Source organism: Veillonella parvula, from assembly GCF_032577575.1.
Classification (GTDB): Bacteria; Bacillota; Negativicutes; order Veillonellales; family Veillonellaceae; genus Veillonella.
Genome location: NZ_JAWFVO010000001.1, coordinates 1 through 115,343 on the forward strand (window position 1 = coordinate 1; position 115,343 = coordinate 115,343).

The window sequence follows — 115,343 nt, forward strand, 5'->3', positions numbered from 1 at the left end:
ATGGCTATGAGGATCCACCTGTTCCCATCTCGAACACAGTAGTTAAGCTCATAAACGCCGAAAGTACTTGGCTGGAGACGGCCTGGGAGGATAGGAAGCCGCTGATTGACTAAAAGAAAAAGGTCTACCTAAAGGTAGGCCTTTTTCTTTTTGCTAGTCTTCGACTAGCTAACCCTACTAGAGCAGCCTCCAGCCAAGGTTGTAGAGGTTGTATCTATGTACGTGTCCGTGTAAGACGGCCCTGGGAAAAGCAGGGCAGTAGAAGATGGAGGAGTGAAACGACGACAGATTCACTGCATCGCTTTCTTCCGAACGTAAGATTTACCGAGCTGCGAAGCAGAGAAGGAAAATCCACAGTGAGGAAGCAAGTAGGGCAACCGAAGAGGTCTTAGAGCTAAGCGACGCAGCCGAACCATATGAGTGCTTCCGAACGTAAGATTTACCGAGCTGCGAAGCAGAGAAGGGAAATCCACAGTGAGGATTGATAGGAAGCCGCGGCTAATGGTAGTATCTAACTAATCCATACGGTAACGAGGCACAACGTGCCAATGTTACCGAACCGTAAAGCAGTTGAGCTACTTTAAATATATGTAAATAAACTTTATCTAATCGATACCGCGGTGCGCAGCACCAATGGTATCGAACCGTAAACTAGTTGAGCAACTCCATATTTATGTAAATAACAAGCCCCATGATCACAAAATCATAGAGCCTATATATTAATAACAACTTATTAGGAATTTAATATATATACAAAAAAAGAGCTGCCTAAGCAGCTCTAATTCTTTATTATTCTACACCAACCATTACGCTAGTGGATTTGATAACAGCGACAACTTCTTTGCCAACTGCTAAGCCTAATTCTTTAACGGATTGAATAGTAATGTCAGCAGTAACAATATTATTATTACCTACGTTGATTTTTACGATTGCATTTACAGCGCCTTCTTGGATCTCAACGATAGTACCTTTTAATTGATTTCTTGCACTTAATTTCATGGATATCTCCTTAAAAAACAATACAAAAAGTATATATATTATAATATTTTGCATATAATTTGTGATATACATTACATCACAAATTATATGGAGCGGGCGAAGGGAATCGAACCCTCCTCTCAAGCTTGGGAAGCTCGCATTCTACCGATGAACTACGCCCGCACGATGTAAATATTGTATCATATATTTACATATACATTCAAGTAATCATAGATATATCTATGATTATACCTATAGTAGTAAATGTATTGAATTACTTTCAATCTAGATGTATAAAATAATAGAAAAGGAGGAATTCGTATGTCAAAAGTATATAAAGTTCATAAATGGTTATCTATCATTTCCTTAATTTTCTTCTTAATGTTTTGTATTACAGGATTAGTACTCATGTTTCGAACTGAGTTAAATGCATGGGCTCAAGGTGGAACAACACATCATTCATCAGCTATAATGTCGATGAATGAACATGAAGAATCTATATTTAAGTATGCTGATCAGGGGGCACTACTTGTTAAACAGAAATATCCATCAAAAGATATTTTGAATATATCCCCTGCTATGGGGGCTACACATATTTTACGGTATCGTATTATTGAATCTACGGCTACGGTAGCACCTCCAGCTCGCATGGGAATGGGTGGGGATTATGTTTTATATAATCCTATATCTAAAGAACTGATTACTTCACATAATGAGCCTCCTGTACATCCTTGGATTCGTAGTATGTTACATACTCTTCATCAATTACATACACGATTAGATTTAGGTAAAATTGGCATATATATTGTAACATTCTTATCATTTTTATGTAGTCTCACTATTATTTCAGGGATTTTTTTATATGGTCCATTTCGTAAAAGTTATTCTAAAGCCTCTGTTTTATCTAAGAAAATGAAAATAGGTGTATTACATCGTGAATTCTCAATAGTTGCAACGGTCTGGGGATTTATATTATGTATAACAGGTGTATGGATTGGGGGCTTTTTTATTGCAAATGATAACTATAATGCCGATGTACTTCATAATGCTAAACAGGAACTTTCGATTGGACAATCTGAAATATTGCAACCATCAGAAGCAATTTCTCGTATAATGAAAGTATATCCAGATCGACAAGTTATTTCTATGGATTATCCATCTAAGTTTAACAATTACCATTATGCATTTTATTTAGGTGCAGAAAATGATGATGATCCAGCTATGTTTCTTGGACAGCCTGTATATGCTAACTTGTATGTCGATTCTAGTAATGATAGATTTTCTACTAAAGCAGTTCCATGGTATTTTACAGGTATGACGACTATGATTAACCTACATATTCATAATCATAATACGATGGCTCTGAAGATATTGTGGGCTATATGGGATATTGTTCTCATTATTGGTATCGTGACTGGACTTATGATGACTATTATTAGAAAGTATAAAAAATCAGATGTAATTCTATCTAAAGTATCGGTAGAGGAAAAGCATATTTGGCGTACACCATTATTTTGTAGTATATCTGTTCTTATAGGATTGCTTCTACCACTTTGGCAAAATCCTGTTATGAATACGATTGCTGCTATTTGTTTAACTGTATCACTTATTGTATTTTTTATCTCTTTACTTAAAGAAAGTAAACAATATTGATTATTTTCGAACTGAAATGATATAATAATAAATATAGTTGTTTTTATATACATAAAAATACGTATTATTATTTATGACTCAGAAAGTGGTAGTTATTATGAATTTTATAAAAGCATTTTTCCAGTCAGAGTCTGCTGGTGGGATATCCTTGCTGTCCGCTGCTATTTTAGGCGTTCTTGTGGCGAACTCACCGATTGCAGCACAGTATTTTGCAGTCATGCAAATACACCTTGGTCCAATGACTATACTGGAGTGGGTAAATGATGCCTTAATGGCTCTTTTTTTCCTTTATGTTGGTATAGAGATCAAGAAGGAAATGATTTCTGGGGAGCTTGATACGAAGGCGAAACGTGTGCTTCCCGTATTAGCCGCATTTGCAGGTGTTATTACGCCAGCTATTGTGTATTATTTTGCGGCTGGATATATGCCAGAATATAGACATGGTTGGGGGATTCCTACCGCTACAGATATCGCTTTTGCTATAGGCGTTATTACAATGCTTGGTAATAAGGTATCTACAGCGATGAAAGCCTTTCTAGCTGCATTAGCTATTATTGACGACTTGATTGCCATAGTCGTTATTGCTCTCTTTTATGGGGCAGGCGTTAATTTTATGGATTTAATAGCTGCTGCGGCTGTAACTGGTTTACTGATTTATACTAATAAGCAAGGCTATTTAAGACCACTTCCGTATTGTGTTCTAGGATTAGTTCTTTGGTATTTAGTTTTAAAATCTGGTGTGCATGCTACCATTGCTGGTGTTGTACTGGCTATGACAATTCCTTTTAAAGGTAAAGTTATAGATAAGGTAGTATATCCTATGGAAGAATGGGCCCATGCTTTACGCAATTGGGTAAACTTCTTAATTATACCATTATTTAGTTTTTTAAATGCTGGTGTATCCTTTGCTGATTTTTCCATAGATAATTTATTCCATCCTGTAATCATAGGTGTTTCATTCGGTTTAATCTTAGGAAAACAATTAGGTATATTCTCTGCCGTCTACATTTTGGTTCAATCTAAGGCAATTAAGATGCCTACAAAAACGACGTGGCCTGAAATTTATGGGACAGCTATTTTGTGTGGTATTGGCTTTACTATGAGCCTTTTTGTTGCTACACTGGCTTTCCCACCAGGTATAACACAAGAAATGGCTAAGGTAGGTATCTTTATAGGATCAATCACGGCAGGCTTGCTAGGTGCGATTGTCCTAATTTTAGCTTATCAAATACGCAAGATGCGTGGTAAAATTTAATAAAATAATCTTTTGTAAGTATAGAAAGGATTCAAATGGAACGCATTTTTGTTTTCTTACGTTCTCCAGGTGCAGCTACATCTGTACTCCTAGGAGCAACAGTACTCGCTTTAATTTTAGCGAACTCTCCATCATCTGAACAATACTTTCAAATCGTTAATCACCATATAGGTAATCTAACAATTTTAGAATGGGTTAATGATGCATTGATGGCAATCTTCTTCCTTTTTGTAGGTCTCGAAGTTAAGCGTGAATTAGTATCAGGTGAGCTTAATACTAATGCTAAGCGTGTGATGCCAGGCATTGCCGCATTATTTGGTGTTCTAACGCCCGCTTTTATCTACTACTTAATTGCAGGTTTTCATTCTGAATATATACATGGTTGGGCAATACCAACTGCTACGGATATTGCATTTTCCATCGGTATTATATCTGCATTAGGCTCTAGAGTACCGAATTCAATGAAAGTATTTCTAACAGCTCTTGCCGTTATAGATGATTTGATTGCTATCATCGTAATTGCAATCTTCTATGCGTCAAGTATTCACATGATGTATTTAGGTGCAGCTGTCGTAGTTGTAGCTGCTTTAATCTATTGTAATAAGCAAGGATATGTACGACCTTTACCATATATCATTCTAGGGTTTATCCTTTGGTATTGTGTATTAAAATCTGGTTTACATGCAACTATGGCTGGTGTAATCTTAGCTATGACAATTCCTTCAAAAGGCAAACGAGGCCGTAAGTATGTTCGCCCAATGCAACATTGGGAACATTTATTGTCCAATTGGGTTAGTTTTTTAATTGTACCAATATTTGCATTCTTTAATGCTGGTGTAGATTTACGTAATGTATCTGTTAATGACTTAACGCATCCTGTAGTGCTTGGTGTTGCATTAGGCCTTATTATAGGGAAACAAATAGGTATTTTTGGTGCAGTATTTGCGATGGTGAAATGTGGCCTTGTACCAATGCCGACAGAAGCTAATTGGAAGCATGTATATGGTACTGCGATTGTATGTGGTATAGGCTTTACAATGAGTATCTTCGTATCTATCTTGGCATTTGAACCCGGTCACGCTCAAGAAATGGCAAAAGGTGGCGTTATACTTGGCTCATTAATCTCTGCATTATTCGGCTACATCTTCTTAAGACTTGTTGGTGCAAACCGAAAAGAATGTCATATTGGTGTATACCATAACTGCTAAAATTGAATAAAACTATTAAATCTCCATTATAGACTGAAGAGTATTTCCGACTTTAGAAGTAATCTAAGCGAATATTCTTGCAGGATATAATGGAGATTTTCATTGGTATCTTATAATTTTATGATATATATGTAATACACCCTTAAAACTATACTATAACTATAATTTAATATATATGAATTATTGATATTAATTGAACCTTTATGGTTTATAGATTATTTAAAACTGTATAGTATACTACTTAATGTAAGGTGAGGTGTATATGATAAAAAAAATAATTATTGCATGTACGCTTGTTTGTATGATTGTAATGGTATCCTCTGTATCATTAGCAAAAACTATTGATCGGGGACAACGAGGGCATCACGTTAGTAAGGTGCAAACCATGTTAAAGCATCAAGGTTTTTTACATGATTCTATAGATGGCATTTACGGTCATAATACAGAACAAGCTGTTCGAAAATTTCAAAAATCTAAAGGGCTCGCTGTAGATGGTCGTGTTGGTCCTGCTACGATGAATGCTTTAGAAAAGATGGAGACTCGTTATGGTGGACATGGCACAGAACGCGATCATAATGGAGTGCCTAATAAATACTCTAAAGTTTTAACGATGGAGGCTAGTGGCTATTCATCTCAAGATCCTGGCAACGGAAAATATACAGCTACAGGCAGTCGTCTACGGAAGGGACTTGTATCTGTAGACCCTAAATTAATTCCTTTGGGAACGCGATTATATATTGAAGGTTATGGCTATGCTGTAGCTGACGATGTAGGTGGTGCTATTAAAGGGCATCGCATTGATTTAGCCTTTGATTCTCGTGCAGAAGCATTGCAGTTTGGACGTCAATCTGTAAAGGTTTATATTTTATAATGATAACTCTCTAGTTTTATATGATTATATGATAGATGTATAGACTACAATCATATTCTTGTATAACATGCTAGAGAGTTTTTCTTTTACCGAATTATAATGTATTCAAAACCTCGAATATTCGGAAAATATGGTATAATAAATAATAGATATATGATGATGACTCATGATGTTAAATTAATAAGCATACTTAATAGTTATATGATGAATGGTAAAGGATAATCCTATGGATAAAGTACGGCGCGTAGAACGAATGGTGGCAATGACAAAACTGTTAGTTGATTCACCGCAAAAATTGATTCCTTTAAATTACTTTTGCGACTTTTTTGGCATGGCTAAATCAACGGTTAGTGAAGATTTAACATGTGTAAGGCAGTCTATGGAATACTTTCAACTGGGGACCTTAGAAACGGTGGCCGGTGTAGCTGGTGGGGTACGATTTATTCCGCATCGCAAGGGAATACAAGCGAACGATATTCTACGCGATGTGCAAGCTCGTTTAATGGAGCCAGATCGCATCATTCCAGGTGGTTTTATTTATATGTCTGATATCTTATATGATTGGCATGTAATGACACGTCTGGGTGAGATTATTATGACTCGTTTCGTGGACCGTGAACCAGACTATATTTTGACTGTAGAAACAAAGGGGATTCCTTTGGCTGTAATGGTAGCGAGAGCTTTCAATAAACCACTTGTTATTGCTAGACGTGATAGTAAGGTAACAGAAGGTTCTGCTATTAGTATCAATTATGTAACAGGTTCCTCTGGGCGCATTCAAACTATGACTCTAACTAAACGGGCAATTCCTCCAAATGCGAAAGTGTTAATTATCGATGACTTTATGAAAGCTGGCGGTACCGCTAAGGGGCTTAAAGAATTAGTTCTTGAAATGAGTGGCGTCGTTGTTGGCACAGGTGTTCTTGTAGCTACAGCTGAACCAAGTCCGAAGTTGATCGATGATTATGAATCACTATTTACTTTTTATGGTATCGATGAAAATACAAAGAAAATTAGTATAGAGCCTGTGTTAGATGCAGAGTAAATCATTAATATTAGGAAGATTATAGGCTGATATAATGGTTTATATTGAGTATTGACCTATGGGCTAAATAATGACGTAAATAATATTTAAAATGGTTTAGAGATATAAGAGATAACAGATAGGAGATTACTATGAATATTGCAAGCCTTATTTTAGCTGCTGGTAAGGGCACGCGTATGAAGTCTAAATTGCCAAAAGTGTTACACAAGGTCGGCGGTAAGGCGATGGTAGAACGCGTTCTTGAAACGGTTCAATCCATTGGTACCAATCGCGATGTTGTTATCGTTGGTTTTGGTGGCGATGCAGTACAAAATTACTTGGGAGAGCGTGCTGAATTTGTTCGTCAAGAAGAACAAAATGGTACAGGTCATGCAGTTAAGATGGCTCAACCAGTACTTGGTGATTATGATGGTACAATCTTATTGTTATGCGGTGATACTCCCCTGGTTACAAAAGAAAGTTTAGAAGCACTTTTAGAAGAACATAAAAATTCCGGTGCAGCAGCTACAATCTTAACTGCTCATATGCCGAATCCAACTGGTTATGGACGTATCATTCGTAATGAAGCGGGTTCTGTAGTTCGTATCGTAGAACAGAAAGATGGTAAACCTGAAGAATTAGCGGTTCAAGAAGTAAATACAGGTATGTACGCTTTTGATAGTAAAAAATTATGGCCTTGCTTAGATCAATTATCTGATGATAATGCCCAAGGTGAATTGTATATTACTGATGTAGTTGGTATTCTCGTAAATGGTGGCGACAAGGTAAGTGCATACATGACTAAGGATTTTGAAGAATCTTTAGGTGTAAACTCACGTTTGCAATTAGCAGAGGCTGAAGCTATATTAAAACATCGTAAAAATGTTGAGTTAATGACTGCTGGCGTAACAATTATTGATCCTGAAAATACCTATGTGGCTCCTGAGGTAACAGTAGGTGCAGATACAATTTTGCATCCTGGTACAATTCTTGAAGGTGATACCGTGATTGGTGAGCGTTGTGAAATTGGACCACACACTCGTTTGACGAATGTAAAAGTCGGCAATGATACGATTATCCACTTTACTTATGGTCATGACTGTGAAGTAAAAGACGGTGTAGATGTAGGTCCATATGTCCATTTGCGTCCAAATACAGTTTTAGGTAACAAGGTTCATGTAGGTAACTTTGTAGAAGTTAAAAACTCTAATGTTGGGGAAGGTACTAAGTTCCCACATCTCTCCTATATCGGTGATAGTGATGTTGGGGCCGGTGTTAATATTGGCTGTGGCACTATTACCGTGAATTATGATGGGAAAGTTAAGCATCGTACGACTATTGGTGATGGTGCATTTGTTGGTTGTAATAGTAACTTAGTTGCCCCTGTAACAGTAGGTAATTATAGCTATGTAGGTGCGGGCTCTACTATTACTAAAAATGTACCAGATAAGGCCTTGGCTGTAGGGCGCAGTAAGCAAATTGTGAAAGAAAATTGGGTAACAGAGGATACTTTCAAAAAGAAATAAAAAAAATCTCATATTTTTTAACACAATTAGGTCAAAATAGTATACAATAAAAAGGCAATAGTGTGTATCTGTAATGTATAGATTATGGATAAGTAACCAGTATAGGAGCAAATGAAAGGGTAACAAAATGGCATTTGAAGACGGCAAAAAACTCAAGATTTTCACAGGTAATGCAAATCCTGCATTGGCAAAGGAAATTTGTGATTATTTAGGGTTGCCTTTAGGTGAAGCATTTGTAGGTCGTTTTAACAATGGCGAAGTACAAATAATGATTGATGAAAGCGTACGTGGCAAAGATGTATTTATCATTCAACCAACTAGCTATCCTGTAAATGATAATTTAATGGAACTCATGGTTATGGCTGACGCGTTAAAACGCGCTTCTGCACGTCATATCACTGCAGTAGTACCTTACTATGGCTATGCTCGCCAAGACCGTAAGACTCGTGGTCGTGAGCCGATTACAGCTAAATTAGTAGCTAATTTGATGCAAACGGCAGGTATTACACGTCTTGTAACAATTGATTTGCATGCAGGCCAAATTCAAGGTTTCTTTGATGTGCCTGTAGATCATTTGTTTGGCGCATCTATTTTGGCTAAATACATTAATGAAAAAAATATGGAAGATGTTATCGTTGTATCTCCTGACCTTGGCGGTGTTACAAGAGCTCGTGATTTGGCTGACCGCATTGGTGCACCGATTGCAATCATTGAGAAAAAACGCCCTGAACCAGGTGTGGCTAAAGTTATGAATCTCATCGGTGATGTGGCAGGTAAAAACTGTATTATTATCGATGATATCGTAGATACGGCTGGATCCTTGGTTGAAGGTGCTAAAGCATTGGAAGAATTCGGTGCTAAATCCGTTACCGCCGCTGTTACACATGCAGTGTTGACAGATCCGGCAAGTGAACGAATTGCAAATTCCAATATTAAGGAACTTATCGTTACTAATACTATTCCATTGCCGGAAAATTGCAACTTACCAAATATTACGCAATTATCCGTAGCTCCATTGTTGGGTGAAGCAATTATGCGTATCTTCCATGAAGTGTCTGTAAGTAATTTATTTGATAAATAATAGGTGATTCTTGAAATTAGTAGTAGGCCTCGGTAACCCCGGCAAGCAATACGAAAAGACAAAACATAATATTGGATTTATGGTTATTGATGCCATAGCCGATAGTGTCCCTCACACGCCTTGGAGAGAGGAGCAACGTGCTGAGGTATGCAGTATTACCGTAGATGGTGAGAAAGTATTACTTGTAAAGCCGCAAACATTTATGAATCTAAGTGGTGAGTCTGTAGGACCGTTAATGCGGTACTATAAAATTGATCCATCTGATGTGTATTGTATCTATGATGACATGGATTTACCTATAGGTAAGTTGCGTATTCGACCAAATGGTAGTTCAGGTGGACATAATGGGATTAAATCTTTAATTTCCCATATAGGAACAGAAAATTTTCCTCGTTTCCGCGTAGGAATTGGACGTCCATTGCCACAATGGACTGTCATTGATCACGTTTTAGCACCATTTAGTGAAGAGTCGCAAGAGAAGGTACAAAAAGGTATTAAGGATACGGTAAAAGCCGTATTAGGCACCTTAGAGGTAGGTATTGATAAAGGCATGAATCAATTCAATCCTAAACGTCGTCCACGGCGATAAATACATGCATAAGGGCATGAGTCTCATTGAGATTCATGCCCTTTTTACGAGGTACATATGAGTAATCAAGAAAAAATGCCTTTTGTAGAGGCTTTAGAATCATATAAAGAACAACATTTTGTGCCCTTTCATACGCCAGGTCATAAGATAGGTGTTGAAGCACCTCAACTGTTAAAGAATTGGATGGGGCCAGCGTTATCCTATGACTTAGGTGTTATGTATGCTTTAGATGATTTACATGAACCTGAACGGGAATTAAAAGAAGCGCAAGACTTAACAGCCGAATTATATGGAGCTGATTGTTGTTGGTTTTCTATTAATGGTACTACAGCTTTGATCGAAGCCATGATCATGGGCACTGTAGGGCCTGATGAAACCATTATCATTCCTCGAGAAGCACATCGTTCTGTTATTAGTGGGCTTGTTCTCTCAGGAGCCAAACCAGTATATATGGGCTGTGATTTTGATGAACGCTGGGGGATTCCACTAGGAGTATCATTAGAAAATGCTATCAAATCAATGGATGCACATCCAGAGGCAAAGGCGATTCTTTTAGTGTATCCAAACTATTATGGCGTGGGCATAGATATTGTTAATATCATACAAGAGGCTCATAAGCGGGAACTTATTGTACTTGTTGATGAAGCTCATGGGCCTCATTTGCCGTTTTCTGAAAGTTTACCTATAGAAGCTACAGAGGCTGGAGCAGATTTGGTGGCTCAAAGTACACATAAATCTGTTGGCTCTTTGACACAAACATCTTGGCTATTAGGGCAAGGTAAAAAAATTGATAAGCGGCGTATTACGCAAATGCATCAAATGTTACAAAGTACGAGTCCAAACTATATTTTCCTTGCTTCCTTAGATATGGCGCGCCATCAATTAGCCACAGCAGGTAATGATTTAGTAAGTCGTGCAGTAGAGTTGAGTATGTACTTACGTGAGGAACTCAATAAAATTTCTGGTATTGCTGCTATGGAATACACGGATATTCAAGAGCGAGTAATAAATTATGATTGTACTAAGGTGCTGATTGATGCTAAAGAATTAGGGCTCACAGGTGTAGAATTTGAACGGATGTTACGAGAACATCATATTGAGGTGGAGTTAGTACAAGCTCATCATGTGCTAGTGCTTATTACCATAGGTGATACAAAAGAGTCTGTAACTGCTCTTATTAAGGCTGTACAAGCTGTAAGTGAAAAGGTGTTACGTGCATTTAAAGAATTTAATAAAACAGAGGAAGAGCAATTGCAAGACATTAGTAAAGATTCTGCGCTGCTGCCAGCGCCTATTGTGCGCATAACCCCTCGTAATGCTATGTATGCAAATCGTGAGCAAGTACCTTTAAAAGAAGCACTTCATCGCATTGCAGGGGAGACAATTGCTTATTATCCACCGGGTATTCCCTGTGTAGCAGTAGGTGAAGAGATTAGTGCCTCTGTGTTACAATATATAGAGAATCGCAAGGCTTTAGGTTTTGTACAGAATGGTGCTGATGATATGACATTGGAAACAATTTGGGTATTACAGGAGTGATTATGGGGACTTTGATTATATTAGAAGGTGGAGATGGCAGCGGTAAGGCTACACAAACTAAACTCTTAGTAGAACGCTTGACCAAAGAAGGGCATGCCGTTAAGTCTGTGAGCTTTCCAAACTATGATAGCGGCGCCGCTATGCCTATTAAAATGTATTTAGCTGGTGAATTTGGTAAAGATGTACATGATGTAAATCCTTATGTGGCAAGCTCTATGTATGCCATCGATCGATTTGCTTCCTTCAGAACTGACTGGGAACAGTTTTACAAAAATGGGGGTATTATCATTGCAGATCGTTATACAACGTCTAACATGGTGCACCAAATGGTAAAATACGATAATCCGAATGAACGCACTGCATTTTTAGATTGGCTTGAAGATTTTGAGTTCCAAAAATTTGGCTTGCCTAAACCTGATGTGGTATGCCTTTTGGATATGCCCCTTGAAGTGAGCGAAGCCCTTATGGCGGAGCGCACTGGTAAAACTGGGGGCAATACTGGTGATATTCACGAAGGGAATCATGCATATTTAGCAGCCGTTCACGATGCGTATGAAGAATTAGTAAAGCGTTATCAATGGCACCGCATACCTTGTGCTTATAAAGCTAAGTCTAGTCAGTATACGTTGCGTACTATTGAAGAAATTCATAATGATGTATATAGTGTAGTAGAAAATCTAATACCTTAGAAAAAGGCGACTCTTTTAAAAGTCGCCTTTTTCCTATATAATATTAATATTGAGCATGTATTGATAGGAGGCGCTATGACATATTTTGATTCTATAATTGGTCAAGATTCGATTAAGGCACACCTATCTGAACTTGTAAGTCGTAATGCATTACCCCATAGTCTCTTGTTTTATGGAGAATCTGGTCTTGGTAAGCTAGATATGGCCATAGGCCTAGCGTCTTTATTACTAGGACGTCAAGTATTCTCTCAACCTAAGGGGGAATCTTATTTAGCAGAGGTTAAGGAAGCCCGTTTAGCAAATGGGGATACGGAAAAACGTATCGAAGCCGAAGGATTACCTATCTATATGGATAAGGGTGATGCCTTTTGGATTCGTCCTATGAAAACAACCTTAAAGGTAGAGCAGTGGTATTCATTATTACAAGATCATCTGTCTGTGGCGGGCAATGGGAACCGCGTTGTCATTGTGGAGGACTTTCACACAGCTAATGCAGTCATGGCAAATGCCATGTTAAAAACCATTGAAGAACCACCTGAACAGGTGTACTTCATCATTATTACGAACAAGATTAACACCGTATTGCCTACCATCATTTCTAGATGTATGGGCGTTGGTTTTAATAGTGTTGATGTAGATACGATTCGCACCGCTCTTGTAGCGCGTGGAATCACCGGTGATATAGAACAGGCTTTGTTAGCTGGTCATGGTAATCCACAATTAGTGGAGAAACTGGCGACACAAGGTCGCATCGAAATGCTAGAGTTAGCCGTTAAGGTGATGGACATATTAGCTTTTGAAACGCGATGGTTTTCTATGATTTCCTTAGCTTGTGAAAGCTTATCTCGTGAAAATCTAACGGAATTGATGCACTGGTTACGCCTTATAAGTAGAGATATGATGGCTCTTAAAATGGGGGCTCAAAACACGCAATTACAAGTACCTATGTACAAGACTCAATTATTACGATTATTACCGCGCTGGTCCATGCAAGCATTGTCAGAGGTTATTACCGAAACATTGCAAGCAGAACGGGCTTTGCGCTTACATATAAAAACCGCTCTCGTGGTGGACGGTCTTAGTATCGCCCTTCATGATGCTCGGGAGGAGGATTAAATGCTAACCATAGTTGGCGTACGCTTTAAAAAGGCGGGAAAGATTTATTATTTTCAGCCTGAACAATTAGAACTATCCGTTGGGGATGGGGTTATCGTTGAAACAGCACGTGGTGTAGAATACGGCACAGTTGTGATTGGACCAAAAGAGGTCTATGAAGATTCTGTTGTTGCCCCTGTGAAGCCTGTTATTAGACAGGCGACGTCTAAGGATTTGAAACAAATCGAGAAGAATAAAGAGCGCGAAGAAAAAGCCTTTGAAATTTGTCTCGAAAAAATTGAAAAACGCAAGTTACCGATGAAACTTATCAATGTGGAATACACATTTGATATGAATAAGATTATATTCTTCTTTACTGCAGATGGCCGTATTGACTTCCGTGAGCTCGTTAAAGATTTGGCAACTATATTTAGAACGCGCATCGAGTTACGCCAAGTAGGTGTCCGTGATGAGGCTAAAGTACTAAATGGTATCGGTGCTTGTGGTCGACCTTTGTGTTGTTCAAATTTCTTAGGTGACTTTACGCCTGTATCGATTCGCATGGCAAAGGATCAAAATTTGAGCTTAAATCCTACGAAGATTTCTGGTGTATGTGGTCGATTGATGTGTTGTCTTAACTATGAAGATGATTTATATAAAAAAGGTGGCGACCTATATGTGAAGAAGGAACGCACTCAATCTCCTCAAGATATAGCACCTCCTGGCATTGGTAAGGAGGTTGTTACCGATGAAGGTATTGGTAAAGTTTTAAAGGTAAATCATCATAAGCATACTGTAAAGGTACAGCTCGAAGCGGGCCGTACTATCGATTTGAAATGGTCCGAGGTGGCATTGCCTGATGAATGATCAAGAACGACTTGATGATTTAATTATCGATGGCTTACAGATTTATCAGCGTTCTGATATGTTTCGCTTTTCCTTTGACGCCATAGCACTCATTCATTTTTGTCGTTTTAATGGTCGTCATACCTATGTTGATCTTGGAACGGGGTCAGGGGTTATGCCGCTTATAGGTACGTCATTAGGGGCAGGTCATATTACAGGTATAGAAATTAATGAAACTCTCGTTGAGTTGGCTAAGCGTAGCGTAGAACATAATCGTAAACAAGATGTGGTAAATATGTTATGTGGCGATTATCGACATATGACATATCGCGATATACAAGATAAGCCTTTTGATGGTGTTATTGTTAATCCCCCTTTTTATGATTGTGAAAGCGGTGCAAAGCCTACATCTGAAGAGCGTACTTTAGCACTTCATGATGGACATACAACTTTATGTGATGTTCTGAAAGCGGTACAGTCCTTTATTAAATGTAAAGGTCGCTTGTGGATGATTTATAGTGCTAGTCGCTTGCAATATGTATTACATGAACTAGAAAGGTTTAACTTTCAAGCAAAACGAATTCGGTTTGTTCATGGTATGCTAGATAAACCAGCAAAATTAGTTTTGATAGAGTCTATTTTTCAAGGTCAGGCAGGTCTTGTACTTGAGCCACCACTCATCGTTTACAAAAAAACGAATGTGTACACGAAGGAGGTGTCCTCTTGGTATGAACGATAATGAATGGGGCACATTATACTTGGTGCCTACACCGATTGGTAATTTAGAAGATATGACGTATCGATCTGTTCGTATTTTGGGTGAGGTAGATGCTATCGCGGCTGAGGATACACGTCATACGGGCATATTGTTAAAACATTTTGATATTAAAAAGCCTTTGATTTCTTATCATGAACATAATAAGGAGGAAAAAGGTGCTTATATTTTGGAACTTTTGTTAGAAGGACAGTCGATTGCTTGCGTTAGTGATGCGGGTATGCCTGCTATTTCTGATCCAGGGGCAGACCTTGTAACAAAGGCCATTGAAGAAGGCATAGCTGTAGTTCCATTACCAGGAGCCAATGCGGCGTTAACAGCACTTATTGCATCAGGTTTAGATACTAAATCCTTTACCTTTGCAGGGTTCTTACCTAAACGGGGTAAACATCGGGTTGAAGAATTACAACGACTTTCACAAGTGATGGGAACCTTGCTGTTTTATGAAGCACCACATCGACTACAAGAGGTTTTACAAGATATGTATGAAGTCTTTGGTAATCGCTCCATAACGGTGGCAAGGGAACTGACGAAGAAGTTTGAAACCTTTGTACGCACGGATCTGGAAAACCTTGTAAAGGATTTAGAACAGCTCACCTATAAAGGTGAATTCGTCCTCATCGTAAGCGGTGCTGATACAGTGGAGTCCGATACTAGTGAAGTGTTGGATGAACCAGTATCTTATGAAGATGCTGTGCAAGCCCTTGTAGATACTGGGGTACCTAAAAAAGAAGCTATTCGCCAGGTGGCAAAGCGTTTTAACGTTTCCCGCCGGGATGTATATAATATTGTAGAACGTTAAACCTTCCCATTCGAAGGTTAGAAGGAGGCTCATCATGGGAGACACAAAGAAAACGTATTATATTACGACACCTATTTATTATCCAAGTGCTAAGTTGCACATTGGTCATACGTATTGTACATCTGTAGCCGATACAATCGCACGTTTTAAACGATTAGCAGGATATGATGTACGTTTTTTGACTGGTTCAGATGAACATGGCCAAAAAATCCAACGTGCTGCAGAAGCACAAGGCATTACTCCTCTTGAATATACTACAAATATTGTAAATGGTTTTAAAGCATTGTGGGAAAAAATGCATATTTCCAATGACGATTTTATTCGGACTACCGATGAACGTCATGAAAAGGTTGTTCAAGCGTTATTTACAAAAGCTTATGAGAAGGGCGATATTTACAAAGCCGAATATGAAGGCTGGTATTGTACACCGGACGAAACTTTTTGGACAGAGCAGAAGCTAGGACCTAATCATACTTGTCCGGATTGCGGTCGCCCTGTAGAGCGTGTTAAAGAGGAAAGTTATTTCTTCAAACTCGGTAAATATACGGATCAATGGCTTAAGTTTATTGAAGAGAATCCTGACTTTATTCAGCCTGAATCTCGTCGCAATGAGATGATTCAATTTGTAAAGCAAGGTCTAGAAGACTTGGCGGTGTCTCGTACATCCTTTGATTGGGGAATCAAGGTTCCATTTGATCCTAAACATGTAGTATATGTTTGGTTCGATGCATTAGTGAACTATATTAGTGCCCTTTCTCCATTTGATGGTGATGGTGAACTATATAAAAAATACTGGCCTGCAGATCTTCATTTAGTAGGTAAGGAAATCGTACGTTTCCATACAATTATTTGGCCTATGATGCTCATGAGCCTTGAGTTGCCATTACCAAAAAAGGTATTTGGACACGGTTGGATGATTGTAGATGGTACAAAGATGAGTAAATCCTTGGGGAACGTAATCGATCCAATCCCATTGATTGATACATATGGTGCAGATTCTTTGCGTTATTACTTATTAAGCGAGATTACGCTAGGTAATGACGGCAACTTTACGTTACCTAACTTCGTTACAAAAATTAATGCAGATTTATCTAATGATTTAGGTAATTTATTAAACCGTACTATTGCGATGATTGAAAAATACCATGGTGGTGTGATTACAAAATGCGATGATATGGACGATTTGGACCGTGATGTATCTACATTAGCTGTTCAAACTGCAAAAGATTTTGAAGCGGCGATGGAAAATATGGAGCTTAATAAAGCTATCAAAACTGTATGGGCTTTTATTGGTCGTATGAATAAATACATTGATGAAACAATGCCTTGGGTATTGGCTAAATCTGAAGATGCGCATGATAAAGCGCGCTTGCAATCTGCTATGTATCACTTGGCAGAGGCATTGCGTATCATTGCCATCTTGGTAAGCCCTGTAATTCCTGTAGGAGCTCCAAAAATCTGGGAACAATTAGGGCTTATAGGTTTTGAAGCGGCTACGTTGGAAGATGCTAAAACTTGGGGATTATTGGCAACAGGTACTAAGGTTGTAAAAGGTGAGCCTATCTATCCACGTTTTGAAGTTCCTGAAATGGTAGATGTAGTTGTTACAGAAGAAGTTGAAGAAGCTGTAGATACATCTAATATTCCACCATTAAAAGAAAATATTACCTATGATGACTTTGAGAAACTCGATCTTCGTGTAGCTAAAGTTATAAGCTGTGAAAAGGTGCCTAAGTCCAAAAAGTTGTTGAAATTTGTATTGGATATCGGTATTGAAGAACGCACCGTATTAAGTGGTATTTCCCAATATTATGAACCGGAGACTATGGTTGGTAAAAAGGTAATCTATTTGTCTAACTTGGCTCCTAAAAAGATGATGGGCATCGAGTCTTATGGTATGATTTTGTCCGCCTCTGATTGGGAAGAACATTTAGAGGTAACAAATATCGAATCATTACCGGCAGGAAGTGTGGTTAAATAATGAAACTTTTTGATACACATGCTCATGTGAATGATGGGCGCTTTGATAATGATCGTAATGAGATGTTACAAGCCTGCTTTGATACAGGTGTAGAATATATTATGATTCCTGGTGTTGATAGAGGTACCGTTGAGTCTGGTTTAGCTTTGGCTAAACAGTACGATCAATTATATGCTGCTGTAGGGACTCATCCCCATGAATCAAAGGACTTCACAGAAGAAGACTACGAGTTTTATAAGGAACAAGCTCTTAACAATGATAAGGTACGTGCTATTGGTGAAATTGGACTAGATTATTACTATGATTTTTCTGACCGTGAAACACAAAAACGCGTATTTATTCGTCAGTTAGAGCTTGCTCGTGAAGTAGATCTCCCGATTATTATCCATGACCGCGATGCACATGGTGATATTATGAATATCTTACGCAATGAAGGGAAGGATAACTGGGGCATTTTCCATTGCTATTCTGGTAGCTGGGAGATGGCAAAAGAAGCCATTAAAATGGGCTTTTATATTTCCTTTGCAGGTCCTGTAGTATTTCCTAAGTCTACAAATCTTAAGGAAGTAGCAAGACAAGTGCCATTAGAACGAATCCTCATTGAAACCGATTCACCGTATTTGACACCACCACCATTTAGAGGCCGTCGTAATGATCCAAGTAAAACTCAGTTTGTGGCAGAAGAAATTGCAAGCCTTAAAGGGCTCGATATAGATGAGTTTTGTGAAATTACTTTTAATAATGGTAAACGAGTATTTGGTATCGAGTAAATGTAGAAACTAGTTCATAAGATTATTGGCTGATAAAATATCTGTTGGGCTTTAATTACTAAGTTTTTGCGTACAAAGTATTAAAATACATGATAAAACTAAATTAGAATTATAAATCATAAAACGCGGTTCTCCCTTAGCGGTGAGAATCGCGTTTTTCTATGGTATACTAAAGTATATTCAGACTGAACAGAAGTAAGATGAGGATAGCAACATGAAACGTATTGCATTTATAGATTTAGGCTCGAACTCAGTTCGTTTTGTCATATATGAAATTTCTAAGACTGGTAGTTATCGACTGATATATCAAGAGAAAGAAAGTGTACGTCTCAGTGAGAATATGTGGGGAACTCACGAACTGACCAAAGAAGCTATGGAACGCTCTTTGCGTGCTCTAAAAGGTTTTGTACACATGGCTGATGCAATGGAGGCAAATACGATTAAAGCTGTTGCTACCGCAGCAGTACGTTTGGCTAAAAATGGGGATGCTTTTATTAAATCTGTAAAAGAACGAACGGGTTTGGATTTAGAATGTATTGCTGGTGAAGAAGAGGCTCGCCTAGGGTTTCTTGGCGTTATCAATACCATTGGACTTAAGGATTTTATTATTTTTGATTTAGGTGGTGCCAGTACCGAGATAACCCTTGTACGAAATCGTCATATTACAAAATCGGTGAGCTTGCCGATAGGGGCCCTTACCTTAACAGGCACCTATCAGAAGGGGGATGAATATACTCCTAAAGAACTTGATAAACTGACGAAGGTTGTGAAGAAAACGATTAAGGAACATACATGGCTTCGCAATGTGAAATTACCGCTCCTTGGTATCGGCGGCACTGCTCGTAATATTGCTAAAATGGATCAACGCAAGTTATCTTATCCTATTACAAAGCTACATAATTATGAAATTCCATATCATAGATTCCATGAGATTTTGGAAGAAGTAAAAGGTAAATCTCTAGAGGAACGCAAAAAGATTAGTGGTTTATCATCGGAGCGCGCTGATATCATTATTGCAGGCCTCACTATCGTAGAAGAATTATTTAACTACGTAAATACTAAAACACTCGTTGTTGGTGGTTGTGGTCTGCGTGAAGGCTTATTTTACGACTATTATGGAGAGCACTACTTAGGTGGTAACTCTATTATTGATGATATTTTAGTACATTCTGCAGAGAATGTCTTGTTAGGTATGACTAAACATGAGTTAGTTCATGCTAAATATATTACAGGTTTAGCTATTAAACTGTATGATGTATTAGAGCCACTTCATAGAGCTGATAAAAAAACAAGACGTTGTTTGATTGCTGCTAGTTTATTACATGATATTGGTAAACGGATTAACTATTATAGTCATGCCCGACATGGCTGCTATATGCTTGTCAATAGTAATTTATATGGGCTTTCTCATGTTGAACAAGCTTTTAGCGCGTTCCTTGTTATGAACTCTCATGGTTTGACACCAAAAGAGTATAAAAACTTCTTATACGGTAAATTATTAGATCAAGAGCAGCGTTTGTTGGGTCAAAAAATATCTATTATTCTGGCTTTAGCTGAAGCTCTTGATGAAAGTCATGAACAATTTATTCGCCATTTATCCGTGAATCTAAAATATACTAGTGTACTATTAGTAGTAACCTATTTGAACGGTCGCGATATAAGTGTAACAAAAGCGGCTGTAGAGAAATTAGGAAAATCTTTCAAAAAAGAATTTAAGAAAACATTAGAAATAGAGTGGAAGGAAGCTCGTAAGGAGGCATAATGGCATTACCAAAAGCATTACGATATGCAGTGCTACATGTAGGCTCCAGTAGCATGAGTATTACTATTTTAGAATACAAGGGCATCGATGATGTACGCGTTATAGATTATGCAGCTAGGGAGGTAACCTTTGGGGAAGAATTATTCCAAACCTCTCGTTTAAGTTTTGAAACAATTGAGGAAATTTGTCATATCCTAAAGGGATATAAACAATTAATGGCCGATTACGGTGTGAGTCGCTCTAGATTATATGGCACTACTGTAATACGTGAAGCCGCTAATCGTCGTAGTATTCTCGATCAAATTTATATTCAAACAGGTATGCGTGTTGAGGTTATCGACATGCCTAAAGAGGTGTATTACAAATATGCCTTACTATACTACAAGATGACTAATCAGTACCGCTTGACGGATCCTACAAAGGCAACATTATTCCTTGATATTACTTCTGGTGGTGTAGGCTTGACTGTTTGGCGTGGTGAAAGCTTATTATTCCAGCGCAATATGCATAGCGGGTCATTACGTGTTATGGAATCTTTTAATCGCAACCAACGTTCCTCTACATCGTTTCCAATGGCTATTACTGAGTATTTACATCGCATGATAGGCCCATTGCGGGAGGAGCTTAAAACTTTTAATATTAATAGTGTCATTTTATCTGGCGATGAAGCTCAATATATGGCGCGTCTCATGGGAGATGGCAGTAATAAGGACGATATTATTACCATTGAACCAGAACGTTTTAAGGGCTTCATCAAATCCTTTGATGGTGTAACAGCCACTAAGTTGATCAATCGATATAAACTACCTGAATATAAGGCGAATATTTTGATGCCTACTATGATTTTATTTAATGAAATTATAACGGCTATAGAGCCTAAATCGTTGATTTTTAGTAGCTTCTCCTTTTCACAAGGAATAAGCTGGTTCTATGGAGTTGAAGCTGAAAATAATCCCTTTATGTACCAATTGCGTGAGCAAAATGCTCAGCTAGCTCGTGCTGTTGCCGCTAGATATCATACTGACAGCATTCATGATGCTGAGGTGGAACGTTTCAGTTCTTTGTTTTGTAAAACATTACGCCATAAAGGTTTACCGGAGCGGTGGGGTTACTTATGCCGCATTGCAGCTATATTGTGTTCTGTAGGTAAGTTTGTTAATTTACGAAACCATGGAGAGCATGCGTATCATATTGTGATGGGCACAGATATTTTCGGGCTTTCAGAAGAAGAAAAACAAGTAGTGGCAAATGTCGTATTTTATCACTATAAGGGAACTCCATCAGATGATGATACATATTTTAATTCTTTGACAGAATTACAAAAGATTCAAGTTACAAAGTTAGTAGCTATCATTCGTGTGGCCTGTGCTCTCGATGCAGGGAGTAACCAAAAAATCTCAGATGTTATATTGGAAGAGCGCGATAATGTATTGTATGTATTCTGTCGCACTAATGAGGATATTTCACTAGAATGGTGGACGTTTAATCGAGATGCTGAATATTTTACAGAAGTATTTGGTATGGAACTTATGCTTGTAAGAGGAGGTGACCGCCATGTTCAGTAATGCTAAATATTATTTTAATCGTGAATTATCTTGGCTAAAATTTAATCAGCGTGTACTATTAGAGTCCATAGATACAAATACTCCGCTGTTGGAGCGGTTGCGTTTTATTGCTATTGCTAGTTCTAATTTAGATGAGTTTTTTATGATTCGAGTGGCTGGTTTACGTCATCAAGTTGTGAATGGCATTGTTAAATATGATGCGGCTCATATGGATGCAAAGGCACAATTAAAGGCGATAGATGAATCTGTACAACGCCTTGTTGCTATGCAAAGTATGTATTTAAATAATGTTTTGACTGAACTAGAAAGTTATGGTTTTTTCTTTACACATCCTGATGAGCTAGATGTAAAAACAAAAGCCTGGCTACGCCATTATTTTGAGGAACATATATACCCCGTAGTAACACCATTGGCTGTTGACTCGGGGCACCCATTTCCATTTTTAACAAATCATACCATTAATGCAATTGTACGTATCTTTCAAATACAAGAGGATGGGACTAAGGATTACAAGATTGCTATCTTGCCAATACCATCTGTATTAGATCGAATCATTGAAGTTCCAAGCCGTGGCAATAAGGAACATCGATTTGTTTATCTAGAAGATGTCATTACTTATTATGCAAATCAATTTTTCCAAGGTTATGGTATTGAAGATTATATGGTTTTCCGTATTACTCGTGATGCAGATCTTGAAATAGATGAGGAAGAAGCAACAGATTTGCTATCTGAAGTAGAGGCATCCTTGCGGCGTCGCCGTCGTGGTGATGCGGTACGTCTTGAAGTTTGTGGAGAGATAAAGGATCACTTATTAGATTTTGTCCTTACAAGTGTAGAATTAGAGCAAAAGGACGTATATCGCATTGATGGACATTTGGATTGCCGTATGTATTTTGATTTCTGTAATTATCCAGGTTATGATAAGCTCCGATATGAACCGTTTGATCCTAAGATTCCTAGTGAATTAGTTGATTATGAAGGTGATAGCTTATTTTCTATTATTGGGAAGCAAGATCTTTTTGTTCATCATCCCTTTGAATCTTTTGCAGTGGTTGAGCAATTTATTGCACAAGCAGCGATAGATCCTGATGTATTGGCTATTAAACAAACATTATATCGCGTTAGTGGGGATTCTCCGATTATTGCGTCCTTAATAAAAGCGGCAGATAATGGGAAACAAGTAACCGTCCTTATGGAGGTTAAGGCGCGGTTTGATGAAGAAAACAATATTCATATGGCTCGTCGACTCGAAAAAGCGGGATGTCATGTTATTTATGGTTTAAAAGGTCTTAAGACACACTCTAAAATTACTATGGTGGTACGCCGGGAAACGGATGGTATTAGGCGGTATGTCCATCTAGCAACGGGAAACTATAATGGTAAAACAGCTCGGATGTATACTGATTGTGGTATATTTACTTGTAATGATGAGTATGGTGATGATGCGTCACGTTTTTTTAACTTGATTTCTGGATATTCTGACCCACCGATTTGGAATAAGTTTATTGTAGCGCCTTTAAATTTACGTGAAAAAATTATGGAACTCATTGACCGTGAAATCGAGTTTGCTAAGAATGGGGAAGAAGCCTATATCATTGGTAAGATGAATTCTCTGCTCGATAAAAAGGTCATTGCCAAGTTGTATGAAGCTTCTTCTGCTGGAGTTCGTATCGATCTTATCGTGCGTGGTATTTGTACGCTTCGCCCTGGCATTGCCGGTGTTAGTGATAATATCACAGTACGCTCTATTGTGGGGCGTTTTCTTGAACATCATCGTTTGTTCTACTTTCGTAATGGAGGGAATGAAAGTCTGTACCTATCTAGTGCAGATTGGATGCCTCGAAATTTGAATGAACGTGTAGAGCTTATGATTCCTATTGAAGATAAACGCCATAAAGAACGGGTAAAAAGTATTTTAGATTTATATTTAGATGATACATTAAAAGCTCATTTTATGAGAGCTGATGGTTCGTATCATAAAATCAATGATCGAGAGAATCCTATATCTGCTCAAGAGGAGCTAATGAAAGCTGCTATTGAGCATGAAAACAGAGAGTCAATGACGGTCATTGAACGGTTACAACCAATGTTAAAAATGAATAGATAATGAAGAAATCTTAATATATTAGGTAATGAATTTTAATACAATTACATAACATATAAAAAGCCCATTATATGGGCTTTTTTACTTTCTTATACATTTAAAGATGAGGGTAAAGTGAAGTTTTGAGTGTTCTAGAAAATGTTGGTAACAATTGAAAAACACATAAAAATACAAATTTAGTAATAAAAAATCTGTATATACTATATGTGGTATTAGTGTTGTATATATGTACACAATTCGGAATATATTGTATAGTATTTAAAAATATCGATATGTACGCATACAGTGGACTTTTATTAAAAAATACAAAATACAAACTATTATAAATTCAGTGTTTATAAAGGGCTTTGGCTTATTGTTAACTTACGGCGTTTGACAGGTTGTATCTATCTGTAGTAGAATAATACCATTACAGGAGGGATTACAACATGAGAATTCATAAGACACACAAGCGATATATTTCGTCTGTTGTTGCCGGATTGATTGTAACAGCTGTAACCATGACCGGTTTTTCTTATAATGATAAAACCGTTACCGTTATGGTAGATGGTGCAGCACACACTGTTAGAACGCATTTAAATTCTAACGAAGGCATTGTACGCGATGCTGGGGTTAAGTTAAATCCAAATGATAAAGTTATTTCTAGTTCATCTACAGTTCAAAATGGAACAACCTTAACGGTTGTTCGTGCTATTCCAGTTTATGTAACTGTAAATGGTAAAACAAGAGCTGTATTCACTACAGAAACAACTGCTCAAGGTGTTGCTAATGAGCTTGGTTTCAAAGCACCTAATTATGTAGTAGTGGGCGATGAAAATGGATCTGTTTTAAGTGGTACACGTATAACAATTGCTCAAGTAACAAGCCGCTCTCTATCTACAGTAGATCAAGAAGTTGCTGTTGAAGTGGTTCGTCAAAAAGATGATACTATGGCTAAGGGCGAAGAAGAGGTTGTTCAAGTTGGTCAACCCGGCTTAGAACGAGTACAACGTGAAACACTATATAGTAATGGTACAGTTATTAAAACTAATGACGTATCTAAAGTAACACAACGTGCAATGGTACCTACAATTATTAAAGAGGGTACTCGTGAGGTGACTACATCTCGCAATGTGGCGGGTCGTGCGTCTCGCGCTATCGTAATGGAAGCATCTGCTTATCTTGCTGGCGATGGTGATGGTGCTGGTATTACAGCTACGGGCTTACCTGCAGTACGTGGCATTGCTGCAGTTGACCCAGATGTTATTCCATTGGGAACACGTTTATTTATTCCTGGTTACGGTGAAGCTATTGCTGCCGATACAGGTGGTGCTATAGTAGGTAATAAAATCGACCTTGTAATGGACTCTTATGGTGAGGCTATGGACTTTGGTCGTCAAGACGTTACAGTGTACGTTTTGGATTAATATAATAAAAGGACGCCTTACATATGTATGGCGTCCTTTCATTTTAACTAGTCCTCAATATATGGAATTAAGTATTCGTATTTGGTACCTTTTAATTCTTCTTTAGGAATAAATTTTAAAGCAGATCCATTGATACAGTAGCGAAGAGAGCCATTGGGCCCATCTTCAAATACATGACCTAAATGAGCATTACCAATGCGGCTACGAACTTCTATGCGATTCATACCATGTGAGTCATCTTGGTAATATTTGATAACATCTTTAGCTATTGGCTTAGTAAAGCTAGGCCAGCCACAATGAGAATCGAATTTATGGGATGATACAAAAAGGGGTTCTCCAGTTGTAATATCAACATAGAGACCTGCTTTGAACTCATCTGTTAGTTCATGACTGAAAGGTGCATCAGTAGCAGAGTTTTGAGTTACTTCAAATTCTTGTGGCGTTAATGCCTCTAAATCTTCCTGGGAAGGTTTAGCATATGTATTATCATCGATGAGTGGTTCATCAGATAACCCCAATGGAATGTGACAATAGCCATTAGGATTTTTGTCTAAGTAATCTTGATGGTATTCCTCGGCAGAGTAGTAGTTCTCTAACGGTAATACTTCAATAGCAAATGGTTTGCCTTCAAAGGCTTGAGCACGAGCTAAGGTGCTTTCAATAACGGCCTTATCTGTTGGATTAGTATAATAAATACCCGTACGATATTGAATACCTACGTCACCACCTTGTTTGTTGATACTAAAGGGATCAATAGCACGTAGGAAATATTGAATTAAGTGGTCTAAAGATAGTATATCAGCATCGTAAGTAACCTTGAGAGCTTCTACGTGGCCACTATTGTGGCATACATCTTCATAACTTGGATTTTCTGTAGGTCCATTAGCATAGCCTACCTCAGTAGAAAGGACACCGGAGATCTTTTTAATATACCCCTGAAGGCCCCAGAAGCAACCACCGCCTAAATAAATAGTATGTTCACTCATTTAATCACCCCAAACTTCATGAGCTATTTCTTTGACTAATGCGAGTTTAGCCCATTGTTCTTCCTCGGTCAATTGGTTGCCAATTTCACAGGATGCAAAGCCACATTGAGGGGATAAGCAAAGTCTTTCGAGAGGGATATATTTTGTTGCTTCTTTGATACGTTCTTTGATGACTTCTTTATCTTCTAATTCTGGACGTTTAGATGTGATAAGGCCTAATACAACCTTTTTATTAGAAGAAACTTCGCGCAATGGCTCAAAACCTCCGGAGCGATCATCATCAAATTCTAGGTAATAAGCGTCTACATTTTCCTTGGCAAATAGGATAGGGGCAATAGGTTCGTACCCACCACTAGCGGCCCATGTAGAGTTATAGTTACCACGACATACATGTGTAGTAAATGCTAAGTCGTGAGGGCGACCTTCAAGAGCTAAGTTATTCAAACGTAAATATTTAGCGGTTTCACCTTCAATGGTTACACTTTTATCCTTTTGACGACCTGTCCAGTAAGCATGGTCACAACACATACCCCAAGTACAATCATCAAATTGAATATTGCGGCAACCTGCATCGTAAAGGTCTTTAATCACTTGGCGATAGGCGGCAGCAATATCTTGAATCAATTCTTCTAAATCTGGATAGAAGGAGCGCGTTGTAATGCCATTGTCTTCACGGAATAACTCTGCCAAAAACTGAGAGGGAGCAGGAATCGTTTGACGCGCCGTAGTATTTTCGTCTTCAAATTGTTTTACAAATTTGAAATGTTCAACGAATGGGTGGTTTGTTCCCGTAATTTTGCCAGTAAGGGCGAGGGAACCTGGCGCTGTTTCTTGACCGACGAATTTGTAACCGTGTTCCAGTTCAATTTCTTTTACGCCGTTAAAGCCCCACATGAAGTCTAGATGCCAATAGGCACGACGAAATTCGCCATCTGTAATCACTGGTAGGCCAGCTGCTTTCTGTTTTTGAATTAGGTCTGTAATAAGACGATCTTCAACGGCTGTTAATTCTTCTCGAGTAATATTTCCCTTATTAAAAGCTTCGCGTGCTTCTTTTAATTCTGCTGGGCGTAGGAAAGAACCTACGATATCAAAGTGGAATGGTGCTGTATGTTTAGCCATAATAATCCTCCTTATATAAACGGTAAAACCGATAATTTCGATAGATTTATTATAGCTAAGTATGATTATATATAAAAATATCAATATGTTTGAGTTATATATAGCTTGAAGTTATGTCTGTGAGTAATTTTATGCTTTAAGTTATACCCAAGAAGACACTCTCTAAAAAGAGAGTGCCTTCTTTATGGATTATCTGATACATCTAAAATGAACAGTATTGTTGTATAGTTCTATAAATAATATGATATATAATTATTTTTTGTCTTTCGGTAATTGAATATGTCTACCGTAATTACTAACGTATTGTTCTAGGGCATGGATATATTCTTGACCCAAACGGCTGCGTTGCATTTTATTATTAGTAATGTAGCCAATGTGCATTAAACCTTCTTCGGCAAGTGGAACGGAAATGATATTTTCACCATTTACCTCTTTATCGATTACACCACTAGATACAGTGTATCCATCAAGGCCAAGTAATAGGCTAAATAAAGATGCTCTATCGCGAACACGGATATGTTTTGGGCGCACTACGGTACTGAAGATTTCTTCAGAGAAGTAGAAGGAGTTGTGATCGCCTTGCTCAAAGGAAATATATGGATATTCCTCTAATTCGTCCATAGAGACTACCTCTTTATGGGCTAATGGATGCGTTTTACCAATAAAGATATGAGGATGGGCCGTAAATAATTCAGTAAAGGTTAATTCGTTAGTATGAATTAATTTTTCTAATACAGGACGGTTGAAATCATTATAATAGAGCAAACCAATTTCACTCTTCATATGAGCTACGTCATCGATAATTTCATAGGTTTGTGTTTCTCGTAAGGATACATCATATTGATCGATTTCAGCGCCTTTTAAAAGCTCTACAAAGGCATTGACTGCAAAGGAGTAATGTTGAGTAGACACAGAAAATTGTTTTTTACCACCGCTTTGGCTCTTATATTGCTCCTCTAAAAGGGCTGCTTGTTCTAACACTTGGCGCGCATAGCCGAGAAAGCGTTCCCCTTCTTTAGATACGGTAATTCCTTTATTAGTACGATCGAAAATGGTAATACCCATTTCTTTCTCTAGTTCTTTAATAGCCTTGGTGAGACTCGGTTGAGACACAAATAATCTCTTGGCTGCCTCACTAATACTGCCTATATTGGCAATTGTTGTGACATACTTTAATTGTTGTAAGGTCATAATTGGCCTCCTTTTATATATTACACTATTAATACTACTCGATTATAAGTATTTAAGCAATGTTATATATATGTTACAATGTATTAATAAAATAAAAGGGGGATATATGTTAAAACAAGTCATTGTCGTAGAAGGAAAATCTGATATACAACGTATCGCTCAAGCTGTAGATGCTGATTGCATTGCTACAGAAGGATTTACCCTCAGAAGAGGTGTTATCGATATGATTCGCGTTGCCTATGAGAAACGTGGCATTATTATATTAACTGATCCTGATACAGCAGGGGAGCGAATCCGACGCGTTTTAACTAAAAAATTCCCTAATGCACAACATGCTTTTGTGCCTCGTGACGAAGCGTTTGCAAATGATGATATTGGCATAGAACAAGCCTCTCCTGAGTCAATCAGAAAGGCTTTATCTACATTACACGTAGAGTCTTTAGAATCATCCAACGAATTTACTATGGTGGACTTAGTGCGTCACGGACTGTCTGGTATGCCTGATAGTGCAGCTCGTCGAGCGGTTATTGGTGCTAAATTAGGTATTGGATACGGTAATGGAAAGCAATTTTTATACCGTTTAAATCATTATGGTATAACCCGAGATGCTTATGAAGAGGCAGTAAATTGTTAAAATAGGAGTTAAGATGTTAGAATCAGTAATTGCAAGCCCAGAGGTTGTGCATTATATATGTAAGCGCTTTGATATTAAAATGAGCAAAAAGCTAGGACAAAACTTCCTTATTAAGCGAGGTATAGTCGATGAAATTGTACATGCTGCGGAATTAACCGTGGGAGAACCTGTTCTAGAGGTCGGCCCTGGTATTGGTACCTTGACACAAGGTTTAGCTCAAAGTGGAGCAGATGTAACGGCTATCGAGCTAGATCGTCGCTTATTGGAGGTACTAGATACGACATTGGCATCTTATGACAATGTACGTATCATTCATGGTGATGTGTTAAAGCTTGATGTGCCAACGATTATGAATCATAAACCATTTAAAGTGGTTGCCAATTTGCCATACTATATTACAACACCTATTATTATGTCTTTGTTGGAAAGTAAACTACCTATTGAACGTCTAGTTGTGATGGTGCAAAAAGAGGTGGCCTTACGGATGATAGCAAAGCCCGGTACAAAGGACTATGGCGCATTATCTGTTGCTGTTCAGTATTATACGGAACCAGATATTGTTCTTGATGTACCGCCTAAATCTTTCTTGCCAGCTCCAGCGGTGACAAGTTCTGTTATCCGTTGCGTATTGCGTGATAAACCACCTGTAGATGTGATTGATGAGAAACTATTTTTTCGCGTTGTGAAAGCTGGTTTTGCGCAACGCCGTAAAACATTCTCTAATACGATGAAGACAACGGGTTTAACAAGAGATAGAATTGAAGAGTTATTAGCAAAAGCAAATATTGATGGTCAACGAAGAGGTGAGACCTTTACACTTCAAGAATTTGCCGATGTAGCCAACGCATGGGCAGCTTTAATCAAATAGTATAATACATAAAGAGCTTATTGGACTGATAAAATATCATTCCAGTAAGCTCTTTTTCATGAAAAAAGGACCCGAATGGGTCCTTTTTAGTTAGTAAAGAATGCCAGCCATGGTTGTAATGAGGAAAGCATTCGCAAAGTCAATTAAGAATGCACCTACTAAGGAAACTACGAGCCAAGCACGAGGAGATGGGCCGTGTTTACTTGCTAAGGATAACATGTTAACTAATGCGTTTGGTGTAGCACCTAAACCGAAACCGATAGCTCCGGAACCAAGCATGACTGCATCGTAGTTGCGACCAAAGAGGAAGTAAATAAGGTATGCAAATACACAGATAAGTGCCATTTGTACAACTAAGATTGTAATAAGTGGTAAAGCAAGATCAATTAATTGAACTAACTTTAAGCTGTTGATAGCCATTGTTACGAATAAAGATAATGCTACATTAGATACCGCATCAAGAGCTGCATCGTTGATTTTGTATGCTTTAGTAAAATCACCAAAGTTACGAATTACTGCTGCACAAATCATAGCACCAATATATGCAGGTAGTGGAGTAAGAACAGATAATCCAGCACTTACGATGGTACCGATGCCTAATGCAAGGCCAATCCACATACAAATTGTTAAAAGATCTTGAGAGTTGAACTGTTTGCCACCACTTTCAACGTGATCTTCGATCATATCGATGCCTTCATCCTCCATTAACTCAGGATTTTCATAAGGTGTTTTAACTTTATGCATTTTAATAATGCGTTCACCTACAGGCGCACCGAGGATTGTACCAGCTACCATGCCAAATGTTGCAGCTGCAACTGCTGCGGAAGCGGTACCAGGGATACCAAGTAATTGTTCGTAATATGGACCGAAGGCACCAGCTGTACCAAGGCCACCAATCATAGATACAGAACCAGCCATGATGCCAATAATTGGCTCAATTCCTAATGCTTTAGCAATCATAATACCTGCAGTATTTTGTACTACAATCCACACTGCACATGCTAAGAAGAAGAAAATAATGAAGATACCACCCTTTTTGAGGACTTTTAAGGATGCCATTAAACCGATAGTGGTAAAGAAGGCAAGCATTAGAAATGTTTGTAAGGAACCTTCAAAGGTAATGTTTAAGATTTTATAATAAGACAAAATAGCAGTTAAAAATGCAAATGGAAGAGCGCCTACCGCTGGTGCAGGCATACACATACGTTGTAAGAACTTAGAATGCTTATTGATCCAAGTACCGATGAATAAGGTAATTACAGCAAGACCTACAGTTTGAATCATGGACAGTTTTAAGGTCCATACATTGTTGACTAGGGCTAAGTCAATAAGTGGCATAAAATCACTCCTTTAAAATAAAAAATAAATCTGAATTTTATGGTATCATGAATGGTCAAAAAATACTATAGAATATATAACGTATAAAAAGTTTATATTTTTATCTTTAAACACTCATAATAACACAAAAAACAATAATATTAATAAAGCTATTTTTATGATTATACATATAAATATAGAAAAGTAATAGTATATATTACTTATGTACATAATCATACTATATGTATTCGACTTAAATCTGTGATTTTCCTTCTTGCTATAAAAAAATAAACTGGAATATATTTTTTATATTTATAATTATATAAAATATACTCCAGTTTTAAAATTTAATATTTTTATGTTATTTCGTAAGGCTCTAAATTATAAATGCGATAAATTCGTTCTATAAATGCATGTTAAGATATAACTAAAATATATATACCTAGCAATAAGCTAATTAGAAGTTATAGCTCATGGTGTAATTTAGGGGTTGTTAGGAACGTCACATCTGGATTACGCTCTTGAACCCAACCCATTTGCCATTCATTGGAAATAAGAACAACGGTGCGATCACGGTTATCTTTTACAATCATCGCATTATCAACACCTTTTAATGATGCAATATCAACTTCGCCATCAATCCAACGGGCTACACCATATGGTAATGTATGATTTAATAAATCAACGCCATATTCATTTTTGAGGCGGTACTCAAGAACTTCAAATTGAAGCATACCTACGGCACCGACTACGAAGGAATCAAGGGCGCCTGGTTGTTCAAAGATTTGAACAGCTCCTTCTTGAGCCAATTGTGTCATGCCTTTTTGGAATTGCTTACGCTTCATAGTATCTTTTGGAGATACGCGGGCGAAGAATTCTGGTGGGAACACAGGGAAGTCACCAAATGTTACCTTGTGTTTTTGTGCACATAGTGTATCACCTACGCCCATTGTGCCAGCATCGAAGACACCGATAATATCACCGGGATATGCATCTTCTACGATGGTACGTTCGGTAGCCAAGAATTGTTGAGGCTGAGACAAGCGAATCGTTTTGTTAGATTGGCGATGCAATACGGACATACCCTTTTCGAATTTACCAGAGCAGATACGCATAAATACGATGCGGTCATGGTGATTAGGGTCCATATTCGCTTGAATTTTAAATACTAAAGCGGAGAAGTCTTCGCTCGTAGGTTGCACCATTTCTTCCACGGCTTGTCGTGGAGCAGGGGATGGAGCTAGTTCTAAGAATTTTTCTAAGAATGGTTTTACCCCAAAGTTAGTCATAGCAGAACCGAAGAACATTGGCGTTAATTCGCCTGCACGAACTTTATCAAAATCGAATGGATCGCCAGCAACGTCTAATAATTCGATATCATCAAGCAATGCTTGATATACATCGTCACCTAATAATTCTTTCATACGAGGATCAGCCAAAGCACCTTTTTCAGAGGCTAGCTTTTCTTGACCATGTGTTTCGTCTTTTGCGAAGAGCTCGATAGTTTCGTGTTCTCTATCGTATACGCCTTTGTATTCACCGTTGATACCAATTGGCCAGTTCATAGGGCATGTACGAATGCCAAGAACGTTTTCGATTTCTTCCATCAAGTCAAATGGGCTGCGACCGAAATGGTCAATTTTATTTACAAAGGTAAAGATAGGGATACCGCGTTCTTTAGATACGGCAAATAGTTTTTTCGTTTGTGCTTCGACACCTTTTGCAACGTCGATAAGCATGACAGCGCTATCGGCAGCCATCAATGTACGGTATGTATCTTCAGAGAAGTCTTGGTGACCAGGGGTATCGAGGATGTTGACACGACAGCCATCGTAGTCGAATTGCAATACGGAACTCGTTACGGAGATACCACGTTGTTTTTCGATTTCCATCCAGTCAGATACGGCGTGTTTTGCTGTTTTACGAGATTTAACTGACCCCGCCAAGTGAATGGCACCACCGTATAAAAGTAGTTTTTCTGTTAATGTAGTTTTACCCGCATCCGGGTGAGATATGATAGCAAACGTACGCCGACGTTGCACTTCTTCTAAAAATGTCATAGTTCACCTCTATTGTTTCGTTTGTGAAAGTCTTATTTTAATATATCATCTTCACACCATTTATATCTTTAAAATTATACATGATTTTGGTAGTTATGACCACTAAATTGTAGTATAATGAGATTTCAAAGAGCGGCTTGGGGAATAGCCGTTATTTTATGTTAAGGAGGGGGACCATGAGGTTATTTATTGCGGAAAAGCCATCCATGGCTCGCGAAATTAGTAAATGCTTGCCAGAAAACAAGAATATCCAAAAACGGAATGGCTATTTTATCCAAGGTGATGATGTGGTGACTTGGGTTGTAGGGCACGTATTACATCAAGCAGAACCTGGTGATTACGATGATAAATATATCCGCTGGCGCCCTCAAGATTTACCTATTGTGCCTGATGAGTGGAAATTACTCGTTACGGATAGTAGTCGTCAACAGTTTGAGACTGTAAAAGAATTAATCGGTAAAGCGGACATTATCGTCAACGCAGGTGACCCGGACAGGGAAGGTCAATTGTTGGTTGATGAAGTATTATATTATGTAGGAAATACAAAACCTGTACAACGTATCTTGCTAAATGCATTGGACGAAAAATCTGTTCGTGCCGCATTAAATGATCTACGGGATAATAAAGACTTTCACAATCTATATCAATCTGCATTGGCTAGAGCACGTGCAGACTGGCTTATTGGCATGAATTTATCTCGTGCCTATACATTGTCTGAACGTTATAAAGGTAATAAAGTAACATTACCTATCGGTCGTGTTAAGACTCCAACATTAGCCCTTGTGGTGCGCAGAGAGCGAGAACTAGCGGCATTTAAACCGGTCGATTATTTTACATTAAAGGTTTTATATAATCATCCAAATGGTGTATTCTGGGCTACGTGGCAGCCTACAGACGAACAAAAGGGGCTTGACCCAGATGGACGTCTTATTAATAAAGCCATAGCCGATGAATTAGTAGAGCGCTTACAGGCGGGGTCAGATGGAGTTATTAAAGCTGTTACAAAATCTAAAAAGAAAGATGTACAGCGTTTACCATTGTCTCTATCATCTTTGCAGGTATTAGCTGGTAAAGCTTTTTCCTATGATCCGCAAACTGTACTTGATACAGCACAGAAACTATATGAAAAGAAATTGACTACATACCCTCGTTCTGATTGTGAATATTTACCACCAAATCAATATGGTGACCGCAATGCAATTCTCAATAATTTACAGAATGCAGGAGATGAAAGACTAGCACAGTGGGCTACTGATGCAGACCGCTCCATTAAGAGCCGCGCATGGAATGAAAAGAAGATTACAGCCCATCATGCTATAATTCCTACGACCGTAGCTTGTAATATAAATAGTTTGTCCCGTGAGGAACGCAATATTTACTTCCTCATTAGTCAGGCCTATATTGCTCAGTTTTATGGCGAACATATTTATGAGCAAACTAAAATCGTCGTGGAGCAATGCAAAGAAGAGTTTGTTGCCAATGGCCGTGTAGTTATAGACGAAGGATGGAAATTACTTTATAAACGACAAAAGTCTAAATCTGTGACAGATAATGATGAACCTGATTTAACTGATGAACGTGGTGCAGAAACAGACTCTAAAAAAGAGGCTATTGAAGAAACAGATCATTTGCCTGCGGTTAAGAAAAATGATTCTGTCCTTTACACGGATTCCTCTGTAGAGGCGAAGCAAACTAAGCCGCCTTCTCGCTTTACACCGTCTACGTTGTTACAAGCGATGAAGGAAATTCACAAGTTTGTAAAAAATGAAGACTTGAAAAAGCAATTAAAGGCTGTATCTGGTATTGGTACAGAGGCGACTCGTGCCAATATTATTGACGAACTTATCAGTCGTGGCTTTATGAAAACATCTGGTAAGAAGCAAGTTCTATCACCTACGGAAACGGGCTACCTTTTAGTAGATGCTTTGCCTGATGAATTGTTATATCCTGATGAAACGGCTGTATGGGAAGAACGTTTGGCCCTCATGAGCGAAGGGGAGGATACCTTAGATTCCTTCTTGTCTGATCAAGTTAAGTTTTTACAGTTGTTGATTGATAAGCTTGGCTTTGATAAACAGGTAAATTCTGGTCAAATGATGCCCAATGTAGTTCGCACTATAACGAATCAAAACCGGAAACGTCCGATGGATAATTCTGATGTAGATCTATCTTCTTTGCCGGTCTGTCCTAAGTGTAATAAGGGCAGAATGCAACAGCGTAATGGTAAATTTGGTGCTTTTTTAGGCTGTACTAATTATCCTGCTTGTAAACATACACAACCGGTTGAGGGTGATGTTTCAAAGGGTGAAAGTAATATCATTGTAGCTGACGAAGATAAACAATATAAATGTCCACGATGTAAAGAAGGGTATTTTGTTAAGCAAGAGGCGAGAGGACGTATTAACTGGGTTTGCAGTAATCGATCTCAATGCAAGACACAATGCTCCGATGTGAATGGAGTGCCAAGCATTTATGCTAATAAATAATAAGATGTATATTAGTTAAGAACATAAAAAGACGCGTACAGATGTTCTGTACGCGTCTTTAATTTTATCTGCGTTTACCACGACGTCCTGTTTGTGATGTGGACGTACGGCGTTGGCGTGTATTAGCACCTTTATGGCCACGAGCTTTATGAGCTTTAGCCTTTGTAGATTGATAGGAACTTGTAATCTTAGGTTTGCCAGATACTTTTGCACGTTTAGGTGCCGCACTTGCATTACCTTTAGTCTTAATTTGTCCATCTTTAGTGTATTTAGTAAGCGTTGCTTGGATGGCGCGCTCAATACGACGTAACCAAGATTCATCTTGCGGTGTAGCAAATGTAACAGCTACACCAGAGTTGCCTGCACGACCAGTACGGCCAATACGGTGGATATAGTAATCTACGTCGCGTGGTACGTCGTAGTTATAAACATGTGTAATGCCTTCGATGTCAATGCCGCGAGCCGCAATATCTGTAGCTACTAAGATTTGTGTTTTAGCTTTTGCGAAATCACGTAATATTTGAGTGCGTCGACCTTGTGTCAAATCGCCATGCATTTCAGCAATATTTAGGCCTGCTGCAGTTAACTCATAGGATAAGCGAACAGCACCTTCACGCTTATTACAGAACACAATTGCTAAGAATGGGTTGTCTTCTTCGATCATTTTGATGAGACGTTGCGTTTTTTCTTCTGTGTTCATCATGTATACGCGTTGATCGATAGATTCAAGTGTTACATGTTTACCCTCAGCTGTTACAGAAGCCGGTTTAGACATATACGCTTTTGCAAGATTTCTAATCTTATCAGGAATTGTTGCAGAGAATAGTAAAAGTTGTCTATTAGCATCTGTTTGACTAATGAGGTTTTCAATGTCCGGTAAGAATCCCATGTGAAGCATTTGGTCAGCTTCATCGAGTACGACACGACGAATGCAATCTAAGTGGAGTGAACCCCGTTTTGCGTGATCCAATAGGCGACCAGGAGTGCCTAAAATAACTTGAGGGCGACGTCCTAATTGTTGTAACTGTGCTTCAATCGTTTTACCGCCGATGAGAGGGAGGATGTCTACATTTAAAATAGAACCTATTTCTTTTGCCTCATCGGAAATTTGTTTTACAAGCTCACGGGTAGGTGCAATGATGAGCACTTGTTCTTGATGCACATCAGTGTGAACACGTTGTAGAATCGGCAATAAGAAGGCTAATGTTTTGCCTGTGCCTGTTTGAGCTTTTGCTATAACATCATTCCCTTTAAATACAACAGGAATGGCTTGTTCTTGAATTGGAGTTGGCTCCTTGATACCTTGTTTTTGAAGGGCTTGGATGAGTTCATCACAAACGCCTAGAGATTTAAAAGATTTCATGGATCGTCCTTTCTATAATACATATTATATTAATTATACCTTATGCACATAGTAGGGGCAAATAAATTGAATCATTACATAGCGTACTAATTTTGCATGGCGCTATAGTAAATTTGTAAAACTAATGATGCGATTGTTAAAGATACTAATTGATAATAGATTAAGAAATGACGATGTAGATAGATGTTTATGAGAATAAAAAACATTAAAATATTTATATTTGAATAAATTTTAAAAATATAAATGAGAATGATTAAATTATCAATAATGATTATCTTAGTAGTGATTCTTATTTTTTAGGTATTCTTTTTTATTGGTGACAGCGCGAATGCTACCATACCATATAGGGGTTCATGGAGGATTGATAAATCAATCCTCATATTTAATATGAGAAAAAAATATATATATGAGATAGAAAATTACAAAAAAAATGATAATAATTGTTGAAATTAATGATTTCTTTGATATAATAATTTAAGATATTAATACGCATTATTATTTGGTGTGTTTAATATGAGGTTGTTAGGTACAATAATTAGGAGGTGTCGTATGGCTATCAAAAAGTTAAAAGACATGAAACCAGGTGAGTCTGGTCTTATTGTTGTACTACATGGCAGTGGTAATGTTAAGCATCGTCTAATTGACATGGGTCTTGTAAATGGTACAAAAATCCATGTTATGAAGTTTGCCCCTTTGGGGGATCCGGTGGAAATCAAAGTAAAAAACTTTGAATTAGCACTTCGTACAAGCGAAGCTGGCATGATTGATGTAGAGGTTCAATAGGAGGTTCACATGGCAGAAAATGGGCAAATTCGCATTGCCTTAGCAGGTAACCCTAACTGTGGTAAAACTACAATGTTTAACAATATCACAGGGGCGAAGCAACACGTTGGTAACTATGCCGGCGTTACAGTAGAAAAAAAGGAAGGCCATACGAACTTTGATGGCCATGAGTTATTGTTTATTGACTTACCAGGTACATATAGCTTAACTGCACGTTCCTTGGATGAGTTAGTAGCGCGTAATGTTATCGTAAATGATAACCCAGATGTTATTGTTAATGTTCTTGATGCATCTAATTTGGAACGTAACTTATATTTAGCTGCACAATTATTGGAACTTGAAAAGCCAATGGTTATTGCTCTAAACATGGCTGACGTTGCTGAAGAAATGGGCATCAAATACGACCTAAAAAAAATGGCAGAAATGACAGGGGCTACAATTGTTAGCACAGTAGGTCGTACAAACATTGGTACAAAAGACTTGTTAGAAGCAATAATTAGTGTAGCTGCTTCTCAAAAAGCTCCTGGTGTAACAATTAACTATGGTGATTTGTTAGAAGGTAAAATTAGTGAGCTTGTAGAATTGCTAAAACAAGCGGGCACTGTTACATATCCACTTCGTTGGATTGCTGTTAAGTTGTTAGAAAAAGATGCTGACGTTATTGGCAAAGTTATGCGCTTTGATAATACGGAAGCTGTTATTCAAAAGGCTGAAGCTATTCGTGAAGAAATTAAGGATCAAGTTGATCTTGATATTGTCTTCCAAGAATATCGTCACCGCTTTGCAGTAGAAGTATATAATACATGTTTAACACAAGCGCCAACTCAATTGGAAACACGCTCTGACCGTTATGACAAAATCTTAACGCATCGAATTTGGGGCTTACCAATCTTCATGGTTGTTATGTACTTATTGTTTGCGTTCGTTAACTTCGTTGGTGGTATTCCTCAAGGTTGGATCGAGGATGGTTTCGCTGCATTACAAGCTTATGCGGTTCAGACTATTCCAGAGGGCCAATTACAGTCACTCGTATCTGATGGTATTATTGCCGGCGTAGGTGCGGTACTTTCATTCTTACCATTAATTTTATTACTCTTCCTTGGCATTTCTTTCTTGGAAGATACAGGTTATATGGCTCGTGCAGCCTTCGTTATTGACCGTGTAATGCGCGCATGTGGCTTACATGGTAAATCCTTTATTCCTTTATTATTGGGTTTCGGTTGTTCCGTACCATCCGTAATGGGTGCCCGTATCCTCGACAACTACAAGGATCGAATGGTTACGATTTTGATTACACCATTCATGAGTTGTTCTGCACGTTTGCCAGTGTATATCTTATTTGCAAATGCGTTCTTCCCAAATGGTTGGGATAGTACTTTAGTTGTATTCTCTGTATACTTCTTGGGTATCATCTTCGGTATTATCTTTGCAAAAATTTTCCGTAAGTTCTTATTTGCTGGTGAAGCAGAACCATTTGTAATGGAATTACCTCCATATCATTTGCCTACATTGAAAGCTACATGGATGCACATGTATGAACGTGCTAAATTGTACATCATTAAAGCCGGTACTTTCATTATGGCTGCTTCCATCTTGATTTGGTTCATCACTGCATATCCAATGGATGTAGAATACTCCAAAGATTATGATGCAGTGAAAGAACAAGTTGCTCAAGAGTATGAAGTAAAAGATGCAGCTACATTATCTCAATTCGGTATTGCTACAGATGACCAAAAAGATGCAGTTGATAAAATTGTTGAAGATATGAAATCTACTGTACAAGATGCTACTGATGCTGCTAAGCAAGCAGGAGAAGATGAACCTGAAGTAGCAGTAGAGGATGATTCTGAAGCACCTGAATTATTCAATGATATTAAAGATGAAAATAAAGACTTGTTCCCAGCAGCATGGGCAATGTATAAAAACAGTGCTAACTTAGATGCTGAAAATGACAAACTTGATAAAGAAAAAGCTGCTGAAAAAATTGAACAATCCTATGCAGCATCCTTTGGTAAAGCAATCAACCCAGTACTTGAACCATTGGGCTTCGACTGGAAAATGGGCTTATCTCTCGTAGCTGGTTTAGCGGCTAAAGAGGTAGTAATTTCTACATTGGGTACAGTATATGCAGTAGGTGGTGATGATAAAAATCCAGCTCCATTGACTGATTACTTACAAAATGATCCAAACTTCTCACCATTGATTGCATTAACAATGATGTTGTTCGTATTAATTTACCCACCTTGTTTGGCAACATTAGCTGTTATCAAACGTGAAACAGGTTCTTGGAAATGGGTTGCATTCATGTTCTGCTATGAAAATACATTTGCATGGATTGCATGTTTCATCTTCTATAACATTGGTCGCGCATTAGGTTTCTAATCTAGAGTCGCTAAATAGGAGAGTTTAGCCACCTTTAGATTCTTTAAACAAAAATGAATTTAAAAATTGCGATTTTGTTATAAGTAATTTAAAAATAATACTTGATAATTATCAATATTCGTGGTTAAATGATAATGAGAAAAGGGAAATATCCTTTAGATATTGCTTTTATCTTGTTTATCACTAATACACATATTATAATTTAGTAGATATTGAGAAAGAGGCATAATAATGGATAATCTTGTTATAGGACTCATAGTTGTATTAGCATTAGCTTATATCGGTAATAAATTTTACAAACAAATGTCTGGTAAAGGTGGCTGTGGCTGTGGTGGCGGTAGCTCCAAGTCTGGCTCTAAAAAATCTTCTGGTTGCGGTGGTAACTGCAGCTGTGATGGTTCCAATAAAGCACTAGGCATTAAACGTACTGCTAAGTAAGCTAATACGAATTCTGAATTTGAATGAGGGGTCTCTATAATGGCTCCTCTTTTCAAATATAGTAATTAAATTTTTTATCATATTTAGTAGAAAGGAATATTATCATGTTCAACATCGATCAAAAAAATCTTAAAAACGCTAACTTATTCGCAGCAGGTCTTGCATTGGGTACTGTAGGTCTTAAAGTATTAACTTCTAAAGATGCTAAAAAAGTATATGCTGGTATCGTAGCAGCTGGTCTTCGCGCTAAAGAAACTGTATTAGAAACAGCTGAAAAAGTACAAGCATCCGCATCTGATGTATTGGTAGAAGCTCAAGAAATCAACGAAGCACGCAACGAAGAAATCTTTGAAGAAAACAAATAATTAGAGGATTGCACATATGTTACAATTTTCTGTAGTAAAAAAACTCAGAAATCGCTTGCATGTTAAGGTAACTGGTCATCACTTTACAGAGGCTGAAGCAGCTTATGTAGAGGATACATTACTCCTTAATGATGCAATTGTAGATGTAACCTTCTACACTCGTAGCAGTCAAATCGCCATTAAACATACTGGCGATGTTGATGCTGTGCGTGATGCAGTGCTAGGTCTACGCGATTTAGATTTGTCTGAAGCTCCTGCTTTAAACGAATATTCTCCTCGCTTGGTAAATAAAAAATACCGTGAAATGATGATCAACCGTACTGCACTTTACTTAGGTAAAAAAGCAGCGCTTCCTGCGCCTATTGCAGCTGCATGGGCTTGGTTTGATGGTATTAAATTTATTGGTAAGGCTATTAAAACATTGTGGCAACGTAAGTTAACTGTCGAAGTACTTGATGGTGTAGCTATTGGTGCTGCATTACTTCAAAAGGATTACCCTACAGCTGGCGCTGTTATGTACCTATTAGGTATTGGTGATATCTTAGAAGAATGGACTCACCGTAAATCTGTATTAAATCTCGCTCAAAGCATGTCCTTGAACGTAGATAAAGTATGGGTTTTAGTTGATGACATTGAAGTGAGCAAGCCAGTTAACGAAGTTGTGGCAGGTGATCAAATTATTATTCGCCAAGGCGAAGTGATTCCATTGGATGGCGTCGTTATCGATGGTGTTGTTCTTGTTAATGAAAGCTCCATGACTGGTGAACCAGAAGCGGTTCGTCGCGATCAAGACAGTTCTGTATATGCAGGTACTGTTGTTGAAGACGGTAAAGCTATTGTAGAAGTACGTAGTACATCCAAAACATCTCGTTACGAAAAAATCGTTAACCTCATTGAAGAGTCTGAACAAATGAAATCCGGTATGGAACAACAAGCATACCGCATGGCAGATAAATTAGTTCCAATTAGCTTTATTGGTGCTGGTTTAACATATTTGTTGACTCGAAATGTAATGAAAGCATTGTCTTTCGTTATGGTTGACTTCTCTTGTGCTCTAAAATTATCCATTCCATTGGCAGTACTTTCCGCTATGCAAGAAGCATCTAAACGCGGTATCACTGTTAAAGGTGGTAAGTTCTTAGAACAAATTGCACAAGCAGATATGATTGTGTTCGATAAAACTGGTACTCTTACAAAAGCAGAACCTGAGTTTGAACAAATCATCCCGTTCAACGGTCATGATGCAGATGAAATGTTGAAATTAGCTGCATGTATTGAGGAACATTTCCCTCACTCCATGGCAAAAGCAATTGTACGCGCTGCTAAGGATCATGACTTGCCTCACAAGGAAATGCACTCCGACGTAGAATACGTTGTAGCTCATGGTATTGCATCTAAAGTTGGTCGCTACCGTGTACGCATTGGTAGTGCTCACTACATCTTTGATGATGAAAAGACAAAAATTCCTGCAGATGAACAAGAAAAATTCAACAATTTACCAAATTCATCTTCCCATATTTACCTCGCTATTGGAGGTACACTAGCAGCGGTTATTTGTATTAAAGACCCTGTTCGTGAGGAAGCAAAACAAGTTATAGCTGATTTACACACATTGGGTATTAAAAAGGTTGTCATGATGACTGGCGACTCCAAACGTAATGCACAACGTGTAGCTGACGAACTCGGCATCGATGAATTGCATGCTGAAGTATTGCCAGAAGATAAAGCAGCTTATGTAAAACAAGCAAAAGCTGAAGGCTATACTGTTATGATGGTAGGGGATGGTATTAACGATTCCCCAGCAATTTCTGAAGCACATGTTGGTATCGCTATGAATGAAGGCGCACCAATCGCTCAAAAAATTGCAAATGTTACTATTTCTTCCGATCATCTACAAGCTCTTGTAGATTTACGCCGCATTTCTATGGCATTGATGAAACGTATCAAAGCTAATTACAATGGTATCGTTGGTTTCAACGGTGCTCTTGTAGGTGGTGGCGTACTCGGTATTATGCCGCCAAGCCAAACAGCATGGTTGCATAATCTATTCACATTGGGTATCGGCTTAGAAAGCATGACTCCATTGTTGAAAAAAGAAGAAACAAAGGAAACTGTTCCTACAATTGATGTAACAGCTGACTCCGTAGTAGCTTAATTATAAACCTCCATATAAGGTATTCATTTACCTATATGGAGGTTTTTCTTTTTTGATGACATTTATCTATGATTATTGTAAAATACAAAGAGATTACATATCATAGGAGATCTTTATGAACACATTAATAGATATTTGTAAAAGATCCGTTTATTTGAATCTATTTATCGTAGTAATTCCTATTATTGCATATATGATTCATAATGGATCAAGTGCTACCGTAGCACTTGTATGGTATTTACTTTTATCACTAATAATGCCTTGGGCATATTTATCGTTTAAAAGTAGTACCTTTGGAGATGGAAAATCGATTAGCCGTATTGCTTATGTTGTAAGTTGGATTATAATCCACGGCATTAGCTATAAAGGTATTTTTCTCGGTGTAGATTTATCGATGCTATGGAGCTGGCCAACAGTTGGCCGAGATGTAGCTTTTTTAGTAGCTATGTATATTGGTGTTACTATTAGCTTGCTTTTTGCATATGGTCTTACTCGTTTAGTAGGAGGCCGTAATGAATAAGAATTTCTGGTTATTCACCGTCGTTTGTGCTTTATTTGTAAGTGCTGTAACGACAGTTCTTTCTTTGAGTGGAGCGCTAGCTTTACCAATCTTAGTATTCCCCGTGTTGTCCCTCGTAATACCTCTTATGGTACGAAGACTTAAGAATGCTAAATTTAACGATGAACTACCATTGAGTATGGGATATCATACGTATAGTTGGGCTTGGTGGACTGTATTTTCATTTCTTCATACGCCCTTTAGCTTTACTGCAGATAGTGGAATTGTAACAGCGTTGCTTCTCTTCGTGGTGTATTTTATCGTTCAAGTGCTCATTGAACTTTGTGGGTTGTTAGCTACTAAGTTTTTCAATCGAAATCATCGATGGGGAATGGTAGATGAAGCACTCGATATAATTGGATATACTATTCCAATTCCGTTCTTATATATTGGTTCGCTTCTCTATATTGATTTACAAGATCCAATGGTTTATTTCATGTATGCGTCATCTATGAATGTAAATATACTCTTTGCAGAATTGGTGTCATTACTTATATCCTTATTGGTATTCGTATTCTATTTATACCCAAGAGAAATAGCCTATAAAGGTATACGATTATTTCGTATTGTTTTAACTGCTGGTTTATGGCTCGCTATGAATGCCCATATTTTATATGGTGGTTATATTCCAGAGTTTGTTTTATCTTTAGTTCCCACCGTTTTTCCAACGTATCAAGGTAATCCACTAGTGTTTGTTACCCCAACTTTGTTAGAAGCTGGTATGACAGGTGTAGCAGTGATTATAGGTGCATTGGTAGAGCGTGGTATTATTTCACGACGCCGTGAACGTATTTAATTTCTAGTTTCGACTTATATCCGTAAGGAATGAGAACGAAGGAGGATCTATGAACAACAATGAACGTCCAGTGGATGATAACTCAACTGTATCAATCCCAAGCAATGAAACGACTAGCCCCGTTGAACGTAAAAAGGTTAAAAAAGAGAAAAAGAGTGGTATTACTATTCGTGAGCTTACCATCATTGGTTTGTTGGCGGGGATCACAATCGCATTAGGTGTATCTGGATATGGGATTATTCCATTGGGGCCTCTTAATGTGACAACTTTACATGTACCGACTTTGATTGGTGCTATTGTAGAGGGCCCTAAGGTAGGTGCCTTTGTAGGCTTTATCTTTGGTTGCTATAGCTTGTGGCAAAATATTACAGCTCCAAACATTTTATCTCCACTATTTATTAATCCAATCATTTCTGTGTTACCACGTATACTTTTCCCTGTATTAGCATATTTAGTATACTTATTATTGTGGAAAGCACCTCAAGGTCCACGCATTCTTGTATCTGCATTTATGGGTACTGTATTCCATACAATTATGGTTATGGGACTTATCTTCTTGCTTTACGCAGATATGTTTGCTATTAAAATGAACCTAAGCCCAGATCAAGTATTAGGCTCTATTGTATTCTTATCTGTTACGCACGGTATTCCAGAAGCTGTTTTTGCTGCTGTAATTGTAACACCAGTGGCAATGGCTTTACGAAAAGTATTGCGTAAGGATGCTCCTAAGAAAACTAAAGGTGAAGCTATGCGAGACGCAAAAGTTACAGACCATCAATTAGGAGAAACTGAAGTGGTAGAAACCAAATAAGCTGAAGTTGTAGACGAAAATATAACGAAATAGTATTTTACAGGCTTTTTATAAATATGATAAAATAAATATCATTCGATAAGTATTGAGGAGGATAATCATGGCTAAACGTATTCGTACTATCAACACTGAATCCTTACAAAAAACTGCTAAAACTGGCGGTTGTGGGGAATGTCAAACATCTTGCCAATCCGCTTGTAAAACAAGCTGCACAGTTGGTAACCAAGTTTGCAAACAAAAATAATGAAGAGGCTCGCTTAGCGGGCCTTTTTTATTTATGTTTTAAAGACATACATTGTATAGTATATCTTTATGACTCTTTTTATAACGTTTAGTGTGGAAATGTGGTACAATTATCTAGAAAGTTCTATATACTAGAGCTTTTACCATACAAATCAATTGGAGGTACCATGTTAGAATTAAAACCAATGATCCATAAGTTTCGGATGAAGGATAACTATTACTGCTTAGACGTAAATAGCGGTATTATCCATGTTATCGACGAACTCATCGATAGAGTTCTTGACATATATGATGGCACTAATCGCGATGCTGTACATGCTGCGTTAGATGCTAAAGAAGATGCAGTAGAACTAGATGAGATTATGGACGAGTTAGATGAGCTCATCAAAGCGGAGCAATTATTTGCACCGATGAGTAAAGAGTTTAAACTTGTAGTAGGTGAGAAACCTATTGTTAAGGCATTATGCTTAAATATTGCTCATGATTGTAACTTAGCATGCAAATATTGCTTTGCTAGTCAAGGTGATTACGGCGGTGTTAAACGAGAATTGATGAGCTTTGATGTAGCAAAACGAGCTGTGGACTTTCTTATTAAAATGAGTGGACCTCGCCAACATTGTGAAATTGACTTTTTCGGTGGTGAGCCATTGTTGAACTGGGATGTTGTTAAGCAAACGGTTGAATACATTGAATCCATTCAAGAAAAGCACAATAAGATATTTAAGCTTACATTGACTACGAATGGTATGCTTTTAACACAAGATAAAATCGACTATGTAAACAAACACAAGATGAGTTTAGTATTGTCGTTGGATGGTCGTGAATCCGTACATAATGCAATGCGTCCAGTAGCAGGTAGTGGTGCAGAGTCTTATAAATATATTGCTAAAAATCTTATCAATGCAGTAAAACAACGTCACGGTCTTGAATATTATGTACGTGGTACATATACTCATAAAAACTTAGACTTTACTAAAGACGTTATGGCAATGTCTGATCTTGGCTTTGAACATTTGTCCATGGAGCCTGTTGTCGGTGAAGAAGGGGATTATGTGCTTCGTGAAGAAGATTGGCCAGCTCTAGAGAAAGAATATGAAAAATTAGCAGATATTTATTTACAACGCCAGTTAGAAGGCTGGGGTGAGAAGTTTAACTTCTTCCACTTCCGCATGGATTTATATCGTGGGCCATGTATGGCGAAACGCCTTCGCGGTTGTGGGGCAGGTCATGAATATATGGCGATTGTACCAAATGGTGATATTTATCCATGCCATCAATTTGTAGGCAAAGATGGATACGTGCTTGGTAATGTGTATGATGGTTTACAAAATACAGAAATTCCTAAAGATTTCCGCAATACACATGTATTCTCCAAACCAACTTGTGCTGAATGTTGGGCGAAATTCTTCTGTTCCGGTGGTTGTCATGCTAACAACATTACATTGGGTGGCGATCTAGAAACACCTTATGAATTTGGTTGTCGTTTACAGAAGAAACGCATCGAATGTGCTATTATGATTCAAGCCGAATTAGAACAAGCTGGTATTGATGGAAGTATTCCTGTTGCATTAGGTTAATTACACTTGATTCTCCGAGTATAGTAGGAGTTTATATGAAACAAAATAGTAATCAAACTACAGAACGCTGGGGAATTCGCTATACCGGTATAGTTCAAGGGGTCGGATTCCGGCCCCTTGTTTCTATGTGTGCCCATTCTCTAGGTTTAACTGGTTTTGTATATAATGATAGCCGCGGTGTATATGTTGAAATACAAGGTCCTCTAGGAGCATTGCAACTATTTTTAGATGCTGTTCAAGCGGAGCAACCTCGTTTATGTCGCATTACAAGTCAAACTGTACAACATCTTACTGTAAAAGGTGATGAAATCGACTTTATAGTAGCGCCATCTCCATTAGGTGAAGCGGTGAGTACGTTTATTAGCGCCGATACGGCGCCTTGTGATGACTGCATTAAAGAACTACAGCAGGATAAACGCAGACGTGACTATCCTTTCATCAATTGTACAAATTGTGGCCCACGATATACGATAATCAAATCTTTGCCGTATGATCGGGAGCGGACGACGATGAACGAGTTTCCCATGTGTGAAGATTGTAAGGCTGAATATGAAGATATAGAGGGGCGTCGCTATAGAGCGGAGCCAAACGCATGCTCTCGCTGCGGTCCTCAATATACATTGTATAAGCCAGATCGCAAGGCTGTGGATACAGTGAATATATGGAATACTACGCGGGAATTGATTAATGAAGGTAGTATTATCGCAATAAAAGGTGTAGGAGGATATCATCTTGTTTGCGATGCTAGAAATGACGCTGCTGTACAACGCTTACGTAAGCGAAAGAATAGATCGCATAAACCATTAGCGATAATGGTGGGAACTCTAGATATGGCGATTGAGTTAGTACATATTAATGATGTAGAACTAGATATATTGACGGGGATGGAACGTCCTATTGTGTTATTAGAAAAAAATCATAATAGTTCTGTCCATTTGAGCTCTTATGTGGCTCCTGATAATCGTATGTTAGGTGTTATGTTGCCTTATTCACCAATGCATGAGGTGTTATTACCTTCTGATGCGGCATGGGTTATGACCAGTGGTAACAAAAGCGGTGATTCCGTATTATATAACGACGATCAAGCGTTTAATGAACTAGGTGAGGTAGCAGATTATTTCCTCATTCATAATCGTGAAATCTATGCTCCCCTTGATGATTCTGTGGTGGTGGTCATCAATAATAAACCTCGATTTATTCGTCGCAGTCGTGGCTATGTACCTGAGCCAATTCATTGTGACGGTTTAGAACAAACTTCGATATTAGCTATGGGCAGTGATTTGAAAAATGCGTTTGCTGTGAATAAAGGTAGTGAAGTTCTTGTAGGACCCCATATTGGAGATTTAGAGAATGCATCTACTCATAAAACCCTAGAATGGACTATTGAGCGATATAAAAATTTATTTTCTATACAACCAGAAAAGATTATTATAGATAGTCATCCCCAGTTTTTCTCTTCTCGGTTAGGTGAAAAAATAGGTGAAAGTTTCCATCTTTCTGTTGTACCTGTTCAGCATCATCATGCTCATATAGCGTCTGTTATGGCGGAACACAATTTAAGGGGGCTTGTACTAGGGATTGCTATGGATGGTACTGGCTATGGTCCAGATGGAACTATATGGGGGGGAGAATTTCTCCTTTGTAAAGGCAATCAATATCAGAGATTGGCACATATTCATGCGGCTCCATTGCCTGGCGGAGAAAAGGCTGTTACTGAACCTTGGCGACAAGCCTTATGGTATATTCGTAATTATTATGGTGATGATATCCCTTTTGTATATCAAGAATGGATGAAGGAACTTCCAAAGGGATGGGAAATTTTAGATAAAGCATTACAATCTAGAATGCCCATGATTCAAGCTACAAGCTGTGGGCGATTATTTGATACTGTAGGTGCTTTATTAGGTCTTGGTATGGTCCATAGTTATGATGCACAAATTGCCATTGCTTTAGAAACTCTATGTGGTGATGAAAAAGGATCATTACTTGCTTACAATTATGATGGACATATTCTTGACTTTACACCTACAGTTCAATCTATTATGGATGGTGTTGTTCGTGGTGAATGTCGAGCTCATTTAGCCGCTTCATTTCATAAAACAATGGCAATAGCACTATGTGAAACGGCTGCAGACTTGATGGAGCGATATAATATTAGTAATGCGGCCATGTCTGGTGGTGTATTTCAAAATCGTAAACTATTAGAATTTATATATAAGACGTGGCATATAGGTATTTTATATATGAATGAAGCGGTTCCCTCTAATGATGGTGGACTTGCTTTAGGACAACTGTGGTTAGGAAATCAATTATAAATTGTCATATAGCTCTTATTCTTAGATAAATTTATTTAGTAATGTCCTGAATATTGTTTAATCTATGTGAGTGCCATAGCTAGTTTAAGTTCTAGTTGTTTGTGCACACTATCACTAAATAATGAGTGTAACTGTGATACAATAATATTAATTTTATTCATATATTTCGGAGCTGTTTTATTGAAGTAAATGTATATAAAACTTGTTATAAATGATATAGATAAGGAGATAATATGTGCTTAGCTGTACCAGCGCAATTGATTGCTGTGAATGATGCTATTGGTACCGTTGAATTGACAGGTGCTACCCGTGACTGCAGCTTGCTCCTCGTACCAGATGCAAAGGTCGGGGACTGGTTGTTAGTTCATGCAGGTTTTGCTGTACAAATTGTTGATGAAGAAGAGGCTCAAAAAACATTAGAGGCCTTTAAGGAGTTAGAAGAACTTGAAGAAGCTTACTTTGCAGGAAAAGCAGCACACAGCTGATGCTTTGTTAAGGCGCATCAATGCGCTTCATAAGCCCGGTGAAACTGTGCGGCTTATGGAGGTTTGTGGTACGCATACAGTATCGATTTTCCGAGAAGGTCTTCGTCAATTATTGCCAAGTGGCATAGAACTTGTTAGTGGACCAGGATGTCCAGTATGTGTAACTGATCAAACCTATATGGATAAGGCTTTAGCCTATGCAGAACGTGAGGATGTTATTATTGCTACCTTTGGGGATATGTTAAAGGTTCCAGGTAGCTATAGTAGTCTCAATGAAGCTCAAACAAAAGGAGCTCATATCCATGTTATTTATACGCCTTTAGAGGTAATAGAACTTAGCAAAAAATATCCAGAAAAGAAAATAATATTCTTAGCTATTGGCTTTGAAACGACTATTGCGATTATATGTGCTACTGTGAAAGCCGTTCACGCAGCAGGACTTAAGAATGTATTCTTCTTAGTATCTCATAAATTAGTGCCTCCAGCATTGCGTGCACTATTAGATAAACAAGAAGGTCATATCGATGGATTTATTTTACCTGGCCATGTGAGTGTTATTATTGGTGAAGAACCATACCGATTTTTGCCCAAAGAATACGGTATTCCATCTTGTATCGCTGGCTTTGATGGCTTAGAAATATTGTCTGCCATAGCTAATATTTTAGAGCAACGTGAGTCTGGTAATATTGTAGTGGGTAATACGTATCATTCTGTAGTTATGCAGAAGGGAAACCCTGTAGCCCAAGCTATGATCGAGGAAGTATATGAAGTATGCGATGATGTATGGCGTGGTATTGGTGTGATTCCTAACTCTGGTTTAGCATTAAAGGGTGAGTATGCAGCTTATGATGTAGAGCTTGTCCTTCCTATTAACTTGGATAAACCATCTCTTGATCCTAAAGGCTGTCAATGTGGACGTGTTTTGCAAGGCCTTATTAAACCGAGTGAATGTCCGTTATTTGGTAAAAGCTGTACCGCAGATCATCCGGTGGGTGCCTGTATGGTATCTGTAGAGGGTAGCTGTGCTGCATGGTATAAATATGGTTATTCTAGTGGTGGATCGACGTGGGAGGATTAATATGGAACGAGTTCGCTTAGTCCATGGTAATGGTGGACGATTTAGTCATGAGTTGACGGACCGTTTTATTTTGAAATATTTTACAAATGATTTATTGGCGCCCCTACACGATGGTGCCCAGTTTCCTGTTACAGCCGGGCGCATGGCCTTCTCTACAGATTCTTATGTGGTGCAACCTGCGTTCTTTCCTGGTGGTAATATTGGCAAGTTGGCTGTTTGTGGAACTGTGAATGATTTAGCCATGAATGGCGCGATACCTCAATATTTAAGTTGTGGTCTTATTTTAGAAGAAGGTTTGGCCTTTGAAGAGCTAGATGAAATTCTTCGCACTATGTCAGAAATGGCAAAAGCCGCAAATGTTCAAATTGTTACAGGTGATACAAAGGTCGTTAAAAAGGGCGAAGTAGATAAAATCTACATTAATACTGCTGGTATTGGCATGATTCCAGATGGAATAGATATTGGTCCACATCGTGTGAAAGCAGGGCTAGATATCATTTTGTCTGGTGCTATTGGAGATCACTCCATTGCCGTTATGGGGCAACGGTTTGGGTTAGATTTATCTGACTCCTTAACAACTGACTGTGCACCACTAAATAAGATGGTTCAAGCAGTATTAGATAAAGTAGGAACTCAAGTTGCTTTGTTGAGAGATCCCACTCGTGGTGGCCTAGGTACCGTTTTAAAAGAGATCGCTGATCAGAGTCAAGTAGGCATTAAGGTTGAAGAAACGGCCATACCTATTCATGAAGAAGTACTGTCAGTATGTAATATATTAGGGTATGACCCTTTATATTTAGCGAATGAAGGGAAAGTAGTCCTTATCGTTGAGCCATCTATTACAGACGAAGTTCTTAAGATTCTTCATAGTTTTGAAGAGGGAAGCGAAGCTACTTTAATTGGTAAAACTTTAGATAAAAATATTGGTAAGGTTGGTCTACAAACGGCTATTGGAGGTGTTCGTCTGATTGATTTATTAGGCGAAGATCAGGTTCCACGAATTTGTTAAATTTATAATTAATAAAAGTAATTAAACTATATCATTTTATTAATCTTTTCATTTCAATTTTTGAGCTTTCTAGATGTAGCTTGTATTAGATGTTGACACGATTTATCGTTGATGATAGCATTAAATTAAGTTGCGTAAAATTCATTAAGAATTCATCGAAAATCTATATTATGTTAGTATCTTTATGTGTAAGTTCTTATACTTTCACTAGAATCTATGTATAGAATTTGTTAAAATATAAGTATCTATAGGAGGCTTATTATGAAAAAGAAGATTATTACAGCTGTTCTAGGGATTTGTTTAACTACAACTGCATTTGGTGGTATCTTGACAACTCAAGCTGGTGGACTTAGCAGCATTCTTGGTGGTGCAGCTAAAATTGGTGGTATCGGCATTGTTGTTAACAAATTTGGTCCACAAATTGACTCTTTCCTAAATAAATTATTGAAACAAAATAACTTGAGTACTGAATATACAACTAAAGTAGTTCCTATTATCAGTATTGGTACAAAAGGTTATATCGGTGCGGCTCAAGTTACTGGGCCTGCTTCTAGCATTGAAGAAGTTAAAGCTGTTGCTCAAGTAGAAGGTAGCTTTAATGGTATGGTTCGTGTAAAAGGATTAGTTCCTGTTAATAGCACAAACCCAGTTGGTGCATCTCGTGTTCAAGGCGTAGGTGTATCTGCGATTATTGATTTGAAAATTTAATGGCCACTGAGCATATAAATTGATAGACTCAGGGAATAAGCACGGTCTTAGGCCCGTGCTTATTCTGTTGTATAACAGTTATACATTAGATACATTGTGGAGGAATTTATGAAGAAACAAGTACTTACACTTTTAATGGCATCCCTAATTTCAGGCACTGCATTTGCCGCTCCTGGTACAGTAACTGAAAAAACAAATGTTTTAGAAACTACTGTATATGGAGCCGTACAAGATGGTGCTGTTGTGGACCGCATTAATCAACTTGATGAAACCGTGTATGGTACTGGTTTCAATGGTAATTCCGCAACATTGAGTAAACGTGTTGACTCCCTCTACAATTCTGTAGAAGGCAGTGGTACTAATATTTCTTTGCGCGAAGAAATGGATGCATTGGAATATACATATCAAAATAGCATTAACGTAGGATCTCTTGTAGACCGTGTAGAAAAGATGGAACGTAGCGTTAATGGTCGCATTGGTAGCGGTTCCTTACAAAAACGTATTATCTCTTTGAAGACAAAGGTATATGGTAGCAATGTGGCTCTTACTAACCAAGTAGGTACATTGTCTGGTAATCAAGTGTTCAAAGTGACTCTAAATGAAGCGGTTTCTTCTAAAACTAGTCATGAAGGTGACACTATATCCTTTACTGTTGCAGAAAATGTAATGGATGGCAATGTCTTATTAGTACCTGCGGGCACTGTAGGTTCCGGAACAATTACTTCTTTGAAAAAGGCTCGTTCCTTTGGTCGTAATGGTGCGTTAGATATTACATTTGATACAATCCCAGCTATTGATGGTACAGAATTTACTGCTGTACAAGGTAAAGAGGCTAAGGATAAAACCCGTAGTGAAGTTAAAGCAGCAGGTGCATCTGTAGCGGGCGCAGTTCTACTCGGTCCTGTTGGGCTTGTAGGGGGCGCTTTCATCAAAGGTAAAAATATTGAGTACCCAGCTGGTGCTACTGTATATGTACAACCTCAAGATTCCGTAACAATTCAAGGTCTTGTTATTGGTGGCGATGGTTTAGCTCATAGTGATGATGAATTAGCTGATGCTGTAACTGTACCTAATACAACAGGTGAATCTGAAGAATATGTAGAAAATAATGATACTGATGAAAATGCAGCTGTAGCTGAAGATACTACAGCAGTTGAGGAGCCAGAAGAACCTGTAGAAAATGTTTCTCAACCTATCGTTGTTGTAAAGCGTAATCAATAATTAACAAATTCTTAAAGTAATAGGAGTTCTAGTAACCATGAGGAAACGTAAAGTACAATGGCTGGCAGCGGCATGTGTTGTTTGTTTAGCACAACCTGTATGGGCCGCTACTGAGTCAACTATTGTATATCAAGATACATTGGATAGCGTAGGTCAATCCTATGCAGGAGAAATTTCTAAAGCATCTACACCTGAATATAGTAATATCCGTGTTGTACGTCGTGGTGAAAAAGCGAAATCTGCTGCTCCTGCTGAACAGTTGCCTACACGTATCGATGCTAATAAAATGTCTTATACTGGCTCTACAGGTGATGTATATGCTCAAGGCGATGTTGTGGTGTCTCAAGGCAATCAAACTTTGATGGCCCCCCGTATTGAAGGTAATACTAAAACCACAGAATATCGTACTGTTGGGGGCTATCGCTATTTGGAAGATGGCGGTAAAACAAAAGATATTACAGGTCAAAATATGACGTATCGCACTAGCGATCGTCACTTTGAGGCAGACCAAGCCATGGGATGGAGCGATCCCTATTATGTAAAGGGCAATAACGCCACTTTTGATGGACAAATAGGCCATATGGAAAAGGGCATGGTCACTACAAAACATGCAATGGCTTTTGTTCATACTCCAGATTATCGTGTGGAGGGTCAAGATATTCAGGTATATCCTGGTGATAAAGTCGTTATTAAAAAACCATCCTTTTATATTAAAAACTTTAAAGTATTATCCTTGCCATCTTATACGACTTCATTGCGTCATGACAAAGAAGGCAAATTTAGTATTTTTTCCTTAATACCAAAACCTACGTATAGTAACGATGATGGTATTGGCTTACATGGTAGTACAGAATATCCTATCGGTAAAAATGGTGAAGCTTATATTGACTATCGTTGGTATTCTAAATCTGGTTTTAAACCACAGGTGGGATATCGTCATTATTTACCTTGGGGGACTGCTTCTGTTGGTTATAGCAAGGAATCTAATGAATATAATGATGAAACAGTATGGGTAGAAAAAATAGGTGAAGCTCGTTTGGATACTCATACATATCATGTAGGAAATTCTCCAATTACTGTACGTGGTGGTGTTAATGCTGGTTATTGGAAAGAGGGTTCTGTAAAAGGTTCTCATAAGGAATATTATGCAGAGGTTTCTCATGATCCGATTAAGCTTGGTAAAAATGCTGATTTGCGCTTCTTAGGTGGTTACCAACGTGACTACTATGGCTATGATGGTAGTATCCGTAGCATGCCTTATTGGGGTGCTAGATTCCAATCTAAAGTTGGTAATCGTGCTAATGTATGGGTTAGTTATAATCAACGAAATATAACCTACAATAATTCCCCTTATCGTTTTGACACGACAGAACTTCCAAAAGAGCTTATTTATGGCGGTACGTATAAATTGACTCGCCTAGATGATATTTCTGTAAGTGTTAAGAATAACATGATGAGTGGGGATATTGATTCTGTCTATTATACATGGCATCGTGATTTACACTCCTTCGATATGTACTTAACATATAAAGATGGACATAAAAATAAAAATGATCAATGGAAAATTAAATTTGTAGGTAAAGACTTTTAGTTAGGAGAATACTATGCAACGCATTAGAAAAGCTGTAATTCCAGCAGCTGGTTTTGGTACACGTTTCTTACCAGCTACCAAGGCACAACCAAAAGAAATGCTTCCTATTGTCGATACACCTGCTATCCAATACATTGTAAAAGAAGCTTTAGATTCTGGGATTGAAGAAATTCTAATTATTACAGGTCGTAATAAACGTGCTATTGAGGACCATTTTGATAGTAGTGTTGAATTAGAATTGTTATTACAAAGTCAAGGTAAAAATAAACCATTGGCTATGATCAAGGATTTGGCGGACATTAAAGTTCACTTTATTCGTCAAAAAGCACCTCGTGGACTTGGTGATGCTGTATTGTGTGCAAAAGCATTTATTGGTGATGAGCCATTTGCAGTGTTACTTGGTGATGATATTGTTTACAATCCAGAAAATCCATGCTTAAAACAGTTGATTGATTGCTATAATGAGCATCCTGGTATTATTTTAGGCGCTCAATTTGTACCGGAAGATAAAGTTAGTTCTTATGGTATTGTATCTGGTGAAGCAATGGCTGATAATTTATATCGTGTTGATAACTTGGTGGAAAAACCTAAGAAAGAGGATGCTCCATCTCGACTCGCTGTATTAGGTCGTTATATTTTAACACCAGATATTTTCAATATCTTAGAAGCTACTAAGCCTGGTGTAGGTAATGAAGTCCAATTAACTGATGCATTGGCAGCCTCTAAAACGGATACGTATGCATTAGCATATGAAGGTATTCGCTACGATACAGGGGATAAATTGGGCTATTTAAAAGCCACTGTTGAGTATGCATTGCGCAACGAAGAATTGGGTGAAAGCTTTAAAGCTTACCTAAAGGAATTGGATCTAAAATAGATAATTTATGAGACTTCCACGTGAGGGGCCTATGATATATGTCATAGGCTCTTTTTGGTTATAGTTTCAAATTCATTTGTTATTTGTTAACATATGGATAATGCCTTTTGTTGACGAATGAAATAATGTTGATTATAATCAAGATATTGAATAAATAAAAGGACTGTGATTATATGAAAACATTATTTAAAGCATTATGTAATAATGATTTGAATCTACCAGGACACAGCGTTATTAAACATATGCATTATGATTCCTCAGGTAGTGATAGAACCGTATGTGAAATTGTATCGAAAGTAGCAAAAACCACCACAATTGGTATTATGGATACGTCTGGCTTCTTAATGGTCGATTTACGACCAGTGCCAAAACAATTTAACATTCGTTCTACTATAAACCAACAGGGAACAGATGGTGCTATATCTTTTTCTAAGGAAGAGGTCATACGATTTGTAAATGATATTAATGATACGAATCCCATCCATCGTGAGAATCCTTATGTTGTTCCTGGCTGCATGATTTTAGAAACGATGTGGGATTTTTGGAATATTAGTAAATCTGCTCTGCAAATGGCGATTTATTTTCATGCACCAGTTATTGCAGATGACAAGGTAACCTTGGTGGAATATCCTGAAGATGCTCATGTAGAAGGTTACATTGGTGATACATTGGTATTTTCGGCTACGTTTTTCGGTGAAAATGAAGATTCATCATCTTTGAAACAAAGATGTATTAGTTAGAGGTAATTATGGAAACAAGACGTTTAACAAAAATGGCTTTATTAACAGCCTTATTATGTATTTCAGCATATATTTCTTTCCCATTGCCATTTAGTCCCGCTATGGTAACGGCTTTGACTTTGGTAGCCACATTAATCGGCTTATTGTTACAGCCTAAGGATGCACTTATCGTATTTATCATTTATATTTTGCTTGGTGCAGTTGGGTTACCAGTATTTGTTGGCGGTACGGCTGGTCTTGGCAAATTGTTGGGACCAACAGGTGGCTTTATTTTTTCTTGGCCAGTTGCATATACATTACTAAGTATATTTAAAGGTTCTAAAAAGAGCTTTTTCTCTTATGCCTGGCGATCTCTTGTGATTACCATTCCTGTAGTGTACCTCTTTGGTGTAGCAGGTTTTATGATTGTTACAAAAACAGAACTTTGGGCGGCCTTGCCTGTAGTCATGTTCCCATTTATTCCTGGAGATATCGTAAAATGTCTGGTTGCTTCTTGGTTAGCAACTAAAGTTAAAATTTAGAATACAATTAAAGTGGCATTCTGCGGGATGCCTCTTTTTTGCTTTTAATAGAAGGAGTATATATGTCAGTATATATTCATGGTGGGCTTAGAAGTCCTATCGGCGTTTTAAATGGACAATATAAACATATGAGACCCGAGATTTTAGGCTCTCAAGTAATTGATGAAATAATTAATCGTTATACTATTTCACATATAGATGGAATCTTCTGTGGTAATGCAGTTGGTACCGGTGGTAACCTTGGCCGTCTCATGGGTCTTATGTGTAATTTACCAAATTCTGTGCCTGCTATTACCGTTGATATGCAATGTGCCTCAGCTTTGATGAGTATTGAGATCGCCTATGCACATATTTTGTCTGGTATTATGGATTCCGCTATTGCAGGCGGTATTGAAAGTTCGTCGTTACAGCCAGAGCGAGTGTATGCATCAGGGGATGATCGAAAAGGAACCTATAAGGTAGCTCAATTTACGCCCCAAGATCAATCGCCTTTAGCCATGCTCGAAGGGGCTGAGCGGACTATCCATAAACACAATGTAACAAAGGAAGATTTATATCCACATATTATTGGCAGTCATCAAAGAGCATCAGCTGCTTTAGATAACCCATATTTACAGTCATATATTATACCTATTACTATAGATGGTAAAAGATGTATAGATGAATGTATTCGACTTACGATGAACGAGAAACTCTTGTCTAGGATGAAACCTTTGTTGGGAGCTGACTCTATTACAAATGCAGGCAATGCGTGTTTAACTCATGATGGAGCGGCCTTTGTATATTTATCTAATAAAAAAGGTCCTTTTAAAATTTATAGCGTTAAACCTTGGGCAGGAAATCCTCAGTTTAGTCCGGAGGGCGCTCTTGAAAGTACAGAAGGCATTTTAAAACGTACAGGTTTAACTATGGATGATATTGATGTGGTGGAATGGAATGAAGCTTTTGCCATCATTGATGTTCTTTTTAACAAGGCGTACCCTAATCACATTAAAAAATATAACATGCTTGGAGGTGCCTTAGCTTATGGACATCCCTATGGATGTTCTGGTGCCATATTAGTGCTTCACTGTATGGCTGCTTTAGAATCTTGTGGTGGTCGCTATGGTTTATGTGCTATTGCTGGTGCAGGGGGCACAGGTACGGCTTTAATTATGGAACGCATGTAATATGACAATTATTGAACGCTTACAACAGCATAAAGATTTAGAGCCCCATAAAATGGCTTTAATCGTAGATGACATACAATATACATATGGTGAACTATATGATGCTATTCTATCGGTCGGTATTAATAATACAAGTCGCATTGTAAATCTTACTCAGTCTAAAAAGACATTAAATACTAAGATTCTTTTAATTCAGGAACTGTCGTTTGTTGAACAACTTACACAGTGGCTTGGGGCATTACATAAAGGTAATATTCCTATGGTATGTCACAATGAGATGGATACGGCTTATGTAGATGAGCTAGCTCGTGTTATAGCCTATGAAGGTGTACCGCCATTAGCTGATTTTGGGGTACTTACATCGGGGACTACGGGACAACCAAAACCTTTGTGGAGACGAGAAATGTCTTGGCGCGATTTTTTTGATATTCAAAATGATATTTTTCATATAAATAAAGATACTAAAATCTTTTTACAGGGAAGCTTTAGTTTCACAGGTGTTAGCAATATGGTCATTGCCTCTTTATGGGCTGGAGGGACTGTTGTTACAACGAGTTCCTTGCGTCCTAGTAGATGGATGCAGCTTATAGAGGAATACAATATAGACCATATATATGCATTACCAACGAAACTACGATTATTGGTTCGACATTGTAAAAGTAAATTATCATCCATTAAATACATCATTGCGGGATCTCAAGTTCTGGATCGACAATTAATGGAACAGTTACAACATATATGCCCTGATATGGAGTTTATCTTGTACTATGGTGCATCAGAGCTTAACTATATAACGTATTGCACTGGTAAAGAATGGTTAGCGCGAGAAGGTACGGTAGGGAGACCATTTCCAACCGTGAAAATCGCAGAGAATGATAATGTCATTTATGTGACAACAAATTATCGTATTGAAGGGATTCCCAATACGTATACTGTAAATGATTGTGGATACATTGATAGTGACGGGTATCTTATGTTTAATGGGAGAGCAGGTGACGTAATCAATAAAGGGGGATATAAAATTTCTATCCCAGAGATGGAATTGTATTTACAATCCTTACAAGGGGTTTCCGAGGTTGCTATTATCGATATTGCTGATGAGATACGAGGGGAAGACTATGTAGTTTATATGGTGCTAGATGGTGAGGTTAGATTGAGTGAAGTTATAGAACTTATTCATAATAAAAGACCTCCTGTAGAGTGGCCAAAAGCTATAATAGAAGTTCCTATGTTACCCCTTACGGAATGCTCAAAAGTTGATAAACGAAAGTTAAAAGAGTGGTATAATAAAGGGTAAACATTTTTTGTACTACAAGGAGGCATCATGCAGATTAATAAGGCGGCGCTAGAGATTTTTGACTTTACATCCTCGTTAGCTGTATATTCTGAACATGAATTAAAGGTTGGGGATCAAGCTATACAAGATTATATTGCAAATCATGTAGTTAAGGCTTTCAAAGATCCAGGGGCTAGAACCGGAACCTTACATGATGCGAGTCCTGTAGGCAAACAATTAGTAGACTATAAAAATGGAGAGCTTAAGTTTATTGATTTATGTAAGAATTTAGGTGAAAGCTTGTTTACATATATGAAACAAGCTACGGATTCCGTTGTTATTGATACGATTATTTGTGAAGCCGTTACAGATACGTCCTATGTTTGTATTCTTCTGTGCCAAGCTCATGATGCTTTTACCCATCAACTATTCAGTGAAGATGATGGTACATTGGCTACAGAACTTGTTTCTCATAAGGCAGTACTACCTATGCCATCACAAAAATTACGGGCCTTTGCATCTATTAATCTCTCTAATTTTAGTGTTCGTATTTTTGAACCTAAAGGTGAATTTGATGGTGAGGTATCCTATATCCTAGCAGATAAGGTCTTGCAATCAGGGACTAATCAATCCTCGCGAGATACGGTGAGAAAGGTAAAGACTATCGTAGATAAGGTGGCTCAAGCTCATGAGTCTGATGGCGTTGTTGAGTTGACAACGGCTAAATCTATGATTGCTAAAAATGCAGAAGTATCAGATACCGTTGATCCTGTTCGTATTGTAGAAGAGGTATTTAAAGCGAATCCTATTCAACAAGAGGCGGTAAAGAAAGAATTAGCTGATGCGGATATGTTGCGTCCTTTGCCAGTAAATCGTGAGTTCGCCACGAAGGTTGGAGAGCATCATAAGATTAAAACAGATACAGGTATTGAGATTTCATTTCCTGTAGAATATATGAAAAATCGTGAGTTTATTGAGATAAAAACTAATGATGATGGTACTTTGCGTATTGAATTAAAAAATATTAATAAAATCATAAATAAATAGTAATGAAAAATTATATTTGTCTATAGAAATATATTATGTAATGATTAAATTTATTTGCTATGCTAGTATATGGAGGTTATGATGAGTAAAGAGAAACATAAAAAAACAAATGCATTACGTATTTTAGATACTCATAAGATACCTTATAGTATTAGCGAATATGAGTGGTCTGAAGAGCGTGCTGCTGGCCTTCATGTAGTAGAAGCATTAAAACTCGATGAGAAACAAGTCTTTAAAACATTAGTTGGCAAAGGTGACAAAACTGGATATGTAGTATTCTGTATTCCTGTGGCTGAAGAGTTAGATATGAAACAGGCAGCACGTGTTAGTCATAATAAGTCTGTAGAGCTTGTTCATGTTAAGGATTTGTTAAGTATTACAGGTTATTTGCGCGGTGGATGTTCTCCAGTAGGCATGAAAAAAGCATTTCCTACCTATTTTGATGCTACTATGGAACCCCAAAAGTTTGTATATGTAAGCGCAGGTTTACGCGGGATGCAAATGAAGGTAAATCCAAAGGATTTGGCATCTGTCGTAAATGCTGAATTTGTTGAACTGACAATGGACCATTAAGGGGGACGTATGGCAAAAAAGTTTTATGCTGTTCGTCAGGGCCGTGTACGAGGAGTTTATACTACATGGTCTGACTGTGAGAAACAAGTAAAGGGCTATGGTGGTGCTATCTACAAATCATTTTCCACAGAAGTAGAAGCACGTGCTTTTGTAGAGAATTCAGGTTTGTCTTTAAGTGATTTTATGAGCGCTAAAAAGAGTGAACTTAAATTGCCACAAGAAGTGAAGTTTAAATCTATAAATTCTAGGCCTATAGGTTCTAGTTCTAGTATTCAAAGTAAAGTATCAGCAAGTGTTGTGAAACCAGATTTTACTATTCCAAACTATATGGTTGCGTATATCGATGGTAGTTATAATAAAGAGACTAATACTGTTGGTGCAGGTGGGGTTATCTTTTTGAATGGCAAGAGGAAAACTTTTTCTTTTCCCTCTACTGATGAACGATATACATCGTTTTGGAATGTAGCTGGCGAGTTGTTGGCTGCTATGCATGTTATGAAATATGCTGTTGATAATGGAATTTCTGAATGCTCACTTTATTATGATTATATGGGCATAGAAATGTGGGCTACTAAGAGATGGAAACGTAATAATGAGCTAACCAAAGAGTATTCAGCATTTTATGATTCTATAAAAAATCATGTGCGAGTATACTTTCACAAGGTGGCTGCTCATACAGGCGATACATATAATGAAATGGCTGATGCACTAGCAAAACAAGGTGCAGGTATTTAAAGATATTAGAAGGGAGGGCGCTATGAATATATGTGTTACTGGTGGGGCCGGATTTATTGGGTCCCATTTAGTTGATAGATTAATTGAATTAGGGCACGATGTTCTCGTTATAGATAATTTATCTACAGGTATGCGCTCCTTTGTACATAAAGATGCTCGATTTATTGAGATGGATGTACGAGATCCAAAATTACTATCTGTATTTGAAGAGTTTAAGCCGTCTATCGTATTTCATGAAGCGGCGCAAACAATGGTTCAATCCTCCATGGAGAACCCAAGTTATGACTGTGATGTAAATCTAATAGGGCTTATTAATGTTCTCGATGCGTGTCGTAAAGTGAAAGTTGAACAATTTTTAATGCCTTCATCAGCTGCTGTATATGGTGACTTGGCAGTATTGCCATTGACTGAAGACTTGAGTGGTATGCCTTCGTCTTTTTACGGCTTGACAAAGCTTACTGCAGAAGGTTATTTGCGTATTTATCATGAAGCTTTTGGATTAAATACAGTATGCTTTAGATATGCTAATGTATATGGACCACGTCAAGGTGATGGCGGTGAAGGTGGCGTTATCAGTATTTTCAACCGCTTGATTGTCGAAGGGCAACCATTAACTGTATTTGGTGATGGTGAGCAAACTAGAGATTTCATTTATGTAGATGATGTGGTAGATGCTAATATTAAGGCTATGGAGAATGGTCAATGCACAGGTATTTATAATGTATCTACCAATATGGGAACATCTGTGAATGAGTTGATTACGCGATTCCGGGCTATTAGTGGGACAGATTTTATGGTTTATTATGAAAATGAACGTATAGGGGATATTAAACATTCGCGCTTAAGTAATGTGAAAGCTGAACGTGATTTTGGTTTTATTGCCACTACAACATTAGAAGCTGGTTTACAAAAGACATTGGAATATTTTAAAGCTCATCATAAGTAAGAGAAATAAGGTTTGGGGATATGAGTGATACGCAATTTTGGGTGACCGTAGGTATTTGGAATCTTATCGTATTTAGTCTGTATGGATATGATAAATTATGTGCCATTAATGGATATGATCGAATTTCAGAGTTTACATTATTATTTTTAGCGTTTGCCTTTGGGGGTGTTGGTGCTTTATTAGGCATGGTCCTATGGCGTCATAAGACATTAAAAATTAAATTTAAATTAGCCATTCCTTTTGCATTACTTTGGTCTGTATATGCAGTTGGATTCGGTTATGGTTTGTGGGTAAAATGATTGTATAAACTAATATTTTATTCATTCTTTTATGGTATAATAAAAAAATATTGTACATAAAATGTCAGTGAAGGAGATATTTGATGTTGCGATTACAATCAGGTTTTGAGTTAGATTATGCTAATATATATAATGAAAGTTGCATACAAGAACGTGATGTGAATAATTTTGAACGGGCTATACAAAATGTATGGCGTCATACAAATATTTTGCGTTCTACAGGCTTCGAAGAAGGTCATGTTTCTAAAGATGGTTTACCTGAACCCGTGTTGTTTTACCAACTTCCATATATTTCAGAAGATGGTATCAATACACCAGATATGTTAGAGCGGCTTTACGAATTACGTGACTATGCACGCCATAATATTGATACAGTTGTATCCGTAGGTATTGGGGGCTCCTATTTGGGGAGCAAAGTTATTTTTGATGTGCAGTGTGGAGCATTTTGGAATAACTACAGTGCAGAGGAACGCGACGGCTATCCTAGGATGTACTTTGCAGGCTTTAATGTGGATGGTGATTACTTAGTAGGGCTAATTCGTACGTTAGAGTGTCAAGCTCAGAAAAAAGGTCCTGATTATAAGGTGATGCTCGTTATTAATTCTAAGTCTGGATCTACCATTGAACCAATGGCTAACTTCATGATTTTGGAGAAGGCTTTACAAGATCGTAATATTAACTACGAAGTGATAGCTGTTACAGATGTATCTGATGATGAACATCCTACAATTTTACGATCTATGGCGATAGAAAATAATTGGAAGACCTATAGCATTCCTTATGGTGTAGGTGGTCGTTTCTCTGTATTTACAGAAGTTGGTTTTGTAACAGCCGCTCTTGTAGGATTTGATATTGAAGGATTCTTATCTGGTGCTGCATCTATGGATGCAGCATGTCAAGAAGAAGACATTTTTAAAAATCCAGGCCTTTTAAGTGCATTATTGAAATATATTGCATCTGAACGATATGGTCGTATTATAGAGGTGTTTATGCCTTATAGTGAAGCACTCCACTCATTATCTGATTGGTATGTGCAGCTCTTATCCGAGTCTCTTGGAAAAATGAGTAATACTTGTCTACCATATGGTCGTACGCCAGTTGCTGCAGTAGGTACTATGGATATGCATGCTCAAGTTCAAGAGCATCAAGAGGGGCGCCTAAATAAGGTAGTTCAATTTATTAAGGTTAAGGATTGGAAACATAATCTCATTGTTCCAGATTCCTATAGTCAATATGAACGTTTACACTCTCTATCTGATGTAGGCATTTGTGATATTTTAAACATTGCTTTAGATGCTAATAGAGAAGCCTTGTCTAGTGACAATCGTTTTAACATGACTATAACTGTACCAACATTAAACGCATTCCATTTAGGAGAAATTATGTTTATGCATTGTTGGGCCGTTTATTTTGAGTCCATTTTTGCGGGTGTTGATGCTTTTGATCAACCAGGGGTAGAGGTTTATAAGCGTCTCATCGGACCCAAATTGGCTCGAGCAAAGGAAGTACATAATTCATGAGGGGGAACTATGAATATTTTAGTAACAGGTGGTGCTGGTTATATTGGGAGTCATACTGTACGTGCTTTACAACAAGCAGGATATACACCAATTATTGTAGATAATTTATCTCGTGGGCATGTAGAATCTATTCCTGAGGGGGTAAAGTTCTACAATATGGATATTGCTGATCCTGAACTAGTAGGTATTATGAAAGAACATAACATCCTAGGTGTAATGCATTTTGCTGCTCACTCACAAGTTGGTGAATCCATGCAAAATCCAGCTATTTATTATGAAAATAATGTAGTTGGTTCTTATCACCTTATTGAGTCTGCTCGTACCGCAGGTATAAAGCATTTTGTATTTTCTAGTACGGCTGCTGTGTATGGTGAGCCTAAGGTAGTTCCTATTTGTGAGGATGCTCAGCTACAACCAACAAATGTATATGGTCGTACTAAATTGATGATAGAAAAAATGTTATCTGATTATAGTTCGATTTATGGTTCTACATATGTTGCGTTGCGTTATTTCAATGCGGCCGGTGCGGATCCGTCTGGTATGATTGGAGAAGACCATCATCCTGAAACTCATTTGATTCCACTTGTGTTAGATGCGGCTCGCGGTAAAAGAGAGCATATAACTGTATTTGGGACTGATTATGATACAGCTGATGGCACATGTGTACGCGACTATATTCATGTCAATGATTTAGCAGCTGCTCACGTATTGGCTATGGACTACTTGCGTAAAGGCGGAGAATCTCAAGTATTTAATCTTGGTAGTGGTAATGGATTCTCTGTAAAGGAAATCATCGAGACTGCAAAAGAGGTTACGGGTATCGATATTCCTGTTCAATATGGTGATCGCCGTGCTGGTGATCCAGGAACATTAATTGCTTCCTCTGAAAAAATCAAAAATTTACTTGGTTGGGATCCTAAATTTAGTAATGTTGCTGATGTTATCAAAGATGCATGGCATTGGCATACATCTCATCCAGATGGATTTAATAGTAAATAAAGAACAAATTGTTTTGATTTGTCAATATAATGAATGACTCTATTAGTCACCTTGGTGACTGGTAGAGTCATTTTTTTGTAGGATTTTAAAAGAGCCTCCTAGAATATGTCAGCAGGAGGTGGATTATGAACTTACAAGACTATATAGAACGTATGAAAATGTGGATTGATAAGCAGCATTTTATTATGCGCCACTATAAGTTTGCACTTGGTATTTTCTTTATCATTACGGTTGCCCTTTTAGGCATTGGTATTTTTTATCCACATGAGGAGGAAAATATTCATATTAGTTTAGATCAATCTAATGGTAGAGATGCTAATCAAATTGAACGAGGCTCAGAAAAATTATCAAAAGAAACAACACATGATAATAGAAATGGGAAAGGAAAGAACTATTTTAAAGATGAAAGTGATATAAAAAATGTAAAGGATAGAGAGGTAAAAAGCGATGTTCATGGACGATTATTATATGATATTACCGGTGTTGAGCGAGCAAATCCTTGGCGAGAGGTTTTTAAAGATATTCCTATAGATGAATTACTTGGTCAGAATAAGATAACTAAAGATAGCAATGGCAATTTCGTTGATATAAATAATGATTTACATGAGTCAGATGATTCAATGAAGACTTTTGAGAAAAAGGTAGATGAAAGTCGTAGAAATGAAAAATATCAACAAATAAGAAATAATAAAAAGCATAGTGGTAATTATATTGAATTAAAAGCTAAAGATATTAGTGCTAGACGAGTTGAATCTAGTATACAACCTTCTATAAGTAATCCTACCAAACAACATCCCATAGAGCTTATAGGTATTATTGAGGGACAACAGAATATTGCTATTTTACGAAAAGGTACAGAGGAACAAATGGTTAGTATAGGAAGTGTGTGGAAAGAAATATCAGTATCTAAGATAACTGCAAGTGGTGTAGAAATTATTGAAGGAGGTTCATCACGGTGGCTAAGAATCGAGTAAGCTTTATAGGTCTAAAATGTATAGATAAGATTATAGTGACAGTTATATTGCAAATAAGCTTATGGATGGTCGTAATGCTTGTAACTCCCTTCATGGTATTTGCTAATGGTACTGATAGGATAACTACTAGTAGTTCTGAAAACATCGTAATTAGTGGTGAAGTAGCTAAAAATGAAAAAAATATTGAGAACAAACTCATAACGATTTCTGTACGCAATGCATCCTTAAAGGAAACCGTTTTAGGAATTTGTCGTAGTTACGGTATATCCGTAATTGGTGTAGAGTCGTTAAAAGGGACTGTTACGGCCACTGTAACGGGAGAATCCCCAGAAGGGATTATTAATGAACTAGGTAAGTTATATCATTTCTCCGTATTGAAGGAGCATAACACACTTCTTATTGATTCTGATGATGAAACACTTGAAAAAAGAGAACTATATGTTATATCACCTGAACATTTACCGGCTGAGTCTTTGAAAAATGTGGTAGGCACAGTGGTAAAAAACGATAAAATGGCAGTGCTTTCAGAACAAAATGAAGTAATTATGCATTTGACGAGCGGAGAAAAGCGACGCGTAGAAACCTTAGTACGTGCTATCGACAAGGAACCAAAACAAGTGCAATTGGAAGCTACCATCATTGCTATGGAACAATCCTATGCTAAGGAACAAGGTTTTAGATGGTCTTGGCTTAGCTTGACCGGTCATGGAGAAGATAAAACACATTCCTATGGTGCCGTTACCTTTGGCAAAACACCGACTGGGGAAGCCTATAAGTTCTTTGTAAAGCCAGAGCTAAGTCTTATGGAAAGCTCAGGTAAGGCCGTTCTAATTGCAAAACCATCTATCATGGCTCTCAATGGTGAGACTGCGCATATCTTGATAGGTGAAAGAATACCTGTTATAGAGGAGTCAGAAGTGAATGGCGAACGAAAGCGTTCTACTCGTTATGAAGAGGTGGGCATTAAGTTGAATTACACTCCTATCATTACCGCTGATGGTGGTGTAGATGCTAAAATACATGCAGAAGTGAGTACACCTATTATGGTATCTGAAATGAAAGCCTACAAAATAAGCACACGTCAAGCACATACAAGAGTACGATTACAACCAGGAGAAGTGCTAGTTATTGGTGGACTCATGGATAATCGAGATCAACATCAAATACAAAAAATACCTATTTTGGGAGATATTCCTTTGTTAGGAAAATTATTCCGTCATAGTCGAAAAACAAAAGATTCTATAGAAATGTTAATGTTAGTGAGGGCAACTGTGGTATAATGAAGAGTAAATGATTAGGAGGTTGTGAATGGAACGCATTCGAATGATAGACCTTGGAAAATCATTTGGAGTGCGCCAAGTATTTTCCAATGTGTCTTTTGAGATAAAAGAAGGGGATCGACTCGCATTGGTAGGCCCTAATGGGGCTGGGAAATCTACCTTGTTAAAGTGCATATTAGGGTATGAAGAACTCGATGAAGGTAATGTAGTCAAGTCGCCTGTTGCTAGTATTGGCTATTTACAACAAGATGTAAATCTTGGAGATGATAGCCTTGCTACGGAAATCGAAAAGGCTTGGGCTGATGTTCATGCATTGGAAAAACAATTAAAAGAGCTCACTAGTCGCTTGGAAACCGAAGAGGCTAGCGAATCGGATTTACAACGCTTAGATTATTTACAGAATCGTCTAGAATGGCTAGGTGGTTATGACTACGAGCAAAAGACAAAGCGCATAGTCTATGGTCTTGGTTTTACTGATGATGACTTAGATAAGCCGGCTAATGCTTTTTCAGGTGGTCAAAAAACGCGTATCAATTTAGCTAAAGCGTTAGTACGTAGTCCTGATTTTTTATTCTTAGACGAACCGACTAACCATTTAGATATGGATATGCTGGAGTGGTTAGAGGGGTACTTATCTGCCTATCAAGGTGGTATTCTCATTGTCAGCCATGATAGATATTTTCTAGATCGTATCGTCACAGGTGTTGTGGAGTTAGATAATCACAAGGCTACAACCTATCGTGGTAACTATAGTCGCTATATTCAACAACGTGATGAACGTTTAAAGGCTGATATGGTGGCCTATGAAAAACAGCAGGAGTATATTAAGAAAACAGAGGCTTATATAGATAAATACCGCGCTGGTATCAAGTCTAAAATGGCTCGTGGTCGTCAGTCTCAACTAAATCGATTAGAGCGGCTAGAGGCACCTGTTACTTCACATCATTTACAATTTTCTTTTCCTCCTGCTGCGATGAGTGCTGATAAGGTTTTAGTCTTAGATCACTTATCTGTCGGATATGGTGAAAGTCGCATTATTGATGATATCTCTCTAGTTGTTCGACGAGGTGAATCAGTAGCGCTTATTGGACCTAATGGCGCGGGTAAGTCTACACTGGTGAAAACCATTGTAGGAGAACTATTCCCTGAAGTTGGTCATGTGGATATTGGCAATCGCGTACAAGTCGGTTACTTCTCACAAGAACACGAAGAATTGCATGATTCTTGGCAGGTAGTGGAAGAGATCATGAATCACTTTAACTACAGCGAGGATAAGGCTCGTAATGTGCTGGGGGCTTTCCTGTTTAAAGGGGACGATGTATTTAAGCTAGTAGGTGAATTATCTGGTGGTGAGCGCGCTCGTTTAGCTTTGCTTAAATTATTTCTTCAAGGAGATAATTTTCTAATTTTAGACGAACCGACAAACCATTTAGATATTCCTACACGAGAAATTGTAGAGGAAGCATTGCAACAATTTGAAGGGACTTGTTTTATTATTTCTCATGATAGATACTTCTTGGATCAAGTTTCTACAAAAACAGTAATTCTAGATGAAGGTAAAATTACAGAGTATCTCGGTAATTATTCATACTATAAGGAAAAGCTGAAAGAGCAAGAAGATTTATTAGCATTGGCTAATGGGAAAAACTCTGATAGCAGTAAGCGTGATAGTAAAGCTACTCCTATTAATGAGTCAATGCTTTCAGTATCAGAAACTACGGAGGAAAATCAGAAGAAGCCAAATGCTTATATGGTAGAAAAACAATTGGCTGAGGTAGAAGCTGAAATTGCTCGTTTAGAGGCGACGATGAAGATGTATGAGGTGCAATTAGCTAATCCTGTAGTACAACAAGATTTAGATGAAATGTCCAAAATTTCCACACAAATCGAAGAGACTCAGACAGAGTTGGAATCCTTGTATAAGAAGTGGGAACGTCTATCTGAATAACTTATTTAATGTATATATTATTAGGGAATTAAAATCATTATCTTTTAATTGACAAACTATTTTATATTCTCATAATATAGGTATAGATTTAAAGTTTTATGTTTTGAAGGAAGGGTGTAACATGAATAAATCCATGTTAAAAAAAGCGGCCATTTTTGGCCTTGCCGGTGTAATGGCAATTGCTGCTGGTTGTGGTAGCGATAAAGATGCAGGTAGTGCAAATAGCAATGAAGCTAAAATTGCATTATTAACAACAACAACTGGTGGTGCGGCAGCATATGGTGAATCCATTAAAGCTGGTGCTGAATTGGCAGTAAGCGAAATCAATGCTGATGCAAATGCTGTAAAAATTAACTTATTAGTAGAAGATACTAAAGGTGATAAAAACGAAGCTATCAATGCGATGAACAAAGTAATTGCAAAAGATAAAGTGGTAGCAGTTATTGGACCTATGTTATCTGGTGAAATGATGGCTGCGGGGCCTGTAGCAAACAAAAGTAAAGTAGTAGCGCTTGGTACATCTACAACGGCTGAAGGTATTACGGATATCGGCGATTACATTTTCCGTAATGCTGTACCTGAATCCTTGGCAGTAGATACTGCAATTAAAGAAGCACATAAAACTTTAGGCTTCAAAACTGCAGCTATCATGTACTCTAACAACAATGACCAAATGGTATCTGTAAATAATACAGCTCGTAAAGCATTGGAATCTGAAGGTGTACAAATCGTTGATACTGAAACATTTGCAGATAAAGATACTGACTTCTCTGCACAATTGACTAAAATTCAACAAGCAAAACCTGATGTAATTGTAGTTGCTTCTCTTTACCAAGAAGGCGCATTAATCATGAAAAAAATGCGTGAAATGGGTATGAATCAACCTGTAGTTGGCTCCAATGGTTTCAACAGCCCACAATTCATTAAAATTGCTGGCGATGCTGCTAACGGTGTTATTGTTGGTACGCCATGGTTCCCTAACAAAGAAGACCAAAAGGTTAAAGATTTCCGTAAAGCCTATGTGGCAAAATACGGTAAAGAACCTGACCAATTCGCTGCTCAAGCATATGATGCAGTATATCTCTATGAAACAGCTTTGAAAAAAGCAGGGTCCACAACAGATCGCGAAAAATTCCGGGAAGCATTGAAAAATATTGCTGACTTCGTTGGTGTAACTGGCCAATTCAAATTCAACGAAAAACGCGATCCTTCCATGGAAGTTCAAGTATTACAAATTAAAAACGGTCAATTTGACGCATTAACAAAATAAGTTGAGGTAGTATAGTGTTTTTACAACAATTAGTTAACGGGTTAACCCTCGGTAGCTTATATGCTGTACTCGCTATTGGCTTAACACTTGTGTTCGGTGTTTTGAATATTATCAACATGGCTCACGGAGGCATCTTTATGATAGGTGCCTTCGTTGGTCTTTTTATGGTAACAATTTTTAACGTTAACATTTTTGTAGCCCTTATCGTAGCTATGGCTGTAGGTGCTATCCTCGGTTATCTTTTAGAATTTGTGGCGCTTCGTCCACTACGCAAGAAAAAGGTGTCTCACTTGGCACCACTTATTAGTACCATTGGTGTTTCTATTTTCCTTGAAAGTTTGGCATTATTGCTTTGGGGCCCTCAAACTAGATCATTCCCACCAGACTATATTGGTGGCCTAATCGACTTTGGAGCTTTCAAAATTTCTATGGTACAAATTATTGGTTTAGGCGTTTCTGTTGTGCTAATGCTGATTTTAAATGTAGTTATTAAGAAAACTAAGATTGGTAAGGCTATTCGCGCTGTATCCATGAGTACGGAAACAGCAGCTCTCTTGGGTATCAATCCAACAATGATTATATCTATTACTGTTATGATTGCATCTGCTTTAGGTGCAGCGGCAGGTGTATTGGTAGGCTTGTCCTTTAATGCTATTGAGCCTACTATGGGTGTTATTATAGGCTTTAAAGGTCTGGCAGTACTTATCTTAGGTGGTCTTGGTAATATTACAGGCGCCATGGTTGGCGGCTTTATTTTAGGTGTAGCAGAAATCTTCTCTGTTGCTTATGGTGCATCTACATTCCGTGATGCTGTTGCCTTTGGTCTCATTATCCTATTATTATTCTGGCGCCCACAAGGCTTGTTTGGATCTAAAGATAAAGGGGGTAGACCGTAATGGAATTATTAAACCCGTATTATCTACAGATCGTGATGTTTTTCATCATTAATGCCATCATGGGTATTTCAATTTATTTCACACTGGCAAGTGGACAGCTTTCTTTAGGGGCTGCTGGCTTTATGAGTGTTGGTGCATACGTAGGCGCTATTCTTTCTTTGAAAGCTGATTTGCCTATCGTTGTAGGCATTATTATTGGTGGCTTAGTTGCTAGTCTTGTGGCTGTTATTATCGGTTTGCCAACAACACGTCTTAAAGGTTTGTATCTTGCCATTGCTACACTTGGATTTGGCGAAGTTGTGCGTGTTATTTTCTTGAATTTGGATATTACAAATGGTGCATTAGGCCTTTCTGGTATTCCATCCATTCCTCAAGAATTGACAAATTATGCCTATGAATTTGATCTCGATGGTTTAATGGGCATTGATGCTGTTGCATGGGGCAATCTAATGGCTATTATTATTTTGTTAGCTATTTTAGTATTGATTATCGCCTTTTGTGTACGGATTAATAATAGCCGTGTGGGTCGTGCCTTTGCAGCGATTAAGGCTGATGATCATGCAGCTGAATTGATGGGAATCAACGTTGTATACTACAAGATGATGGCCTTTATTATCGGCGCTTTCATCGCTGGTATTGGTGGTGGTTTGTATGCGCATATTACAAACTTTATTAATCCTACAGATTTCAGCTACCATAAAGTAGTACAAATTTTGTTATTCCCTGTATTTGGTGGTTCCAATGTAGTATGGGGTTCCGTACTAGGTTCCTTTATTCTTACATTACTACCAGAAGTATTGCGTTTCTTATCCGACTATCGCGATATTATTTATGGTGCTTTGCTAGTAATCTTGATGGCTGTTCGTCCAGATGGTATTTTAACAGAATCCATGGTGGATAAAATTAGCCGTAAATTAGGCTTTAAGAAAGCTCCATATATTCCAGAATCACAAGTATTAACAGAACGCTTTGAAGCATATAAGCGTAAACAACAGGAAAAACAAGGATAGGAGGGAACTGAATGCTATTAGAATTAAATGAAGTAAGTAAAAGCTTTGGTGGCGTTGCAGCTCTCACAGGTGTATCCTTTGGTGTTAAACAAGGTGAGGTATTTGGTGTTATCGGCCCAAATGGTGCTGGTAAGACTACACTCTTCAACTTGATTACTGGTGTATTCCCTGCAAGTTCTGGTGAAATTGTATTTGATGGTATGTCTGTTGTAGGCATCAAGCCTCATAGAACTGTTGAAATGGGGATTGCTCGTACATTCCAAAATATTCGTCTCTTTGGCAATATGACAGCTCTTGAAACTGTTTTAACCGGTATGCATTGTCGTACTGGCTCTGGCTTCTTATCTAGTTTTTTGAAAACAAAACGTCAACGTATTGAAGAAGAACGTTGCCGTGGTATTGCCTATGAGTTTTTAAAGCTTGTAGGGCTTGAAGAAGATGCGGAAGAGGTTGCCACATCATTACCGTATGGTAAGCAACGTCGTCTTGAAATTGCCCGTGCCTTAGCGACACATCCTCAGTTAATCTTGCTTGATGAACCGGCAGCCGGTATGAATGATAGTGAAACTGAAGTTTTGCGTCAATTGATTGGCAAGATTCGTGATCTAGGTATTACCGTTGTGGTTATTGAACATGCCATGGAATTGATGATGAATATCTGTGATCGTTTGGTAGTACTTAACTTTGGCAAGAAAATTGCCGAAGGTACACCTCAAGAAATTCAAAATAATGAAGCTGTAATTGAAGCATACTTAGGTAAAGAAGAGGTGTAATATGTTAAAACTAGAAAATATTGTGGCTGGTTATGGACATATTACAGCCCTAAAAGATATAAGCCTAGAGGTTCCACAAGGTTCGATTGTATCTCTTATTGGTGCTAATGGTGCTGGTAAGACTACTACGATGAAGACTATTATGGGACTTGTAAAACCCACATCTGGTCGAGTGATTTTTGAAGGTCAAGATATTACGAGTTGTCAAACTCATCAAGTTGTACAGAATGGTATCTCTTTAGTTCCTGAAGGGCGTCAAATACTACAAGATATGAGTGTTTATGAGAACCTTGAAATGGGTGCTTATACACGTAAAGATAAAGAAATCGAAGCAGATATCAAAAAGGTATTTAAACGATTCCCTATTCTTGATGAACGAAGCTATCAATTGGGTGGTACTTTATCTGGTGGTCAACAGCAAATGCTAGCTATTGGCCGTGCACTTATGGCTCGTCCAAAGTTGTTATTACTAGACGAACCATCTATGGGGCTTGCGCCTTTAGTAGTAAATGAGATTTTTGAAACCATTAAAGAAATTAGTGCCGATGGAACAACAGTTCTTTTAGTAGAACAAAATGTACGTCAAGCATTGAAGATTGCTGATTATGCGTATGTTTTAGAGACTGGTAAAATGGTATTATCTGGATCTGCTGATGAAGTTCGCCATAATCCTCGTGTTATGGAAGCTTATTTAGGCGGTCGTGTTGAATAAGTAATTATATAAAGCGATCATTATTGTCAAAACTTTGAATAAGGTGTATATACTAGATTTCTAGTATATACACCTTATTTTTTATCACTAATTCTGATAGAAATAGCAGCACTATGTGAGCTGATAATGAAGTGAGTTTATAAATTTTTTATTATTTTTAAAATAATCAATAATAAATCTAGTGAATTAAGAATGAAAAAAGCAAATAATAATTAATGAACATATATTGAAAATACTGTATTTTTAGGGAATTGTTGTTGAAGATTATATGAAGTTCGCCTGGAAGATACTAGATTTGTAGAAGTATATTTAAAAAAATGATAAAATAGCATGACTGATTTTTTAGATATAAGATACATCAATAATTAAGTGATGAATTAAATAAGTTGAATAAAAAAGAGGTAAGTATGAAGAAGAAACAGTATATGATGATGGCTACATTCTTATGTACTACAACAATGGCTATGGCTGCACCAGTTAATATAAATACTAATCAGCCTTATAATGCTAAGAATGGACAAATGGAAGGCCATGCACCATTGGAAAATAGTGCATCTGTAATTAGCTCTGATAAAGAATATCGTCTGCGTCAAGGCGATGAACTGAATATTCAAGTGGTTCAGCAGGCAGAGCTTGGTACACGTAATGGTAATGACATTGTGTATACCGTCAGACCAGATGGATATGTATCGTTTCCTATGGTTGGTGCTGTAAAAGCAGATGGCTTAACTGTAGATGAATTTACAGCTGAATTACAGCAAGGTTTGTCTCGTTATATCATTAATCCTGATATCACAGTAAATGTATCGAAATTGGGCGGTGTTCGCGTATATGTATTTGGTGAAATTAATAAGCCTGGCGCCTATACGTTGACTAAATCTAGTACAGTTATTGATGCGATTGGGGCTGCAGGTAGTTTTAACTGGGATACAGCAAAGAAGAAAATTTACTTGATTCATCAAGATAATCCAGAGAAACCGATTCTTATCAATTTAAATCGTATTTTACAAACTGGAGATATGTCTGAAAACTACATCATGCGTGAAGGTGATATTCTTTACTTAACTAAGAATAGTCGTATCAACTTTGCTCGTGATATTGCTCCAATCTTAACAGGGGCTTATATGGTATCACGAATAGGTAAGGATTAAAGATAAGGCGATATCTATCATATAAGGGGGCGTTTTTTTGCGTTCATATTTATTACCATCCATATTGTTTATTACCGATATTGTGACGATTGTAATCGTTGCTTTTATCAGTCTTTTTATTCGATTTGATGGACACATAGAACCTCAATATATTAATCAAATGGTGGATGCACTTCCGTTATTACTTATTTCGTATATGTTGATGTTCTTGATAATGCATTTATATACACGTATTTGGCGCTATGCAGGGATGCGAGAGGTATTAGCAGTATTTGTAGCGACTACAATTGGTACGGCTTTATTCTATTCCTCTATGTTTGTATTTGGTAAGTCATTACCACGTTCTGTCTATTTTATTACATGGTTCCTCACTACAGGTGCTGTTGGTATGGGACGTATGTTGCTTCATTATGTGGCACTTCACTATAGCAGTGGGGACGATGGTGAAAGTGGCCAAGTGAATACATTGATCATAGGAGCCGGTGATGCAGGTGCAACTATAGCTCGTGAAATTGAACGATATCATAAGCGTTCTCGTCGAGTGATTGGTTATGTTGATGATGACATGTTTAAACATAATCGTCTTATGAATGGTTTTAGAATTCTCGGTAATCGTGAAGATATTCCAGCATTAGTTGCTAAGTATAAGGTAGAAGAAATTATTATTGCCATGCCTTCCGTGAAACGAGATATTATTCAAGAAATCATGGAAATCTGTTCTCCTTTAAAATGTAAAATCAATATTTTACCGGGGATGTATCAATTACTTGATGATGAAGTTCTTGTATCTCATTTACATCCTGTTTCAATCGAGGACTTGTTGGAGCGTGATGAGATTCAGCTCGACACGTCCAAGGTTGAAACATATCTTATGGATAAAGTGGTTTTAGTTACTGGTGCAGGGGGATCTATTGGTTCTGAAATTTGTCGTCAAGTTTTACGTGTAAAGCCTAAAAAGCTATTGCTTCTAGGTCATGGTGAAAATAGTATTTATCTTATTCATCAAGAATTGCGCAATATTGCGCCCCAAGATACCTTGGTTCCAATCATTGCAGATATTCGCGATAAGAATCAATTAGAACAAATTTTCAAAAACTATAATCCTGATGTAGTATTTCATGCGGCAGCTCACAAACATGTGCCTCTTATGGAAATCCAGCCAATTGCTGCGGTATTAAATAATATTTATGGTACTCGTAATGTTGCGGATGTAGCCGGAGCTCATGGGGTAGATCGATTTGTTATGATTTCCACGGATAAAGCGGTGAATCCAACTAGCGTTATGGGCGCTACAAAACGGGTTGCTGAAAAAGTTGTACTTGGTATGAATCACACATATGATACTAAGTTTATAACAGTTCGTTTTGGTAATGTACTTGGTAGCCGTGGTTCAGTTATTCCTTTATTCCGTAAACAAATTGAAGCAGGCGGTCCTGTAACCGTTACAGATCCAGAAATGACACGTTATTTCATGACTATTCCTGAAGCCAGTCAATTAGTACTTCAAGCTGGTGCCATGGGGAATGGAGGAGAAGTGTTCCTTTTGGACATGGGTGAACCGGTTAAAATTGTCGATTTGGCTAAGAATATGATTCGCCTTTCTGGCTTTGAGCCTAATAAGGATATTCGTATTGAATTTACTGGCTTACGTCCAGGTGAAAAGTTATATGAAGAACTATTAACTGCCGGAGAAGGTACGAATACTACTACGCATAAGAAAATTTTTGAAGCAGCTCTAGAAGATGTTGATCAAGAATGGCTGAGTCGTGAAATAGAGCGCTTTGATACATGTAAAACTGATATAGATGTAATTAATGTATTGCAGGATATTATTCCTACATACGATCCAAATCATAATGTATAGGTCATGGACGATACATTTATTACCCGATATATGTATAAGACTATTTTAATTTTGATACATTATGCCTTTATTGAGAGGGTTAGGTACAGTTAATATTCTAAGTGGGAGAGACCCTGTTGTTTGTATACTTTTACAGAAAGGGGTATATGGGTGGAACAAATTATTGATTTAAAAGAGGTGGGCAGAGTCCTCATTAAAAAGCGCCGTAAAATTATTAATATTACGGTAGCATGTATGGTTTTAGGTGGTGCGTATGCCTTTCTTGCACCATCTACATATCAATCTACATCGATGTTACGCATTAAACAAGCTCAAGGTTTGAGTAATTCTGTATTATCTAGTGCTAATGCCTATTCTGATTCTATGTCTCGTCAATTGATGAACACAGATGCAGAAATTTTAAAAAGTCGTAATGTAGTAGAGCCAGTAATTACTGCTATAGAAGATCCTGAAGGTACTGGTAATGCGCCAACATATGAAGATTTTGTTAAAACTCGCATTGAAACTAAACCGTATAAAGAAACCGAGTTATTACAAGTAAGCGTAACTGGTAAGAGTCCTGAGCAAGCACAAGAAGCTAATCAATTACTTATTGATACCTTCTTAAAACGTCTTGCCGAAATTTCTCATGTTGAACAACGAACTACTCGTGAATTCTTACAAAAACGCGTTGTTACTGCGAAATCTGAATTAGAGCAAGCAGAAAATAAATTGCAACAATTTCAAGTAGATAATAAGGTGTACTCTACAGCTGATCAGATGAAAGGCTTAACTGATAAGATTACTCTAATTGATCGTGAGAAGGGTCAAAATCAACTCGATTTAGAAACGGCACAAGCTGCACTTGGCAGTATCAATGAGCAATTAGGTTCTGCAGGTAAAAGCATCGCTGATAGTGCTACGGTTCAAGCCTACAAGGGTCAGTTAGCAGATTTAGAATCTCGTAAAGCTTCTTATATTGGTAAATATACTGATGAACATCCTGCGATGAAAGAAATTAATCAACAAATTGAAGAAGCTAAAAGTGGTCTAAATGCTGAAATCAATGCCATTGCATCTCAACAAGCACCTTCAAGCAACTCTGCACAACAAGGATTGCTAGCGGATAAGTTCAAAAATGAAGCTGCATTAGCTGTAGCTCAAGGTAAACAATCTACATTAGCTGAGTTAGATAAAGCAAACGAAGAAGCTATAAAGGGATTACCTGAAAAAGAACGCGGTTATATCCAAGCAAAACGTGATGTAGATGTGGCACAAGATATCTATCAAATGCTATCCACTCGCTTAGAAGAAGCGAAGGTAGCAGAGGTTATGGTACCAAATGAAGTTCAAATTGTGGATGCTCCAACATTACCAGAAAAAGCAATTGCGCCGCGTAAAGTACTTATTTTATTAGGCGCTGCCATTTTAGGGGTCCTCTTTGGTTGTCTCTATACATTGGTCCAATTCTTCGGTAATCGTAAAGTCCAATCTGTACAAGAGATTAATGACATCCTTGGCATTCAAAATTTGGGCGTGATTCCAAATCATAAAGAAGTAGAATACGAAGAGCCTAGTAATCGTTTCGTAGCATTGTTGCGCAAAGTGAGAGGTTAATATGATTAGACTAATTTCTAATGAACGTGGTGATACACCACTTGTGGAAGCATACCGTACATTGCGTAGCAATCTTCAATATGTATGTAACCAACATAAGTGTAAGCTTATTTGTATTACTGCAGCCACTAATGGTGAAGGCACTTCTGAGGTGGCCGCTAATACTGCATTAGCTTTATCTAAAAATAATAATAAAGTTCTTCTAGTAGATGGTAATCTACGTAATCCAACACAACATATAGCCTTTAATGTACAAAATAAGGGCCTTACAAATGCGGTGGTGATGGATGAAGATTTGACGATTCATCGTAATGTAGTGCCTCATTTGGATGTTCTTACGGCGGGTGAAGTTGTTGAATATCCATCTGATATTGTAGATTCTAGCAAATTACCTGCGATTTTTGAGTATGTACGTGATGAATATGATGTGGTTATCATCGATACACCACCCGTATTGTCTGTTACAGATGCTGTTGTATTGGCAGAAAAATCAGATGGTGTAGTGCTAGTTGTTAAAAATGAAGTAGCTAGTCCAAAAGATTTGATTGAAGCTAAGAAACGGCTTTCACAAGTAGGTATTTCTCTTTTAGGATCTATAGTAATTGACGCTTAATATAACTGCTTTAATCAATATTCTATGTGATAAATCAAGTGTATCAATATGGTATAGAAAGTATTGAGGTGATTTATATGAGAATTAATTTTTCTCCTCCAGATATTACAGAGTTAGAAATCAATGAAGTCGTTGAAGCCTTAAAAAGTGGGTGGATTACGACGGGTCCTCGTACTAAAGAATTAGAAAAAAAGATAGCTCATCAGTTAGGTACACCTAAATCCGTTTGTTTAAACTCTGCTACGGCAGCGCTTGAAATGTCTCTTCGCGTATTGGGGATTGGACCTGGAGACGAAGTCATAACTAGTGCTTATTCTTATACAGCTAGTGCGAGTCCTGTAGTTCATGTAGGTGCTACTTTAGTACTCGTTGATACACAGAAAGATGCTTATGAAATGGATTATGATGCAGTCGCTCGTGCCATCACACCAAAAACAAAGGCAATCATCCCTGTAGATATTGCGGGTGTGCCTTGTGATTATGATCGCTTGCGTTCCATTGTAGAGGAAAAGAAATCTCTCTTCACACCGGTTAATGATATTCAAAAAGCATTAGGTCATATCCCCATTGTGGCTGATTGTGCTCATTCCTTTGGTGCTTCATATAAAGGGGTGTCAACAGGTAATATAGCCGATTTTAGTAGCTTTTCCTTTCATGCAGTAAAAAATTTTACTACTGCTGAAGGTGGTTGTGCTACATGGCGCCACATAGATGGTTATGACGATGAAGCTATCTACAAGCAATTCCAATTGCTATCTTTGCATGGTCAAGATAAGGATGCTCTTGCAAAAACAAAAGCAGGTGCTTGGGAATATGATATTAAAGGTACCTATTATAAATGTAATATGACGGATATCATGGCGGCTATTGGGCTAGCTCAATTTGAAAGATACCCAAAACTTTTGGCACGTCGTAAAGAAATTATTGAAGCTTATGATACAGCATTTAAGGATTTACCTGTTACATTGTTGAACCATTATACAGATAAGCATGAAAGTAGTGGTCACTTGTATTTAGTCCGTTTAGACGGCCGTGATGCGCAATACCGCAACAAGGTTATTGAAGCTATGGCTGAGGCTGGCATTGCGACGAATGTCCATTATAAGCCAATCCCAATGCATACTGCTTATAAAAACTTAGGCTTTACAATCGATGACTATCCAAATGCTTATGACCAGTTTAAGAATGAAATTACATTGCCACTTCATACGCTCCTTACAGATGAAGAAGTGCAATATATCATTGAGCAGTTTAAAAGGATTATTACCGAATGCTAGTAAAGAACTTTCATGATCTACCAAAAGAGCTTCAGTGTGAAGCGGTTCGTCCCTATTTTGAAATATTAAATCAAAGGCGTATAAGCCTTCTTTGTAAAAGCATTTTTGACCGCGTAATGGCAGCGGGAATGCTTATTACATTAAGCCCTATATTCTTGGTACTAGCCATCATGATTAAACGAGATAGTGAGGGAGAGGTTTTTTTTCGTCAAACTCGAGTGACACAGTACGGTCGTACCTTTGGCATCTATAAGTTCCGTACTATGGTAAAGAATGCGGAATCTTTAGGTGCACAAGTGACATCACAAAATGATATGCGTGTTACGAAGGTAGGCAATATGCTTCGCAGCTGTCGCCTCGATGAATTGCCTCAGCTTATCAATATCCTTTTAGGCGATATGAGTTTTGTTGGTACAAGACCTGAGGTTCCACGTTACGTGTCTGCCTATACAGATGAAATGAAAGCTACCTTATTATTACCAGCTGGGGTTACCAGTATTGCCAGTATTACTTATAAGGATGAAGATCAACTTTTACAAAATGCTCAAAATGTTGATGAAGTCTATATAAATGAGGTTTTACCGGGCAAGATGGCTTGGAATTTAAAGAGTATTAAGGAGTTTTCTTTTTTACAAGATATAAAAACGATGATTGATACAGTATTAGCTGTATTACGTTGAAAGAGGTCCCTATGAGTACATCTATGACAAAGGAAATACAAGAAAAAGAGCTGAATATGTTGCTGTACTTTAAAGAGTTCTGTAATAAACATAATTTGCGCTTTTATCTTTGCGGCGGTGGTCTCATTGGGGCTATACGGCATAATGGCTTTATCCCTTGGGATGATGATTTAGATTTATTTATGCCTCGTCCAGATTATGAAAAGCTAGCTGAATTATGGCCAGAATATGCTGACACTGAACGATTTACGTATTGTCGTACTGATCGCAATCACGTCTATCATGATGCAGGTGCATCTATAAGAGATAATAATACGACCTTTATCAATCGTCATAGTATGCATGAAGATGTTTGTCATGGTTTAGCACTTGAAATTATGCCTATTGATGGCTGTGCACCCGGCAAAATTAGTCGTGCATTGCAGTTGGTGTGGGCCATGACGTTTGCACTCTTTAATGCACAGCGTTTACCAGATAACAAAGGGCCTACATATCGTGCTTTAGCTGGGTATATTTATAAAATCTTTTCCAGCCAGTCTATACGCTATCATATTTGGCGATTTGCAGAAAAGAGAATGACTCAATACGACTTTGATACCAGTGATGAATGTACGGAGTTAATCGGCAGCTTAAAAGGTATGAAGCTACGTCATCCTAGAGAGGACTTTGCCTCTGTTATATATAAAGACTTTGAAGGTCATCAAATACCTGTTATGAAAGGGTATGAGAGATATTTGCGGCTTATTTGGGGCGACTATATGCAATTACCACCTGTAGAGCAACGTGTAGCAAAACATGATGCAGTATTTGCTGATTTACACACACCTTACAAGGAGTATAAAGGCATACATTATGCCAAGAAAGAAGCTCAACCATAAGGAGGGCCTATGAAACGAATAGCAGTAATCTTTGCGGGTGGCGTAGGTGCTCGTATGAAAAACAGTAAGACGCCAAAACAATTTTTAGAATGGAACGGTAGACCGATTTTGATTCAAACCTTAGATGTGTTTGAACAAACGGAGACAATTGATGGGATTGTTCTTGCCTGCAAAGCAGAATGGATTGATCATACAAAACAGCTCATCAAAAAGGCGGGGCTACAAAAGGTATTATCCATTGTGGCTGGTGGTGAAAGCGCTCTAGAATCCCAATATAATGGACTCGTAGAGGCTAAGCGTTTATTTCCTGATGATGCGGTGACTGTATTGATTCATGATGGGGTTCGTCCACTTGTAGATAACTCTACCATAGAGAGAAACATAGAATCTGTTGAATCAAAGGGTTCTGCCATTACTGTTACTCCAGCTATAGAAACGGTTATGGTTACCCAAAATGGTTCTATTAAGCATATTTTAAATCGTAATGAATGTCTCATGGCTAAAGCTCCTCAGAGTTTTAGATTAGATGATATTATATCAGTTCATAATCGTGCAAAGGATGAGGGCATTCATGACTTTATTGATTCCGCATCGATGATGATGCACTATGGATATACTTTATATCCTGTGTTAGGGGAAACTGAAAACATAAAGATTACAACTCCATCTGATTATTATATGTTCACAGGGATTATTAAAAATCGTGAGCTAGGAGGATTAAAAGATGAGTAATTCCGTTATTCAACGCGAGTTAACGGCTTTAGTACAGGAAAAAAATTACTTTCATTTCCTCTGTCATCAACGCATTCTTATAACAGGTGCAACGGGTCTTATTGGATCTATGTTTATAAAATTACTTATACTTGCCAATGAGACTCATGACCTGGATTTAAAAGTGATTGGTCATGTGCGAAGCCATGAAAAGGCAAAAAATATTCTTGGTGAGTATTTAGACAATAAGTCGTTAACCCTATTAGATGGCTCATTAGAATCTATTGATGTGCCATGTGATTATATTTTGCATGGTGCTGCACCGACACAGTCTAAGTTTTTTGTAGAACATCCAGTAGAAACTATCCGTACCTCTATTTATGGTACGGAGGCTATGCTTGAGTTAGGTCGCCGTCAAAAGGTAAAGAAACTAGTTTACTTATCCAGTATGGAGCAATATGGTGTACCTTATGAATCTGGTCAAGTTATGACTGAAGACCGATTAGGATATCTTGATCACCTAAATGTTCGTAGTTCTTATTCCGAAAGTAAGAGACTATGTGAATGTTATTGCAAGTCCTATACTGTGGAATATGGCGTGCCTGCTGTAATAGCTAGACTAGCTCAAACCTTTGGACCTGGTGTTCCGGTATCAGATAACCGTGTATTCATGCAGTTTACCAAGAGTGCTCTTAAACATGAAAATATTGTTCTTCACACAAAAGGCGATTCTATGTCGAACTATTGCTACATTACCGATGCATTAACTGGTATTTTAGCCCTTATGAAGGCGGGCGAAGCTGGCGAGGCCTATAATGTATGTCATGATGAAGAGACTCGTTCTATCGCAAGCATTGCTCAATTAGTGGCAACTCATGTGAGTAATAATAAGAGTAAAGTTGTTTTTGATATTCCAGAAGATGTACAAGGGTTCGGCTATGCGCCGATAGTGCATATGTTTTTAAGTTCTAAGAAGTTAAAGTCTTTAGGTTGGAAACCTAAGGTATCAATGGCACAAGCTTATATAAGACTAGCTGAATATATCCAAGAGGAAGGCTTATGAAAAAGGAAATAATAATTGTCACCATCTCCCTTGGTAATGATGGGGCTGAACGAATATTAACAGAGTTGGCTCGTCAGTGGGTACATGATGGTCATCATATTACGGTTATCCAAACAAGCCCTAATCGATATGGTAATGAATATGCATTAGAGGAAGGTATTGAACAAATTGAAATTCATACTACAAGCTCTAATAAAGTCATTCGCTTTATGCAAGAAATAAAGGAACTAATCAAAATCTTAAAGACTAGACCAAATGCGACATGTTTATCTTTCTTGTCTGCATCTAGTTTTATCTTAGCGATTAGCTCTTGGTTTATAAAAAATCGCATTGTGTTTTCTGAGCGCAATAATCCACGCAAAGTTCCTATTGGTTGGCATCAACAAGCGTTGCGTAACTTTGCTTTTAGATTCGCAGATGCACTAGTATTTCAAACGGAAGATGCTCGTTCTTATTTCCCAAAATCTGTGCAAAATCGCGGTGTCATCATACCAAATCCTATTAATGGTAAATTGCCTCCACCAATAGAAGGGGAACGAGAAAAGACAATTGTTACAGCTTGTCGTTTGCATCCGCAAAAGAACTTGCCTATGATGATCAATGCCTTCAGTATGTTGGTAGATGAGTTTCCAGAATATAAACTCGTCATTTATGGTCAAGGTGTATTAGAGGATGAATTACGAGCTCAAATTAAGTCTCTTAATTTAGAAAATCGCATTTTATTGCCTGGTTTTGCTAGTAATATTTTAGAAAAGGTAGCCCCTTGTTCTATGTTTGTATCATCCTCTGATTTTGAAGGCATTTCAAATTCCATGCTAGAAGCATTGGGTATGGGCTTACCTGTAGTAGTTACAGATTGTCCTGTAGGCGGTGCTCGCATGGTAATTAAAAGTGGAGAGAATGGCATTCTCGTACCTGTAGGTGATACGCAGGCTATGTATGAAGCCATGCGCAGTGTATTAAAGGACCCTGCACTAGCGGCTAAACTTTCACAGAATGCCATCAAAGTACGCGATGAATTTCCATTATGGAAAATCGCAAAACGTTGGTTAGAAGTTTTATGAGTTGTAAGGAGGGGAACCATTGAAGTTAAATATTACGGCTCTTGCTGACCGCATGATATGGTTCATAACTCTAATCTTTTTAGTGTTGTCGTTGACCATTTCCTTTGCCCTTGGCGATGCGAACTATGGTGCGTATGTATTATTTGTATGCTTATTTGGGCTCATTATTTTTTATCTCATAAGAGAGCAAGGCGTTATTAAGCTACGGCTTAATTGGATGCATGGTTATATGCTACTCTTTATTGGAGCCTGTTATCTGAGTGCGATTAATGCCACAGATACAACTGTGGCGATGAGTCGAAGCTTTGATATCGTCAAAATATTCTTTATGCTCATCATTTTATACATGTGCTATCAAGATAAAAAATCGGTAGATACATTATTGAAGCTTGGTATGTGGACCGGCTATATAGTTTGTTTTTATACCGTTTTTTTCTACGGTTTAGATTATTTTATTACTGTTTTATCATCCTCAGCACGTATTGCTAATGATGCATTGAATGCGAATACGGTAGGGCTATTGGGTGCCAATGCTATTGTTATGACCTTATATTATATGCTATACGACCGTCCTCGTTGGTGGCATATTATTGCATTACCAACACTTGGTATTTTAGCGGCTACAGGTAGTCGTAAGGCCTTAGTTTTTGTCGGTGTTGGTACAGTATTACTCTTTATTTTTAAAAGTTTTCGCAGTGCTAATGCGGTCAATTCTATTGTAAAAGTTATTGGTTCATTATTAGGTCTTACCATTATAGGTATTGCGGTATTGCAATTGCCGATGTTCTCTGAAGTATTAGACCGAATGTCTAACATGGTAGAAGCCTTTACAGGCACAGGGGGGGACTCATCCACTATTATTCGGTTAGCTTTGGTAGATATTGGATGGGACTTATTTTATCAATCTCCCATAACTGGTGTAGGTATCAATAATCCATCTGTATATACTTTTTTCGTATATGGCAAAGATAATTACTACTTGCATAATAATTATATTGAGTTATTAGCTGGCACGGGTGTCATTGGTTTACTAGCCTATTATTCAATGTATCTCTATGTGGCTTATAATTTAATTCGCTATCGTGATATCCATAGTAATGAATATATAATGGTACTCATTCTATTCCTTTCACAGATTGTTATGGATATGGGGATGGTTTCTTATGAAAGTAAAAGTACTTATTTTTATATGATGTTGTTTTATTTAGAGGTGCAACTGCTTCGGAAAGGACGAAAACATGAAGTTCAGAAAATTGTGTAATGTTGGCATGTCCTTTCTAACAAAACCTTACTATCGTATGAGGGTATTAATTAAATCGGGTTATTATGACTCTTTGTCTGATGAAGACTTTTTGAAGAAGGTATTTCCTAAGTATATGGGATACTCTTTAGATCTAGAAAATCCAAAAACTTTCAGCGAAAAGTTACAATGGCTTAAGGTTAATTTTAGAGACCCAATACAAACAGTGATGGTTGATAAACATGAAGCTAAACATCTTATTGCTCAACGTGTAGGTAATCAGTATATAATACCTACGATTTCCGTATGGAACTCTGTAGATGATATTGACCTTGATAGGTTGCCTAATCAATTCGTTTTGAAATGTACACATGATAGTGGAGGCATCGTTATTTGTAAAGATAAATCAACACTTGATTGGGAAGCAGCAAAAGCTAAATTAAGAACATTCTTAAAACGGGATTATTCACGTATTGCTAGAGAGTGGCCTTATAAGAATGTTCCTCGACGTATTATCGGAGAGGAATATTTGTCGGAGTTAGGTAGCAATGACATATTAGATTATAAGATGTATTGCTTTCATGGTGAACCAAAGTTAACAGTAGTATGTTCTAATCGTTTTTCTAAAACAGGAACGCGTATGAACTTCTATGATATCGATTGGAATCCTATGGGAATTCATTTTGGACATTATCCACCGTTACCTACAGAGTTTCCAAAGCCAGACACATATGGTGAAATGCAACAGGTTGCGATGGAGCTTAGCAAAGGGTGTCCATTTTTGCGTGTTGATTTTTATGAAATTAAAGGGCATCTATTTATTGGAGAATTAACATTTTTTCCTGGTGCTGGATTTGAAAGATTTCGTCCTATGTCAAAGGATTATGAATTAGGAGAGTGGTTACATCTTGAGAATGTACATCGGGGCTGATTTAGTTCCTACGGATATTAATAAAACATTATTTGAAAACGGTAATGGAGAAGCTTTTGTAGGAAAAGAGCTTTATGAAATTTTGAAGCAATCGGATTTAAATGTTTTCAATTTAGAGGTTCCTCTTACTGATATAGAGACACCCATCGTAAAATTTGGTAATAATTTAATTGCGCCTACAAAAACAATTAATGGATATAAGGCGTTAGAGCCGTTATTTTTAACACTGGCTAATAACCACTCTTTAGATCAAGGGGTAGAAGGGTTGACGACAACATTAAATTTGTTGAAGCAGCATAAGATTGCTCATGCTGGAGCTGGAGCTAATTTGAAAGAGGCTAAGAAGCCATTTATCTTTGAAAAAGATGATATACGTATTGGATTCTATCTTTGTACAGAGAACGAGTTTACTATGGCTACTTGTCATACAATGGGGGCTAATCCTTTTGATGTGCTAGAAAGCTTTGACGAAGTGAAAGTTTTAAAGGCACAATGCGACTACGTCATCGTTCTATATCACGGCGGCAAGGAATTCTATCGCTATCCATCTCCTATGCTACAGAGATATTGCCGTAAATTTGTCGATAGTGGAGCGAATCTCGTTATCTGTCAACATAATCATTGTGTAGGGTCTCGTGAAGATTACCAGGGAGGCACTATCATTTATGGACAAGGCAACTTTATCTTTAATTCCGATTTTTTTGTAAACCATCAAGAGTTTATTAAAGATTCAATACTAGTTACTGTAGACGTAACTAAGGATGATTTTGTGGTGTCTGAATTGCCTATTCGTAGAACCGATAATGGTACACGATTAGCCACAGAAGTTGAAGCTACAGAAACATTAGAGGCTTATAGAAAACGTAGTGAAGAAATTAAAGACCCTCACTTTGTGACTCAAGCTTATAAGGTCTTTGCTGATACACATGTAAAACGTTATTTGCGTGAGTTTTTAGGTAGATCATTTATTGTACGCGCTATTAATGCTTTATTGGGCCGAAAATTGGTAGAACTTATTTTGGGCAAAACGAGTTATTTAGCAATACAAAATTATTTGGAATGTGAAGCTCATCATGAACTATTCTTGAGAGGCATTAAGAATATCAATAAGAAATAATGGATACTAAAATCGTAGCTGCTGCTAAATGGTCTGTTATTACAGAGGTTTTGGCAAAGCTTATCACACCACTGACAAATATAATATTGGCTCATATGTTAGCACCGACTGCATTCGGCATATTGGCGACGATTATGATGGTTATATCTTTTGCGGAAATGCTTGCTGATGCGGGTTTTCAAAAATTTCTTGTTCAGCATGAGTTTGAAAGTGCCCAAGATAAGCAAGAGGCTACAGATGTGGCATTTATTGCCAACCTAGTGTTTTCTCTAGTTTTATGGAGCGCTATCATAATCGGTCGTGATGAATTGGCTGTATTAGTAGGTAATGATGGCTTAGGTATACCTTTAGCCGTGATGGGCGCTATGATTCCTTTATCTGCTTTTAGTAGTGTCCAAATGGCATTGTATCGAAGAGATTTTAATTTCAAGTTTCTTTTAAATATTAGGCTCATAACAATTCTTACACCTATATTGATATCTATACCAATGGCGCTTATGGGGTACGATTATTGGTCTTTAATTGCTGGTATGCTAGGGTCTCAGCTATTTACGGCGTTGGCATTATTAAAGAGTCGGAAGAATCAAATTCATCTGTTTTTTAGTAGCCGCGTCTTTATGAATATGTTTAACTATAGTGCATGGTCTTTAGCTGAAGCATTTTCTATATGGCTCACTGCTTGGGTGGATACATTCATTATTAGCCGTTTTTTAGATGCTTATTATTTGGGTATATATAAGATGCCAATGGCTATTGTTACGACTGTAATGGCTATGGCTACAGCATCTTTGGCTCCTGTATTATTCGCAGCTTTAAGTCGTGTGCAAAATAATCAACAGGCCTTTTCGAATACATTCTTTACATTCCAACGCTATATGGCTCTATTTTTAGTACCTCTAGGTGTAGGCTTATTTGTATTTCAAGACTTTGTTGTTCAGCTTTTACTAGGGCCACAATGGACGTTAGCGGGCATTGTATTAGGTTCATGGGCATTGAGTTCGGCTATTATGACTGTAACAGCTAATTTGATTTCCGAAATATTTCGAGCAAAAGGGATGCCTAATCTATCATTTTGGACTCAAATACTACATCTAGTAGTTTTAATACCAGTTATTTATATTTGTATTCAATATGATTTCAGTACCTTTGTATATGCTCGATCGTTAGTAAGAATGGAAATGCTAGCAGCTTCTATGTTGCTATTAGCTTTATTTGTCAATATGAGTACATTTCGCATAATATCTAATATCAGTGTATATCTCATTACAGCATCTATAGTTGGGTTAATTGCCTATAGTATTTTACATCTCTATGATGCAGTATGGTGGACCGTCGTCTGTATGCTTTTATGTGTTGTATTATATGTGGCCATTTTATACGTCATTCCATCTGAGCGCATAATTATTGCTTCTGGCTATAAAAAAGTCTTAAGTAAAGTAAAACGACATAATTAACAGAACTATGAAAGGAGTACATATGCTTTCAAAAAATGTAGATTTAAACAACACGGTAATCCTTGTAACAGGTGCCGCTGGATTTGTAGGGGCTAATCTAGTTATGTCCTTACTATCTGAAGCAGAAGGGACTCAAATTATTGGCATAGATTCTGTTAATGATTACTATGATGTAGCATTGAAAGAGTATCGATTGCAACAGATTGATGAACTTAGCAAAGATAATAAGAATATATGGATTTTTAAAAAAGGGAATATTGCAGATAAGTTCTTTGTTGATGAAATTTTTGCTATCTATAAACCACGAGTTGTAGTGAATCTAGCAGCTCAAGCAGGGGTTCGTTACTCTATTACTAACCCCGACGCCTATATCGAGTCTAATATTATTGGATTTTATAATATTCTAGAAGCTTGTCGTCATTCTTATGATGATGGTGAAAGAGGTGTAGAGCATTTAGTGTATGCATCATCTTCTTCTGTATATGGTGCAAATAAACAAATTCCATACTCTACAGAGGATAAAGTAGATAATCCTGTATCTCTTTATGCAGCTACAAAAAAATCAAATGAGTTATTGGCTTATTCGTATGCTAAATTATATAACATCCCTAGCACAGGGCTTCGTTTCTTCACTGTATACGGTCCTGCAGGGCGTCCAGATATGGCATACTTTGGTTTTACAAATACATTACGTAATGGTGGGACAATTAAAATTTTTAACTATGGCAATTGTAAGCGTGATTTCACCTATATCGATGATATCGTAGAAGGTGTAACTAAGGTTATGTCTACTGCGCCAGAGCGTCGTAATGGTGCGGATGGCTTGCCGGTTCCACCGTACGCTATTTATAACATCGGCAATAGCAACCCAGAAAATCTGCTTGATTTTGTGCGCATTCTTTCAGAGGAATTAGTATCTGCCGGAGTATTACCAGAGGATTATAATTTTGAAGAACATAAAGAGTTAGTACCTATGCAACCAGGTGATGTGCCTGTTACATATGCTGATACGAGTGCATTAGAAGCTGACTTTGGTTTTAAACCTAATACAACCTTACGTGAAGGTTTAAGACGTTTTGCCATATGGTATAAAGATTTCTATATGACGGAGGGCAAATAAATGAAGATTGCAATTGCTGGTACAGGCTACGTAGGCCTTTCCAATGGCGTGTTGTTAGCTCAACACAATGAAGTGGTGGCCCTCGATATCATTCCAGAAAAAGTGGATATGTTAAATCGCAAAGAGGCGCCTATTGTAGATGCTGAGTTGCAAGAATATTTAGCAACTAAGGATTTAGACTTTAAAGCTACGCTAGATCCAGTAGAAGCTTTTAAAGGTGCAGATTATGTTATCATTTCTACGCCTACAAATTATGACCCACAAAAAAACTTCTTTGACACATCTTCTGTTGAACAGGTTATTAAAACAGTGTTAGATATTAATCCTGATGCGGTAATGATTATAAAATCAACAGTACCAGTAGGTTATACTGTACAAATGCGTGAAGAATTTAACACAGAAAACCTAATTTTTTCGCCAGAATTTTTACGTGAAGGTAAAGCTTTATATGATAATTTACATCCATCCCGTATTGTTGTGGGCGAGGACTCTGACCGAGCACGTCGTTTTGGCCAATTATTAGCAGAAGGTGCTATTAAAGAAAATATCCCACAATTATATACTGATTCTACGGAAGCGGAAGCAATTAAATTGTTTGCTAATACGTATTTAGCATTACGTGTAGCGTATTTTAATGAGTTAGACTCCTATGCTGAAGTACGTGGCCTTAGCACAAGTCAAATTATTAAGGGGGTTTGTTTAGATCCTCGTATTGGAGATTTTTATAATAACCCTTCCTTTGGCTATGGTGGGTATTGCTTGCCAAAAGATACAAAACAATTATTAGCTAACTATAATGATGTACCACAAAACTTGATTTCTGCCATTGTCGATGCGAATAGAACACGTAAAGATCATGTGGCAGATACTATTATTGCTAAAAATCCGAAAATTGTTGGTATCTATCGCTTGACCATGAAGATGAACTCTGATAATTTTAGAGCATCAGCCATTCAAGGTGTTATGAAACGTATTAAGGCGAAGGGTATTGCTGTGGTAGTATATGAACCTACACTAGATGCAGAAGACTTCTTTAATTCGCCAGTTATTCGTAATTTTGAAGACTTTAAGCGTGTTAGTGATGTTATTGTAGCTAATCGCTGGGATAGTAGCTTAGAAGGTGTAAAAAATAAAGTTTATACACGAGATATTTTTGATAGAGATTAATACAGCTATATGTATTGTGGCGTTTAGGAGAGTAGTATGAAACGTTGGATACTATATATTGTGTTATGTCTAATTGTGTTTTTTATATGGGATAATTCCTTGCAAAATGGAGGGAACTCTGATGGGTTTAGTCTTATTTTTGCAGAGTGGCTTGCCCCTATAGCTGATAAATTAGGCTTTTACGGAAATATATGGGCCTTAAATAGGATTGTTCGAAAATTAGCCCACCTTACAGAGTTCACAATTCTTGGTGGTGTTTTATATGTAGTTCTACGCCGCTATATTGAATATGGCACAGTAGTAAAAACTATAGGAGTGGGTATAGTAATAGCTAGTCTAGACGAATTTATACAATTATTTTCTCTAGGTCGCAGCTCTCAACTTTCTGATGTATTGATTGATACAATTGGTATAATCATTGGTATATCGGTAGTAAAATTAGCTTATTATATTAGTCATGATAAAAGATAAAGGTACATTTAAAAATTAAAAAAATATTAATATAATAATGTGTAAAATATGACTCGTAATTATAGAGGTTATGAGTCATATTTTATGAAGAAAAAATGAATATATAAAAATTGTATTAAATGAACATATAATAATTTATTTATTTTTATAGAAAAACCACTGTACAAGCGACTACTCCCTTGTTATAATCATGAATGTAAAATGAATTATAAACTTAAATGAGAAGAACATGAACTTTATGAAAGAGGTCGATTTTTGAACAGAGAATCGAAAGTAGAAGGGAAAGATTATGAGTCGCGTGGTTGATTTACATGGTTGCATTTTGCCAGCTGTGTTAGGTCCACAAGGGCCTCAAACAATGGCAGAATCAGTAAAAATGATTAAGTCCTTGTCTGAACAAGGTATTACAGATATTTTTAGTACGCCTGATGTAACAGTATCTATGGATCTGAACACATGGAATGCTATGAAATCTTTAGTTAATGAAGTAAAAGTTGCGCTTAAGGAACAGCTAGTAGATGTAACTATTCACAGTGGAGCTCGCGTAATGCTTTGTGATGAAATGATTGAATATATAGCTTTTCATCGCAATCAATATACATTGGGAGATAGCCCTTTTATATTAGTTGCTCTTCCACAAAATAGCAAAGTGCATCATATTAATGCATGGTTGTTAAGTCTACTAGATATGGGTATTGTACCTATTATTAGTGAAGTAGAAACTTATGGACAATTATTTACTAAACCTGAACAATTATTAGAATGGGTTGATAAAGGTATTTTGATTCAATGTAATATGGCATCTTTTGATCATGGTAACGCTAACTATGATAGGGCTATTGAATTATATCGCAATGGTTTAATTCATTTCTTTGGCACTGGTTATAGCAATGGCTGTGATGTCGAGGTGTACCAAGGTTATGTGGAAGCAATTTCTAGATTAGACAATACGTATAAAAAAGATTTGTTGCCAAATATCCATCTTAATGAACGCGACCTCTTAGCTAATCGCACATTTTATCCTTCTGTCCCATCTAGTTGGGTGGGGAAAAAGGGTAATTTCTTGACTCGTCTATTTGGCTTTGCATTATAATTTATATAGGTTCTTTTATCCATGTCATATTGGCATAGATAGAGGAACCTATTTTTACTTTATATTGTATTTAGGGTTGAAAACAACCACCATATATAGTATACTGAGAAGGCGGTAAAAATAGAGGTTTTTTTTAATAATTCTTCACATTTTTACATATAAATTTATAAAAAGTGTGATTTGCCATACTTTTTATACGTCTTAACATATATTTTGGCAGTAACAAGATGGGGAGGTTGCCAATATGTTGCAGGTCATTAAGCGTGATGGCACGAAGGTACCATTCGACAAAAACAAGATTGCTTTGGCTATTGAAAAAGCTGAACATAGTAGTACTGGGTTGTACGAAGAGGGCTTGGCACAGCGTATTGCAAATGAAATTGAGGAATATGCTACTAAGCTTCAAAAAGACATGACAATTTATGCTATTGAAGATCAAGTGTATTATAAGTTGATTGAGTATCATAATCCTGCAACGGCACGTGCCTATGAAGGTTACAAAGCTGTTCAAGCTTTTAAACGTCGTCAAAATACAACTGATGATGATGTAATTGGTTTATTAGATCGTAGTAATATCAGTGTTCTTGATGAAAACTCTAATAAGGATGCTGCTATTGTATCTACCCAACGGGATTTAATTGCTGGTGAAGTATCTAAGGATATTGCTCGTCGTAAATTGATTCCTACCGATATTTTAGAAGCTCATGATAGTGGAGCCATCCACTTCCATGATATGGATTATATTATTCAACCTATGTTTAACTGTTGCTTGATTAATTTGGAAGACATGCTTACAAATGGCACAGTAATCAATGGTAAGAAAATTGATACACCTAAGTCTTTCCAAGTTGCTTGTACTGTAACAACACAAATCATTGCACAAGTAGCATCTGGTCAATATGGTGGCCAAAGTATTAATGGTATTGACCGTATTTTGGCACCATTTGTACGTAAATCTTATGAAAAAATCCTCGATAATGTTATTGAAGAGCAAGTTGAGATTTACGGCATGGAGCCTAATATGGAAAAGGCTCGTGAAATTGCGTGGAAACGTACGCGTAAAGAGGTTAAAGATGGTATCCAAACTATTCAATACCAAATCAATACATTGATGACCACAAACGGGCAATCTCCATTTGTGACATTATTTATGTATTTCCAACCAGACTATGAATACGCGAAGGAAGCGGCTCTTATTACAGAAGAAATTTTGCGCCAACGTATTAAAGGTGTAAAAAACGAAGCCGATGTATATATTACACCAGCCTTTCCTAAGTTGATTTATGTTCTTGATGAGCATAATGTAACACCAGATAGTCCATACTATTACTTAACTGAATTGGCAGCACAATGTACGGCTAAGCGCATGTACCCTGACTATATTTCTGCAAAAAAAATGAAGGAAAACTACTCAGGTAATGTCTTTAGTCCTATGGGCTGTCGATCCTTCTTATCTCCTTGGAAGGATGAAAATGGTGAATACAAGTTTGATGGACGTTTTAACATTGGTGTAGTAAGTTTAAACTTACCTCAAATTGGCATTCTAGCCCGCGGTAGTGAAGAACGATATTTTGAAATTTTAGATAAACGACTTGAGTTGGCAGAAAAAGCACTAATGCTTCGTTATGAATTACTTAAGGATGTAGTGAGTGATGTGTCACCAATCCATTGGCAACACGGTGCTATTGCAAGACTTAAAAAAGGCGAGAAAATTGCCAAATTCTTGACTGGCGGTTATGCGACTATTTCCTTGGGATATATTGGTATTTATGAAGCAACTCGCTTAATTACCGGTGAATCGAATACAGGCGAGAAAGGTCGCGTTTTTGCGATGAAGATTATGGATCGCTTAAATGCAGCTGTTGATGAATGGCGAGTTAAACATAACATGGGCTTTGCATTATATGGTACACCTGCTGAAAGTTTAACCCATCGATTCTCTTCTTTGGATCGCGCTCGTTTTGGTATTATTGAGGACATTACGGATAAGGGTTATTATACTAATAGTTATCATGTAAGCGTACGAGAAGAGATTAATGTATTTGACAAGTTCTCCTTTGAATCTGAGTTCCAAAAGAAATCTACAGGTGGCTGTATTTCCTATGCAGAAATTCCTAATATGACTAATAATATTCCAGCTGTTTTGACGATGATTCAATATATTTATGATCATATTTCTTATGCTGAATTTAATACCAAGTCTGACTATTGTCACGAATGTGGCTTTGATGGAGAAATTAAGGTAAATGAACATAACGAGTGGGAATGCCCTCGTTGCCACAATACAAATCGCGATAAATTAACTGTTATCCGTCGTACTTGTGGATACCTTGGTGAAAACTTCTGGAATGAAGGGCGCACAAAGGAAATTAAAGATCGTGTAATGCATATTTAAGATTATTAGAGGTATAGTTTTAATAATTATTCTATATATTAAGATAAACTGTTATATAGATTAATATAATTATCATAGACATCTAATGATGTGGATATTTTAATAGATACGATTTTAATTCTAAATACGATAGTTCTGTAAATGCTAAAAGCTGTGCCTAAGGCACAGCTTTTACTGTATATATGAGAAATTGAAATATATCTATATAGTGTTAATCAAAGTTGATAGGCACTACTATGGAGGTTATGATGAGATATGGGCAAATAAGACAATATGATATTGCCAATGGAGAAGGGATTCGTACATCTATATTTGTAACAGGGTGTACACATTGTTGTTATAATTGTTTTAACGAAGAATACCAAGATTTTAATGCCGGTAAGGTGTGGACGCAAGCTGAGACAGATTTAGTAGTTTCCTATGTGAAGAATCCTACATGTTCAGGGTTAACATTATTAGGTGGGGAGCCATTTCAAAATGTACAAGGCTTATTACCGGTGGTGAGAGCTGTTCGTGCAGCGGCGCCAGAAAAGAAGATTTGGGCCTATTCAGGCTATGAAATAGATGATATCTTAGAAGATGAGTTACGAAGTGCCTTATTACAAGAAATTGACATTCTCGTAGATGGCCGCTTTGTAGATGAACTTAGGGACCCTGCATTGCGCTTCAGAGGTTCCTCAAATCAACGCATTATAGATGTTAAAAAGACATTAGCGGCTGGGGAAATTGTATTAGCAATGGAGTAAGTATGGCTTTTGATAAACGATTGATAGGTCTCATTATTATAGTTGGCTTTATAGCGGGGTTAGTAGGAGCTTCCTATACGCATTTATTACATGGAATTCAACATTTCGTATATAATTATTCTTCTTCTGATCATTTAAGCTTTGGTGTAGCTGTGGCCCGAGTATCACCAGTAGAACGATTGATACCCTTAATCATCTGTGGCGTGATAGGTGGCGTAGGTTGGGTTTTAATTCACCGATATGGTAAAGGCGTTGTAGATATAAAAACGGCAGTTTCTGGTAAAATGGATATGAATCCAATTACTACTGTTTTACATGCAACACTACAAATAATTACGGTAGGTATTGGTTCTCCATTAGGTCGAGAAGTTGCACCACGTGAGGCTAGCGCTGGTATTACCACCTTTCTAGTTAAACATTTTGATATAAAACAAGAAGATCGTCAATTATTAATTGCATGTGCTGCAGGTGCTGGCCTAGCTGCAGTTTATAATTCACCATTATCGGCGGCAATCTTTACGTTAGAAACCTTGCTCCTTACTTGGAATATAGGCGCAATGAGTGCTGCACTTATATGCTGTGGATTAGCAACTTTTGTAACTCGACAAGCTGGCGTAGGAGATGTCATTCAATATACAATGGCACAACCCAGTTTAGGGAGTCATTATGTAGAGTTTTCTATCGTTTTAGGCGCTATTATTGCAATTGGTGTTGTTTTATTTAATATTACACAAAGTAAGCTACCTTCTATTCATCGTAGCAGTCCTGTTATGATCCCAATATCTATCGTTGCGTTTACAATTATTGGTGCGCTAGCTATGTATTTCCCTGAAATTCTAGGGAATGGTAAGGCTGGGAACGAATTAACCTTTACTAATGATATTACATGGACTTATGCATTAGGATTATTTGGTTCTAAGTGGGTAGCGGTATTACTCGCATTAGCAGCTGGAGCTTATGGTGGGCGTATTACTCCATCTATGATGTTAGGTAGTACTTTGGGGATCGTATTTGGTACCGTATGGGCTATTGCTATAGCGCCAGTATCTTTGGGAATGTCTGCTTTTGTGGGGGCCGTAGTATTCTTAGGCCTTGCACAAAAAATGCCTATGACATCTTGTGTATTTATGCTTGAATTATCTCGTTTCTCTGTAGAGATGTTGTTTCCTATAGCTTTAACAATGGGGACAGCCCTTATGGTAGAGCAAATTATTCAATCAAAATTAAATAGCGCTAAGTAGCAATAAATAACAGTTAATAAAAGTTAAATATAATATATAGAAAAGAAGCGGATAGTTGAGTTAATCAGCTATCCGCTTTTAATGTATATGTAATTATACGATTTTGGCGTTCTTATCGTATTCCTCGCCACCCGCATCAGGAAGCATGCCATATTCTACAGTCCACAAGTGTTTATATTTTAGTGCTTGATTGTGAATACGTTCGATTTGCGTTTCATCTGTACGAGCTATGCGAGCTGGGATTCCAACAACTAAAGAATTAGGTGGGATTACAGTGTTCTCCTTTATGACTGCACCAGCAGCAATAATAGAGCCAGAGCCAATATGACAACCGCTCAATACAATAGCGCCCATTCCAACTAATACATTATCTTCAATGGTACTAGCGTGTACTATTGCACCATGGCCAATTGTTACGTAATCTCCAAGAATGCAAGCCCTGTCGTCATCAACGTGTAATACAGAGTTATCCTGTACATTGGAATAGCGACCTACTACAATTTTATTTACATCACCGCGAAGTGCGCAGTTTTGCCAAATTGAAGCATATTCTTTTAGTTCAACATCACCTGCAAGTTCTGCACCAGGCATAACACAACTTTTGGGATCTAATTTGGGGTATTTTCCGTGAAATGGTAACATAAGGAACTCCTAATTTATTAACTATACGATTTCAATAAGACGTTGTGCTTTACGAATAGACATGATAGCTTCGTTCATTACTGTTTGTACTATAGTGTGAGCAGGTTCAATAGTAGTAAGTCGGTTTAAACCTTGTCCAACTTGTACAGCACCATTTATAACATCACCATCGATAGCAGCACGTTTGTTAGTACCTTGGGACATTTTGGTGCGTTCTTCAGGAGTAGTGACACCATCTGTTTCGGCAGCTAAGTAACGTGTAGTGAATTCGTTTTTCAAGCTACGTACTCCACCGTGACCGGAGAGGAGACCCGTTACAACAGAGTCTGTATCTGTGGCTTTGATAATTGCTTCTTTCATATTTATGTGGGCTTGGCATTCTTCAGCTAACAAAAAACGGGAACCCATTTGTACACCCTCAGCACCCATCAACAATGCTGCTGCAATACCACGACCATCTACGATAGCGCCTGCTACAACAACAGGAATGGAAATCTCAGGTAAAATATTTTCCATCAAGGACATGGTTGTTTGGCTACCAATATGTCCACCAGCTTCCATACCCTCAATAATAATTGCATCAGCACCAGCCTCTTCAATGCGTTTAGCAAGTTTTAGAGATGGAACAACAGGGATAACTTTAATGCCTGCATCTTGCAATGGTTTAATATATGGTACAGGATTGCCTGCTCCAAGTGTTACAAATGCAGGCTTTTCTTCAATGATAATATCCACTAATTCGTCTTTATTGGGAGCCATTAACATGAGATTGACTCCGAAAGGCTTATCCGTTAAGTCTTTACAGGCACGAATCTCGTTGCGCGTCCATTCTGCATCACGACCACCAAGAGCAATTACACCTGTAGCACCTGCATTAGCTACGGCAGCAACTAGTTTGTGTTCAGATACCCAAGCCATAGCACCTTGGATGATAGGGTATTCGATTTGTAAAAGTTGTGTTAACGCTGTTCTCATAAAGCCTCCTATGATAACAATTTGATTTACTGAAACTTTATTATACCTTTATAGGAGAATTTTATATAAGAATGATTTTATTTTCTTATATAAAATTAGAGTATTAATAAAGTCAAGAATATTCATCAGTATATACTTATATACTAAAGAGATTAAGCGTAATATTATTTGGAGATTATATGTAGTCACATAATCTCTTCTCTATATAATAGTATAATATAGTAATTATGTACACCTTAGATAAGGTTATTATAGTTATTTATTTAAACAATATGCTTTCAAAATTAATTTCCAATTATTAGATTAAAATAAAATATTCAGCAGTAGTCTAAAGATAAAAAAACTAAATGATAATATATTTCAAATGAGTTAAGTAGTAGAAAACCGCATAGTATCTATGATTATTAAATATTATAAAAAATGAGAAAATAAGAAAATGAGTATTGAAAAGTTTCGATGTCTTTGATATACTACATTACAGATAGAGTATCTGAATTAATTAAAGATAAACATTAAACAATAATTTTCAAGTGAAGGAGGAAATACACATGGAAAAATATGTATGCGTAGTATGTGGTTGGGTTTATGACGAAGCTGTTGAAGGCGTAAAATTCGAAGATCAACCAGCTGATTATGTTTGCCCAATTTGCGGTGTTGGTAAAGACCAATTCGAAAAAATGTAATTGACTTACCAAAAGGCTATCTTGAGTCCACTTGAGATAGTCTTTTTTATTTGACAAAGCACCATGTCATGTTTATAATATTATGAGTCGAGGTAAGATTATGAAACTGCAAGTAGAGCAAGCAAAAGAACATATAGGAAAGAAATTTCCTTATAGCTATACGATATCAGCCTCTGAGCTTGGTGACGTAACTGCTTTTCCTTGGAGCCGTCATGATATAACCATTAGTGGTGAGTTTTGGTTTGATGGTCAAAATTACATCGTTCAAGGTTCGATTCAGTCTAAAGGCGATTATGATTGTTCTCGTTGTTTAAATAACACAGAACATTATCGAAAAGATTTCTTTGAGGAAATCTTTAGTGATTGTCGAGATGCTGCAGATGATGTGAATTCTTTTGATGGAGAAGAAATTGACTTAACTGAACTAATTAGGGATACATTAATCATCAATGAGCCCTCTCAAGTGTTATGTCAGGATGATTGCAAAGGATTGTGCGTTCATTGCGGAGCAAATTTAAATGTTTCACCTTGTTCTTGTGAATCCTTTGTGGTGGATCCTCGATTTGCAGAGTTACGTGCTTTGCTTGATGAGAAAGATGATAGATTATCCTAATGATTGTACTAAGGAGGTGCAGATAATGGCAGTACCTAAACGTAGATTGTCTAAATGCCGTCGCGATCGTCGTCGTGCTAATTGGAAATTAGAAGCTCCTGGTTATGTAGCATGTCCACAATGCCACGAACCTAAGATGCCTCATCGTGTTTGCCCTACATGTGGTCACTATAAAGGTGAACAAGTAGTAGCTAATGCTTAATATGTGAGCAGAGAGAGACGCCTACTTTGTAGGCGTCTTTTTTATATGCTTTCAAAATATACACTCATGTTTTTATATGTTTCGTTATCAATAGCAAGTGTCACTATTTTATAGTAAGATTATTCTATAAGATGGTGACACATTTTTATTTTTTATAAACAATAATACTAAAATATAAAAAAACAACTATATTTTGTATATGCTATGAAAATATCTTACTATATGTATGAAAAGTCTTGCCAATAAGGGAATTATTGTATATACTTAGGATGTAATATTAATACTAGGTCATAAAAGGTGGTCCCATGAGTCGGTTAAAGAAGCAAGAGCGCCAGAAGCAGTTACAAGAAAAACTGAATATTACGCCATTTCTTACTGATGAAGAATTGGCAACACACTTTGGTGTAAGTGTGCCAACAATTCGTCTCGATCGACTAGAATTGGGTATTCCTGAATTGCGTGAACGCATTCGTGTTATGGCTACAGGTCAATCACATGAAATGGCAGAACATGTATCATATGAAGTGGTTGGCGAATTGATTGATGTCACCGAGGGGCACCAAGCATTATCTATGTTGCGTACTACGGCTGATATGGAAGATCAATTCGGATATGTAGAACCGCAGTATTTATATGCGCAAGCAAATTCCCTTGCAAAAGTGGTTATGGGGACGACTGTTTGCTCTGCGGAAGTTGGAAATATAAAATATAAAAACCCGGTAGGATCTGGTACTAATTTGGTAGCGAAAGCAGAAATTGTTCGTCGCCGAGGTAATAAGTTCTTTATTTGGGTTATAATAAGAGATAAAATAAAAGAAGTGTTTCGCGCAAAATTTATTATGGAATCCGTAGAGAATAGGGTGTAAATTATGAAAATTGCAATAGACGCCATGGGTGGCGACTTTGCTCCAATGGAGACTGTACTTGGATCCATTGAAGCCGTACGAGCAAATCAACACATTGAAGTGGTGCTCGTCGGCGATGAGCAGCAAATTTTTGATATATTAGAAGCTAATAATGAAGCTAAGAATCCACGTATTTCTGTACATCATGCTAGCCAGGTAATCGGCATGGATGAACATCCAGGTCAAGCATTGCGCAAGAAAAAAGATGCATCTGTTGTGGTCGCTACTTCGTTGGTTCGCGATAATCGTTGTGATGCTGTAATTGCTCCGGGGAGTACGGGAGCTGCTGTTGCAGCGGCTTTGTTTGGTCTCGGTCGCATTAAGGGCATTGACCGCCCTGTCATTGCAACTCCAATGCCAACGGTAAGTGGTATAACAGTTATGTTAGACTCTGGTGCAAATTCTAATAGTAAACCTAAACATCTTGTACAAGGTGCTTTAATGGGGTCTGAATACGCTAAGCTTTTATTAGGAAAAGAAAATCCTACTGTAGGATTGTTAAATATTGGTGAAGAGGCCACAAAGGGGAACGATGTCGTATTGGCGACGTATCCGATTTTGGAGGGTATGAAGACTATCAATTTTAAAGGAAATATTGAAGGTCGTGATATTCCTAAAGGTGCCGTTGATGTTGTCGTATGTGATGGCTTCGTAGGCAATGTGGTACTTAAATTTGCGGAAGGTTTAGTAACAGGTCTTACGCAATTAGTAAAGGATAGTATCATGGCAGGAAGTATTTTCGCCAAGATAGGAGCTATGCTTGTAAAGCCAGCTTTGAAAAAGATGGCAAAACGTTTGGATCACACAGAAAATGGTGGTGCTCCGCTCTTGGGAGTTAATGGGGTATTCATGATTGCTCATGGTAGTTCTAAAGCAAAAGAAATAAAAACTGCTATTGAAATTGCTAGTGATTTAGTAGAGCGTAAAATTATTCAACACATAAGAGAAACGATGGATATTGAAGGAGCCTTAAAGTATGACTATGATGAATAAACCTGTAGGAATCATTGGTACTGGGAGCTTCCTTCCTGACAATGTAGTAACAAACTTTGATCTTGAAAAAATGGTTGATACCAATGATCAATGGATTAGAGAGCGTACGGGTATAGAAGAACGACGCATTGCACCGGAAGGTATGAATACATCCTATATGGCGACAGAGGCAGCAAAAAAAGCTATGCAAATGGCTAATGTCACTGCAGAGGAAATCGACATGATTATCTTTGCTACCTTAACACCAGATATGATTATTCCTTCGGCAGCTTGTGTATTGCAAGCGAACTTAGGCGCCAAAAACGCTGCAGCCTATGATTTACAAGCGGCATGCTCTGGGTTTGTATATGGATTGATTACTGCCGCTAGTTATATTAGTTCTGGTATTTATAAAAAAGTACTCGTCGTGGGGGCGGAAATCCTTTCCCGTCGAGTAAACTGGAATGATCGTGGTACATGTATCCTCTTTGGTGATGGTGCTGGGGCTGCAGTAGTATCTGAAGTACCTGAAGGCTATGGCATTAAAGGTATTGACATGGGCGCCGATGGCACTGGCGGACCAGCGCTTTGCATTCCTGCAGGTGGCACTGCTGTGGTGGCAAATGATCAACGCGTAGAAGAGGGCTTAACATTTATTCATATGGATGGCCCTGAAGTATATAAATTTGCCGTTAAAACGATGGGGCGTACGGTTTTAAAATCCTTAGAACGCGCTGGTATGGAGTTAAACGAATTAGATTACTTCATTCCTCATCAAGCGAATATTCGTATTATTGATTCGGCAGCCAAACGTTTACATCTGCCAATGGAAAAAGTTTTTGTTAATTTACATAAGTATGGTAATACATCTGCCGCGTCTGTAGCGATTGCACTTGATGAAGCTAATCGCGAGGGACGTTTCAAACGCGGTGATAATGTTGCGTTTGCAGGATTTGGTGCAGGCCTAACATGGGCAAGCCTGGTCTTGAAATGGTATTAAGGAGGACACATCAAGATGATTAAGACTGACATTTGTGATTTATTGCAGATTGAGTATCCAATCTTTCAAGGTGGTATGGCTTGGCTCGGTACTGCAGAATTAGCGGCAGCCGTTTCTGAAGCTGGTGGCCTTGGGATTATTGGTGCTGGTCATATGCCTCCTGATATTTTCCGTAATGAAATCCATAAATTAAAAGAGCGCACTAGCAAGCCTTTTGGCTGTAATATTATGCTCATGTCTCCATTTGTAAAAGAGGTTATGGAAGTAGTTGTGGAAGAACGTGTTCCTGTTATCACTACAGGTGCAGGTAATCCTGGTGTTTATGTTCCCGCTTTGAAAGAAATTGGTACAAAAGTTATTCCTGTAGTTGCATCAGTATTACTTGCAAAGCGCTTATTACGTGGCGGTATTGATGCAATTATTGCTGAAGGTACAGAGTCTGGTGGTCACGTAGGTGATATTACAACTATGGCATTAATTCCTCAAGTAGTTGATGCTGTAGATGTACCAGTTATTGCTGCTGGTGGTATTGCAGATGGTCGTGGTATGGCTGCGGCATTTGCATTAGGTGCTAAAGCGGTACAAATGGGGACACGATTCGTATTATCCGAAGAATGTATTGCCCATGAAAATTATAAAAATGCTGTATTGAAAGCAAAAGATCGTGCTACAGTTATGACTGGCTTAACAACAGGTCATCCTGTACGTATTATAGATAATGCGTTAGCTCATAAATATAAATCTCTTGAATTTAGTGGTGGTTCTAAAGAGGAATTGGAAGCATTAGGCGCTGGCACACTTCGTTTAGCTGCTATTGATGGTAATATAAAAGAAGGTTCTGTAATGATCGGTCAAATTTCTGGTATGTTAACAGATGTTAAACCATGTGAAACTATCATTAAAGATATCATGACTGAAGCTGAAACAGTGATTAAGAATCTTCAAGGTCTTAGTAAATAAGGAGGCCCCTAATGAAAACGGCATTTGTTTTTCCTGGTCAAGGTTCTCAAAAAGTAGGCATGTTACAAGATTTGTATAATGCGTATCCTATTGTAAAACAACGTTTTGAAGAGGCTGACGAAGCACTTGGTTATTCCATCAGTAAATTATGCTTCGAAGGTCCTGATACAGAGCTCGTTAAAACAGCAAATACACAACCAGCTATTTTGACTGCATCCGTAGCTTGTTATGAAATTCTAAAAGAACAAGGCTTTACGCCTGATATCGTAGGCGGGCATAGTCTTGGTGAGTATAGTGCTCTAGTAGCAGCCGGTGTATTGAACTTTAAAGACGCAGTATATGTAGTTCATAAACGCGGTGAATATATGCAAGAAGCTGTGCCATTGGGTAAAGGCGCTATGGCGGCAATTTTGGCATTACCTCGTGAGCAAGTTGTAGAAATTTGTGAAGAAGTAAATGCTTCTGTAGGTTCTGTACAAGCAGTTAACTTCAATTGCCCTGGACAAATCGTTATTGCCGGTGAAACTGCAGCGGTGGAAACAGCAGCTGAAAAAATGAAAGAAGCAGGAGCGAAACGTGCAGTAATGCTTCCTGTGAGTGCTCCATTCCACAGCCGTTTGATGGAACCAGCAGCTCTTCGGTTAAAGGAAGAATTGGATAAGATCCAAGTGAGTGATGCACAAATTCCTGTAGTTGCAAATGTTACTGGTAAGATTTTGACTAATGCCAATGACATTAAAGAGTCCTTAGTTACTCAAGCCGCTAACCCTGTTTTATGGGAAGATTGTGTAGCTGAAATGGTAAACTTTGGTGTTACTCGCTTTGTTGAAGTGGGACCTGGGAAAGTACTTACAGGTTTTACTAAAAAGATTAACAAAGATATGGAATTAGCCAATGTTGAAGACATTGCATCCTTAGAGAAAACGCTTGAATTTTTGAAGGGGGTTCGATAAAATGCATTTAGAGGGTAAAGTAGCCATTGTAACTGGCGCATCCCGTGGCATTGGTCGCGCTGTAGCTATCAATCTAGCACAATCTGGTGCTGATGTTGTAGTAAACTATAGCGGTAGCGAAGGTGCAGCGCAAGAAACTGTTGAAGCTGTACAAGCGTTAGGCCGCAAAGCCATTAAAATTAAAGCCAATGTAGCCAATGTAGATGAAGTTGCTTCCATGGTGGAAGAAGCTCATAAAGAATTTGGTCACATTGATATTCTCGTGAATAATGCGGGGATTACGCGTGACGGTTTGTTAATGCGAATGAAAGACGAAGATTTTGATGCTGTTATCGATATCAACCTAAAAGGTGTTTACTTGGTAACTAAAGCAGTATCTAAAATCATGATGAAACAACGTTCTGGTCATATTATTAACATGACATCTGTTGTAGGTGTTATGGGTAATGCTGGTCAAACTAACTATGCTGCTTCTAAAGCGGGCGTAATTGGTTTTACTAAATCCTGTGCTAAAGAATTGGCTAGCCGTGGTATTACAGTTAATGCTATTGCTCCAGGCTTTATCAACACAGATATGACCGATGTATTACCAGAAAAAGTTAAAGAAGCTATGGTTACTGAAATTCCATTGGGCCGTATGGCTGATGCTGAAGAAGTAGCAACAGTAGTAACATTCCTTGCTAGCGATTTTGCTAATTATATTACGGGTCAAGTCATCAATGTTGATGGTGGCATGGTAATGTAGTTGTAAAATTAGACTATATATAAATACACTTTGAAAGGAGGTGAACCACTAATGAACACTTTCGATAAAGTTAAAGCAATCGTTGTGGAACAATTAGGCGTTGATGAAGCTGAAGTTACCATTGATTCTACATTCATCGACGACTTAGGCGCTGACTCCTTAGATATCGTTGAATTGATCATGGCATTTGAAGAAGAATTCAATGTTGAAATCCCTGACGACGTTGCAGAAAAAATTAAAACCGTTAAGGATACAGTAGAATATATTGATTCTGCTAAATAAGCTGTAAAGCTAACAATTCAACCGAACGGGAGGCCGAGTGGCCTCCCAACCGGTTTTATTTACAGGAGGATTTGATAGTGAAGCTCCCTGAACTTCGCATTGGGAATCTAGTGGCCAAAGTACCTATTATTCAAGGTGGTATGGCGATTAGATTGTCTACAGCTCGCTTGGCAGCAGCCGTTGCAAATGAAGGTGGTATCGGCCTTATTGCGGCATCGGGCTTGCCTTTCGATGAATTACGATACGAAATACAATTAGCTAGAAAATTATCACCTACGGGTATTATTGGTATAAATGCGATGGTAGCAGCAACTCAATTTGCTGGCTTAGTAAAGACTGCCATCGAAGAAGGCATTGATCTTGTAGTAGCAGGTGCTGGTTTTTCAAGAGATATGTTCGCAATGGGCAAAGAGTCTGGTACTCCTATTGTACCAATTGTTTCGTCCGCAAAATTAGCTCGCATTTCTGAAGGTTTAGGTGCTGCAGCTGTAATCGTAGAAGGCTGTGAAGCTGGTGGACACTTGGGGACGGATCGTTCCGCTCGAGAAATCGTTCCCGAAGTTGTAGCAGCGGTAAAAAACATTCCAGTAATTGCTGCTGGTGGTGTTCTAGATGGCCGTGATATCGTTGAAATGTTAAAAATTGGTGCTAGTGGTGTTCAAATGGGTAGCCGTTTTGCTGCTTCTGATGAATGTAATGCATCTGATGAATTGAAAAAAATGTATGTACGAGCTACAAACCCTGAGGATATAGTATTGATTCAAAGTCCTGTTGGTTTGCCTGGTCAAGCAATAAAAAACAAATTTGCTGAATCTGTTTTAGATGGTACTGTAGCGCCTCCAACGGTGTGTGATAACTGTTTAAAACATTGTTCCCATAAATTCTGCATTATCCGTGCTCTTTCTCGCGCACAACAAGGTGATGTGGAAACGGGGTTGGTGTTCTCTGGCAATAATATGAGAAAAGTCGATAGGATTATGCCAGTTAAAGATATCTTTGCTCAATTAAAACAGCAAGTAGCAGAGATCGATTAATTTAAAGGGCTGTATAGCTATAAGAGGTGGAATAATTGGAAAAACGTGTAGTAATTACTGGCTTAGGGGCAGTGACTCCTGTAGGTATCGGTAAAGAGAACTTCTACAATGCGTTATTGGCAGGTCAATCTGGTATTGGGCCGATTACACGCTTTGACGCATCTGACTATGCAACACGCATTGCGGGTGAAGTAAAAGATTTTGATATTACAAACTATGGGGTAGACAAGAAAGAAGCTCGTCGTATGGACCGTTCTGTAGAATTTGCTATCGGTGCAGCTGTTCTTGCTTGTGAAGATGCTGATCTTGATTTAGATAAAGCAGATTTAGATCGCTGTGGTACTGTAGTTGGTACAGGTATAGGCGGCATTGACTCTATCCATGAGGTGTATGAAACATTATTCGAAAAAGGTCCTGGCCGTGTAAGTCCATTTGCAGTACCTATGATGATTGCAAATATGACATCTGCACGCGTATCTATTCGCCTTGGTCTTAAAGGTCCAGTTATTACAGACGTAACTGCTTGTACTTCTGGTACAAATGCGATTGGCGATGCATTCCGTATCATCCAACGTGGAGATGCTGATGTGATGTTTGCTGGTGGTACTGAGGCTGCGGTATCTCCGGCTGCTGTAGCTGGTTTTGCGGCTATGAAAGCTATGTCTACACGCAATGATGAGCCAACAAAGGCGTCCCGTCCATTTGACCGTGACCGTGATGGTTTCGTAATGGGTGAAGGTGCTGGTATCGTAGTTCTTGAAGAATTAGAACACGCAAAAGCACGCGGTGCGCATATCTATGCTGAAGTTGTGGGCTATGGTAGCAATGGTGATGCTTACCATATCACTGCACCAGCTCCAGGTGGTGTTCAAGCTCGTAAATGTATGGAATTAGCAATTAAAGATGCAGGTATTGATCCTAAAGACGTTAACTACATCAATGCTCATGGTACATCTACTGGCCTTAATGACCAAAATGAAACATTGGCTATTAAAGAATTGTTCGGCGATCACGCTAAAAATATCGCTGTTAACTCTACTAAATCCATGACAGGTCACTTATTGGGGGCTGCTGGTGCTATTGAAACTATCGTAATGGCAATGGCGATTGAAACTGGTAAAGTTCACCCTACAATTAACTGTGACAATCCTGATGAAGGTTTGGATCTGGACTATGTTCGTGAAGGCGCACGTGAACTTCAAGTAAAATGTGCACTTTCTAACTCTTTCGGTTTTGGTGGTCATAACGGTACACTTTGCATTCGCCGTTATGAAGCTTAATGGTTACTATCGAAACGCATAAGAGTAAGATAACACAAGCTCGTGAAGAATCTCTTCATGAGCTTGTTGCTCGTTTAGACATACCTGTGTCAGATATATCCATTATAGATTGTGCTTTTACACATACTTCTTATGCGAATGAACATAAATCAAAGCATATTCATCACAATCAGCGATTAGAGTTTTTAGGCGATGCTGTTTTGGATCTTATTATTGGGGAATACCTATTTAAGACATATCCAGATATGGCTGAAGGTAATTTAACGAAAATTAAGGCCGCTACAGTGTGTGAGGATTCTTTAGCATCTGTGAGTCGTTCTTTGCAACTAGGACAATATTTATTGCTCGGTCATGGAGAACGCGCTTCCGGTGGTAACGATAGAAACTCTATATTAGCGGATACCTTTGAGTCTCTCATCGGTGCCATTTATATTTCTACAGATTATCAAACGGCTATGGCCTTTGTTTTAAAGCATTTAACTACCTATATCATGCAAGCCTTAGAAGGTAAGCGGGGCAAAGATTATAAGACATTATTACAAGAATATGTGCAACGTGATGGGGATAAACATATTGTCTATCATTTGCTCAGTGAAAGTGGTCCCGATCATGCTAAAACCTTCCATATGGAGGTTGAAATTAATGGTGTTACTTACGAGGCCGGCTCTGGTAAAAGTAAAAAAATTGCAGAACAACATGCGGCTCAATTGACTTTAGAAAAGTTGATGGCTGATAAATAGAAAAGCGCCGAATGGCGCTTTTTTTGTATAATAGTATGTGAGTAATATATAGTATGTGAGTAATAATCTATATAATGGTAGATGAATAATGATCTATATAATGATAGATGAACAATAATCTATATAATAATAGATGAATAATAATTTTTACATAAGAAGAGGAGGTGTCTATGAAACCATTTGGTATGATTCCCTTTTTTATACCTCACGTAGGTTGTCCCTATGTGTGTACATTTTGTAATCAATCTCGTATTACAGGCCAATCTGGTATTAGTCACCTAACTCCAGAATATATACAACAAACAATCAAAGACTATGTAGGAACAAAGCGGAATGAAAAGTTTTGGGAGGTTGCCTTTTATGGTGGATCATTTACGGCTATTATTAAAGATTTACAACATAAATTATTAATGCCTGCCTATGAAATGCTTCAACAGGGCCTCATTGATGGCATACGCTGTTCTACAAGGCCCGATGCTGTAGGAGATGAAGCGATTACATTATTACAGTCTTATGGAGTAAAAACTGTGGAACTTGGTGTGCAGTCTATGAATGATGGTATTTTAGTCGATGCTAAGAGGGGGCACACGGCACAAGAGGTAGTAGAGGCTGTTACACGATTAAAACATCGTGATATGACCGTTGGGGTTCAACTTTTACCGGGACTAAAAGGAGAGACTTGGCAAACCATAATAGAAACGGCCATTGCAGTAGCCGCATTACGACCTGATTTTGTACGTATCTATCCCGTACTAGTTATAGAAAATACAGAGCTAGCCGAACAGTATAGAGCTGGAGAATATAAACCACTAAGTACTGAGCTAGCTATACAGTATTGTTCATTTTTAAAAGATTGGTTTGAACAGCATGGCATTGAAGTCATTCGCACGGGTTTACAAAGTACAGAAGAATTAGATTCTAGGAATAGCTTAGTAGCGGGGCCATATGAGCCCGCTATGGGGGAGCTGGTTGTGAACGAACAGTATAAGCAGCGAATTGAACGTTGTATTGATGAGCATGCATCTCAGTATACGTACGCACTAAGTAACGATTGTTTTAATCTAACTGACTACGCTACTTATGAAAATCTAGGATTTAGTGGAGTTAGTGCTTATAATGCTGATAATAGTGGATATATAGATAACACTAATAATGATAGAACAAATTATATTAGGAATAATGGTATTGCAGTACAGCATAATATTGTTATTTCTTATCCGAGATGCTTAACATCTAAGGTGCGAGGCCTTAATAATCGAAACGTTAAATACTTTCAGATTCAGTATCCGCAGTATGCATTTGAATGGTGTGAAGAACGCACGAGAAATACCGTTCGTTGCTGTATTGATGGCCTGCAATATGTGTTATAATAAAAGATATGATTATTTAGGGTTGTTGGTAGAAAGGAGGCAGTCATGCAATTACTTCGGTTGGAATTAAAGGGCTTTAAATCGTTTGCGGATAAAACGATTGTAAAATTCTCACCAGGAATGACTGCCGTTATTGGTCCTAACGGAAGTGGTAAAAGTAATATTACGGATGCTATGAAATGGGTATTGGGAGAATCCAATGTCCGTAATTTGCGCGGTCAAAAAGCAGAGGATATTATTTTCTCTGGTACGGAAAAGCGCAAACCTATGAGCGCTGCTGAGGTTACACTTGTGTTTGACAATAGTGACCAACAATTAGATATAGATATGGCTGAGGTAGCCATTACACGCCGTATATACCGCACTGGTGAAAGTGAGTTCCTCATTAATAAGCGATCTTGTCGTTTAAAGGACATACATCTTTTACTAGCAGATACCGGTCTTGGTAGAGACTCCATGGCTATCATTGGGCAGAACCGAATTGATGCTATTTTAAATTCTAAACCTGAAGAACGGCGCCTTATCTTTGAAGATGTAGCAGGTATTTCTCGCTTTAAGATCAATAAAGAAGATGCATTGCGTCGTATTGCCAGTACAGATCGTAATATGGAGCGTGTACGAGACGTAATGGCTACCATTGAAGAGCAATTAGGACCTTTGTCTGAAAAAGCGGAAAAGACTAAAAAATATATGACCTTAAGCCGCGCAAAGCGCGATTATGATGGGGCATTAGGCTTCCACAATTATAAGACCTCTGATCGTCTTTTAACACGTTTTGAAAACGATAATATTGCCTTTAAAGATGAAGAAATTGAGCTTCAAACTGAATTGTCTAAATTAGAGGCTCGTCGTCACGAATTGCAATCGTCCTCGTCAAAAGAGCAGGAACAGCTTAAGTTGTGGGAGGCTCAGTATACTGAAAAGCAACGTGATGAAGAACGCTTAGCTGGCCATTTACGTCTCTTAGAAGAGCAACTAAAAACAGCGCGCCGTGAATTAGATGAAACTTCTATGCGCATTAGCGAGCTAGAGGCTACGCAAAAGGGCGAGGAGCAACAATTGCGCATCTTAAATCAATTGATTCAAGATGAAAGTGCTCAATTAGTAGAGAAAGAGTCTAATTTAGAAGAATTAGAAGCGACCTACAAAAAGGCTGTTGAAGATGTAAGGGCAGAACAAGCTAAGTTCCAATCCTTGCAATCCGATCGAGAGGCTTTTGAGCAACGTCAATTAGAAGTTGTGAGTGCTATTGAAACGGCTAAGGCTAGTATTCGGAGCTTAGAAGCTCGCAAGGTAGAAAGCAAAAATCAATGTGCTATTCTAGAATCTGAAATAGCACAGGTAGATAGTGAACTACAAGTCGCTCGTTCTGAATTTGAAGAGCTAGGCCAAAAGTTTAATGCCTTATCTGCTCAACGACAAGCCCTCGTTGATGATGCTAAGAATGCGGCTATGAAAGCGCGTGAAGAGCGTAAGGAGTTACAAAAGCTGCGCACTCAAGAACAACGTGCAAAAGGTCGTTTAGAACTCTTAGCACAGTGGGAGGAACAGCACGAAGGCTATTTAGAAGGTACTAAGAATATCCTCAATGGTAAAGGTTCTTGGCGCGAACAAATCACGGGCGCTGTTGGCGATCTCTTTATGGTAGAGGACAAATATACTACGGCTATCGAAACGGCATTAGGCGGTAGTGTTAACCATGTTGTGACTACTACAGCTCGCGCTGCTGCGGAGGGTGTCAACTATTTGAAATCTATCCAAGGTGGTCGTGTAACCTTCTTGCCTATGGATTCAGTAAAAGGTAAACCATATGATACACCGGCTTTACATGAAAGCTGTGTATTAGGCACTGCTGTTGATTGTATTTCCTTTGATAATAAGTACGCCCATATTTTTCAATACTTGTTGGGACGCACCTTGGTAGTATCTTCCATGGATGATGCTATTGGATTACAGAAAAAATACAATCAGCAATTGCGTATTGTAACCCTTACGGGTGAACAGTTCCAACCGGGTGGCTCTTTAACGGGTGGTGCTACGAAGCGTAAGCGCGCCTCTGTATTGAGCCGTAAGGAAGAAGCAGCTAGTCTTGAACAAGAGCTTGTACAAATTGAAGAACAAATCCGTTCCTTAACAGCTAGCTTAGAAAATCTAGAAAAACGGGTTGAAGAGGCTGAAAAAGAACGAGCTAGCCTTGATGAAATCTATCAACATACGAACTTACTCTATGTGGCTAGTGAAACAAAGGTACAAAATATACAACATCAGATAGATCGTAAGAAACGTGTTCTTTCAGAAGAAGAGCAACGTTTAGTACAAATTGATATTGATTTGGCTACTACAACTGCTAACTTGAAAGATCAAGAAACAGCATTAGCTTCCTTGCAAGAGAATCATGGTGTGGATGGTAATCAAGGGGCGTTGATGGATCGATTGACTGTGTTGCAAAAGGTGCAACAAGAGGCGTATGAAGCTTTTACAGAAGTTC

At 37.8% G+C, this 115,343-nt stretch carries 105 protein-coding genes, 1 tRNA gene and 1 rRNA gene (1 of these 107 running past the window's edge); 97 read left to right on the plus strand and 10 right to left on the minus strand.

Going from position 1 to position 115,343, the window contains the following annotated elements:
- A 5S ribosomal RNA gene (gene rrf, locus E7K77_RS00005) occupies positions 1–107 on the plus strand; the annotation flags it as partial.
- 682 nt (positions 108–789) lie between these two features.
- On the opposite strand, the gene E7K77_RS00010 is transcribed toward rrf, so the two are convergent.
- Both E7K77_RS00010 and E7K77_RS00015 read right to left on the minus strand, forming a co-directional pair.
- Entirely contained in the window at positions 790–999 is a 210-nt protein-coding gene (locus E7K77_RS00010) for a TOBE domain-containing protein (protein ID WP_004693239.1), read from the minus strand.
- Positions 1,000–1,087: 88 nt separating this feature from the next.
- A tRNA-Gly gene (locus E7K77_RS00015) sits at positions 1,088–1,161 on the minus strand.
- 138 nt (positions 1,162–1,299) lie between these two features.
- Here E7K77_RS00015 and E7K77_RS00020 point away from each other — a divergent pair.
- The 20 genes from E7K77_RS00020 to E7K77_RS00115 all read left to right on the plus strand — a co-directional run bounded on the left by E7K77_RS00020 (position 1,300) and on the right by E7K77_RS00115 (position 25,519).
- Positions 1,300–2,631, plus strand: coding sequence for a PepSY-associated TM helix domain-containing protein (locus E7K77_RS00020; RefSeq protein ID WP_155086311.1), 1,332 nt, complete (start codon positions 1,300–1,302; stop codon positions 2,629–2,631).
- A 97-nt stretch (positions 2,632–2,728) separates the two neighbouring features.
- A complete protein-coding gene (gene nhaA, locus E7K77_RS00025; RefSeq protein ID WP_004693243.1) occupies positions 2,729–3,886 on the plus strand; it encodes a Na+/H+ antiporter NhaA in 1,158 nt (385 codons plus the stop codon).
- A gap of 35 nt (positions 3,887–3,921) precedes the next feature.
- Positions 3,922–5,094, plus strand: a complete 1,173-nt coding sequence (nhaA, locus tag E7K77_RS00030; protein WP_024060197.1) for a Na+/H+ antiporter NhaA — start codon at positions 3,922–3,924, stop codon at positions 5,092–5,094.
- Positions 5,095–5,356: 262 nt separating this feature from the next.
- On the plus strand, positions 5,357–5,965 hold the full coding sequence (locus E7K77_RS00035; protein ID WP_024060198.1) for a peptidoglycan-binding protein: 609 nt from the start codon (positions 5,357–5,359) through the stop codon (positions 5,963–5,965).
- Between the two features lie 226 nt (positions 5,966–6,191).
- The gene (purR, locus tag E7K77_RS00040) at positions 6,192–7,010 is read left to right on the plus strand and encodes a pur operon repressor (RefSeq protein WP_278604580.1); all 819 of its coding nucleotides are present in this window, start codon (positions 6,192–6,194) and stop codon (positions 7,008–7,010) included.
- 131 nt (positions 7,011–7,141) lie between these two features.
- A complete protein-coding gene (gene glmU / locus E7K77_RS00045; protein ID WP_077708284.1) occupies positions 7,142–8,515 on the plus strand; it encodes a bifunctional UDP-N-acetylglucosamine diphosphorylase/glucosamine-1-phosphate N-acetyltransferase GlmU in 1,374 nt (457 codons plus the stop codon).
- Between the two features lie 127 nt (positions 8,516–8,642).
- Positions 8,643–9,596, plus strand: a complete 954-nt coding sequence (locus E7K77_RS00050; protein WP_004693255.1) for a ribose-phosphate diphosphokinase — start codon at positions 8,643–8,645, stop codon at positions 9,594–9,596.
- Positions 9,597–9,606: 10 nt separating this feature from the next.
- The gene (gene pth, locus E7K77_RS00055) at positions 9,607–10,185 is read left to right on the plus strand and encodes an aminoacyl-tRNA hydrolase (protein WP_004693256.1); all 579 of its coding nucleotides are present in this window, start codon (positions 9,607–9,609) and stop codon (positions 10,183–10,185) included.
- 57 nt (positions 10,186–10,242) lie between these two features.
- The gene (locus tag E7K77_RS00060) at positions 10,243–11,724 is read left to right on the plus strand and encodes an aminotransferase class I/II-fold pyridoxal phosphate-dependent enzyme (protein ID WP_316066322.1); all 1,482 of its coding nucleotides are present in this window, start codon (positions 10,243–10,245) and stop codon (positions 11,722–11,724) included.
- A 2-nt stretch (positions 11,725–11,726) separates the two neighbouring features.
- Positions 11,727–12,413 carry a dTMP kinase gene (locus tag E7K77_RS00065; protein ID WP_325305731.1) on the plus strand — a complete coding sequence of 229 codons (687 nt, stop codon included), beginning with the start codon at positions 11,727–11,729 and terminating at the stop codon, positions 12,411–12,413.
- Between the two features lie 75 nt (positions 12,414–12,488).
- On the plus strand, positions 12,489–13,529 hold the full coding sequence (locus E7K77_RS00070; RefSeq protein ID WP_316066323.1) for a DNA polymerase III subunit: 1,041 nt from the start codon (positions 12,489–12,491) through the stop codon (positions 13,527–13,529).
- Positions 13,530–14,375, plus strand: a complete 846-nt coding sequence (locus E7K77_RS00075; RefSeq protein ID WP_008713595.1) for a PSP1 domain-containing protein — start codon at positions 13,530–13,532, stop codon at positions 14,373–14,375.
- Positions 14,368–15,093 carry a tRNA1(Val) (adenine(37)-N6)-methyltransferase gene (locus E7K77_RS00080; RefSeq protein ID WP_008713596.1) on the plus strand — a complete coding sequence of 242 codons (726 nt, stop codon included), beginning with the start codon at positions 14,368–14,370 and terminating at the stop codon, positions 15,091–15,093. The genes E7K77_RS00075 and E7K77_RS00080 overlap by 8 nt, the downstream gene beginning before the upstream one ends.
- Positions 15,083–15,931 (plus strand): 16S rRNA (cytidine(1402)-2'-O)-methyltransferase, encoded by an 849-nt coding sequence (rsmI, locus tag E7K77_RS00085; RefSeq protein WP_316066324.1) that lies wholly within the window; start codon positions 15,083–15,085, stop codon positions 15,929–15,931. Before E7K77_RS00080 ends, rsmI begins: the two co-directional genes overlap by 11 nt.
- Before the next feature lie 34 nt (positions 15,932–15,965).
- On the plus strand, positions 15,966–17,912 hold the full coding sequence (gene metG / locus E7K77_RS00090) for a methionine--tRNA ligase (protein WP_101928135.1): 1,947 nt from the start codon (positions 15,966–15,968) through the stop codon (positions 17,910–17,912).
- Positions 17,912–18,682: a TatD family hydrolase gene (locus tag E7K77_RS00095; protein WP_316066325.1), complete on the plus strand. Its 771-nt coding sequence runs from the start codon at positions 17,912–17,914 to the stop codon at positions 18,680–18,682. Before metG ends, E7K77_RS00095 begins: the two co-directional genes overlap by 1 nt.
- 214 nt (positions 18,683–18,896) lie before the next feature.
- Positions 18,897–20,444, plus strand: a complete 1,548-nt coding sequence (gene ppx / locus E7K77_RS00100) for an exopolyphosphatase (protein WP_004696994.1) — start codon at positions 18,897–18,899, stop codon at positions 20,442–20,444.
- Positions 20,444–22,009: a Ppx/GppA phosphatase family protein gene (locus E7K77_RS00105; protein WP_004697172.1), complete on the plus strand. Its 1,566-nt coding sequence runs from the start codon at positions 20,444–20,446 to the stop codon at positions 22,007–22,009. Before ppx ends, E7K77_RS00105 begins: the two co-directional genes overlap by 1 nt.
- Positions 21,999–24,116, plus strand: coding sequence for a polyphosphate kinase 1 (gene ppk1, locus E7K77_RS00110; protein WP_278466789.1), 2,118 nt, complete (start codon positions 21,999–22,001; stop codon positions 24,114–24,116). Before E7K77_RS00105 ends, ppk1 begins: the two co-directional genes overlap by 11 nt.
- 425 nt (positions 24,117–24,541) lie before the next feature.
- Positions 24,542–25,519, plus strand: a complete 978-nt coding sequence (locus tag E7K77_RS00115) for a 3D domain-containing protein (RefSeq protein WP_004693280.1) — start codon at positions 24,542–24,544, stop codon at positions 25,517–25,519.
- Positions 25,520–25,566: 47 nt separating this feature from the next.
- Here E7K77_RS00115 and msrB read toward each other — a convergent pair whose 3' ends face one another.
- The 3 genes from msrB to E7K77_RS00130 form a co-directional block, all read right to left on the minus strand.
- Complete coding sequence (msrB, locus tag E7K77_RS00120; protein WP_316066326.1) at positions 25,567–26,505, minus strand: peptide-methionine (R)-S-oxide reductase MsrB; 939 nt, start codon at positions 26,503–26,505, stop codon at positions 25,567–25,569.
- Positions 26,506–27,627 carry a 5-methyltetrahydropteroyltriglutamate--homocysteine S-methyltransferase gene (locus E7K77_RS00125; RefSeq protein ID WP_316066327.1) on the minus strand — a complete coding sequence of 374 codons (1,122 nt, stop codon included), beginning with the start codon at positions 27,625–27,627 and terminating at the stop codon, positions 26,506–26,508.
- 252 nt (positions 27,628–27,879) lie between these two features.
- A complete protein-coding gene (locus tag E7K77_RS00130) occupies positions 27,880–28,818 on the minus strand; it encodes a LysR family transcriptional regulator (protein ID WP_120054608.1) in 939 nt (312 codons plus the stop codon).
- A 106-nt stretch (positions 28,819–28,924) separates the two neighbouring features.
- On the opposite strand from E7K77_RS00130, the gene rnmV reads away from it, so the two are divergent.
- Both rnmV and rsmA read left to right on the plus strand, forming a co-directional pair.
- Positions 28,925–29,452, plus strand: a complete 528-nt coding sequence (gene rnmV / locus E7K77_RS00135; protein ID WP_004697202.1) for a ribonuclease M5 — start codon at positions 28,925–28,927, stop codon at positions 29,450–29,452.
- Positions 29,453–29,465: 13 nt separating this feature from the next.
- Positions 29,466–30,320 (plus strand): 16S rRNA (adenine(1518)-N(6)/adenine(1519)-N(6))-dimethyltransferase RsmA, encoded by an 855-nt coding sequence (gene rsmA, locus E7K77_RS00140; RefSeq protein WP_004697159.1) that lies wholly within the window; start codon positions 29,466–29,468, stop codon positions 30,318–30,320.
- Between the two features lie 90 nt (positions 30,321–30,410).
- Here the strand turns inward: rsmA and E7K77_RS00145 are convergent, their stop codons facing one another.
- Complete coding sequence (locus tag E7K77_RS00145) at positions 30,411–31,658, minus strand: sodium/glutamate symporter (protein ID WP_105086586.1); 1,248 nt, start codon at positions 31,656–31,658, stop codon at positions 30,411–30,413.
- A 443-nt stretch (positions 31,659–32,101) separates the two neighbouring features.
- Positions 32,102–33,697 (minus strand): peptide chain release factor 3, encoded by a 1,596-nt coding sequence (locus tag E7K77_RS00150; RefSeq protein WP_316066328.1) that lies wholly within the window; start codon positions 33,695–33,697, stop codon positions 32,102–32,104.
- 176 nt (positions 33,698–33,873) lie between these two features.
- On the opposite strand from E7K77_RS00150, the gene E7K77_RS00155 reads away from it, so the two are divergent.
- A complete protein-coding gene (locus tag E7K77_RS00155; protein WP_005387096.1) occupies positions 33,874–36,183 on the plus strand; it encodes a DNA topoisomerase 3 in 2,310 nt (769 codons plus the stop codon).
- Between the two features lie 64 nt (positions 36,184–36,247).
- Here the strand turns inward: E7K77_RS00155 and E7K77_RS00160 are convergent, their stop codons facing one another.
- The gene (locus E7K77_RS00160) at positions 36,248–37,546 is read right to left on the minus strand and encodes a DEAD/DEAH box helicase (RefSeq protein ID WP_005387095.1); all 1,299 of its coding nucleotides are present in this window, start codon (positions 37,544–37,546) and stop codon (positions 36,248–36,250) included.
- Between the two features lie 549 nt (positions 37,547–38,095).
- On the opposite strand from E7K77_RS00160, the gene E7K77_RS00165 reads away from it, so the two are divergent.
- The 58 genes from E7K77_RS00165 (at position 38,096) to E7K77_RS00450 (ending at position 99,499) form a co-directional block, all read left to right on the plus strand.
- The gene (locus E7K77_RS00165; protein ID WP_325305748.1) at positions 38,096–38,329 is read left to right on the plus strand and encodes a FeoA family protein; all 234 of its coding nucleotides are present in this window, start codon (positions 38,096–38,098) and stop codon (positions 38,327–38,329) included.
- A 9-nt stretch (positions 38,330–38,338) separates the two neighbouring features.
- Positions 38,339–40,711 (plus strand): ferrous iron transport protein B, encoded by a 2,373-nt coding sequence (feoB, locus tag E7K77_RS00170; RefSeq protein ID WP_325305749.1) that lies wholly within the window; start codon positions 38,339–38,341, stop codon positions 40,709–40,711.
- A gap of 231 nt (positions 40,712–40,942) precedes the next feature.
- Positions 40,943–41,149, plus strand: a complete 207-nt coding sequence (locus tag E7K77_RS00175) for a FeoB-associated Cys-rich membrane protein (RefSeq protein ID WP_004697259.1) — start codon at positions 40,943–40,945, stop codon at positions 41,147–41,149.
- Positions 41,150–41,253: 104 nt separating this feature from the next.
- Entirely contained in the window at positions 41,254–41,514 is a 261-nt protein-coding gene (locus E7K77_RS00180; protein WP_325305750.1) for a DUF6110 family protein, read from the plus strand.
- 16 nt (positions 41,515–41,530) lie between these two features.
- Positions 41,531–43,669, plus strand: coding sequence for a heavy metal translocating P-type ATPase (locus E7K77_RS00185; RefSeq protein ID WP_316066330.1), 2,139 nt, complete (start codon positions 41,531–41,533; stop codon positions 43,667–43,669).
- A gap of 115 nt (positions 43,670–43,784) precedes the next feature.
- Positions 43,785–44,189 (plus strand): hypothetical protein, encoded by a 405-nt coding sequence (locus tag E7K77_RS00190; RefSeq protein WP_314363338.1) that lies wholly within the window; start codon positions 43,785–43,787, stop codon positions 44,187–44,189.
- Complete coding sequence (locus E7K77_RS00195; RefSeq protein WP_314363337.1) at positions 44,182–45,024, plus strand: hypothetical protein; 843 nt, start codon at positions 44,182–44,184, stop codon at positions 45,022–45,024. The genes E7K77_RS00190 and E7K77_RS00195 overlap by 8 nt, the downstream gene beginning before the upstream one ends.
- Positions 45,025–45,073: 49 nt before the next feature.
- Positions 45,074–45,835 carry an ECF transporter S component gene (locus tag E7K77_RS00200; protein ID WP_316066331.1) on the plus strand — a complete coding sequence of 254 codons (762 nt, stop codon included), beginning with the start codon at positions 45,074–45,076 and terminating at the stop codon, positions 45,833–45,835.
- Positions 45,836–45,935: 100 nt separating this feature from the next.
- The gene (gene scfA / locus E7K77_RS00205; protein ID WP_004693318.1) at positions 45,936–46,079 is read left to right on the plus strand and encodes a six-cysteine ranthipeptide SCIFF; all 144 of its coding nucleotides are present in this window, start codon (positions 45,936–45,938) and stop codon (positions 46,077–46,079) included.
- Positions 46,080–46,245: 166 nt separating this feature from the next.
- Entirely contained in the window at positions 46,246–47,655 is a 1,410-nt protein-coding gene (scfB, locus tag E7K77_RS00210; RefSeq protein ID WP_278622105.1) for a thioether cross-link-forming SCIFF peptide maturase, read from the plus strand.
- A gap of 35 nt (positions 47,656–47,690) precedes the next feature.
- Entirely contained in the window at positions 47,691–49,970 is a 2,280-nt protein-coding gene (gene hypF / locus E7K77_RS00215) for a carbamoyltransferase HypF (RefSeq protein ID WP_325305755.1), read from the plus strand.
- Between the two features lie 233 nt (positions 49,971–50,203).
- Positions 50,204–50,455, plus strand: coding sequence for a HypC/HybG/HupF family hydrogenase formation chaperone (locus E7K77_RS00220; RefSeq protein WP_004693324.1), 252 nt, complete (start codon positions 50,204–50,206; stop codon positions 50,453–50,455).
- Positions 50,415–51,533 carry a hydrogenase formation protein HypD gene (gene hypD / locus E7K77_RS00225; RefSeq protein ID WP_008713626.1) on the plus strand — a complete coding sequence of 373 codons (1,119 nt, stop codon included), beginning with the start codon at positions 50,415–50,417 and terminating at the stop codon, positions 51,531–51,533. The genes E7K77_RS00220 and hypD overlap by 41 nt, the downstream gene beginning before the upstream one ends.
- A gap of 1 nt (position 51,534) precedes the next feature.
- Positions 51,535–52,542: a hydrogenase expression/formation protein HypE gene (gene hypE, locus E7K77_RS00230; RefSeq protein ID WP_008713629.1), complete on the plus strand. Its 1,008-nt coding sequence runs from the start codon at positions 51,535–51,537 to the stop codon at positions 52,540–52,542.
- A gap of 261 nt (positions 52,543–52,803) precedes the next feature.
- On the plus strand, positions 52,804–53,250 hold the full coding sequence (locus tag E7K77_RS00235) for a hypothetical protein (protein WP_004697051.1): 447 nt from the start codon (positions 52,804–52,806) through the stop codon (positions 53,248–53,250).
- 108 nt (positions 53,251–53,358) lie between these two features.
- Positions 53,359–54,471, plus strand: a complete 1,113-nt coding sequence (locus tag E7K77_RS00240; RefSeq protein ID WP_325305759.1) for a hypothetical protein — start codon at positions 53,359–53,361, stop codon at positions 54,469–54,471.
- Between the two features lie 37 nt (positions 54,472–54,508).
- Positions 54,509–56,062: an organic solvent tolerance protein OstA gene (locus E7K77_RS00245; protein ID WP_004697340.1), complete on the plus strand. Its 1,554-nt coding sequence runs from the start codon at positions 54,509–54,511 to the stop codon at positions 56,060–56,062.
- Between the two features lie 13 nt (positions 56,063–56,075).
- A complete protein-coding gene (galU, locus tag E7K77_RS00250) occupies positions 56,076–56,939 on the plus strand; it encodes a UTP--glucose-1-phosphate uridylyltransferase GalU (RefSeq protein ID WP_278457383.1) in 864 nt (287 codons plus the stop codon).
- A gap of 173 nt (positions 56,940–57,112) precedes the next feature.
- On the plus strand, positions 57,113–57,679 hold the full coding sequence (locus E7K77_RS00255; protein WP_278604734.1) for a hypothetical protein: 567 nt from the start codon (positions 57,113–57,115) through the stop codon (positions 57,677–57,679).
- 8 nt (positions 57,680–57,687) lie between these two features.
- Positions 57,688–58,200 carry a biotin transporter BioY gene (locus tag E7K77_RS00260; protein WP_004693338.1) on the plus strand — a complete coding sequence of 171 codons (513 nt, stop codon included), beginning with the start codon at positions 57,688–57,690 and terminating at the stop codon, positions 58,198–58,200.
- Between the two features lie 62 nt (positions 58,201–58,262).
- On the plus strand, positions 58,263–59,369 hold the full coding sequence (locus E7K77_RS00265; protein ID WP_278622102.1) for an acetyl-CoA C-acyltransferase: 1,107 nt from the start codon (positions 58,263–58,265) through the stop codon (positions 59,367–59,369).
- Between the two features lies 1 nt (position 59,370).
- Entirely contained in the window at positions 59,371–60,666 is a 1,296-nt protein-coding gene (locus E7K77_RS00270; protein ID WP_278622101.1) for an AMP-binding protein, read from the plus strand.
- Positions 60,667–60,693: 27 nt separating this feature from the next.
- Positions 60,694–61,692 (plus strand): nucleoid-associated protein, encoded by a 999-nt coding sequence (locus E7K77_RS00275; RefSeq protein WP_325305767.1) that lies wholly within the window; start codon positions 60,694–60,696, stop codon positions 61,690–61,692.
- Positions 61,693–61,773: 81 nt separating this feature from the next.
- A complete protein-coding gene (gene ybaK, locus E7K77_RS00280; protein WP_004697210.1) occupies positions 61,774–62,265 on the plus strand; it encodes a Cys-tRNA(Pro) deacylase in 492 nt (163 codons plus the stop codon).
- A gap of 9 nt (positions 62,266–62,274) precedes the next feature.
- The gene (locus E7K77_RS00285) at positions 62,275–63,000 is read left to right on the plus strand and encodes a ribonuclease H family protein (protein ID WP_278622099.1); all 726 of its coding nucleotides are present in this window, start codon (positions 62,275–62,277) and stop codon (positions 62,998–63,000) included.
- 22 nt (positions 63,001–63,022) lie between these two features.
- Positions 63,023–63,946 carry an NAD-dependent epimerase/dehydratase family protein gene (locus E7K77_RS00290; protein ID WP_316708625.1) on the plus strand — a complete coding sequence of 308 codons (924 nt, stop codon included), beginning with the start codon at positions 63,023–63,025 and terminating at the stop codon, positions 63,944–63,946.
- A gap of 20 nt (positions 63,947–63,966) precedes the next feature.
- Positions 63,967–64,245, plus strand: coding sequence for a DUF1294 domain-containing protein (locus E7K77_RS00295; RefSeq protein WP_008600612.1), 279 nt, complete (start codon positions 63,967–63,969; stop codon positions 64,243–64,245).
- An 83-nt stretch (positions 64,246–64,328) separates the two neighbouring features.
- Positions 64,329–65,765 (plus strand): glucose-6-phosphate isomerase, encoded by a 1,437-nt coding sequence (locus tag E7K77_RS00300; protein ID WP_287525318.1) that lies wholly within the window; start codon positions 64,329–64,331, stop codon positions 65,763–65,765.
- 9 nt (positions 65,766–65,774) lie between these two features.
- Positions 65,775–66,764, plus strand: coding sequence for a UDP-glucose 4-epimerase GalE (gene galE / locus E7K77_RS00305; protein ID WP_325305774.1), 990 nt, complete (start codon positions 65,775–65,777; stop codon positions 66,762–66,764).
- Between the two features lie 125 nt (positions 66,765–66,889).
- Positions 66,890–67,738, plus strand: a complete 849-nt coding sequence (locus tag E7K77_RS00310; RefSeq protein ID WP_278466756.1) for a hypothetical protein — start codon at positions 66,890–66,892, stop codon at positions 67,736–67,738.
- Positions 67,720–69,018 carry a type II secretion system protein GspD gene (locus E7K77_RS00315; RefSeq protein WP_008600616.1) on the plus strand — a complete coding sequence of 433 codons (1,299 nt, stop codon included), beginning with the start codon at positions 67,720–67,722 and terminating at the stop codon, positions 69,016–69,018. The genes E7K77_RS00310 and E7K77_RS00315 overlap by 19 nt, the downstream gene beginning before the upstream one ends.
- Before the next feature lie 28 nt (positions 69,019–69,046).
- A complete protein-coding gene (locus E7K77_RS00320) occupies positions 69,047–70,966 on the plus strand; it encodes an ABC-F family ATP-binding cassette domain-containing protein (protein WP_287525325.1) in 1,920 nt (639 codons plus the stop codon).
- Between the two features lie 121 nt (positions 70,967–71,087).
- On the plus strand, positions 71,088–72,236 hold the full coding sequence (locus E7K77_RS00325) for an ABC transporter substrate-binding protein (protein ID WP_120054626.1): 1,149 nt from the start codon (positions 71,088–71,090) through the stop codon (positions 72,234–72,236).
- Positions 72,237–72,250: 14 nt separating this feature from the next.
- Entirely contained in the window at positions 72,251–73,132 is an 882-nt protein-coding gene (locus E7K77_RS00330; RefSeq protein WP_012864168.1) for a branched-chain amino acid ABC transporter permease, read from the plus strand.
- Positions 73,132–74,142, plus strand: coding sequence for a branched-chain amino acid ABC transporter permease (locus E7K77_RS00335; RefSeq protein WP_008713655.1), 1,011 nt, complete (start codon positions 73,132–73,134; stop codon positions 74,140–74,142). Before E7K77_RS00330 ends, E7K77_RS00335 begins: the two co-directional genes overlap by 1 nt.
- An 11-nt stretch (positions 74,143–74,153) precedes the next feature.
- A complete protein-coding gene (locus tag E7K77_RS00340; RefSeq protein WP_298713045.1) occupies positions 74,154–74,915 on the plus strand; it encodes an ABC transporter ATP-binding protein in 762 nt (253 codons plus the stop codon).
- A gap of 1 nt (position 74,916) precedes the next feature.
- On the plus strand, positions 74,917–75,627 hold the full coding sequence (locus tag E7K77_RS00345; protein WP_325305778.1) for an ABC transporter ATP-binding protein: 711 nt from the start codon (positions 74,917–74,919) through the stop codon (positions 75,625–75,627).
- Between the two features lie 407 nt (positions 75,628–76,034).
- Complete coding sequence (locus tag E7K77_RS00350) at positions 76,035–76,778, plus strand: polysaccharide biosynthesis/export family protein (protein ID WP_325305779.1); 744 nt, start codon at positions 76,035–76,037, stop codon at positions 76,776–76,778.
- 37 nt (positions 76,779–76,815) lie between these two features.
- Positions 76,816–78,642 (plus strand): polysaccharide biosynthesis protein, encoded by a 1,827-nt coding sequence (locus E7K77_RS00355; RefSeq protein ID WP_325305780.1) that lies wholly within the window; start codon positions 76,816–76,818, stop codon positions 78,640–78,642.
- A 150-nt stretch (positions 78,643–78,792) separates the two neighbouring features.
- On the plus strand, positions 78,793–80,238 hold the full coding sequence (locus E7K77_RS00360) for a GumC family protein (protein ID WP_325305781.1): 1,446 nt from the start codon (positions 78,793–78,795) through the stop codon (positions 80,236–80,238).
- Between the two features lies 1 nt (position 80,239).
- Positions 80,240–80,851, plus strand: coding sequence for a CpsD/CapB family tyrosine-protein kinase (locus E7K77_RS00365; protein ID WP_287512489.1), 612 nt, complete (start codon positions 80,240–80,242; stop codon positions 80,849–80,851).
- 77 nt (positions 80,852–80,928) lie between these two features.
- Positions 80,929–82,128 (plus strand): DegT/DnrJ/EryC1/StrS family aminotransferase, encoded by a 1,200-nt coding sequence (locus E7K77_RS00370; RefSeq protein ID WP_325305783.1) that lies wholly within the window; start codon positions 80,929–80,931, stop codon positions 82,126–82,128.
- Complete coding sequence (locus E7K77_RS00375; protein WP_325305785.1) at positions 82,122–82,808, plus strand: sugar transferase; 687 nt, start codon at positions 82,122–82,124, stop codon at positions 82,806–82,808. The genes E7K77_RS00370 and E7K77_RS00375 overlap by 7 nt, the downstream gene beginning before the upstream one ends.
- Before the next feature lie 11 nt (positions 82,809–82,819).
- Positions 82,820–83,686 (plus strand): LicD family protein, encoded by an 867-nt coding sequence (locus tag E7K77_RS00380; protein ID WP_314050786.1) that lies wholly within the window; start codon positions 82,820–82,822, stop codon positions 83,684–83,686.
- A gap of 9 nt (positions 83,687–83,695) precedes the next feature.
- On the plus strand, positions 83,696–84,418 hold the full coding sequence (locus E7K77_RS00385; RefSeq protein WP_278451585.1) for an IspD/TarI family cytidylyltransferase: 723 nt from the start codon (positions 83,696–83,698) through the stop codon (positions 84,416–84,418).
- A complete protein-coding gene (locus E7K77_RS00390) occupies positions 84,411–85,460 on the plus strand; it encodes an NAD-dependent epimerase/dehydratase family protein (protein ID WP_077708316.1) in 1,050 nt (349 codons plus the stop codon). The genes E7K77_RS00385 and E7K77_RS00390 overlap by 8 nt, the downstream gene beginning before the upstream one ends.
- The gene (locus E7K77_RS00395; protein ID WP_325305791.1) at positions 85,457–86,524 is read left to right on the plus strand and encodes a glycosyltransferase; all 1,068 of its coding nucleotides are present in this window, start codon (positions 85,457–85,459) and stop codon (positions 86,522–86,524) included. The genes E7K77_RS00390 and E7K77_RS00395 overlap by 4 nt, the downstream gene beginning before the upstream one ends.
- A gap of 19 nt (positions 86,525–86,543) precedes the next feature.
- A complete protein-coding gene (locus E7K77_RS00400) occupies positions 86,544–87,785 on the plus strand; it encodes an O-antigen ligase family protein (RefSeq protein ID WP_325305793.1) in 1,242 nt (413 codons plus the stop codon).
- Positions 87,763–88,695 (plus strand): ATP-grasp fold amidoligase family protein, encoded by a 933-nt coding sequence (locus E7K77_RS00405; RefSeq protein WP_302010261.1) that lies wholly within the window; start codon positions 87,763–87,765, stop codon positions 88,693–88,695. Before E7K77_RS00400 ends, E7K77_RS00405 begins: the two co-directional genes overlap by 23 nt.
- Positions 88,679–89,812, plus strand: a complete 1,134-nt coding sequence (locus tag E7K77_RS00410; RefSeq protein WP_270278911.1) for a CapA family protein — start codon at positions 88,679–88,681, stop codon at positions 89,810–89,812. The genes E7K77_RS00405 and E7K77_RS00410 overlap by 17 nt, the downstream gene beginning before the upstream one ends.
- Complete coding sequence (locus E7K77_RS00415; protein WP_101928171.1) at positions 89,812–91,266, plus strand: lipopolysaccharide biosynthesis protein; 1,455 nt, start codon at positions 89,812–89,814, stop codon at positions 91,264–91,266. The genes E7K77_RS00410 and E7K77_RS00415 overlap by 1 nt, the downstream gene beginning before the upstream one ends.
- A gap of 22 nt (positions 91,267–91,288) precedes the next feature.
- Positions 91,289–92,386, plus strand: coding sequence for an NAD-dependent epimerase/dehydratase family protein (locus tag E7K77_RS00420; protein WP_325305798.1), 1,098 nt, complete (start codon positions 91,289–91,291; stop codon positions 92,384–92,386).
- Positions 92,387–93,553 (plus strand): nucleotide sugar dehydrogenase, encoded by a 1,167-nt coding sequence (locus E7K77_RS00425; RefSeq protein ID WP_325305799.1) that lies wholly within the window; start codon positions 92,387–92,389, stop codon positions 93,551–93,553.
- A 36-nt stretch (positions 93,554–93,589) separates the two neighbouring features.
- Positions 93,590–94,024 carry a VanZ family protein gene (locus E7K77_RS00430; protein WP_287508414.1) on the plus strand — a complete coding sequence of 145 codons (435 nt, stop codon included), beginning with the start codon at positions 93,590–93,592 and terminating at the stop codon, positions 94,022–94,024.
- A gap of 289 nt (positions 94,025–94,313) precedes the next feature.
- Entirely contained in the window at positions 94,314–95,117 is an 804-nt protein-coding gene (locus E7K77_RS00435) for a tyrosine-protein phosphatase (RefSeq protein ID WP_325305801.1), read from the plus strand.
- Positions 95,118–95,361: 244 nt separating this feature from the next.
- Positions 95,362–97,512 carry an anaerobic ribonucleoside-triphosphate reductase gene (gene nrdD, locus E7K77_RS00440; RefSeq protein ID WP_287525346.1) on the plus strand — a complete coding sequence of 717 codons (2,151 nt, stop codon included), beginning with the start codon at positions 95,362–95,364 and terminating at the stop codon, positions 97,510–97,512.
- A 248-nt stretch (positions 97,513–97,760) separates the two neighbouring features.
- Positions 97,761–98,258, plus strand: coding sequence for an anaerobic ribonucleoside-triphosphate reductase activating protein (gene nrdG / locus E7K77_RS00445; protein WP_316138641.1), 498 nt, complete (start codon positions 97,761–97,763; stop codon positions 98,256–98,258).
- Between the two features lie 2 nt (positions 98,259–98,260).
- Positions 98,261–99,499: a chloride channel protein gene (locus E7K77_RS00450; protein ID WP_325305803.1), complete on the plus strand. Its 1,239-nt coding sequence runs from the start codon at positions 98,261–98,263 to the stop codon at positions 99,497–99,499.
- A 93-nt stretch (positions 99,500–99,592) separates the two neighbouring features.
- Here the strand turns inward: E7K77_RS00450 and E7K77_RS00455 are convergent, their stop codons facing one another.
- Together E7K77_RS00455 and E7K77_RS00460 are read right to left on the minus strand one after the other, a co-directional pair.
- Entirely contained in the window at positions 99,593–100,141 is a 549-nt protein-coding gene (locus tag E7K77_RS00455; protein WP_004693416.1) for a gamma carbonic anhydrase family protein, read from the minus strand.
- Between the two features lie 21 nt (positions 100,142–100,162).
- Positions 100,163–101,116 carry a nitronate monooxygenase gene (locus tag E7K77_RS00460; protein WP_012864188.1) on the minus strand — a complete coding sequence of 318 codons (954 nt, stop codon included), beginning with the start codon at positions 101,114–101,116 and terminating at the stop codon, positions 100,163–100,165.
- Positions 101,117–101,664: 548 nt separating this feature from the next.
- On the opposite strand from E7K77_RS00460, the gene E7K77_RS00465 reads away from it, so the two are divergent.
- The 15 genes from E7K77_RS00465 to smc form a co-directional block, all read left to right on the plus strand.
- Positions 101,665–101,799 (plus strand): rubredoxin, encoded by a 135-nt coding sequence (locus tag E7K77_RS00465; RefSeq protein ID WP_004693422.1) that lies wholly within the window; start codon positions 101,665–101,667, stop codon positions 101,797–101,799.
- Between the two features lie 100 nt (positions 101,800–101,899).
- A complete protein-coding gene (locus tag E7K77_RS00470) occupies positions 101,900–102,412 on the plus strand; it encodes a YceD family protein (RefSeq protein ID WP_024061188.1) in 513 nt (170 codons plus the stop codon).
- Between the two features lie 25 nt (positions 102,413–102,437).
- Entirely contained in the window at positions 102,438–102,614 is a 177-nt protein-coding gene (gene rpmF / locus E7K77_RS00475) for a 50S ribosomal protein L32 (RefSeq protein ID WP_004693428.1), read from the plus strand.
- Between the two features lie 305 nt (positions 102,615–102,919).
- Positions 102,920–103,480 (plus strand): transcription factor FapR, encoded by a 561-nt coding sequence (fapR, locus tag E7K77_RS00480; protein ID WP_004693429.1) that lies wholly within the window; start codon positions 102,920–102,922, stop codon positions 103,478–103,480.
- 3 nt (positions 103,481–103,483) lie between these two features.
- On the plus strand, positions 103,484–104,512 hold the full coding sequence (plsX, locus tag E7K77_RS00485; RefSeq protein WP_004693432.1) for a phosphate acyltransferase PlsX: 1,029 nt from the start codon (positions 103,484–103,486) through the stop codon (positions 104,510–104,512).
- Positions 104,496–105,491, plus strand: coding sequence for a beta-ketoacyl-ACP synthase III (locus E7K77_RS00490; RefSeq protein WP_012864189.1), 996 nt, complete (start codon positions 104,496–104,498; stop codon positions 105,489–105,491). The genes plsX and E7K77_RS00490 overlap by 17 nt, the downstream gene beginning before the upstream one ends.
- 15 nt (positions 105,492–105,506) lie before the next feature.
- Positions 105,507–106,451 (plus strand): enoyl-[acyl-carrier-protein] reductase FabK, encoded by a 945-nt coding sequence (gene fabK, locus E7K77_RS00495; protein WP_004693435.1) that lies wholly within the window; start codon positions 105,507–105,509, stop codon positions 106,449–106,451.
- Positions 106,452–106,462: 11 nt separating this feature from the next.
- On the plus strand, positions 106,463–107,404 hold the full coding sequence (gene fabD / locus E7K77_RS00500; protein WP_004693437.1) for an ACP S-malonyltransferase: 942 nt from the start codon (positions 106,463–106,465) through the stop codon (positions 107,402–107,404).
- Position 107,405: 1 nt separating this feature from the next.
- Positions 107,406–108,149, plus strand: a complete 744-nt coding sequence (gene fabG, locus E7K77_RS00505; RefSeq protein ID WP_105086565.1) for a 3-oxoacyl-[acyl-carrier-protein] reductase — start codon at positions 107,406–107,408, stop codon at positions 108,147–108,149.
- Between the two features lie 51 nt (positions 108,150–108,200).
- Entirely contained in the window at positions 108,201–108,431 is a 231-nt protein-coding gene (locus E7K77_RS00510; protein WP_004693441.1) for an acyl carrier protein, read from the plus strand.
- 77 nt (positions 108,432–108,508) lie between these two features.
- A complete protein-coding gene (locus E7K77_RS00515) occupies positions 108,509–109,465 on the plus strand; it encodes an NAD(P)H-dependent flavin oxidoreductase (protein WP_008600668.1) in 957 nt (318 codons plus the stop codon).
- Positions 109,466–109,500: 35 nt separating this feature from the next.
- Entirely contained in the window at positions 109,501–110,745 is a 1,245-nt protein-coding gene (gene fabF / locus E7K77_RS00520) for a beta-ketoacyl-ACP synthase II (RefSeq protein WP_004693446.1), read from the plus strand.
- The gene (rnc, locus tag E7K77_RS00525; protein ID WP_004693448.1) at positions 110,745–111,485 is read left to right on the plus strand and encodes a ribonuclease III; all 741 of its coding nucleotides are present in this window, start codon (positions 110,745–110,747) and stop codon (positions 111,483–111,485) included. Before fabF ends, rnc begins: the two co-directional genes overlap by 1 nt.
- Positions 111,486–111,655: 170 nt before the next feature.
- Complete coding sequence (locus E7K77_RS00530) at positions 111,656–112,855, plus strand: elongator complex protein 3 (RefSeq protein WP_024061460.1); 1,200 nt, start codon at positions 111,656–111,658, stop codon at positions 112,853–112,855.
- A gap of 45 nt (positions 112,856–112,900) precedes the next feature.
- Positions 112,901–115,343 carry the 5' portion of a chromosome segregation protein SMC gene (smc, locus tag E7K77_RS00535; protein WP_325305806.1) on the plus strand. The gene runs 1,112 nt beyond the window's last position, so only the first 2,443 of its 3,555 coding nucleotides appear in the window; its start codon is at positions 112,901–112,903; its stop codon lies off the right edge, out of view.

What these genes read in the sequence shown, in the direction of transcription:
- E7K77_RS00010 (WP_004693239.1), bottom strand. Translation starts at nt 999, where the DNA reads ATGAAATTAAGTGCAAGAAATCAATTAAAAGGTACTATCGTTGAGATC.
- E7K77_RS00020 (WP_155086311.1), top strand. Translation starts at nt 1,300, where the DNA reads ATGTCAAAAGTATATAAAGTTCATAAATGGTTATCTATCATTTCCTTA.
- nhaA (WP_004693243.1), top strand. Translation starts at nt 2,729, where the DNA reads ATGAATTTTATAAAAGCATTTTTCCAGTCAGAGTCTGCTGGTGGGATA.
- nhaA (WP_024060197.1), top strand. Translation starts at nt 3,922, where the DNA reads ATGGAACGCATTTTTGTTTTCTTACGTTCTCCAGGTGCAGCTACATCT.
- E7K77_RS00035 (WP_024060198.1), top strand. Translation starts at nt 5,357, where the DNA reads ATGATAAAAAAAATAATTATTGCATGTACGCTTGTTTGTATGATTGTA.
- purR (WP_278604580.1), top strand. Translation starts at nt 6,192, where the DNA reads ATGGATAAAGTACGGCGCGTAGAACGAATGGTGGCAATGACAAAACTG.
- glmU (WP_077708284.1), top strand. Translation starts at nt 7,142, where the DNA reads ATGAATATTGCAAGCCTTATTTTAGCTGCTGGTAAGGGCACGCGTATG.
- E7K77_RS00050 (WP_004693255.1), top strand. Translation starts at nt 8,643, where the DNA reads ATGGCATTTGAAGACGGCAAAAAACTCAAGATTTTCACAGGTAATGCA.
- E7K77_RS00060 (WP_316066322.1), top strand. Translation starts at nt 10,243, where the DNA reads ATGAGTAATCAAGAAAAAATGCCTTTTGTAGAGGCTTTAGAATCATAT.
- E7K77_RS00065 (WP_325305731.1), top strand. Translation starts at nt 11,727, where the DNA reads ATGGGGACTTTGATTATATTAGAAGGTGGAGATGGCAGCGGTAAGGCT.
- E7K77_RS00070 (WP_316066323.1), top strand. Translation starts at nt 12,489, where the DNA reads ATGACATATTTTGATTCTATAATTGGTCAAGATTCGATTAAGGCACAC.
- E7K77_RS00075 (WP_008713595.1), top strand. Translation starts at nt 13,530, where the DNA reads ATGCTAACCATAGTTGGCGTACGCTTTAAAAAGGCGGGAAAGATTTAT.
- E7K77_RS00080 (WP_008713596.1), top strand. Translation starts at nt 14,368, where the DNA reads ATGAATGATCAAGAACGACTTGATGATTTAATTATCGATGGCTTACAG.
- rsmI (WP_316066324.1), top strand. Translation starts at nt 15,083, where the DNA reads ATGAACGATAATGAATGGGGCACATTATACTTGGTGCCTACACCGATT.
- metG (WP_101928135.1), top strand. Translation starts at nt 15,966, where the DNA reads ATGGGAGACACAAAGAAAACGTATTATATTACGACACCTATTTATTAT.
- E7K77_RS00095 (WP_316066325.1), top strand. Translation starts at nt 17,912, where the DNA reads ATGAAACTTTTTGATACACATGCTCATGTGAATGATGGGCGCTTTGAT.
- ppx (WP_004696994.1), top strand. Translation starts at nt 18,897, where the DNA reads ATGAAACGTATTGCATTTATAGATTTAGGCTCGAACTCAGTTCGTTTT.
- E7K77_RS00105 (WP_004697172.1), top strand. Translation starts at nt 20,444, where the DNA reads ATGGCATTACCAAAAGCATTACGATATGCAGTGCTACATGTAGGCTCC.
- ppk1 (WP_278466789.1), top strand. Translation starts at nt 21,999, where the DNA reads ATGTTCAGTAATGCTAAATATTATTTTAATCGTGAATTATCTTGGCTA.
- E7K77_RS00115 (WP_004693280.1), top strand. Translation starts at nt 24,542, where the DNA reads ATGAGAATTCATAAGACACACAAGCGATATATTTCGTCTGTTGTTGCC.
- msrB (WP_316066326.1), bottom strand. Translation starts at nt 26,505, where the DNA reads ATGAGTGAACATACTATTTATTTAGGCGGTGGTTGCTTCTGGGGCCTT.
- E7K77_RS00125 (WP_316066327.1), bottom strand. Translation starts at nt 27,627, where the DNA reads ATGGCTAAACATACAGCACCATTCCACTTTGATATCGTAGGTTCTTTC.
- E7K77_RS00130 (WP_120054608.1), bottom strand. Translation starts at nt 28,818, where the DNA reads ATGACCTTACAACAATTAAAGTATGTCACAACAATTGCCAATATAGGC.
- rnmV (WP_004697202.1), top strand. Translation starts at nt 28,925, where the DNA reads ATGTTAAAACAAGTCATTGTCGTAGAAGGAAAATCTGATATACAACGT.
- rsmA (WP_004697159.1), top strand. Translation starts at nt 29,466, where the DNA reads ATGTTAGAATCAGTAATTGCAAGCCCAGAGGTTGTGCATTATATATGT.
- E7K77_RS00145 (WP_105086586.1), bottom strand. Translation starts at nt 31,658, where the DNA reads ATGCCACTTATTGACTTAGCCCTAGTCAACAATGTATGGACCTTAAAA.
- E7K77_RS00150 (WP_316066328.1), bottom strand. Translation starts at nt 33,697, where the DNA reads ATGACATTTTTAGAAGAAGTGCAACGTCGGCGTACGTTTGCTATCATA.
- E7K77_RS00155 (WP_005387096.1), top strand. Translation starts at nt 33,874, where the DNA reads ATGAGGTTATTTATTGCGGAAAAGCCATCCATGGCTCGCGAAATTAGT.
- E7K77_RS00160 (WP_005387095.1), bottom strand. Translation starts at nt 37,546, where the DNA reads ATGAAATCTTTTAAATCTCTAGGCGTTTGTGATGAACTCATCCAAGCC.
- E7K77_RS00165 (WP_325305748.1), top strand. Translation starts at nt 38,096, where the DNA reads ATGGCTATCAAAAAGTTAAAAGACATGAAACCAGGTGAGTCTGGTCTT.
- feoB (WP_325305749.1), top strand. Translation starts at nt 38,339, where the DNA reads ATGGCAGAAAATGGGCAAATTCGCATTGCCTTAGCAGGTAACCCTAAC.
- E7K77_RS00175 (WP_004697259.1), top strand. Translation starts at nt 40,943, where the DNA reads ATGGATAATCTTGTTATAGGACTCATAGTTGTATTAGCATTAGCTTAT.
- E7K77_RS00180 (WP_325305750.1), top strand. Translation starts at nt 41,254, where the DNA reads ATGTTCAACATCGATCAAAAAAATCTTAAAAACGCTAACTTATTCGCA.
- E7K77_RS00185 (WP_316066330.1), top strand. Translation starts at nt 41,531, where the DNA reads ATGTTACAATTTTCTGTAGTAAAAAAACTCAGAAATCGCTTGCATGTT.
- E7K77_RS00190 (WP_314363338.1), top strand. Translation starts at nt 43,785, where the DNA reads ATGAACACATTAATAGATATTTGTAAAAGATCCGTTTATTTGAATCTA.
- E7K77_RS00195 (WP_314363337.1), top strand. Translation starts at nt 44,182, where the DNA reads ATGAATAAGAATTTCTGGTTATTCACCGTCGTTTGTGCTTTATTTGTA.
- E7K77_RS00200 (WP_316066331.1), top strand. Translation starts at nt 45,074, where the DNA reads ATGAACAACAATGAACGTCCAGTGGATGATAACTCAACTGTATCAATC.
- scfA (WP_004693318.1), top strand. Translation starts at nt 45,936, where the DNA reads ATGGCTAAACGTATTCGTACTATCAACACTGAATCCTTACAAAAAACT.
- scfB (WP_278622105.1), top strand. Translation starts at nt 46,246, where the DNA reads ATGTTAGAATTAAAACCAATGATCCATAAGTTTCGGATGAAGGATAAC.
- hypF (WP_325305755.1), top strand. Translation starts at nt 47,691, where the DNA reads ATGAAACAAAATAGTAATCAAACTACAGAACGCTGGGGAATTCGCTAT.
- E7K77_RS00220 (WP_004693324.1), top strand. Translation starts at nt 50,204, where the DNA reads ATGTGCTTAGCTGTACCAGCGCAATTGATTGCTGTGAATGATGCTATT.
- hypE (WP_008713629.1), top strand. Translation starts at nt 51,535, where the DNA reads ATGGAACGAGTTCGCTTAGTCCATGGTAATGGTGGACGATTTAGTCAT.
- E7K77_RS00235 (WP_004697051.1), top strand. Translation starts at nt 52,804, where the DNA reads ATGAAAAAGAAGATTATTACAGCTGTTCTAGGGATTTGTTTAACTACA.
- E7K77_RS00240 (WP_325305759.1), top strand. Translation starts at nt 53,359, where the DNA reads ATGAAGAAACAAGTACTTACACTTTTAATGGCATCCCTAATTTCAGGC.
- E7K77_RS00245 (WP_004697340.1), top strand. Translation starts at nt 54,509, where the DNA reads ATGAGGAAACGTAAAGTACAATGGCTGGCAGCGGCATGTGTTGTTTGT.
- galU (WP_278457383.1), top strand. Translation starts at nt 56,076, where the DNA reads ATGCAACGCATTAGAAAAGCTGTAATTCCAGCAGCTGGTTTTGGTACA.
- E7K77_RS00255 (WP_278604734.1), top strand. Translation starts at nt 57,113, where the DNA reads ATGAAAACATTATTTAAAGCATTATGTAATAATGATTTGAATCTACCA.
- E7K77_RS00260 (WP_004693338.1), top strand. Translation starts at nt 57,688, where the DNA reads ATGGAAACAAGACGTTTAACAAAAATGGCTTTATTAACAGCCTTATTA.
- E7K77_RS00265 (WP_278622102.1), top strand. Translation starts at nt 58,263, where the DNA reads ATGTCAGTATATATTCATGGTGGGCTTAGAAGTCCTATCGGCGTTTTA.
- E7K77_RS00270 (WP_278622101.1), top strand. Translation starts at nt 59,371, where the DNA reads ATGACAATTATTGAACGCTTACAACAGCATAAAGATTTAGAGCCCCAT.
- E7K77_RS00275 (WP_325305767.1), top strand. Translation starts at nt 60,694, where the DNA reads ATGCAGATTAATAAGGCGGCGCTAGAGATTTTTGACTTTACATCCTCG.
- ybaK (WP_004697210.1), top strand. Translation starts at nt 61,774, where the DNA reads ATGAGTAAAGAGAAACATAAAAAAACAAATGCATTACGTATTTTAGAT.
- E7K77_RS00285 (WP_278622099.1), top strand. Translation starts at nt 62,275, where the DNA reads ATGGCAAAAAAGTTTTATGCTGTTCGTCAGGGCCGTGTACGAGGAGTT.
- E7K77_RS00290 (WP_316708625.1), top strand. Translation starts at nt 63,023, where the DNA reads ATGAATATATGTGTTACTGGTGGGGCCGGATTTATTGGGTCCCATTTA.
- E7K77_RS00295 (WP_008600612.1), top strand. Translation starts at nt 63,967, where the DNA reads ATGAGTGATACGCAATTTTGGGTGACCGTAGGTATTTGGAATCTTATC.
- E7K77_RS00300 (WP_287525318.1), top strand. Translation starts at nt 64,329, where the DNA reads ATGTTGCGATTACAATCAGGTTTTGAGTTAGATTATGCTAATATATAT.
- galE (WP_325305774.1), top strand. Translation starts at nt 65,775, where the DNA reads ATGAATATTTTAGTAACAGGTGGTGCTGGTTATATTGGGAGTCATACT.
- E7K77_RS00310 (WP_278466756.1), top strand. Translation starts at nt 66,890, where the DNA reads ATGAACTTACAAGACTATATAGAACGTATGAAAATGTGGATTGATAAG.
- E7K77_RS00320 (WP_287525325.1), top strand. Translation starts at nt 69,047, where the DNA reads ATGGAACGCATTCGAATGATAGACCTTGGAAAATCATTTGGAGTGCGC.
- E7K77_RS00325 (WP_120054626.1), top strand. Translation starts at nt 71,088, where the DNA reads ATGAATAAATCCATGTTAAAAAAAGCGGCCATTTTTGGCCTTGCCGGT.
- E7K77_RS00335 (WP_008713655.1), top strand. Translation starts at nt 73,132, where the DNA reads ATGGAATTATTAAACCCGTATTATCTACAGATCGTGATGTTTTTCATC.
- E7K77_RS00340 (WP_298713045.1), top strand. Translation starts at nt 74,154, where the DNA reads ATGCTATTAGAATTAAATGAAGTAAGTAAAAGCTTTGGTGGCGTTGCA.
- E7K77_RS00345 (WP_325305778.1), top strand. Translation starts at nt 74,917, where the DNA reads ATGTTAAAACTAGAAAATATTGTGGCTGGTTATGGACATATTACAGCC.
- E7K77_RS00350 (WP_325305779.1), top strand. Translation starts at nt 76,035, where the DNA reads ATGAAGAAGAAACAGTATATGATGATGGCTACATTCTTATGTACTACA.
- E7K77_RS00365 (WP_287512489.1), top strand. Translation starts at nt 80,240, where the DNA reads ATGATTAGACTAATTTCTAATGAACGTGGTGATACACCACTTGTGGAA.
- E7K77_RS00370 (WP_325305783.1), top strand. Translation starts at nt 80,929, where the DNA reads ATGAGAATTAATTTTTCTCCTCCAGATATTACAGAGTTAGAAATCAAT.
- E7K77_RS00375 (WP_325305785.1), top strand. Translation starts at nt 82,122, where the DNA reads ATGCTAGTAAAGAACTTTCATGATCTACCAAAAGAGCTTCAGTGTGAA.
- E7K77_RS00380 (WP_314050786.1), top strand. Translation starts at nt 82,820, where the DNA reads ATGAGTACATCTATGACAAAGGAAATACAAGAAAAAGAGCTGAATATG.
- E7K77_RS00385 (WP_278451585.1), top strand. Translation starts at nt 83,696, where the DNA reads ATGAAACGAATAGCAGTAATCTTTGCGGGTGGCGTAGGTGCTCGTATG.
- E7K77_RS00390 (WP_077708316.1), top strand. Translation starts at nt 84,411, where the DNA reads ATGAGTAATTCCGTTATTCAACGCGAGTTAACGGCTTTAGTACAGGAA.
- E7K77_RS00395 (WP_325305791.1), top strand. Translation starts at nt 85,457, where the DNA reads ATGAAAAAGGAAATAATAATTGTCACCATCTCCCTTGGTAATGATGGG.
- E7K77_RS00405 (WP_302010261.1), top strand. Translation starts at nt 87,763, where the DNA reads ATGAAGTTCAGAAAATTGTGTAATGTTGGCATGTCCTTTCTAACAAAA.
- E7K77_RS00410 (WP_270278911.1), top strand. Translation starts at nt 88,679, where the DNA reads ATGTACATCGGGGCTGATTTAGTTCCTACGGATATTAATAAAACATTA.
- E7K77_RS00415 (WP_101928171.1), top strand. Translation starts at nt 89,812, where the DNA reads ATGGATACTAAAATCGTAGCTGCTGCTAAATGGTCTGTTATTACAGAG.
- E7K77_RS00420 (WP_325305798.1), top strand. Translation starts at nt 91,289, where the DNA reads ATGCTTTCAAAAAATGTAGATTTAAACAACACGGTAATCCTTGTAACA.
- E7K77_RS00425 (WP_325305799.1), top strand. Translation starts at nt 92,387, where the DNA reads ATGAAGATTGCAATTGCTGGTACAGGCTACGTAGGCCTTTCCAATGGC.
- E7K77_RS00430 (WP_287508414.1), top strand. Translation starts at nt 93,590, where the DNA reads ATGAAACGTTGGATACTATATATTGTGTTATGTCTAATTGTGTTTTTT.
- E7K77_RS00435 (WP_325305801.1), top strand. Translation starts at nt 94,314, where the DNA reads ATGAGTCGCGTGGTTGATTTACATGGTTGCATTTTGCCAGCTGTGTTA.
- nrdD (WP_287525346.1), top strand. Translation starts at nt 95,362, where the DNA reads ATGTTGCAGGTCATTAAGCGTGATGGCACGAAGGTACCATTCGACAAA.
- nrdG (WP_316138641.1), top strand. Translation starts at nt 97,761, where the DNA reads ATGAGATATGGGCAAATAAGACAATATGATATTGCCAATGGAGAAGGG.
- E7K77_RS00450 (WP_325305803.1), top strand. Translation starts at nt 98,261, where the DNA reads ATGGCTTTTGATAAACGATTGATAGGTCTCATTATTATAGTTGGCTTT.
- E7K77_RS00455 (WP_004693416.1), bottom strand. Translation starts at nt 100,141, where the DNA reads ATGTTACCATTTCACGGAAAATACCCCAAATTAGATCCCAAAAGTTGT.
- E7K77_RS00460 (WP_012864188.1), bottom strand. Translation starts at nt 101,116, where the DNA reads ATGAGAACAGCGTTAACACAACTTTTACAAATCGAATACCCTATCATC.
- E7K77_RS00465 (WP_004693422.1), top strand. Translation starts at nt 101,665, where the DNA reads ATGGAAAAATATGTATGCGTAGTATGTGGTTGGGTTTATGACGAAGCT.
- E7K77_RS00470 (WP_024061188.1), top strand. Translation starts at nt 101,900, where the DNA reads ATGAAACTGCAAGTAGAGCAAGCAAAAGAACATATAGGAAAGAAATTT.
- rpmF (WP_004693428.1), top strand. Translation starts at nt 102,438, where the DNA reads ATGGCAGTACCTAAACGTAGATTGTCTAAATGCCGTCGCGATCGTCGT.
- fapR (WP_004693429.1), top strand. Translation starts at nt 102,920, where the DNA reads ATGAGTCGGTTAAAGAAGCAAGAGCGCCAGAAGCAGTTACAAGAAAAA.
- plsX (WP_004693432.1), top strand. Translation starts at nt 103,484, where the DNA reads ATGAAAATTGCAATAGACGCCATGGGTGGCGACTTTGCTCCAATGGAG.
- E7K77_RS00490 (WP_012864189.1), top strand. Translation starts at nt 104,496, where the DNA reads ATGACTATGATGAATAAACCTGTAGGAATCATTGGTACTGGGAGCTTC.
- fabK (WP_004693435.1), top strand. Translation starts at nt 105,507, where the DNA reads ATGATTAAGACTGACATTTGTGATTTATTGCAGATTGAGTATCCAATC.
- fabD (WP_004693437.1), top strand. Translation starts at nt 106,463, where the DNA reads ATGAAAACGGCATTTGTTTTTCCTGGTCAAGGTTCTCAAAAAGTAGGC.
- fabG (WP_105086565.1), top strand. Translation starts at nt 107,406, where the DNA reads ATGCATTTAGAGGGTAAAGTAGCCATTGTAACTGGCGCATCCCGTGGC.
- E7K77_RS00510 (WP_004693441.1), top strand. Translation starts at nt 108,201, where the DNA reads ATGAACACTTTCGATAAAGTTAAAGCAATCGTTGTGGAACAATTAGGC.
- rnc (WP_004693448.1), top strand. Translation starts at nt 110,745, where the DNA reads ATGGTTACTATCGAAACGCATAAGAGTAAGATAACACAAGCTCGTGAA.
- E7K77_RS00530 (WP_024061460.1), top strand. Translation starts at nt 111,656, where the DNA reads ATGAAACCATTTGGTATGATTCCCTTTTTTATACCTCACGTAGGTTGT.